General features: G+C 60.9%; 98 protein-coding genes, 18 pseudogenes and 1 riboswitch (1 of these 117 only partly in view). Of the genes and pseudogenes, 43 read left to right on the top strand and 73 right to left on the bottom strand.

Annotated elements, in window-relative coordinates; translation table 11 throughout:
• On the bottom strand, positions 1–1,046 hold the 5' portion of the coding sequence (locus tag LPJ38_RS07670) for an FAD-dependent oxidoreductase (RefSeq protein ID WP_011090930.1). The gene continues 88 nt to the left of window position 1, outside the view; the window shows 1,046 of its 1,134 coding nt (coding positions 1–1,046); it begins with the start codon at positions 1,044–1,046; the stop codon falls past the left edge of the window.
• Positions 1,047–1,292: 246 nt separating this feature from the next.
• Positions 1,293–1,505 (bottom strand): aldehyde dehydrogenase family protein, encoded by a 213-nt coding sequence (locus LPJ38_RS07665; RefSeq protein ID WP_014498644.1) that lies wholly within the window; start codon positions 1,503–1,505, stop codon positions 1,293–1,295.
• A gap of 108 nt (positions 1,506–1,613) precedes the next feature.
• Here LPJ38_RS07665 and LPJ38_RS07660 point away from each other — a divergent pair.
• Together LPJ38_RS07660 and LPJ38_RS07655 are read left to right on the top strand one after the other, a co-directional pair.
• Positions 1,614–2,359: pseudogene (locus LPJ38_RS07660) on the top strand (helix-turn-helix domain-containing protein); the annotation flags it as partial.
• An 84-nt stretch (positions 2,360–2,443) separates the two neighbouring features.
• Positions 2,444–3,572 (top strand): annotated as a pseudogene (locus tag LPJ38_RS07655) (IS3-like element ISRj2 family transposase).
• Positions 3,573–3,975: 403 nt separating this feature from the next.
• On the opposite strand, the gene tnpB (LPJ38_RS07650) reads toward LPJ38_RS07655, so the two are convergent.
• Both tnpB (LPJ38_RS07650) and LPJ38_RS07645 read right to left on the bottom strand, forming a co-directional pair.
• Complete coding sequence (tnpB, locus tag LPJ38_RS07650) at positions 3,976–4,332, bottom strand: IS66 family insertion sequence element accessory protein TnpB (RefSeq protein WP_011090953.1); 357 nt, start codon at positions 4,330–4,332, stop codon at positions 3,976–3,978.
• Positions 4,329–4,607 (bottom strand): transposase, encoded by a 279-nt coding sequence (locus LPJ38_RS07645; RefSeq protein WP_014498630.1) that lies wholly within the window; start codon positions 4,605–4,607, stop codon positions 4,329–4,331. The genes tnpB (LPJ38_RS07650) and LPJ38_RS07645 overlap by 4 nt, the downstream gene beginning before the upstream one ends.
• Positions 4,608–4,883: 276 nt before the next feature.
• Between LPJ38_RS07645 and LPJ38_RS07640 the strand changes: the two genes are divergently transcribed.
• Complete coding sequence (locus tag LPJ38_RS07640; RefSeq protein WP_011084509.1) at positions 4,884–5,228, top strand: hypothetical protein; 345 nt, start codon at positions 4,884–4,886, stop codon at positions 5,226–5,228.
• 524 nt (positions 5,229–5,752) lie between these two features.
• Here LPJ38_RS07640 and LPJ38_RS07635 read toward each other — a convergent pair.
• The gene (locus LPJ38_RS07635) at positions 5,753–5,974 is read right to left on the bottom strand and encodes a hypothetical protein (protein WP_014497999.1); all 222 of its coding nucleotides are present in this window, start codon (positions 5,972–5,974) and stop codon (positions 5,753–5,755) included.
• A gap of 569 nt (positions 5,975–6,543) precedes the next feature.
• Between LPJ38_RS07635 and LPJ38_RS07630 the strand changes: the two genes are divergently transcribed.
• Positions 6,544–6,801 (top strand): WGR domain-containing protein, encoded by a 258-nt coding sequence (locus LPJ38_RS07630; protein WP_011084508.1) that lies wholly within the window; start codon positions 6,544–6,546, stop codon positions 6,799–6,801.
• 50 nt (positions 6,802–6,851) lie between these two features.
• Here LPJ38_RS07630 and LPJ38_RS07625 read toward each other — a convergent pair.
• The 3 genes and pseudogenes from LPJ38_RS07625 to LPJ38_RS07615 form a co-directional block, all read right to left on the bottom strand.
• A pseudogene (locus LPJ38_RS07625) lies at positions 6,852–7,173 on the bottom strand (DDE-type integrase/transposase/recombinase); the annotation flags it as partial.
• A gap of 362 nt (positions 7,174–7,535) precedes the next feature.
• On the bottom strand, positions 7,536–11,861 hold the full coding sequence (locus LPJ38_RS07620; protein ID WP_178372642.1) for a Ulp1 family isopeptidase: 4,326 nt from the start codon (positions 11,859–11,861) through the stop codon (positions 7,536–7,538).
• A gap of 647 nt (positions 11,862–12,508) precedes the next feature.
• Positions 12,509–12,766, bottom strand: a complete 258-nt coding sequence (locus LPJ38_RS07615) for a hypothetical protein (RefSeq protein WP_014498629.1) — start codon at positions 12,764–12,766, stop codon at positions 12,509–12,511.
• Positions 12,767–12,833: 67 nt separating this feature from the next.
• Between LPJ38_RS07615 and LPJ38_RS07610 the strand changes: the two genes are divergently transcribed.
• The 3 genes from LPJ38_RS07610 to LPJ38_RS07600 all read left to right on the top strand — a co-directional run bounded on the left by LPJ38_RS07610 (position 12,834) and on the right by LPJ38_RS07600 (position 13,660).
• Positions 12,834–13,076 carry a helix-turn-helix domain-containing protein gene (locus tag LPJ38_RS07610; RefSeq protein ID WP_011090956.1) on the top strand — a complete coding sequence of 81 codons (243 nt, stop codon included), beginning with the start codon at positions 12,834–12,836 and terminating at the stop codon, positions 13,074–13,076.
• 114 nt (positions 13,077–13,190) lie between these two features.
• Positions 13,191–13,424 (top strand): helix-turn-helix transcriptional regulator, encoded by a 234-nt coding sequence (locus tag LPJ38_RS07605; protein WP_223153795.1) that lies wholly within the window; start codon positions 13,191–13,193, stop codon positions 13,422–13,424.
• Positions 13,421–13,660, top strand: coding sequence for a hypothetical protein (locus tag LPJ38_RS07600; RefSeq protein ID WP_016846398.1), 240 nt, complete (start codon positions 13,421–13,423; stop codon positions 13,658–13,660). The genes LPJ38_RS07605 and LPJ38_RS07600 overlap by 4 nt, the downstream gene beginning before the upstream one ends.
• Before the next feature lie 3 nt (positions 13,661–13,663).
• Here the strand turns inward: LPJ38_RS07600 and LPJ38_RS07595 are convergent, their stop codons facing one another.
• The 3 genes from LPJ38_RS07595 to LPJ38_RS07585 form a co-directional block, all read right to left on the bottom strand.
• The gene (locus LPJ38_RS07595) at positions 13,664–13,906 is read right to left on the bottom strand and encodes a hypothetical protein (RefSeq protein ID WP_014498627.1); all 243 of its coding nucleotides are present in this window, start codon (positions 13,904–13,906) and stop codon (positions 13,664–13,666) included.
• Between the two features lie 228 nt (positions 13,907–14,134).
• A protein-coding gene (locus LPJ38_RS07590) for an IS3-like element ISRj2 family transposase (RefSeq protein ID WP_109866565.1) occupies positions 14,135–15,264 on the bottom strand; the annotation gives its coding sequence in 2 pieces (ribosomal slippage) (positions 14,135–15,012 and positions 15,012–15,264; 1,131 coding nt in all).
• Between the two features lie 327 nt (positions 15,265–15,591).
• Positions 15,592–15,870 carry a hypothetical protein gene (locus tag LPJ38_RS07585; protein ID WP_014498626.1) on the bottom strand — a complete coding sequence of 93 codons (279 nt, stop codon included), beginning with the start codon at positions 15,868–15,870 and terminating at the stop codon, positions 15,592–15,594.
• Positions 15,871–16,177: 307 nt separating this feature from the next.
• Here LPJ38_RS07585 and LPJ38_RS07580 point away from each other — a divergent pair, with 307 nt between their 5' ends.
• From LPJ38_RS07580 to LPJ38_RS07570, 3 genes are all read left to right on the top strand, one after another.
• Complete coding sequence (locus tag LPJ38_RS07580; protein WP_011090958.1) at positions 16,178–16,462, top strand: DUF3892 domain-containing protein; 285 nt, start codon at positions 16,178–16,180, stop codon at positions 16,460–16,462.
• Positions 16,463–17,333: 871 nt separating this feature from the next.
• On the top strand, positions 17,334–17,558 hold the full coding sequence (locus tag LPJ38_RS07575) for a hypothetical protein (RefSeq protein ID WP_154694125.1): 225 nt from the start codon (positions 17,334–17,336) through the stop codon (positions 17,556–17,558).
• 554 nt (positions 17,559–18,112) lie between these two features.
• A complete protein-coding gene (locus LPJ38_RS07570; protein WP_223153796.1) occupies positions 18,113–18,340 on the top strand; it encodes a hypothetical protein in 228 nt (75 codons plus the stop codon).
• A gap of 385 nt (positions 18,341–18,725) precedes the next feature.
• On the opposite strand, the gene LPJ38_RS07565 is transcribed toward LPJ38_RS07570, so the two are convergent.
• Together LPJ38_RS07565 and LPJ38_RS07560 are read right to left on the bottom strand one after the other, a co-directional pair.
• Positions 18,726–18,929, bottom strand: a complete 204-nt coding sequence (locus LPJ38_RS07565; RefSeq protein ID WP_011090960.1) for a cold-shock protein — start codon at positions 18,927–18,929, stop codon at positions 18,726–18,728.
• A 16-nt stretch (positions 18,930–18,945) separates the two neighbouring features.
• Positions 18,946–20,352 carry a hypothetical protein gene (locus LPJ38_RS07560; protein ID WP_145643165.1) on the bottom strand — a complete coding sequence of 469 codons (1,407 nt, stop codon included), beginning with the start codon at positions 20,350–20,352 and terminating at the stop codon, positions 18,946–18,948.
• Between LPJ38_RS07560 and LPJ38_RS07555 the strand changes: the two genes are divergently transcribed.
• Positions 20,264–20,509, top strand: coding sequence for a DUF3892 domain-containing protein (locus LPJ38_RS07555; protein ID WP_309248086.1), 246 nt, complete (start codon positions 20,264–20,266; stop codon positions 20,507–20,509). The two genes, LPJ38_RS07560 and LPJ38_RS07555, sit on opposite strands and share 89 nt — an antisense overlap.
• Before the next feature lie 3 nt (positions 20,510–20,512).
• Here LPJ38_RS07555 and LPJ38_RS07550 read toward each other — a convergent pair whose 3' ends face one another.
• From LPJ38_RS07550 to LPJ38_RS07505, 10 genes and pseudogenes are all read right to left on the bottom strand, one after another.
• Positions 20,513–20,878, bottom strand: coding sequence for a hypothetical protein (locus LPJ38_RS07550; RefSeq protein WP_014498622.1), 366 nt, complete (start codon positions 20,876–20,878; stop codon positions 20,513–20,515).
• Between the two features lie 101 nt (positions 20,879–20,979).
• Positions 20,980–21,470 (bottom strand): annotated as a pseudogene (locus tag LPJ38_RS07545) (HK97 family phage prohead protease).
• A gap of 196 nt (positions 21,471–21,666) precedes the next feature.
• Positions 21,667–22,215 carry a hypothetical protein gene (locus LPJ38_RS07540; RefSeq protein WP_223153797.1) on the bottom strand — a complete coding sequence of 183 codons (549 nt, stop codon included), beginning with the start codon at positions 22,213–22,215 and terminating at the stop codon, positions 21,667–21,669.
• Positions 22,216–22,223: 8 nt separating this feature from the next.
• The gene (locus LPJ38_RS07535; protein WP_145643163.1) at positions 22,224–22,757 is read right to left on the bottom strand and encodes a hypothetical protein; all 534 of its coding nucleotides are present in this window, start codon (positions 22,755–22,757) and stop codon (positions 22,224–22,226) included.
• Positions 22,758–22,954: 197 nt separating this feature from the next.
• Positions 22,955–23,506 carry a hypothetical protein gene (locus LPJ38_RS07530; protein WP_014498619.1) on the bottom strand — a complete coding sequence of 184 codons (552 nt, stop codon included), beginning with the start codon at positions 23,504–23,506 and terminating at the stop codon, positions 22,955–22,957.
• A gap of 401 nt (positions 23,507–23,907) precedes the next feature.
• Positions 23,908–25,335: a phage/plasmid primase, P4 family gene (locus LPJ38_RS07525; protein ID WP_011090968.1), complete on the bottom strand. Its 1,428-nt coding sequence runs from the start codon at positions 25,333–25,335 to the stop codon at positions 23,908–23,910.
• Positions 25,336–25,349: 14 nt separating this feature from the next.
• Complete coding sequence (locus tag LPJ38_RS07520) at positions 25,350–25,685, bottom strand: hypothetical protein (RefSeq protein ID WP_161536874.1); 336 nt, start codon at positions 25,683–25,685, stop codon at positions 25,350–25,352.
• Positions 25,686–25,698: 13 nt separating this feature from the next.
• Positions 25,699–26,277, bottom strand: a complete 579-nt coding sequence (locus LPJ38_RS07515) for a bifunctional DNA primase/polymerase (RefSeq protein ID WP_231088587.1) — start codon at positions 26,275–26,277, stop codon at positions 25,699–25,701.
• A gap of 76 nt (positions 26,278–26,353) precedes the next feature.
• Positions 26,354–26,572, bottom strand: a complete 219-nt coding sequence (locus LPJ38_RS07510) for a hypothetical protein (protein WP_129964954.1) — start codon at positions 26,570–26,572, stop codon at positions 26,354–26,356.
• A gap of 234 nt (positions 26,573–26,806) precedes the next feature.
• Positions 26,807–26,965 carry a hypothetical protein gene (locus LPJ38_RS07505; protein WP_016846393.1) on the bottom strand — a complete coding sequence of 53 codons (159 nt, stop codon included), beginning with the start codon at positions 26,963–26,965 and terminating at the stop codon, positions 26,807–26,809.
• A gap of 103 nt (positions 26,966–27,068) precedes the next feature.
• Between LPJ38_RS07505 and LPJ38_RS07500 the strand changes: the two genes are divergently transcribed.
• The 4 genes from LPJ38_RS07500 (at position 27,069) to LPJ38_RS07480 (ending at position 33,332) form a co-directional block, all read left to right on the top strand.
• Positions 27,069–28,198 (top strand): IS3-like element ISRj2 family transposase gene (locus LPJ38_RS07500; protein ID WP_085967575.1). Its coding sequence is split into 2 segments (ribosomal slippage): positions 27,069–27,321 and positions 27,321–28,198, totalling 1,131 coding nucleotides; the frame shifts between segments, so codons are not numbered across the junction.
• Positions 28,199–30,252: 2,054 nt separating this feature from the next.
• Positions 30,253–31,767 carry an IS21-like element ISBj11 family transposase gene (istA, locus tag LPJ38_RS07495; protein ID WP_039228609.1) on the top strand — a complete coding sequence of 505 codons (1,515 nt, stop codon included), beginning with the start codon at positions 30,253–30,255 and terminating at the stop codon, positions 31,765–31,767.
• A complete protein-coding gene (gene istB / locus LPJ38_RS07490; protein WP_018270204.1) occupies positions 31,764–32,573 on the top strand; it encodes an IS21-like element ISBj11 family helper ATPase IstB in 810 nt (269 codons plus the stop codon). Before istA ends, istB begins: the two co-directional genes overlap by 4 nt.
• A gap of 516 nt (positions 32,574–33,089) precedes the next feature.
• Positions 33,090–33,332, top strand: coding sequence for a hypothetical protein (locus LPJ38_RS07480; protein ID WP_016847170.1), 243 nt, complete (start codon positions 33,090–33,092; stop codon positions 33,330–33,332).
• A 724-nt stretch (positions 33,333–34,056) separates the two neighbouring features.
• Here LPJ38_RS07480 and LPJ38_RS07475 read toward each other — a convergent pair.
• The 7 genes and pseudogenes from LPJ38_RS07475 to LPJ38_RS38445 all read right to left on the bottom strand — a co-directional run.
• On the bottom strand, positions 34,057–34,251 hold the full coding sequence (locus tag LPJ38_RS07475; protein ID WP_011090973.1) for a hypothetical protein: 195 nt from the start codon (positions 34,249–34,251) through the stop codon (positions 34,057–34,059).
• A pseudogene (locus tag LPJ38_RS07470) lies at positions 34,248–34,437 on the bottom strand (hypothetical protein). The gene LPJ38_RS07475 and the pseudogene LPJ38_RS07470 overlap by 4 nt, the downstream one beginning before the upstream one ends.
• A 181-nt stretch (positions 34,438–34,618) precedes the next feature.
• The gene (locus LPJ38_RS07465) at positions 34,619–34,900 is read right to left on the bottom strand and encodes a hypothetical protein (RefSeq protein WP_011090974.1); all 282 of its coding nucleotides are present in this window, start codon (positions 34,898–34,900) and stop codon (positions 34,619–34,621) included.
• Positions 34,901–35,662: 762 nt separating this feature from the next.
• On the bottom strand, positions 35,663–35,893 hold the full coding sequence (locus tag LPJ38_RS07460) for a hypothetical protein (RefSeq protein ID WP_016847165.1): 231 nt from the start codon (positions 35,891–35,893) through the stop codon (positions 35,663–35,665).
• 291 nt (positions 35,894–36,184) lie between these two features.
• Positions 36,185–36,319 carry a hypothetical protein gene (locus tag LPJ38_RS37920; protein WP_016847164.1) on the bottom strand — a complete coding sequence of 45 codons (135 nt, stop codon included), beginning with the start codon at positions 36,317–36,319 and terminating at the stop codon, positions 36,185–36,187.
• 21 nt (positions 36,320–36,340) lie between these two features.
• Positions 36,341–36,691 carry a hypothetical protein gene (locus tag LPJ38_RS07455; protein WP_161170744.1) on the bottom strand — a complete coding sequence of 117 codons (351 nt, stop codon included), beginning with the start codon at positions 36,689–36,691 and terminating at the stop codon, positions 36,341–36,343.
• Between the two features lie 9 nt (positions 36,692–36,700).
• Positions 36,701–36,838, bottom strand: a pseudogene (locus tag LPJ38_RS38445) (terminase small subunit); the annotation flags it as partial.
• Positions 36,839–37,174: 336 nt separating this feature from the next.
• Between LPJ38_RS38445 and LPJ38_RS07450 the strand changes: the two are divergent.
• The 5 genes from LPJ38_RS07450 (at position 37,175) to LPJ38_RS07430 (ending at position 42,344) form a co-directional block, all read left to right on the top strand.
• Positions 37,175–37,600, top strand: a complete 426-nt coding sequence (locus LPJ38_RS07450; protein ID WP_223153798.1) for a hypothetical protein — start codon at positions 37,175–37,177, stop codon at positions 37,598–37,600.
• A 359-nt stretch (positions 37,601–37,959) separates the two neighbouring features.
• Positions 37,960–38,529, top strand: coding sequence for a helix-turn-helix transcriptional regulator (locus LPJ38_RS07445; protein ID WP_016848068.1), 570 nt, complete (start codon positions 37,960–37,962; stop codon positions 38,527–38,529).
• A 196-nt stretch (positions 38,530–38,725) separates the two neighbouring features.
• On the top strand, positions 38,726–40,279 hold the full coding sequence (locus tag LPJ38_RS07440; RefSeq protein WP_049801880.1) for a phosphomannomutase/phosphoglucomutase: 1,554 nt from the start codon (positions 38,726–38,728) through the stop codon (positions 40,277–40,279).
• A gap of 41 nt (positions 40,280–40,320) precedes the next feature.
• Positions 40,321–40,539 carry a hypothetical protein gene (locus tag LPJ38_RS07435; protein WP_125459388.1) on the top strand — a complete coding sequence of 73 codons (219 nt, stop codon included), beginning with the start codon at positions 40,321–40,323 and terminating at the stop codon, positions 40,537–40,539.
• 683 nt (positions 40,540–41,222) lie between these two features.
• A complete protein-coding gene (locus LPJ38_RS07430) occupies positions 41,223–42,344 on the top strand; it encodes a LysR family transcriptional regulator (RefSeq protein ID WP_011090981.1) in 1,122 nt (373 codons plus the stop codon).
• Here the strand turns inward: LPJ38_RS07430 and LPJ38_RS38095 are convergent.
• The 16 genes from LPJ38_RS38095 to trbB all read right to left on the bottom strand — a co-directional run bounded on the left by LPJ38_RS38095 (position 42,308) and on the right by trbB (position 55,344).
• The gene (locus tag LPJ38_RS38095; RefSeq protein ID WP_301309069.1) at positions 42,308–42,403 is read right to left on the bottom strand and encodes a hypothetical protein; all 96 of its coding nucleotides are present in this window, start codon (positions 42,401–42,403) and stop codon (positions 42,308–42,310) included. The two genes, LPJ38_RS07430 and LPJ38_RS38095, sit on opposite strands and share 37 nt — an antisense overlap.
• A gap of 246 nt (positions 42,404–42,649) precedes the next feature.
• Positions 42,650–43,351, bottom strand: a complete 702-nt coding sequence (locus tag LPJ38_RS07425) for an MFS transporter (RefSeq protein WP_011090982.1) — start codon at positions 43,349–43,351, stop codon at positions 42,650–42,652.
• Positions 43,348–43,911, bottom strand: a complete 564-nt coding sequence (locus tag LPJ38_RS07420) for an MFS transporter (RefSeq protein ID WP_158644817.1) — start codon at positions 43,909–43,911, stop codon at positions 43,348–43,350. The genes LPJ38_RS07425 and LPJ38_RS07420 overlap by 4 nt, the downstream gene beginning before the upstream one ends.
• A 79-nt stretch (positions 43,912–43,990) precedes the next feature.
• Positions 43,991–44,587, bottom strand: coding sequence for a ribbon-helix-helix domain-containing protein (locus tag LPJ38_RS07415; RefSeq protein WP_161170741.1), 597 nt, complete (start codon positions 44,585–44,587; stop codon positions 43,991–43,993).
• 8 nt (positions 44,588–44,595) lie between these two features.
• Positions 44,596–45,537 (bottom strand): alpha/beta fold hydrolase, encoded by a 942-nt coding sequence (locus tag LPJ38_RS07410; protein WP_011090985.1) that lies wholly within the window; start codon positions 45,535–45,537, stop codon positions 44,596–44,598.
• A gap of 122 nt (positions 45,538–45,659) precedes the next feature.
• The gene (locus LPJ38_RS07405; RefSeq protein WP_011090986.1) at positions 45,660–45,884 is read right to left on the bottom strand and encodes a DUF2274 domain-containing protein; all 225 of its coding nucleotides are present in this window, start codon (positions 45,882–45,884) and stop codon (positions 45,660–45,662) included.
• The gene (locus LPJ38_RS07400; protein ID WP_011090987.1) at positions 45,881–47,083 is read right to left on the bottom strand and encodes a TraB/TrbI/VirB10 family type IV secretion system protein; all 1,203 of its coding nucleotides are present in this window, start codon (positions 47,081–47,083) and stop codon (positions 45,881–45,883) included. Before LPJ38_RS07400 ends, LPJ38_RS07405 begins: the two co-directional genes overlap by 4 nt.
• Positions 47,074–48,153: a P-type conjugative transfer protein TrbG gene (gene trbG / locus LPJ38_RS07395; RefSeq protein ID WP_011090988.1), complete on the bottom strand. Its 1,080-nt coding sequence runs from the start codon at positions 48,151–48,153 to the stop codon at positions 47,074–47,076. The genes LPJ38_RS07400 and trbG overlap by 10 nt, the downstream gene beginning before the upstream one ends.
• Positions 48,150–48,839 carry a conjugal transfer protein TrbF gene (gene trbF / locus LPJ38_RS07390; protein WP_011090989.1) on the bottom strand — a complete coding sequence of 230 codons (690 nt, stop codon included), beginning with the start codon at positions 48,837–48,839 and terminating at the stop codon, positions 48,150–48,152. The genes trbG and trbF overlap by 4 nt, the downstream gene beginning before the upstream one ends.
• A 3-nt stretch (positions 48,840–48,842) precedes the next feature.
• Positions 48,843–50,204, bottom strand: a complete 1,362-nt coding sequence (gene trbL, locus LPJ38_RS07385; RefSeq protein WP_011090990.1) for a P-type conjugative transfer protein TrbL — start codon at positions 50,202–50,204, stop codon at positions 48,843–48,845.
• A complete protein-coding gene (gene trbK-alt, locus LPJ38_RS07380) occupies positions 50,201–50,488 on the bottom strand; it encodes a putative entry exclusion protein TrbK-alt (protein ID WP_231088586.1) in 288 nt (95 codons plus the stop codon). The genes trbL and trbK-alt overlap by 4 nt, the downstream gene beginning before the upstream one ends.
• Before the next feature lie 43 nt (positions 50,489–50,531).
• On the bottom strand, positions 50,532–51,290 hold the full coding sequence (gene trbJ / locus LPJ38_RS07375; RefSeq protein ID WP_011090992.1) for a P-type conjugative transfer protein TrbJ: 759 nt from the start codon (positions 51,288–51,290) through the stop codon (positions 50,532–50,534).
• Complete coding sequence (gene trbE / locus LPJ38_RS07370) at positions 51,287–53,725, bottom strand: conjugal transfer protein TrbE (RefSeq protein WP_011090993.1); 2,439 nt, start codon at positions 53,723–53,725, stop codon at positions 51,287–51,289. Before trbE ends, trbJ begins: the two co-directional genes overlap by 4 nt.
• A 7-nt stretch (positions 53,726–53,732) precedes the next feature.
• Positions 53,733–54,008, bottom strand: coding sequence for a VirB3 family type IV secretion system protein (locus LPJ38_RS07365; RefSeq protein ID WP_026312513.1), 276 nt, complete (start codon positions 54,006–54,008; stop codon positions 53,733–53,735).
• Positions 54,008–54,349, bottom strand: coding sequence for a TrbC/VirB2 family type IV secretion system protein (locus LPJ38_RS07360; protein ID WP_011090995.1), 342 nt, complete (start codon positions 54,347–54,349; stop codon positions 54,008–54,010). Before LPJ38_RS07360 ends, LPJ38_RS07365 begins: the two co-directional genes overlap by 1 nt.
• Positions 54,346–55,344 carry a P-type conjugative transfer ATPase TrbB gene (gene trbB / locus LPJ38_RS07355; protein ID WP_011090996.1) on the bottom strand — a complete coding sequence of 333 codons (999 nt, stop codon included), beginning with the start codon at positions 55,342–55,344 and terminating at the stop codon, positions 54,346–54,348. Before trbB ends, LPJ38_RS07360 begins: the two co-directional genes overlap by 4 nt.
• A 241-nt stretch (positions 55,345–55,585) precedes the next feature.
• Here trbB and tnpA point away from each other — a divergent pair.
• Positions 55,586–55,823: pseudogene (gene tnpA, locus LPJ38_RS07350) on the top strand (IS66-like element accessory protein TnpA); the annotation flags it as partial.
• Between the two features lie 119 nt (positions 55,824–55,942).
• Here tnpA and LPJ38_RS07345 read toward each other — a convergent pair.
• Positions 55,943–56,895, bottom strand: a pseudogene (locus tag LPJ38_RS07345) (IS481 family transposase).
• 78 nt (positions 56,896–56,973) lie between these two features.
• Between LPJ38_RS07345 and LPJ38_RS07340 the strand changes: the two are divergent.
• Together LPJ38_RS07340 and tnpB (LPJ38_RS07335) are read left to right on the top strand one after the other, a co-directional pair.
• Positions 56,974–57,089, top strand: a pseudogene (locus tag LPJ38_RS07340) (IS66-like element accessory protein TnpA); the annotation flags it as partial.
• Positions 57,070–57,423 (top strand): IS66 family insertion sequence element accessory protein TnpB, encoded by a 354-nt coding sequence (gene tnpB / locus LPJ38_RS07335; RefSeq protein WP_011091000.1) that lies wholly within the window; start codon positions 57,070–57,072, stop codon positions 57,421–57,423. The pseudogene LPJ38_RS07340 and the gene tnpB (LPJ38_RS07335), both read left to right, overlap by 20 nt.
• 401 nt (positions 57,424–57,824) lie before the next feature.
• Here the strand turns inward: tnpB (LPJ38_RS07335) and LPJ38_RS07330 are convergent, their stop codons facing one another.
• The gene (locus LPJ38_RS07330) at positions 57,825–58,121 is read right to left on the bottom strand and encodes a hypothetical protein (RefSeq protein WP_016847010.1); all 297 of its coding nucleotides are present in this window, start codon (positions 58,119–58,121) and stop codon (positions 57,825–57,827) included.
• A 112-nt stretch (positions 58,122–58,233) separates the two neighbouring features.
• Positions 58,234–59,391 carry an ABC transporter ATP-binding protein gene (locus tag LPJ38_RS07325; RefSeq protein ID WP_223153799.1) on the bottom strand — a complete coding sequence of 386 codons (1,158 nt, stop codon included), beginning with the start codon at positions 59,389–59,391 and terminating at the stop codon, positions 58,234–58,236.
• Between LPJ38_RS07325 and LPJ38_RS07320 the strand changes: the two genes are divergently transcribed.
• From LPJ38_RS07320 to LPJ38_RS07295, 7 genes and pseudogenes are all read left to right on the top strand, one after another.
• Entirely contained in the window at positions 59,348–61,084 is a 1,737-nt protein-coding gene (locus LPJ38_RS07320) for a hypothetical protein (protein WP_011091003.1), read from the top strand. The genes LPJ38_RS07325 and LPJ38_RS07320 overlap by 44 nt on opposite strands.
• Positions 61,085–61,182: 98 nt before the next feature.
• Positions 61,183–61,596 (top strand): hypothetical protein, encoded by a 414-nt coding sequence (locus LPJ38_RS07315; RefSeq protein ID WP_011091004.1) that lies wholly within the window; start codon positions 61,183–61,185, stop codon positions 61,594–61,596.
• A gap of 272 nt (positions 61,597–61,868) precedes the next feature.
• A pseudogene (locus LPJ38_RS38270) lies at positions 61,869–64,029 on the top strand (strawberry notch-like NTP hydrolase domain-containing protein); the annotation flags it as partial.
• A 105-nt stretch (positions 64,030–64,134) separates the two neighbouring features.
• Complete coding sequence (locus LPJ38_RS38265; protein ID WP_430640290.1) at positions 64,135–66,255, top strand: strawberry notch C-terminal domain-containing protein; 2,121 nt, start codon at positions 64,135–64,137, stop codon at positions 66,253–66,255.
• Positions 66,255–67,322: a DUF7146 domain-containing protein gene (locus LPJ38_RS07305; RefSeq protein ID WP_011091007.1), complete on the top strand. Its 1,068-nt coding sequence runs from the start codon at positions 66,255–66,257 to the stop codon at positions 67,320–67,322. The genes LPJ38_RS38265 and LPJ38_RS07305 overlap by 1 nt, the downstream gene beginning before the upstream one ends.
• Positions 67,323–67,683: 361 nt before the next feature.
• On the top strand, positions 67,684–68,586 hold the full coding sequence (locus LPJ38_RS07300) for an IS110 family transposase (protein ID WP_018646331.1): 903 nt from the start codon (positions 67,684–67,686) through the stop codon (positions 68,584–68,586).
• A gap of 723 nt (positions 68,587–69,309) precedes the next feature.
• Complete coding sequence (locus LPJ38_RS07295; RefSeq protein ID WP_011091010.1) at positions 69,310–70,239, top strand: DUF2493 domain-containing protein; 930 nt, start codon at positions 69,310–69,312, stop codon at positions 70,237–70,239.
• A gap of 324 nt (positions 70,240–70,563) precedes the next feature.
• On the opposite strand, the gene LPJ38_RS07290 is transcribed toward LPJ38_RS07295, so the two are convergent.
• Positions 70,564–71,016: an RNA polymerase sigma factor gene (locus LPJ38_RS07290; protein ID WP_018646330.1), complete on the bottom strand. Its 453-nt coding sequence runs from the start codon at positions 71,014–71,016 to the stop codon at positions 70,564–70,566.
• A gap of 174 nt (positions 71,017–71,190) precedes the next feature.
• Positions 71,191–71,419, bottom strand: a pseudogene (locus LPJ38_RS07285) (ISL3 family transposase); the annotation flags it as partial.
• A 9-nt stretch (positions 71,420–71,428) separates the two neighbouring features.
• Between LPJ38_RS07285 and LPJ38_RS38090 the strand changes: the two are divergent.
• A pseudogene (locus LPJ38_RS38090) lies at positions 71,429–71,923 on the top strand (transposase); the annotation flags it as partial.
• 413 nt (positions 71,924–72,336) lie between these two features.
• Here LPJ38_RS38090 and LPJ38_RS07275 read toward each other — a convergent pair.
• The 3 genes from LPJ38_RS07275 to LPJ38_RS07265 form a co-directional block, all read right to left on the bottom strand.
• The gene (locus LPJ38_RS07275) at positions 72,337–72,840 is read right to left on the bottom strand and encodes a GNAT family N-acetyltransferase (protein WP_011091014.1); all 504 of its coding nucleotides are present in this window, start codon (positions 72,838–72,840) and stop codon (positions 72,337–72,339) included.
• Between the two features lie 82 nt (positions 72,841–72,922).
• Positions 72,923–74,134 carry a hypothetical protein gene (locus tag LPJ38_RS07270; RefSeq protein WP_011091015.1) on the bottom strand — a complete coding sequence of 404 codons (1,212 nt, stop codon included), beginning with the start codon at positions 74,132–74,134 and terminating at the stop codon, positions 72,923–72,925.
• Positions 74,131–75,606 carry a coproporphyrinogen-III oxidase family protein gene (locus LPJ38_RS07265; protein WP_016842696.1) on the bottom strand — a complete coding sequence of 492 codons (1,476 nt, stop codon included), beginning with the start codon at positions 75,604–75,606 and terminating at the stop codon, positions 74,131–74,133. The genes LPJ38_RS07270 and LPJ38_RS07265 overlap by 4 nt, the downstream gene beginning before the upstream one ends.
• Before the next feature lie 1,318 nt (positions 75,607–76,924).
• On the opposite strand from LPJ38_RS07265, the gene LPJ38_RS07260 reads away from it, so the two are divergent.
• Positions 76,925–77,080 carry a hypothetical protein gene (locus LPJ38_RS07260; protein WP_018646329.1) on the top strand — a complete coding sequence of 52 codons (156 nt, stop codon included), beginning with the start codon at positions 76,925–76,927 and terminating at the stop codon, positions 77,078–77,080.
• Here LPJ38_RS07260 and LPJ38_RS07255 read toward each other — a convergent pair.
• From LPJ38_RS07255 to LPJ38_RS07225, 7 genes and pseudogenes are all read right to left on the bottom strand, one after another.
• Entirely contained in the window at positions 77,077–77,355 is a 279-nt protein-coding gene (locus LPJ38_RS07255; protein ID WP_011091019.1) for an HU family DNA-binding protein, read from the bottom strand. The two genes, LPJ38_RS07260 and LPJ38_RS07255, sit on opposite strands and share 4 nt — an antisense overlap.
• 237 nt (positions 77,356–77,592) lie before the next feature.
• A complete protein-coding gene (locus LPJ38_RS07250) occupies positions 77,593–78,939 on the bottom strand; it encodes an IS5-like element ISBj5_B family transposase (protein WP_011084757.1) in 1,347 nt (448 codons plus the stop codon).
• Between the two features lie 352 nt (positions 78,940–79,291).
• Positions 79,292–79,936: a group II intron maturase-specific domain-containing protein gene (locus tag LPJ38_RS07245; RefSeq protein ID WP_197982510.1), complete on the bottom strand. Its 645-nt coding sequence runs from the start codon at positions 79,934–79,936 to the stop codon at positions 79,292–79,294.
• 613 nt (positions 79,937–80,549) lie between these two features.
• Positions 80,550–81,617 (bottom strand): annotated as a pseudogene (locus LPJ38_RS07240) (recombinase family protein); the annotation flags it as partial.
• A gap of 140 nt (positions 81,618–81,757) precedes the next feature.
• Positions 81,758–82,033 carry a ribbon-helix-helix protein, CopG family gene (locus LPJ38_RS07235; RefSeq protein ID WP_231088522.1) on the bottom strand — a complete coding sequence of 92 codons (276 nt, stop codon included), beginning with the start codon at positions 82,031–82,033 and terminating at the stop codon, positions 81,758–81,760.
• Positions 82,034–82,184: 151 nt separating this feature from the next.
• Positions 82,185–82,904, bottom strand: coding sequence for a reverse transcriptase domain-containing protein (locus tag LPJ38_RS07230; RefSeq protein WP_167520831.1), 720 nt, complete (start codon positions 82,902–82,904; stop codon positions 82,185–82,187).
• 1,292 nt (positions 82,905–84,196) lie between these two features.
• Positions 84,197–84,487: pseudogene (locus tag LPJ38_RS07225) on the bottom strand (ISNCY family transposase); the annotation flags it as partial.
• On the opposite strand from LPJ38_RS07225, the pseudogene LPJ38_RS07220 reads away from it, so the two are divergent.
• A pseudogene (locus tag LPJ38_RS07220) lies at positions 84,479–84,658 on the top strand (IS21 family transposase); the annotation flags it as partial. The pseudogenes LPJ38_RS07225 and LPJ38_RS07220 overlap by 9 nt on opposite strands.
• Before the next feature lie 1,754 nt (positions 84,659–86,412).
• On the opposite strand, the gene LPJ38_RS07215 reads toward LPJ38_RS07220, so the two are convergent.
• The gene (locus tag LPJ38_RS07215; protein WP_370057846.1) at positions 86,413–86,694 is read right to left on the bottom strand and encodes a DUF3892 domain-containing protein; all 282 of its coding nucleotides are present in this window, start codon (positions 86,692–86,694) and stop codon (positions 86,413–86,415) included.
• Between the two features lie 767 nt (positions 86,695–87,461).
• On the opposite strand from LPJ38_RS07215, the pseudogene LPJ38_RS07210 reads away from it, so the two are divergent.
• Positions 87,462–87,758, top strand: a pseudogene (locus tag LPJ38_RS07210) (integrase core domain-containing protein); the annotation flags it as partial.
• 287 nt (positions 87,759–88,045) lie between these two features.
• Here LPJ38_RS07210 and LPJ38_RS07205 read toward each other — a convergent pair.
• Positions 88,046–89,392 (bottom strand): IS5-like element ISBj5_B family transposase, encoded by a 1,347-nt coding sequence (locus LPJ38_RS07205; RefSeq protein WP_011084757.1) that lies wholly within the window; start codon positions 89,390–89,392, stop codon positions 88,046–88,048.
• Between the two features lie 3,135 nt (positions 89,393–92,527).
• Here LPJ38_RS07205 and LPJ38_RS07200 point away from each other — a divergent pair.
• Positions 92,528–92,779, top strand: a complete 252-nt coding sequence (locus LPJ38_RS07200; RefSeq protein ID WP_014490241.1) for a DUF7662 domain-containing protein — start codon at positions 92,528–92,530, stop codon at positions 92,777–92,779.
• A gap of 1,293 nt (positions 92,780–94,072) precedes the next feature.
• Positions 94,073–94,666, top strand: coding sequence for an outer membrane protein (locus tag LPJ38_RS07195; protein WP_011082835.1), 594 nt, complete (start codon positions 94,073–94,075; stop codon positions 94,664–94,666).
• Positions 94,667–95,410: 744 nt separating this feature from the next.
• Here the strand turns inward: LPJ38_RS07195 and LPJ38_RS07190 are convergent.
• From LPJ38_RS07190 to LPJ38_RS07175, 4 genes and pseudogenes are all read right to left on the bottom strand, one after another.
• Positions 95,411–95,668 carry a hypothetical protein gene (locus LPJ38_RS07190; protein ID WP_014490244.1) on the bottom strand — a complete coding sequence of 86 codons (258 nt, stop codon included), beginning with the start codon at positions 95,666–95,668 and terminating at the stop codon, positions 95,411–95,413.
• A 287-nt stretch (positions 95,669–95,955) separates the two neighbouring features.
• Complete coding sequence (locus tag LPJ38_RS07185) at positions 95,956–97,029, bottom strand: ribonucleotide-diphosphate reductase subunit beta (RefSeq protein ID WP_014490245.1); 1,074 nt, start codon at positions 97,027–97,029, stop codon at positions 95,956–95,958.
• Positions 97,020–98,963 (bottom strand): ribonucleoside-diphosphate reductase subunit alpha, encoded by a 1,944-nt coding sequence (locus tag LPJ38_RS07180; RefSeq protein WP_014490246.1) that lies wholly within the window; start codon positions 98,961–98,963, stop codon positions 97,020–97,022. The genes LPJ38_RS07185 and LPJ38_RS07180 overlap by 10 nt, the downstream gene beginning before the upstream one ends.
• Positions 98,964–99,067: 104 nt before the next feature.
• Positions 99,068–99,238, bottom strand: a riboswitch (cobalamin riboswitch).
• A gap of 125 nt (positions 99,239–99,363) precedes the next feature.
• Positions 99,364–99,510, bottom strand: a pseudogene (locus LPJ38_RS07175) (transposase); the annotation flags it as partial.
• Positions 99,511–99,756: 246 nt separating this feature from the next.
• On the opposite strand from LPJ38_RS07175, the gene LPJ38_RS07170 reads away from it, so the two are divergent.
• Positions 99,757–100,517 (top strand): IS5 family transposase gene (locus LPJ38_RS07170; RefSeq protein WP_110115998.1). Its coding sequence is split into 2 segments (ribosomal slippage): positions 99,757–100,096 and positions 100,096–100,517, totalling 762 coding nucleotides; the frame shifts between segments, so codons are not numbered across the junction.
• Positions 100,518–100,781: 264 nt separating this feature from the next.
• Here LPJ38_RS07170 and LPJ38_RS07165 read toward each other — a convergent pair.
• Together LPJ38_RS07165 and LPJ38_RS38260 are read right to left on the bottom strand one after the other, a co-directional pair.
• On the bottom strand, positions 100,782–101,423 hold the full coding sequence (locus tag LPJ38_RS07165; protein WP_043900134.1) for a GNAT family N-acetyltransferase: 642 nt from the start codon (positions 101,421–101,423) through the stop codon (positions 100,782–100,784).
• Positions 101,424–102,691: 1,268 nt separating this feature from the next.
• A complete protein-coding gene (locus tag LPJ38_RS38260) occupies positions 102,692–103,147 on the bottom strand; it encodes an ATP-binding protein (protein ID WP_018647508.1) in 456 nt (151 codons plus the stop codon).
• Here LPJ38_RS38260 and LPJ38_RS07155 point away from each other — a divergent pair.
• The 3 genes and pseudogenes from LPJ38_RS07155 to LPJ38_RS07140 all read left to right on the top strand — a co-directional run bounded on the left by LPJ38_RS07155 (position 103,064) and on the right by LPJ38_RS07140 (position 104,633).
• The gene (locus tag LPJ38_RS07155) at positions 103,064–103,243 is read left to right on the top strand and encodes a recombinase family protein (RefSeq protein ID WP_277996271.1); all 180 of its coding nucleotides are present in this window, start codon (positions 103,064–103,066) and stop codon (positions 103,241–103,243) included. The two genes, LPJ38_RS38260 and LPJ38_RS07155, sit on opposite strands and share 84 nt — an antisense overlap.
• A 140-nt stretch (positions 103,244–103,383) precedes the next feature.
• Positions 103,384–103,767 (top strand): annotated as a pseudogene (locus LPJ38_RS38085) (recombinase family protein); the annotation flags it as partial.
• 332 nt (positions 103,768–104,099) lie between these two features.
• Complete coding sequence (locus tag LPJ38_RS07140) at positions 104,100–104,633, top strand: transposase (RefSeq protein ID WP_011082845.1); 534 nt, start codon at positions 104,100–104,102, stop codon at positions 104,631–104,633.
• A 282-nt stretch (positions 104,634–104,915) separates the two neighbouring features.
• Here the strand turns inward: LPJ38_RS07140 and LPJ38_RS07135 are convergent, their stop codons facing one another.
• Entirely contained in the window at positions 104,916–105,239 is a 324-nt protein-coding gene (locus tag LPJ38_RS07135) for a hypothetical protein (protein WP_014490252.1), read from the bottom strand.
• A 98-nt stretch (positions 105,240–105,337) separates the two neighbouring features.
• Here LPJ38_RS07135 and LPJ38_RS07130 point away from each other — a divergent pair, with 98 nt between their 5' ends.
• Positions 105,338–105,637 (top strand): hypothetical protein, encoded by a 300-nt coding sequence (locus tag LPJ38_RS07130; protein ID WP_028144341.1) that lies wholly within the window; start codon positions 105,338–105,340, stop codon positions 105,635–105,637.
• A gap of 246 nt (positions 105,638–105,883) precedes the next feature.
• On the opposite strand, the gene LPJ38_RS07125 is transcribed toward LPJ38_RS07130, so the two are convergent.
• Positions 105,884–106,180: a hypothetical protein gene (locus tag LPJ38_RS07125; RefSeq protein WP_125459292.1), complete on the bottom strand. Its 297-nt coding sequence runs from the start codon at positions 106,178–106,180 to the stop codon at positions 105,884–105,886.
• Between the two features lie 376 nt (positions 106,181–106,556).
• On the opposite strand from LPJ38_RS07125, the gene LPJ38_RS07120 reads away from it, so the two are divergent.
• Positions 106,557–107,686 (top strand): IS3-like element ISRj2 family transposase gene (locus LPJ38_RS07120; RefSeq protein WP_109866565.1). Its coding sequence is split into 2 segments (ribosomal slippage): positions 106,557–106,809 and positions 106,809–107,686, totalling 1,131 coding nucleotides; the frame shifts between segments, so codons are not numbered across the junction.
• 1,270 nt (positions 107,687–108,956) lie between these two features.
• Here LPJ38_RS07120 and LPJ38_RS07115 read toward each other — a convergent pair.
• Complete coding sequence (locus LPJ38_RS07115; protein ID WP_011082852.1) at positions 108,957–110,189, bottom strand: cytochrome P450; 1,233 nt, start codon at positions 110,187–110,189, stop codon at positions 108,957–108,959.
• A gap of 125 nt (positions 110,190–110,314) precedes the next feature.
• Positions 110,315–112,315, bottom strand: coding sequence for a c-type cytochrome (locus LPJ38_RS07110; protein ID WP_011082853.1), 2,001 nt, complete (start codon positions 112,313–112,315; stop codon positions 110,315–110,317).
• 1,027 nt (positions 112,316–113,342) lie between these two features.
• Here LPJ38_RS07110 and LPJ38_RS07105 point away from each other — a divergent pair.
• Positions 113,343–113,633 (top strand): hypothetical protein, encoded by a 291-nt coding sequence (locus LPJ38_RS07105; RefSeq protein WP_011082854.1) that lies wholly within the window; start codon positions 113,343–113,345, stop codon positions 113,631–113,633.
• Positions 113,634–113,700: the final 67 nt, after the last annotated feature.

Genomic DNA, 113,700 nt, shown 5'->3' with positions numbered 1-113,700 from the left:
CAAATGGCGTATGCAATGTCGTATACGCGCCCGACTCTTTCTTCGCGGCGTCGGCAATAGGTCTTGAGCGCAGTCTCCAGATCGTCGTTGCGATTCAGTTCCTGGGCCAGAACCAGCGCATCCTCGATCGCCATTCCGCCGCCGGATGTCATTTGCGGCATCAACGAATGGGCAGCATCGCCGAGCAGCACGACACGGCCACGGTGCCAGGGGGCTGGCATCATCAAGACATCAAATGGGCGGTAGCTTATGTGCTTGTCTTCGCCGATCACCTTGGCAGCCGCGACCAGTTCGGGCGCCGTAAAGGGGGCGAGCAGGTTACGGAGATAGTCGCACACCCGATCTTGCGGAATACGAAGCTTTTCGTCCGTGCTTTCCAGGAAGAATAGATAGCACAATTCCTTCGATAGCGGCAGCGCGCCAACTACGCGGCCCGTCGGAAGGCGGTACAGGACGAAGCCATTCATCGCCTCGGTGCGAGAAACCGTATAACGCCATACCCCTTGGCCGGCGTAGTGCGGCTTGAACTCGTCGCCGAAGATGCTCTGGCGGATCTTGGAATAGACTCCATCCGCAGCGATCAGCAGATCGGCGCGATCTGTCTCGCCGTTCGATAGCTGAACCGTCACCCCTCGATCGTCCTGATCAATACGGGTGATCGTTGTGTTGAAATCGATTTTCGCGCCGCTCTTCGTCGCAAAGTCTTCCAGAATCTGTCCCAGACGTGGCCGCATGAGTCCCAGTGCGGCTGGACGATCAGCGTCCCAAATTCTTGGTGAGGACTGTTCGCTCAGAATCGTTCCCGCGCCATCGCGTACCGACACGGTATCCCAACCAAGGCCGCCTTCGAGGCAGGCATCCACCAATCCCAATTCGGCAAGTGCCCGCAAGGCATTCCCCAGCAGCGTGATACCGGTGCCGATCCGGTCACGCTTATCTCCCATCTCAATGACTCTGGTAGATACGCCTATCCGCTGAAGCGCATGGGCGACCGTCAAGCCGCCAATCCCGCCACCTACGATGAAAACCTTCTTCACCGCGCCCATTTCTCCTCCTCCACTTGTTGGTATCTTTTTTATTTCTTGGCGATCACCCCCCGGGGGCCGCCGCGTTCTATGAAAAGCATTGTATTCTGTAACCTACCAATCCTGCTCTCGCCGAGCACCACCAAGCGCAACACCGATCCCGCTTACATCCATTTCAATGACGTCGTCGGGCTCGATCCGCTCGTCCAAAGATCGGCACACGACTACCCATCGCGCGCTAGAGCGAGACCGCAATGTACTTTGGTTTCAAGGTATTCCTTGATGCCTTCGGTTCGAGCCTTCACGACCGAGGCCGCTTGCCTTGCTGCCACCGAAGGGCGCCGCCCGATCGGACGCAAGTCCTCTGTTCAGCGCGACCATGCCGCTCTGCATTTGCCCGGAAAGGCGCAAACCACGCTTCAGGTCCTCGGTGTAGACGTAGGAAATCGGCCCAAATTCGGTGTCGTTGGCCAACTTCACGGCGCGCGCCTCATCGTCGAAGGGTGTTCGCCGTCAGGACCTGTGAGACAAATTGAAGGATTTTGCGGAGGGAGGATTTCTGGTTCATCGTAGCCACCAGGAGCGAAGATGAAGCAGAAATCCGTACCGGGCAAAGTGCCGCAGAACAAGTTCTAAAAGACATTCTGCGACAAACCCGCCGGCATTATTCGTCGGAGGAGAAGATCCGCATTGTGCTGGAAGGATTGCGCGGCGAGGAAAATATCTCCGAGCTCTGTCGCCGCGAGGGCATTGCCGCCTCGATGTATTACGGCTGGTCCAAGGAGTTCCTCGAGGCCGGCAAGCGCCGCCTGGCGGGCGACACGGCACGAGCTGCGACCTCCGGCGAGGTGAAGGATCTCCGCCGGGAGACTGTTGCCCTGAAGGAGGCCGTAGCCGATCTGACCCTGGAGAACCGTCTGCTCAAAAATAGCATGAACGGGCTCTATAGGTGAATGCTCCGCATTCACCTGTCGGGTGAGAGAGGGGGAGGACGAGGCATGAGGTATCCCGCCTCTGAGAAGGCCGAGATCATCCAGCAGGTCGAGCAATCGCATCTTCCCGCCAAGCGCACGCTGGACAAGCTCGGTATCCCGCGCGCCACATTCTATCGCTGGTATGATCGCTACCGCGAGGGAGGCGTTGAAGCGCTGGCCGATCACCGGTCTCGACCAGACCGGGTCTGGAATCGCATCCCCGACGATGTGCGGGGTCAGATCATCGACCTGGCGTTGGAGTTGCCTGAGCTGTCGCCACGCGAGCTGGCCGTGCGGTTCACCGACGAACGAAAGTACTTTGTATCCGAGGCCTCGGTCTACCGGCTGCTGAAGGCAGAGCTGGCCCCGCAAATTCGGACAGTAGCTTGAGTGGATTTTCTGCCTGACAGCGGCGAGGATTCTTGCTGCGAATCAGGAGCGAAGATGACGAAGAAGAGCCGCCGGACGCATTCTCCGGCATTCAAGGCGAAGGTTGCTTTGGCTGCGGTCAAAGGCGACAAGACACTGGCGGAGCTGGCGCAACTGTTTGATGTTCATCCGAACCAGATCACGATCTGGAAAAACCAGCTCCTGGAAGGCGCCGCCGGCGTGTTTGGGCATGACAAGACATCGGCCGAGACGCCGGTCGATTTGAAGGCGTTACATGCCAAGATCGGCGAGCTGGCGTTGGAAAACGATTTTTTGTCCGGCGCGCTCACCAAGGCGGGCCTGCTGAGCGCAAAGCGATGATCGACCGCGGTCATGATCTTTCTATCGTGCGCCAGGCGAAGGTCCTGAAGCTGGCTCGCAGCACGGTCTACTATGAACCTCGGCCAGTTTCGGCCGAGGACCTTGCCTTGATGCGTCGGCTCGATGAGCTGCATCTCGATTATCCCTTCGCGGGAGCGCGTATGCTGCGATCGTTGCTGCGGCGGGAGGGCGTATACGCCGGTCGCCGCCACATCGCGACGCTGATGAAGCGCATGCGGATCGAGGCGGTCTATCGTCGCCCGAACACGAGCAAGCCGGCTCCGGGTCACAAGATCTACCCGTACCTGTTGCGCGGATTGAAGATCGAGCGGCCCGACCATGCGTGGGCAATGGACATCACCTACATTCCGATGCGGGTGGCTTCGTCTATCTCGCGGCGGTCGTCGATGTGTTCAGCCGACGGGTCCTGGCCCATCGCGTCTCGATCACAATGGAGGCGGCCTTCTGCGTCGAAGCGGTCCAGGAGGCGCTGGCGAAGCACGGCAGGCCCGAGATTTTCAACACGGATCAGGGCAGCCAGTTCACCAGCCTCGAGTTCACCGATGTGCTGCTGGACGCGAAGATCGCCATCAGCATGGACGGCAAGGGCGCCTGGCGCGACAACGTGTTTGTCGAGCGGCTCTGGCGCACGGTCAAATACGAAGAAGTTTATCTCCGCGCCTACGACAGCGTGTCCGAGGCGCGAGCGTCAATTGCCAAGTATCTGGCCTTCTACAATCAGGGACGCCCTCACTCGAGCCTTGACGGGCGCACGCCCGACGAGGCTTACTTCGGCACGCAAGCTATGGTGATGGCCGCATGACCGTCGCCGACGATTTTGTCGTCGCTCTGGTCGGGCTACGCCCTCCCGACGCAACGACAAAATCGTAAAGCCCCGCGTTCAGCATAACCCGGCAGGAATCCACTTAAATCCAGCGGGGCGCTGTCCAAACAACCGGGGCCAGCTCTCTCGTACTCCTTCACGAGCAGTTCGAGGCGTTCGACGCTCTCTTTGGACGCAGCCAGTTCACTCTCGACATGAAGGCGCGCCGAGCATTCATCGTCTGCGCGACGACGCTCGGCTTCAATCATCGCTTCCTGCGCGCGGAAGAGCGCGCGCAAATCGGCGGGCAGCGCTGCAAGACGGGCGGGATCAATGGGGGACGGCGGCACATCCGCAAGCTATCATCCCAAAGCCCCGCGCGAAACAGGTTGTCGGGTCTGAGTCAGTTCGCCGCAGCTGGCGTCGCGACAATCCGTTCGCCCACTCGCTTCCAGTTCAGCCCTTCAAACAGCGCTTCGAACTGCACGCGCGTCAGATGCATGACGCCGTCGCTGATCTGCGGCCACTCGAAACGACCATCGCGGCCAAGGCGCTTGTAGACCAAAACGAGGCCCGTGCCGTCCCATAGCAAAATCTTCAGCCGGTCGGCGCGCTTCGAACGAAAAACCACGATCAGGCCCGAATGCGGATCGAGCCCAAGCGTGTTTTGCACAAGACCGGCCAGCGCGTCGTGCCCGCACCGGAAGTCAACAGGACGCACAGCAAGCACAATCCGCAGTCCCTGCGCCGGAATGATCATGCGCCGCGCTCGATCGCAGTCACGATCTCCGCGATCCGCACCGCCGACACGTCCGCATCCAGGCGGACCGAAACCTTGCCAATCGTAATCTCGACGGGCCCCTCGCTCTTGCCTGACGCCACTGGATCGCTCAGCTCGATCGACACGAAATCCGCCGCGTCGTCCGTGACCAATGCGAGCCGGCCAGCACGCGCCAATCTGCGCCACGTCGTCAACTGCTGGGCCTTCACACCATAACGCCGTGCGACATCACATACCCGGGCGTCGGGCTTCATGCTCTCGAAAACAGCGCGCCCCTTGATCTCCGCAGACCATAACCGGCATCCAGAACGCGTCCGGCGCGTAAGCTTCCCCACAAAGCCATCAGCTTCGGCTTCCTCCCCCGATTGTTCCATCGCCTTCAGTCTCCTCTCGGCTCTCTGACAAGCCAAGGATCGCAGAGCGAAAGCCGAAGCGAAACCAGTCAATCAAATGGGAGAAAAGCTCCGCTTACAATTTTTGCTCGTTCAGACCGACACAAATTGCTCAAAGATTCGTGGAGAGAAAAGCAGATGAGCGATGAGCCCGACCTCGAGAGCAGAGTCGTTGCAGCGATACGACACTATCGTGCGGCGCTCGACGTGGCGGAAAACCTGGAACGAGAGGACGCGTGCGCGCATCGAGCGCTGACGAGCACCCTGCTCGATTTGGAGCGTGCCCTGCGAGGCGAAGCGGCCCCGCATCTCAACAACAACCTGTTTGAGACCGGCTCCACGGCGGTTGCACGGTCGGATAAAACATGGGCCGACCTGGTCGAGGCGACTGCGAGATTGGATTCGGCCCGTCGAACCTTAGCTGCTCTGGAACGGCAGTTGGGATATCTTCCAAAAGTCTCGAGGGGAGCGGATCACAAGTGAGGTTAGATAAGAGTCTCGCACGATCGGAAGGTTTCCCGACCATTTCAGAGCGGCGGCGGCAACGCTCTGACGGGCTCGTGTCCCAGCCAAAATCCCGCGCCCAAAACAGACCTCTCTGCGTCCTCGTGTTTGGGACCGCCGAGGTACAGCGCGCGAATCGGGACCTTGCTGGATCCCAACCTTCCAACTTTCCCGCCGCCTCGCCGCGTCCTCCTATGCAGGAATAGACCTCGACGCACTGGCTCGATCGTCCTGTCGAGCGTGCACAGTTTCTGATGACGCTGACCAGCGCGAGTCCTGGTTGAGTTTCTTCTGCTTGTGACTCGGCGTGGAAACGGCATTGCAGCCTCTTCGATCTTCGGCGCGGCTGCGATCATGTGATCAAGCTCTAAAAAGTGGTTCGACGACAGGCAGGCGCTTGAGGCCAGCGTCAACGTTGTCGGAAAAGTGGAAGCCGTGCCGGCTCACACCGTAATCAAAACAGACGTCAAGCGCCAATCCAAGGGCCAGAGCTGCGCTTACGATCAACGTCGAACCGATGCGTTCGAACCACCAATCTCATTGGTGGCGCCTGCTCCGGTGCGATCGATGACCCAGGCCACCATGTAGCCCTTGGCCTGCTCGGTCTGCACCTGCCGGAGGGCCTCAGAGTAGGTTAGTAAGGGCTCTTGCGCCGGGTAGACGGCGCGGTCGGTCGGGGTGACAAAGTGATGGCAGCACACGCGATAGTCTTTAGCCTCGAACATCGGAATCCTCCTCTCGCCTCAGGTTGCGCGGCCATACGCGCTTTCAGATACTGCCCTACCACAGAGAATGCGGCCTTTAAGAGGCCGCGCGCTTCTTCAACACCCCATAAGGTTGGTCGGGCTGCCAGACGCAGGTCGGCGATGTCCGACCACATCGCGCGCTTGATTCTCTGCAGCAGCACCGGCAAAGAAGTGCCCGGGTGTCATTCCATAATTCACCCGTGTCCGGACTTCGATTTCCCGTTCGTCCGCAATTGCTCCGTCGATCGCTCAACGGCTGCACCGATGTCACCTAGTCAGCTTTCAAACCTTGCTGAGGCTGCTGGATCGACAATGCTTGGACCTAGCTCCGGCGCGATTCAGTGAGCTTCTCGATCAGTTCAGACTGCGGTCTCGGTTTTGCCGCGAGACGGTGGGGTTCAAATCGGGCCGTGGAGCCTCCACATCATCGCCACAGTCCGAAGACACCCGCCTGGTGCAATTGATGTAGCGAGAGAATGAATCGTTTGGCCCTGATCGATTCATAGAAAGCATTGGACCTCGCTTCCACAGGAAGCGAGAATCCATGCATGCCGAACCTTAAGCTAGGGCCGCTTCACCTTCGCCGCATCGACACCACCCGCAACATGCGGCGGTTTTACTTGCTTTCGATCCAACCGACCTTGTTCGGCGGGGTCTCGCTGATCCGCGACTGGGGCCGGATCGGCACGACCGGCCAGACGATGGTGCAGACTTTCGATGCCAGCGCTGAAGCGGGCGAAGCATTCGGACGGCTGGAGCGCGCCAAGCGCAGGCGCGGATACACCTCTGCTGAGGAGAGAGTCTGAGGTTTCGTCAATTTCCCGGGGATTACGGATCCACTTACGATGCCTGGAACGTGAAGTGACAGAAACCGTTGAGCCTGACGGGACGATTTGAAACGCTTCATGATCCGCCGCGTTGCCGCGTCGGCTGATGAGAATTCTCAGCCCGATTGTTGAGAGCTCTGTGCTGGCGATGTTCGACGAAAAAGCCCATCTTCGCCCTCGCAGCGCCGTGCGAACGCTTGTCCGTGATCATCACGCGCGGCGGCGTGCCGGCGGATTTCAAGAGCTTCTTCATGAGCCGCTGGGAAACCGGAAATACAACCAAACGGCATAGCTGATCACTTCCGATGGGAAGCGATGGCGGCGATAAAGAGGGTCCCGGGCGGTCGGCATGCCGGTCGTCTACCCCTCGGCCGCTCCAATTCGTTAACTTGACGGTACCCGCTGCTCGTCGACAGCGATGGCACGATCATCGCGGGCGAAGGCCGATACCTGGCCGCGCGAAAGCTCGGTCTCCTCGAGGCGCCGGTCAGCTGACCGGTCTTTCCGAAGCGCAGCGTCGCGCGCTCGCCCTTGCCGACAACCGCATCGCGCTGTCGGTGGTCCGGCGGCTCGTCGGATACGGGCGCTTCGACGGGGGCGAGACGGCCCGCGTGATGGCACGTCTCTACGCCGCGGCGCGCCTGCTGGTGAACTTCTTCCAGCCGTCATTCAAGCTCAAAGAGAAGCGCCGCGAGGGTCCGCCCACGGCGACATCAACCCCTGAGTCGCGCTTGCAGTGCCTGCCGATTGGCAACGACGTTGCTGAGGTTCAGCTGGTCTGGCTCCCGTCCTTGCGCCAATTGCCTAACCAGCTCCCGCGTGCCGTCCACGACAAAGACGCCGCAATCATAAGTGTTCTGCTGCTGGGCCATGCCGGCGGGCTGCAGGGCGAGGTTCAGCCTTTCTGCGAGTTGTCTTGCATGCGTCTCGTTGTATCTCCCGTAGGAATCGTAGTGATAGGCGACAGGCCGTTGCCGGTTGCTGCGATCAACGAACAGCAGCGACCAATGCCTGCCGCGGTCCGTAGCACTGGCATCGTTCACTGGCAGCAACAGGAAGTCGGCTGTATCGTTATCACGCCGATCATGGACGATGCGATGGAATACGCGTAGCACGTCGCTCTCCGCGCCCAGGCGCAGCCGCAGCGCTTCGAGGGGATCTACGAACCGCGTCCGGGCGGCGAGATCCGAATCGCTCCTCTGCAAATCCAGCTCCTGAAGCTGGTAATCCCTGAGGATATGCTCGTCGCCCAGCCATTCCGTGTCCTCGAGCACCAGCCCGCGGTTATGGGACAAGGCTATCGGATTCAACGCCCCGATCTGAGCATCGGAGGAGGTGATCGGAAACCGCCGCACGATATCGTCGCGCAATGGGGACGGTGCGGGCGCGGTCAGATCAACCAATGGAAGACCGTCGTAGGTGTCTGAACGAGCCCTGGCAGAAGGCGCTGGCGCAAAGTGAGCACTGTCATCCAACTCGGCCGCATCCGGATCAAGCAGTGCCCCAAACCCACGATAGAGATCCTGAGCCCTGGCAGTTGATGGTGATGCCGGTTCTTGCATCTGCCGCGCAAGCTCCTCGCTCAACCACGCCAAAGCGTCATCGTCCGAGTGGGCGGACACCGGAGAAAGCCCCTGCGGCGAGCCGAGCTGTCGAGCGCCCTGGTGATGCCCCGGTACCGGCCCGGCAAACGGCGGCGGAAAGCCAGGCGCCCGGCTCCAAGCATTGTCGCGCAACTCAAATGATGTGGGCGAATTCGGATTAAACGATACCTCAAGACCGCCGTAGGTGTCTGAGCAAGCCCTGGCAGAAGGCGCTGGCGCAAAGTGAGCACTGTCATCCAACTCGGCCACATCCGGATCAAGGAGTGCCTCAAATCCACGATAGAGATCCTGAGCCCTGGCAGTTGATGGTGATGCCGGTTCTTGCATCTGCCGCGCAAGCTCCTCGCTCAACCACGCCAAAGCGTCATCGTCCGAGTGGGCGGACACCGGAGAAAGCCCCTGCGGCGAGCCGAGCTGTTGAGCGCCCTGGTGATGCCCCGGTACCGGCCCGGCAAACGGCGGCGGAAAGCCAGGCGCCGGGCTCCAAGCATTGTCACGCAACTCAAATGATGCGGGCGAATTCGGATTAAACGACACCTCAATACCGCCGTAGGTATTTGAGCGAGCCCTGGCAGAGTGCGTTGGCGCTGCTTCCACGGTCGGCCGGGCAGGTTCCTGCCCAGCTTGGACTATGTCCTGCGCCTGCTCAGGAGGAACCTCGGGCCACGATGGGCCGTCTTCCACCATTAAGCGCAGATCCTGATCGTAACCTTCCGGGAGGACCAATGGCCGACTGACAGCTCGCTGCCGCGCGCTGTGCTGCGCAGCGGCGCCCCCGACGTACATCGCGACCGCATGCGGCGCCGTGACATCTTCGTAGCCGCTCCGCAGCAGCATCGGCTGCGTCTCCCATGACGACGTACCCTGTTGATGGGTAGGCGCCGGTGTCGGCTGGCCGCCTGAATTGGCGATCTCGCTCAGCTGCCGCTCGCCGGCAACGCCTTGCGGATTGTTTAGGGTCCTCTGCCTCTTCGCTGGCCTCAACTCAGCTGTGTCATGCTCATCGTTGATGAGGACCTCCTCGCTTGGCAGGCGGTTGCTCCTGGCAAGCGCAGCCATCGGCTCGTCCGGGGACTGCTGGCGGTCGGGCTCTCCGGGATCCGGTGCCTGGTCATGGCGCGCGGCTGGCTCGAGAGATGACGACGAGCGGGGTTCGTCCATCAGCCCCAAAAGCAAATCCTGATCGCGGCCTTCCGCGGGAAGCTCCTCTGGCCGACGGCCAGTTTCCTGCGACGCGCTGTGCTGCGCAGCGGCGGCGTCGACGCGCCTCGGCTCCATCAGTACCGTGTCTTCGGGATTGATAAAGGCCACGTTCTGGGGGTGAGGATTCAGCTTAGCGCGTCGTGAGATCGGCACTTCGCCCGTCGACCGCAAGGTCCGGAGATAGTCGATTGCCTGAACGAGTCTCTTTGGATTACCCTCTCCGGTGAACTCGAGCACCTCACCGCCATCGGTCAGCGACTTATTGTCGAGCCGATCACGAATGCTCGGTTTTTCTTTTGCGAAAAGCCAACGGCTAAAGCTACGAAGGGAACCTCCGTGCTGCTCGGCAGCGGATTTGCTGAACCCGCCCTTGATGAGGGCCCTCTCAAGCCCCGAAATAAGGGGAGCATCCACGGAATAAAGAGGCTGCTTCCTCTTCCCTATCACAATCCAAGTTGACTGAGCCGACTGCGGCGCCGAGGACGACGGGCCGGGTTCATCCATCAGCCCCAAAAGCAAATCCTGATCATGGCCTTCCGCAGGAAGCAATTCCTCTGGCCAACTGCCACCCTTCTGCGACGCAATGTGCTGCGCAGCGGCGTCGCCGACCCGCCTCGACTCCCTCAGGGCCGCCTCTTCGGGATCAATATGGCGCTCGTGCTCCATCGCCTCAGCGCCGGCCTGCGATTTTCGGAGACGAGCCAGTGCGGCACCAATCCTGGAATCAGCACCGGCGACCTTCCTATAGCTCTCGACATCTCCATCAAACGACGTGCCGAGCCCAGCAGCAATGCCCGGCCTGTTGTTGTCACGCAGGTAGTCGCTGAAATTGCGAAGAGCAGTTGCATCCCTCTTGCCGGCATCTGTCGCTACTTCGTTTTTGTACTCTTTGATGAGTGCCGCGTCCTGGGGATAAGGATGCAACTCAGTGCGGCCTGCGATCGGCACGATTCCGCCCGTCGACCGCGAGGTCCTGAGATGGTCTATTGCCCTATGGAGTGTCGCGGGACGCTTTTCGAACAACTCGCGCGCATCAGCGGTCAGTGACTTTTCGTCGTCGAGCCGAGCAGCAATGGGATCTTTGTTATTTGCGTAGAGCCTCTGGCCAAAGCTGAGAAGAGTACGTACATGGTCCTTGGCGGTGCCTTCGGCGGCCCCGCCCTTGATGAGGGCCTTCTCAAGCCCCGAAATAAGGGCAGCATCCTCGGGATAAAGAGGCCGTCTCCTCCTCCCTCTCAAAATCCCAGTTGACTGAGTCGGCTGCGGCGCCGAGGACGACGCGCCGGGTTCGTCCATCGGCCCCAAAAGCAAATTCTGATCATGGCCTTCCGCAGGAAGCAATTCCTCTGGCCAACTGCCAGCTTTCTGCGACGAACTGTGCTGCGCAGCGGCGTCGCCGACCTGCCTCGACTCCTTCAGGGCCGCGTCTTCGGGATCAATATTGCGCTCGAGATCCATCGCCTTAGCGCCGGCCGACGATTTTCGGAGACGATCCAGCGCGACACCGATTTTCGAACGAAAAGCGGAGACTTTCTTATAGCTCTTAACATCTTCATTTAACAACTCGCCGCGAAGCCGACCAACAATACCCTTCTTGTTGTTGTCACGCAGGTAGTCGCTGAAATTGCGAAGAGCGGTTGCATCCCTCTTGCCCATCTCTGACGCTACTTCGTTTTGGTACTCTTTGATGAGTTCCGCGTCCTGCTGATAAGGATTTACCTCAACGTGGCGTGTGATCGGCACGACTTCGCCGGTCGACTGCGAATTTCGGAGATGACCTATTGCTGTAAGAAGTTTCCAGGGCTCACCCTCTCCGCTGAACTCGCGCGCATCTTGAGACAGCGATTTTTTGTCGTCGAGCCGAGCAGAGATGCCCTTTTTGTTATTTGCGGAGAGCCAATGGCCAAAGCCGCGAAGAACACGTAAATAGTTATTGGTGGTGCCTTTGGCGGCCCCGCCCTTCGTAAGGGCCTTCTCAAGCCCCGAGATAAGGCGAGCATCCTCGGAGTAAAGGATCTGATTGCACTGCCTCCCTATCAAAACCTCCGTTGATTGAGCCGGCTGCAGCGCAGCGGCGGCCGGCATTGCTCCACCACCCACACCTGAACTGCTGATCTCTCTCAATTGCCGCTCAAAGGTCGCCGCGGCTGCAGACGGAGCCGCGGGTGAGCTCTCTTGCGGACCCGTGCTGCCCGATTGTTCATGCACCGACTTGGTCAAGGGGAAATCCATCCGTCCTCTTCAAATATGAACCTGGGCTATCGATCTGACATGCCGGGCAATCAGCAACAAACCGCCCTTTACAGCGCCGGCAGGCACGCACCGTGAGCATCGGCAGCGGATGTTCTTCCAAGGGGATCAGCCCTGTATGTTTGTTAAACTTAAATGGGGAAGCTGTCGAGAACCTGATGACGACAATTGCCGCGCCAAGACAGCATGGCGCATGTGCCTGCGCGCTTCGCCGTCAACAGCCGATAGACCGAAGATTCAGAGACAAAATACTGCTCCTCATCGGTGAGGCGTACGGCCAGCTTTCGCGGCGAGGACTATCTCCAGCCAACATCTTTGTGAATCGACGCTGAACATTGACCCATCAAGCACTTGGGACGCCGATCGGCGTCCGGACCCCATATGGACCCCGCCCGATTGCAACGACCGACTTGATCAGGATCGACGGCCACAACTACTGACGTATATCCGGCTTCTTGATGCGGCTGGACAACGTCTTCGCCGCGAGCCTCGATGGTTTTCGCATGCTTCTGTGAATCGGCGCGGGGGTCCGACGCCGATCGGCGCCGGGGTCACTTTTCCGGCACTTGAAAAATCAAGACGTTAGCCCACGAGATAGACTGATTGAGGGGTCAAATTTCGATCCGCATTCACATACGATCGAGCCACTCCTGCTCGTAGGGCAATTCGTCGAGCAGCAGCAGGGCTTTCTTGCTCAGATCCCGCCAGTCTGCAGCGGGCGCCTCAAGGATCCTCTCCGCAATTCCGCATGCGGTGTGGGTCATCTCCTCAACGATCTCGCTGGGAAGCGGCCCACGGGCCAGGTCGGTCAATCGGCGATGGGTGTAGAGAAACTGCGAAAGGGTGGTGGGTCGTTCAGCGGACGGAAATGAGGCGGCTTGCAGCATTGGGCGGGTTCCTTTATTGTGCATCTATCACCTCTATGGTGACAAATGCACTATACAGGAATTAACCATGGTGACAAGTGCACAAATTAGGGCGGCGCGCGGTTTGTTGAACTGGACCGTTCGAGACCTTGCGGAGAAATCGGGTGTGCACAGAAACACCGTGACGAGGGTTGAGACCGACGCGACGGCACCGGGTCATTCGATAGCCGCCATCCGCGCCGCCCTCGAATCTGCCGGCGCCATCTTCCTGGCAGATGGTCAATCGATCGATGGCGGCCCTGGTGTGAGGCTGGCGAAACCGAAGGCCTAGCTGCCCACACCTATCGGGGCGCTTCGGCGCGTCCATAGGGATGTGGGTGCTGCCCTATTGTAAAGCCACACTCCCATTCCAGCGTGCGGCGGCAGCAACGATTCGGTGGCGCCCGTGTCGACCGTTGATCTCAACGCCCTCGCGACAGATCAGTATCTCAACGCCAAGCAAGTTCGCGAGCGCTACGGCAGCGTATCGAACACTTGGCTATTCCGGCGCATGCGCGATGCGGCCTTTCCGCAACCGTCGACGCGCCTCGGTGGCCGCACCAGGTTCTGGCTTCTATCCGAGTTATTGGAGTGGGAGCGGAGCAAGCTCCCTATTGACGCGGACAGCGTAGGCGAATGATGACCAAACGGTTCGCGATCCGCAGTGACGAACCAATCACGGTCGATACACTGGAGCGTTGCTTGGATTGTCTTGCGATCCTAATGGATCAGTCGCCACAAGGCGGTGAAGTCTATCTCCCGATCTTCGAGCGGCTTGAATCAGAGCTTGCCACTGCGAAAGCGAAGGAAGACATGATGGAGCGAGCGCGCGTTAGGGCCGCGCGGTTTATGCAAGAGCACTCGATTAAGAAGTAGCCGCTACGTCTTGGCTGACTTACGGAATTTTTCCGCATTCTCCGCAGCTACAGCTAAGGCCCGCGACAACTCAAGCGCCTGCTCCACTGTCACTTGGAAGTGAACGCCGACAATGCTTGCAATGACGAGCGTGATTTCGTCGTCCATCTGCTCAACACAGATCGCCGCCGATTCATTTAGTTCGATCTCAGCAATTAGTTCGATCTCAGCAATACGTCCGATGAGATCATCCGGTTCATTCGTCATGGCTACAATCCATCCGGCGATTGGGCTCGCGACTGGCGTAGGGTCCGCTCGACAGCAATTCGAGCCCAGAGAACACGAACTGAGAGCTGGCCCCGGTTGTTTGGACAGCGCCCCGCTGGATTTAAGTGGATTCCTGCCGGGTTATGCTGAACGCGGGGCTTTACGATTTTGTCGTTGCGTCGGGAGGGCGTAGCCCGACCAGAGCGACGACAAAATCGTCGGCGACGGTCATGCGGCCATCACCATAGCTTGCGTGCCGAAGTAAGCCTCGTCGGGCGTGCGCCCGTCAAGGCTCGAGTGAGGGCGTCCCTGATTGTAGAAGGCCAGATACTTGGCAATTGACGCTCGCGCCTCGGACACGCTGTCGTAGGCGCGGAGATAAACTTCTTCGTATTTGACCGTGCGCCAGAGCCGCTCGACAAACACGTTGTCGCGCCAGGCGCCCTTGCCATCCATGCTGATGGCGATCTTCGCGTCCAGCAGCACATCGGTGAACTCGAGGCTGGTGAACTGGCTGCCCTGGTCCGTGTTGAAAATCGCGGGCCTGCCGTGCTTCGCCAACGCCTCCTGGACCGCTTCGACGCAGAAGGCCGCCTCCATTGTGATCGAGACGCGATGGGCCAGGACCCGTCGGCTGAACACATCGACGACCGCCGCGAGATAGACGAAGCCACGCCGCATCGGAATGTAGGTGATGTCCATTGCCCACGCATGGTCGGGCCGCTCGATCTTCAATCCGCGCAACAGGTACGGGTAGATCTTGTGACCCGGAGCCGGCTTGCTCGTGTTCGGGCGACGATAGACCGCCTCGATCCCCATGCGCTTCATCAGCGTCGCGATGTGGCGGCGACCGGCGTATACCCCCTCCCGCCGCAGCAACGATCGCAGCATACGCGCTCCCGCGAAGGGATAATCGAGATGCAGCTCATCGAGCCGACGCATCAAGGCAAGGTCCTCGGCCGAAACTGGCCGAGGTTCATAGTAGACCGTGCTGCGAGCCAGCTTCAGGACCTTCGCCTGGCGCACGATAGAAAGATCATGACCGCGGTCGATCATCGCTTTGCGCTCAGCAGGCCCGCCTTGGTGAGCGCGCCGGACAAAAAATCGTTTTCCAACGCCAGCTCGCCGATCTTGGCATGCAACGCCTTCAAATCGACCGGCGTCTCGGCCGATGTCTTGTCATGCCCAAACACGCCGGCGGCGCCTTCCAGGAGCTGGTTTTTCCAGATCGTGATCTGGTTCGGATGAACATCAAACAGTTGCGCCAGCTCCGCCAGTGTCTTGTCTCCTTTGACCGCAGCCAAAGCAACCTTCGCCTTGAATGCCGGAGAATGCGTCCGGCGGCTCTTCTTCGTCATCTTCGCTCCTGATTCGCAGCAAGAATCCTCGCCGCTGTCAGGCAGAAAATCCACTCAAGCTACTGTCCGAATTTGCGGGGCCAGCTCTCTGGTCAACTACAAGAATTTGTAGTCGCACACCTACCGCAGTGACCGGCATGATTGCGGACCGTCGCAGCGGAGGCCGCAGACGCAATTTCGGAGGGGGATGTGCCTGCGGCCTAGGGGGAACTGATGAGCGAAAGCTTTAGGGTTGGTTTCGCGATAGCCATCACGGCAGCCGTAGTCGCAGGGGCGTTTTTTGCTATCCGTTTTTTGATTGGCTTTTACGGATAGGATCTCGCCGCCCTACTTCCACCCGAACCTGTCGCAAATCGATGCGATGATTTTGTCGATCGCTATCGCGATGTTCTCATCAGCATATTTTCTGGCCAGGGCGGCAAGTGCGACTATCTGAATCAGAAAAATGCAGATGACGGCCACAAATCCTAAGTGGGGAAATGTGGCCAAATCAATTAGCGTAATGCGCGCGCATATCCAGTAGAATCGTTCCTCGCGGCGCTCATCGGCCTTTTGAGCCCAACAGTCCTGGGGGGGGCGCGGGGGCGACTCGGCGTCGCGAAACATGCGAAACGACGCTGTCCCTGCCACACCCGCGCCGCGGTGAAGTTAGCGGCCACGTGACTCGGCGCCTCCATACCGAAGAAGCGCTGTCCCTATCGCGCGCGCCACTAACTTCCGTGGTCAGCCTTACCGCCTTGAGCTGCAAAACTGACCGCCCCGCCCCCGAGGGGGGGCATCAACCCGCGGGGGGCCCTCGCGTTGTATCGGCGAAAAGCCTCCCGGGCCCCTACCAGGATTGGTTGGGCTGCCTGGGCCGCCACTGAACGCTAAACTGGTCACCCAGCCTTTGCAGCACGAAGGAGAGAGCCCTGTGGTTAAACTCGCACGCGTTCGCTGCATCAATAAGACCGACAGGATGAATCCCCACGAGAGGATTGAAAGTGTCGGAGGTGAATATTCAAACGGAAGTCAATGGAAGCAGTCTGTCGTTCAGACGATCAGAGACATTGAAAGCGGCGAATGGGAGTTCTATGTCGAAGAAGACGGACTCATGGCTGGCGTGGTCGTGGCCGAACACAACGGGCACAAATACATCAAGACAACGGCGGACGGCGTTCAGCCAGACAATCTTCTTTCACTGGCTGAGTGCCCGTGATCCCCACTAGCGACGGCCTCCACGGCTAAGACCCCCCTTCCGCGAGCTAACGCTTTTTCCTTCCGGCCGCCCTGCGCATCCCGACACGGAGCTTCAGGGCCGCCAGCGCGGCGGCGCTCGTCAAACGATTTGCGCTCGTTCCAATCGGCTACGGCGCGGAGACTCGCCGCACCGGCACCAGTGGAGATGGCCTGCTGCAGATGCGAATTGTTTATTCCCTCGGCCCGTTTCGGCTTCGATAAAGTGCGAGAAATTCTCGCACTTTCTCCAACGGCCATTTCTGCCTGCACCTGCTCCCAAATCTCCTTACGTCGCTTGATGTAAAACCTCTCGCACCTAGCCAACCACCGGACATTTGCGGAGAGCGAAGCCGTCTCTTTCCGGTGGACAGCCTTTGGTTGCGATAGCAACTTGGTCGTTTTTCAGGACGTGAGATTTGCTTATGCGCGATTAGCAACTGCCGTTTTCTCGCGTTTGCTCGGATTGCACCTCAAAGCGCGAACGAAGATCCTACCGCCGATTACTGTCATGCAGTGCGATTTTGACCGGTGCGTGATGCTGCTCTACATTTACACGGTCATAATGATCGAGTCGTGGCTCGATTTCTGGCTCGCGTCAGCCCAACGTCTCGCCCCAGCATGCTGCCCGTGCTGGGGTCTCTCTTTCGGAGACTGACTTGGAGTCCTGGCAGCCTGTCGGTCGTGATTGAAGCAAGACAGTCCGTCACCCTTTCGTCAGCTATCGCGAGCGCACCCAGTGCCTTTTATGACTAACCCGCACACCGCAAGCAGCGCGGGCGCGCTGGCGAAAGTCTCACAGGCATGCCACCCGAACCGGTTGGCACACACGCGGCTCTCCTAGAAGAGCGCGTATGCGTGCAGCGATCTTCCGCGCCTCCTTCGGCCCGAGGTTGGGTTTCAAGCTGTCGAGCCTCCTCGGCATTAGACGTCGCGATTTGGCGATCTGCTTGGCTCAAAGACTGATCGGCCGCGCTGGCCTGATTGGCTGCAAACACCGCAAGCGCTTGGGACCGCAGGGACGTGATTTGCTGCTCGAATATGTGCATCCATTGGCCTGTAGCTACCCTGTGTGGTGACGTCGCAAGCGATGGTGGCCAGCCTTCGCCCCTTGGATTGGCAGGGCTGGCCACCTTTGCTCCCGAGGGGCCCAAAATTCCCCCCTGGTGCCACCAAGGAGTATCGCTGAGAAGGACTGGAAGCACCTACCAGTACCAGTGGGTTGTCGCGCCCCCGCGTGCATGCCATATCAAAGTGCTCGGCCTGCAAATGTTCGAGCTGGCTCCGCTCATAGGAGTAACCGCCGTGCCTAGGACCGAAGTGGTAGCGGCAATCCAAGCATTCACGGACTACGTCCGTAGGCCAAGCCATACACCGGCAGAAGACACGTACGCGCCACAGCGAACTGAAGAACAGCTGGCCGATTGGCGATCCCGGGTTGAAGTTATCTGCTCAAAAATGGACGCGGTGGCGGATTGCCCTCTTTCGACCTTATCCGAATTCGAGGCGCTCAGACGCGAGATGGGGACAGATTTTCCCGCAACACCACCCGCTTTACTAAACCGTGTAGCGGACGCATTTTTACGCTGCGGGTCGGCGGATGCCGGCCCCTTAATCAGGACGGAGCCGGATGATGCCTAGCACATTCTCGCTGCACAAGATCGACGAAGCTATACGCGACCTCGAAGAAAAAGTTGCTCACGGTGCAGAAATCAGCCGCGAGGAGCTCGCGAGCGGCATTCTGCGGATTACGAAGCGTCTTCGAGATGAACTCGAAGCCGCGCTCAAGGTAATCGATAGCCTCAAGGATCACACCGGGCTCACGGTGGCAGCCGCGCGACCTAAACAGCGGGAACGTTAGCGGCCACGTGACTCGGTGCTTTGGGGTGGACCGATAAAGCGCTGTCCCTATCGCGCGCGCCACTAACTTCGCCCGGTCAGCCTCAAGGGAGGGAGAAGCTGACCGGGCAACGTATCCTCCGGACGAATGCCCTAGAGCAACTACCAGGATTGTGGGCGGTGACTTGGCAATCAGTCTCGGATCGCAGGCAGCGCCGTGGCGAGTCGCCATCGGCAACTTACTACCAAGGAAGGTACAGCGCGACGAACAGTACCAAGAGGATTAGAGCGCACGCCCACGCGAACAATAGCGCCTTATCCATCGGCCGATTCCGATCGATCTCCTCGGCCGCCCGCAGCGGCGTACCACTGCGGCCTTTCTGTTGAGCAACACAATGGGTGGTGCATCACTCGATTCGTAGATTTTCCGCCGACTCCTTTCCGCGATTTTTCACGATGTCGAAGCTGACTTTTGCGCCCTCTGCGAGCGAAGTAAAACCAGCCTTCTCAACCGCGGAGATGTGGACAAAGACGTCATTGCCGCCGGAATCCGGTTGAATGAACCCATACCCCTTTGTTGGGTTGAACCACTTCACTGTCCCAATTGCCACCTTACTTCTCCATTTTTCAAAAATGAAAAGTAGTGCGCGACTCCGACAAAAGAATGGCTTGTCGCGACGCGCGTCCGCAGGCCATACGGGTGGCACCGATCTTACATCCTCGCCAGGACGCTAAGCGCGTTCTGACCTGCCACGTTGATGTTGTTGGCGTTGGTGCCATCGCCCTGTTCGTTGGCTGAGAACACGTGCAAACCCAATAGTGGCGGAGCCGCGTACGCGGCTGCTCCACCGACCTGAGTAGTATTCGTCCGCCTGCAAGAACCCCCTGACCAATGAAAACGTTGGTCGCATCCACGCCAATACCGGAAACCGCGGCTGCTGAGTTCGTGACCAGACCAATGCGTGATGCATACGAAATCTGCGTCGCATCTTCGGCCAGCCCGAATACAGCCGACACCTGATTGCCTGCGGACGCTCTCGCCTGCCTCACGGTCGCGCTGGAATAGGTGTATGCGAGGCCGCTATCGATCGCCGCTGCGGATGCCGTCACGCGGTTATAGGCATCCCACACGCCGAGGTACCCAGCCACACCGCCAGACCCCGAACCGCCAAGAATCCAATCAAGTTGCGACGATGCATTGCTGCGCGTGGTGCCTCCGCGCCACGCTGCCGGCCCATTGGTGATGGCTTGATTGTTGAGCCAGATACCATTGACCTGGCCCAACGCCGTTCCAGCCGAGCGCACCGTGTCGCTTGTCCAGTCGGGACCGTGAGGCAGCCGCAGCGTACCGCTGTCGTTCCAGACAAACCAGTCATTGACCTTGCTGGCGCCGATCGCCGCGGGGTTCTTGGTGATGTCGGTCGTCGCGATCGACAACTCGGCAAATGTCGTCATCGTGAGTTTGGTGCCGTCATAGATTGGCACCTGATTGCCGTTGTAGAGCGCATAGTACAGCGTCGTTTTGGCGCTCTGCGTCGTCGTCATCACGGGCGTTGCGCTCACCAGGGTCAGGCGACCTTGCGGCGGAGACAGAACCCCGAGATTGCCACGTGACGTTTGAGCACTCGCCACGTCCGACAGATTGTTGGCGCTCGACAGATCACCAGCCCCAGGCTGGCCCACCACGTTGAAGTTCCAGTCCGCGAGCGTGCCGCTGCCGCCGGTCTTGTCGGACGTCATGGTCAGCGTCGTGCCGCTGTAGGTGACGAGGCCTTCCATCCAATTCGCCGTGTTCGCCGCCGAGCTAGCCCGCACGCGAGCGCCATTCTGATAGGCGAGGCCGGCCTGCGTGGTGAACGCTTTGGATCCGGTGCCGATAGCGAGCGACGTGGTCGAAGTGCCGCCATACGTGGGGGCGTTGGCCCCCGCAGCACCGGTTGAGCCCGTGGCGCCAGCATCCCCCTTCGACGCCAGCAATTGCCAGTATGTCGCATTCGGAGGCGTGTGGTTGGTGTGGCCGAGATCGGAGGTCATTCGATCGATCGAGAACGGGACCAATACATTCTTTACGTTGGTCGGCGGTAAGCGCGCGGACGTTGGCGTCGTTAGCGGCCCGAACGGAAAATATGTTCGAACTCACGCTGACGGCTACTACAACGATAACCTACTAGCTCTGCCGGAGTGTCCGTGAGTTTTAGTCAAGTAAATCGTCCGCCTCCTCTGCCGGCGCCCAACTGATCTTGCTCGCATCGGCCGGTGTCGCGCCCATACTGCTTAGGCACAGCCTCAGTAGGCTGAGCGATTTTGTACCCATCTCCGCGCCGCTTTGCAGGCGAGCGCGCAAGACTGATGCGATGGAGACAAGACAACGGTGAGATGCATTGAGCCATGGCAACTCGCTGGCGAATTCACGCCATGCATTGGCCTGTTGCTCGTTTAGCCAAGTGGGTGGAGCGCCGATTTCGGCACCGGTTGGATCGTTGCGTTTATAGCGGCCAGCATTGATGATGTGCCGGCCTTCAACCAGCGCCTTGGCGGCCGGCTTTCTTGGTCGTGGCATTTTGCCCCTGGGGGTCCGAATTGCAGATGCGCGTGAAATGGGGGGCCGCCGGTAGCTAGTGGCGGCAGTGGGAGGGATCTGACCCACCCCTCCCCCTGCGCTTAAAGGATGCCGCGGGCCCGCATCTTCGCTTCAACGCGCCGTCGTGCTGCCTGGTTGTTGCTGGATGCTCGACTGATCTGAGCTGAGGTGTCCTTGCCGTAGGCTCCCCACAGGACCAAGCTGATCTCGAAAAGTTTGGCCTCGGTGATGAGGCGCTTCGGAATGTCGCCACCGTCGTCCCACTCCTCGACAACTGGAGTAAACGACACGCTCACCTCGTTGACAGTGCCAAGGCCTCCTGCCCTAAAGGCGCATCAGGATGCGGCTCTAACGAGTAGTAGAGTCCGACGTTATCCGAACGTAGTTTGAGGGTGCCGTTGCTGATGCGCCCCAGAGGCCTGCTGACATCATGACTGCAAAGCGCGGCGACGTCTGGATTTTGCGCGATGTGCTTGTCGAATGCGCCGCGCGCGAAGCGTTCCTCGAAGAGCCCCGCGATGATGGCCGGCCGATTCCAGGAAATCGCGAATCCTGAGATGGTTTCAGCCATTGCGTTGCGTCACCCGCAATCGTTTCTCGCGTTTCGCTTGCATCAACTTGCGCGCAATCACGGCTGGTGAGTCCGAGCACTCGGAGTGTCGGCTTTCGCCAGGCATCTTTACACGGCGCCGAACTGGCTTTCGGTCGGCCACATCGGAAGTGCGTTCGGATCCCTTAGACATTGTGGCCCGCCTCCTTCACTTCCTTCAAAAAGTAAAAAGCGCGGCCTTCGCGCCGATCGCCCAAGAAGTGCGCGCGCACTGGCCGCAGATAACCGAGGCGCACATCCTCGCGCTCCAGATCGTCCAGCAGCGCGTCGTGCTTTTCTCGGGCTTGGCTGCTTCCAACGCGCGAGCGGCCTCACATACCGCACCCAAACGGCGCTGGTACTCTGGCATCACGGTGAAGCACACGAGCTTGGAGGCTACGTTCCGCGCTTCGTCTGTGCGCCTATGCAGGACCTCCCGCGCTGACTCGATGTTTGCTATCTCCGTGGTGACTTCGCGGAGCTGCCGCGACAGATCGGCAATGCTGTCAGTAGGATCGTCACCAAGCAGCGCGGCCACGCCGGGCGAGATATGTTTCCCAAAAGCCGCCCTGCCCGCCTCGATCTTACCGCGCAGTTTCGAGCGCTCGCTGTTGAGCTTAGAGTCTCTCTGCTCCAATTCCACGCGTTTCGCGATCAGGTCGGCGTACGAGCTGTCGGCCTCCGCGAGGCTGGGGACGCGGAATTCGTCGGTGGTCTTCGTCTTCAACGGAGCCATTAGGCAACAACCTTTCCAAACAATGCATCAATGATACCGGCCACAGCGGCGACGTTGATGGTGACTGACTTGTGATGGCCATTGGATTGCCAGTGAGCGCAATGAGCGCCCGGCTGACTGAAGCGACTGACCGACCCATCAGGTTTGTGAATCGCGACGGCTCTACAATTGCAGGATACGGTAACCTGAGATTTTCGCGCCTCCGCGACGCCAGTGCGTGCGTCCTCGACCAAAATCGCAACAGCGATCGGCGCGTTGGGAATCGACTGCGGGGCCCCATCCAGGTTGACACTACCGGGTGTCATCGCGTGGTAGGCGCGGACCGCGTCAACAGCGGTGTGCAACTCGGTGTCAGAGGCGAGCGCAACAACGAGGTCGAGAACATTGTCCTCGTCTAGCTCAGGCGCAACGCCCGGTGCGCCGGAAGGCAAGATTCCGGCTTCCTGCAAACGCCTGGCGATTCCGGTGCTTCGCGAGCGCGGGAAATCAAGATGACGCTCGATCGCGTCGAGCACGTGATTCCAAGTGGCCATTGGGGCCGCTCTCCTTTCAGGATTGGAAATTGCGATTGGAGGGTTAAATAAAACGCCGCATGCAGCGGCTTCGCGGCTCAGGGCCGGGAAAAAGTGGCGACGCCGGGTGGTGGCCAGCGCGCCGAGTGCACGTCACGTCAGACCACAAATCGTGGTCTTCAAGGTGATACGTTCCCAACTATGGCGAAAACTGGATTTTAAGCCGCCAGCGCGATTTTCCTCCGGCGCGGCCTGTTCCTGCGAATGTCGGGCTCATTATCATTGGCCACCTGCGTCAGGAATCGCTTGGCGTCGATTGCCCGGATCATGGCGTCCTCAACGGCACCGAATTGCATGAGCCGAATGCCGCTTGTCGCCGGGGCGGTGCGGCCCGCAAGAAATTCAGCGCCCTCCGCAACTGCATGCGACCACCTGGAGTACGGTGCGCCCACGTCCTGCTGCCAATCCAGTAGCTCTGGCCTGGCGGGCTTGCCGGGCTTGTTGGGGGTGGCCGCCTGTTTGGTGCGGCGCTTGCCTTTGCTCTGGCGATATTGCTCGGCAGTTGAATGCCATCGCCCGTCCAAACCAAACCACTTGGACATATCCGCATTAAACGTCGCCCTCGCCGCCGCATCCAATTGCCAGCCATGGGCCGGCCCCATACCGGGGAAGCGGCGGTGTAGAATGCGGTTCAGCTCGCCAGGGCGCGGGCGGACCTCGGTAACATGGTCGGCTGCTATGGGTTGGTCGTTGTCGTTTGCGTGTTGCATTGGTTGTCTCTCGTGACGAGCGTACCTGACCGCTTCTGCGGTCTTGTGCGTCGGCATCTGCGTGCCGATCGAATAATCAAACAATCAAAAAAAGTTATACGTAACTCGGCCACTGGTTCGGGCGGCTCGCGGGATCCAAGGGATTTGCTATATCCCCGCCCCATGTTTTGGTTTTCATTTTGCACTCGGAGATGTTTTCCTGGGGGCGCGGGTCCCTATGTGAACGGCGGGAGAGATCAGCTAGACCCCGCCGCCGTGCGCGGTGTGCGCGATGTGCGTGATTTTCACGTATGACTCTCTACACGCGCGCGCGAAGCGCCTATAATGGAAAAATCGCGCACATGTCGCACACGTAGCACCGACCATTGAAATCATTTCGTTTTCCCGTGCGCGATCCGTGCTCAATCGCGCACGCTAGGTTCTTTCTCGGCCTGCCTAAGCAGTTGCAGTCCGATATAGAGTTGTCCGCCGCGTACCCTTTGCCCCTTCTTGAAGCCACTCTTGGTCAGCGACTGGACAAATCCCTTCTGGCTTCCGGGGCGCTCGCCAGATGCTTCAGCATAATCGGTCCACGATTTGAACAGATCCGCGACGAAGTCTGAGATGCTACGATTGTCCGGCTCAACTCGGCAAGCATCCTTCAGCCACTGGCCGAACGTGTCTTGCTCGGCAAAATACGTTTCGGTCGCCTCAACAATAGATGCAGGTCGCACCAAACCATTGCGCTGCCAGTCCCGGCACCCATCAACCATCCACCGCAGAATGGCGGGCGCCTCACCGCGAAGCTTTGCTTCAAGTTCACGATCCGGCTTCGTCGGCTTTCGCGTGAACGGCACGATGTTGAATCGCCGCCGGGCTGCGGCGTCGACGCTATGCAGTGCTGGCTGGTGGTTTCCAACCACAAACAGTTTGAATTGCGGCTGGAACGTAAAGAAGTCCTGCCTCATAAAGCGCGCTGAAATCGCATCGCCGCCCGTCATCTGTTTTATTCGCGACTCGGCCCAAGCCCTGCCCTCCTCTGTCTCGCTGGCGCTGACTAGACGCGCACCGCGCAACATCGCCAAGTCTGTCGGGTGTCTGTCACTGCGGCTGGCAACGAACGTGTCCATTGACGCCGTAGTCGCATAATCGTGCAGAATATAGCTAGTGGTGTTGAGAAAAACCGATTTCCCATTACCGCCGTCGCCATGCACAAAGACAAGTGCATGTTCGCGCGTGTCGCCCGTAAGGCAGTAGCCGCACCACTGCTGCAGAAAGCGGATCATTTCACCGTCGCCGCCAGTCGCGTCTTGAAGAAATCGCAACCAAAGTGGACAGTCTGCCTGGGCAGACGGCGCGGTGGACGTTAGTTTGGTAATGCCATCTGCAGGGTCGGCAGCGCGCATTTTCCCTGTACGCAGATCAACGGTGCCGTCTGGCGTTCCGAGCAGAAACGGGTCGCGGTCCCAAGCCTCGATCGTGACGGCGAAGGTTGGGTCATTGCGAGCGAACCCCTCGACTCCTGAAGCGAATGAACGCTTTCGTATAGTCGCGAGCGCCTTCGGAGACAGGCCCTGTGACATATCGCGGGCCATCACCCTAACATGGTGAGCCGCAAGGCCGACTTCGTTCCTGCGCCAGTACGAACCATCCCATTCAAACCACGCGCCAGTGGAGTGGCAGAAGCGCAGCGTGTCTCGATAGGTGCTCGCGAATATATACGCAACACTATCCTCGGTTACCGAAGTGCCGGGATTAGATGCGGGTTTGTTGTCGTTGGCTGCGACAGGCTCCTCATCGCGGGCTTCAACGGTTGAATTGGACGCGTCGGTTTTAATTGCATTTTGCATTCAGCAATCGCCCTTCAGGACAAAGTTGATGTTGATCGACGCGCTGCGGCACGCCTGGCGGGTTGAGTAAGAAGACGAGCAACGCTGACTGGCTTGGTGTCATCGCCGCCGCCAACTCGTTTACGCAGCCACTCGGCGGCCTCTGACGCGGACATGCTGAGGCTGACTGAAACCATGTTGATCGGCGAGTAGCCGGCGTTTCCAGCCGAATAATCGACAATACCACTGGGCTGGATATTCAGCGCGCGGCCTCGCTTCTTCACCTTCGAGTTGATCGAGGGGCGGAAGGATGCAACAGCGTGGAAGCCGCCCTGGTACTTGCGCAGATCTTCGAGTCCAAGCTCCGGCACCCATGCATCGAGGCTAGCCAACGCGCGGCGTTGATGTGTCAGCCCACGGGTGGTCACTATCGACTACCACCGGGCCGCGGTCACTGGCTTTGCTGGCTGGCTTAATCAGCGTCCCGCGCTCGGCGAAGTACGCCTCCGCCCGAGCCAACAATTCGTCGATCGCCTCTGGTGTGATTTCCGGAAGCTCGGCCAACGGTGTTTCGGCCGGCGAACCGTTGAACCATTCGTAAGGTCGGCCCGTATCGGGATGCGTTCCGAACGCCACGAATTGCGTGCGTTCACCAAACGCCTCGACCTGACACTTGGCGCCGTTGATCAGGTAGGCGCCTGTTGCGCGCTTCTCGCGAGGCTCGGTGGCGCGGAATGCGAACAGGGTCTTCGGTGCCTTGCCCATCCGATACGGCGCTCTGTCCGACCCCGGCAACTCCATCACCATCGCGCGGATAGCGTCGGCAGTCTCAGCGTCCGGCGTGTCGACATCAAGCCCCACAAGTTCGCCGCAGAGCAGACCCGTATTTGTGGCGTCCGGATAGTTGCGAGCGATGCCTTCCATTTGCGCAGCGGACCACCGCGAGCGCTGCCAGTTACCCATGACAGCGGCTTTGCCACTACACGCGACGGGACGGTATCCGTAAGCAATAAGGCTGCAACGAAGGTGGATAATGCGCTTAAGCGTGGCCCGCATGTTGGCAATCGCCCTCTAAAACGAGAGATGAAATTGATTCGACCATCGCGGGCGAAAGCGCAGCCCCGCGCGCGTAAGCTCGATGCGATCCATCGGCCGCACGCACAATGCGCACGCCGAACAACTTCACCCCTTCGCAGACTTCGACGTCCGCAAGGGCAACGTCAGCACCGAGCGGCGAATGAGTGGCGAGGATTTTCATATTCCGGGTCTCCCTCGATCAGAAGCTTAGTCAGTTGCCGGTCGACCTGAACCGGATCGTAATACAGGTTGAACGAGCCGGGGATCTTGACCGGCTCTCTGAAGTTGTGGTGGAAATTGAGTTGTGGCTGCACACAATTCCTCCGTTCGTAGTGTGTGATGAGTAGTGAGATTTTTCGGGCGTGACACTAAAGGTCGCGCTGCAGATATTTGGCGGGCGACGCGGGGCTGTTGTTCACGCAGCTACCTTGGACTTGCCGTTATCGTTTGCGCCGCGGGCAGCAAGCCGCCGCCGCGCGCGTGTCATCACGTCATCCTTCGACTGCATAGCGGCAAGCTCCCGCTCCAGGCGTTCGACGTAGGGCGCGAAGCCCGGCCGGTCGTGCAGCACCATCACCTCGGCGATGAGAGAGCTGGCCTCGCAAATTCGGACAGTAGCTTGAGTGGATTTTCTGCCTGACAGCGGCGAGGATTCTTGCTGCGAATCAGGAGCGAAGATGACGAAGAAGAGCCGCCGGACGCATTCTCCGGCATTCAAGGCGAAGGTTGCTTTGGCTGCGGTCAAAGGAGACAAGACACTGGCGGAGCTGGCGCAACTGTTTGATGTTCATCCGAACCAGATCACGATCTGGAAAAACCAGCTCCTGGAAGGCGCCGCCGGCGTGTTTGGGCATGACAAGACATCGGCCGAGACGCCGGTCGATTTGAAGGCGTTACATGCCAAGATCGGCGAGCTGGCGTTGGAAAACGATTTTTTGTCCGGCGCGCTCACCAAGGCGGGCCTGCTGAGCGCAAAGCGATGATCGACCGCGGTCATGATCTTTCTATCGTGCGCCAGGCGAAGGTCCTGAAGCTGGCTCGCAGCACGGTCTACTATGAACCTCGGCCAGTTTCGGCCGAGGACCTTGCCTTGATGCGTCGGCTCGATGAGCTGCATCTCGATTATCCCTTCGCGGGAGCGCGTATGCTGCGATCGTTGCTGCGGCGGGAGGGCGTATACGCCGGTCGCCGCCACATCGCGACGCTGATGAAGCGCATGGGGATCGAGGCGGTCTATCGTCGCCCGAACACGAGCAAGCCGGCTCCGGGTCACAAGATCTACCCGTACCTGTTGCGCGGATTGAAGATCGAGCGGCCCGACCATGCGTGGGCAATGGACATCACCTACATTCCGATGCGGCGTGGCTTCGTCTATCTCGCGGCGGTCGTCGATGTGTTCAGCCGACGGGTCCTGGCCCATCGCGTCTCGATCACAATGGAGGCGGCCTTCTGCGTCCAAGCGGTCCAGGAGGCGTTGGCGAAGCACGGCAGACCCGAGATTTTCAACACGGATCAGGGCAGCCAGTTCACCAGCCTCGAGTTCACCGATGTGCTGCTGGACGCGAAGATCGCCATCAGCATGGACGGCAAGGGCGCCTGGCGCGACAACGTGTTTGTCGAGCGGCTCTGGCGCACGGTCAAATACGAAGAAGTTTATCTCCGCGCCTACGACAGCGTGTCCGAGGCGCGAGCGTCAATTGCCAAGTATCTGGCCTTCTACAATCAGGGACGCCCTCACTCGAGCCTTGACGGGCGCACGCCCGACGAGGCTTACTTCGGCACGCAAGCTATGGTGATGGCCGCATGACCGTCGCCGACGATTTTGTCGTCGCTCTGGTCGGGCTACGCCCTCCCGACGCAACGACAAAATCGTAAAGCCCCGCGTTCAGCATAACCCGGCAGGAATCCACTTAAATCCAGCGCGGCGCTGTCCAAACAACCGGGGCCAGCTCTGAGGTCGAGGGCCGCGTCAAGGCGATCAGCGGTAACCGCAGACGCATTTAAAGTGGTCATGGGTGTGGGAATTTTCGGTTAGCGTTGCCGCTGAGCGGCTGCATTACCTCGGCTATGAGCCGATGACGGACAAGGTGTCCGTCAGGCAGTCACGGGCGCGCCCTCGAATCGCGCAACGTCGCCATGAGTGGTACATAGCAGAACGGGACCTCAACCGCAATACGAAAAGTCAAATCAAGTTTTGTTACAAGTTGTATAGTTATGGGTTTGCGCTCTACCGCCCCTCATCGACTCGTTAGTTTCGGTAGCCGAGTCGGCTACCGACCCAAAAAGTAGATACACCGCGTAGATACACGTCGAAACGGCAAGATTTTAACATATTGAAATATAATAGGAAATCTCATCATTACCTGTGGTTACATTCCGCTAGGGAGCGCCATTTAAAGAAAATAATACAATAAAATCAGCTAGATAGCCCCAGAGGGCCATTCATATTACACACCTGTTTGCACATCATTGGCATGATGACCGCAATGCTCTTTCTGTCGTCAGCGCCGCGAAGCGGCGGAATGCCGCCATTAAAAGCAGCCGATCTCCGAGTTGGGGCAGTCGCTCTCGAAATGGAGGATGGGGAGAAGCGGTAGTGGCACATCAAGCTGCATTGCCGCCAACTCTGCCGCCGCGTCTAATCGATCGTGAGGCCTCCGCAGCATATGCCTCGGTTAGCCCGAACACGTTTGACCTTCTCGTGACGGCGGGAAGCATGCCCAAGCCGCGGGTCATTCCGGGTACGAGACGACTGGCTTGGGACGTTCGCGAACTCGAGCGCGATCGACGCTCTGCCTCACCACGGGGAAGAGCACGCGACCGGCGTTGACGCCGATGTTGGTTGGGAGAGGTAGGCCATGCCTCGCAAACTGCCACCAAACGTCGAGCGCAACGTCGTCAAGGGGCATGCGTATCTGTCGTTTCGGATCGGAAAGGCTTGGCATCTGCCACAGTACGGGGACGCCTCAACACCTGCCGGCGCGACGCGGTTCAACCGCAAGGTTCGGCAGCAACAGAGATATGCCAAACAGCGCGCCGAGCGCCTGGCCGCGATGACGCCCCGACAGCGAGCGACGCACGACGCCTGGCACCGAGCCCGTCGCCCGGGCCTATGGGAGGCTATTTGGTTTTTTCTGAGATGAAGTGTCGACTATGCCTGTTCGGCCGAATGGTGGGATTGTCCCAACGACAGCCGCCGAATTAGAAGCGATGTTGGTTGGGGATCCTATCCGATGACGCGAAGACGCTCTTCGACGTCATTGTGTTCGACGGGTCAAATCCTGCGGCCTCGGTTACGCGAAAGTCTCGTAAGAAGGCTCGCAAATGAACCGTGGCTCGCTTCGCAATCGTCAGGCCGTCGCGTGGGCAATACTTCTTGCCGGCCTCGGGCTGTTCGTCGCGCTCTATCCTCCTTGGTAAGGGCCTTTGGGGAGGCCCTGCAAACGCCCGTTGATGTGGCCGAGGAAGCTGTCACATTACTTTGACGTACAGGTGCCAATTTTGTAGGCGCTGGGATTTCGGAGCCCAGACCGGAATACGCGGCGAACGCTGCCAAGCGAATATATTCCGCTTGTGCAGCGTTCAGGATCCTCTCAATTTCGGGAGTTCGGCGTGTTTGATGCTGAAATGACTGCGCTGCTCAGGGCGGTGCTCGACGAAGTTTGTGCCGCGCGGCGAACAGGATGGAAGTGGAGCGTCGACCATGATGAGAGGGCTACGCCGGGCTCGTGACGCAGGGAGGGCGTAGCCCGACCGGAGTTACGAGCCCGGCGTCGGCGCGATCCACAGCGGACCGCGCCGACTGGTGATCGCGGCCGGCTGGTTATGCAAGTGGTTCTTCCGCCAAGAGGAATCACTCGCGTGCCAGGCCGACACATTACCGATCACCAAATGAGGCTCTACATGAAGTACCGTCAGACCGATAGCCCACCCGTGGCCGCCGCCAAGGCTTCGTTCAGCACCTCGACCGCTTACCGGATCGAGAAGGATCGACGCCTTCCGTCGCAGAAGAAGGCTCCCCGCGGCCGTCGCCGGCCAGATCCCTTGGCCCGCGTATTTGAGACAGATATCGCGCCGATGCTGAAGGCCGCCCCCGGTGTGCGGCCGGTCACGATCTTCGAGGAGTTGCTCCGACGCCATCCCGAGCTCGGCGCCGGCATCCGTCGCACGCTGGAGCGCCGGATCCGGGCCTGGCGGGCGATCCACGGCGAGGAGCAGGAGGTCATCTTCCGCCAGACCCACGAACCCGGTCAGCGCGGCCTGTCCGACTTCACCGACATGGGCGAATTGGGTGTCACGATCGCGGGCGTACCGCTCGACCATCGTCTCTATCACTTCCGGCTGGCCTATTCCGGGTTTGAGCACGCCCATGTCGTGCTCGGCGGTGAGAGCTTCGTCGCTCTGGCCGAAGGCCTGCAGAATGCCTTGTGGTCACTCGGTGGGGCGCCACGGGAGCATCGCACCGACAGCCTGTCGGCCGCCTTTTGCAATCTCGACCGCGACGCCAAAGACGATCTGACGCGGCGATACGAAGACCTCTGTGCCCATTACGGCATGCGGCCTTCCCGCAACAATCGTGGCATCGCCCACGAGAACGGGGCGATCGAGAGTTCGCATGGTCATCTCAAGCGAGCGATCGGCGACGCGCTGTTGCTGCGTGGCACCGCCGACTTCGACGATCTAGCTGCCTATCGTGGCTTCATCGATGAGATCGCCAGCCGCCGCAATGCCCGCAACGCCAAGCGGATCGACAGTGAACGTAGCGCACTTCAGGATCTGCCGGACCGCCGCACGTCGGACTATGAAGAGGTGATCGTCCACGTGACGTCGTCCGGCGGCTTCACCTTGCGCAAGGTGTTCTACACGGTGCCGTCGCGCTTGATCGGCCATCGGCTGCGGGTGCGCCTGTATGACGATCACCTCGACGTGTTTGTCGGCGGCACGCATCTCCTCACCTTGCCGCGCGGGCGGCCGCATCCCAATGGCAAGCACGATCAGGTCGTCGATTATCGGCACGTGATCCATTCCTTGCGGCGCAAGCCGATGGCGCTCCTCAACCTGGTCTACCGCGACCAGCTGTTCCCCCGGGAAGCTTACCGCCGAGCCTTCGACGTCTTGCGCAAACGCTTACCGGACAAGAAGGCCTGCCGGATCATGGTCGATCTCCTCGCACTCGCCCATGAGCGCGGTTGCGAGGCCGAACTCGCCAATCAGCTCACGGCTGACCTGAACGACGGCCGGCTGCCCGACCTCAACCGGCTACGTACTCACTTCGCCCCGGATCCCGCCCAGGTGCCGAACGTCGTGGTACGCCTCGCACCGCTCGCCACCTATGAATGCCTCATCGGTACCGCCGAGATCGGAGGCGCCGCATGAGCACAACCAACGTAGTCGACACCGCGCGCCTCAATCTGTTGCTCAACGAGCTGCGGCTGCCCGCCATCAAGGCGCTGTGGCCGCAATTTGCCGAGCAATCCGATAAAGAAGGCTGGCCGGCGGCGCGCTTCCTCGCCACCATTGCCGAGCACGAGATCGCTGAGCGCGGCCGCCGCCGCATCGAGCGCCATCTCGTCGAGGCGCGGCTGCCTACCGGAAAGACCTTTGACAGCTTCGACTTCGAGGCCGTGCCGATGATCTCCAAGGCGCAAATGACCGCACTCGCCGCCGGCGACGGCTGGCTCGGCAAGGGCGCCAATCTGCTGCTGTTTGGTCCGCCCGGTGGAGGCAAGAGCCACTTGGCGGCAGCAATCGGCTTGGCCCTCATCGAGAACGGATGGCGCGTCCTGTTCACCCGCACCACCGATCTCGTGCAGAAGCTCCAGGTGGCTCGCCGCGAGCTCAACCTCGAGGGCGCCATCAACCGCCTCGATCGCTTCGATCTCGTCATCTTGGACGATCTTGCCTATGTCACCAAGGACCAGGCCGAGACCAGTGTGCTGTTCGAGCTCATCAGCGCACGCTACGAGCGACGCTCTTTGCTGATCACCGCCAATCAGCCCTTTGGAGAATGGAACAAGGTCTTTCCGGACCCAGCTATGACCCTCGCGGCGATCGATCGCCTTGTTCACCACGCCACCATCGTCGAGATGAACGTCGAGAGCTATCGCAGGCGGACTGCCCTCGAGCGAAAGCGTGGTCCAGGGCGGCCACCGGAGCACGCGACACAAAAAACGCTCGCTTGATTGACGCTCCGCGACAATCAAAGCAAACAAAACTCTTGCGCGCGACAATCATCGCGGCGATCATCATCGCGCCGCGACACTGACTCGCCATCCTGATCGCCGCGCTCTTCCGACCCAGATCGTCGCGCTATAAAGTTTGCGAAAATATTCCTGTAAGCGAAACGGGCGCCAGAGCGTACGTTGCTTCGAAGCTGCTCGATGCTGCGGCACATGGACAGCTCTCAACCGACGCGTTGAAAGCGGCGGGTCGCAAGGCCTTGAACCCACCAACGATGTGGCGCTGATTATCCGCTCCACATCACTCGATCACATCGTATTCGAAGGCGACGCCCTCCGGGTCGTTCTCCTCGAACCATCGTTCCGCGGCGTCCACCGTCGCGAAGACTTGATGTGATCGACGTCGCCGACCTGCTTGGCGGTGTTCACATAGACGCCCACCGTTGTGTTCCTTTTCAAAACTCGAGCCGGCGCTGTCCGTATCTAACCCAGTGTCCGAACCTGATTTAAGGGCCTAACATGGTAGAAGGCAAGCCAGCGGGGAAAGGCGATCCCACGTCCCGCGCGGGCAACAGGAAGGCTGAGCCATTGATCAACATTGCTGAGTGCCGCGAGCAGGCTAACCACTACAAGAGACTTTCTGGCGTGAGCGGCATTTCCAAGGATCGCGCCGCCGCCCTGAAAAACATCGCCCGAAGTTTCGTGGGTTTGGCTGGCCAGCTGGATAGACTGGCTTCCCGTGCGAGGAACGAGCAGAGGTAAGCAGCCTCAGCTGATGGCCTTAGTTACCAAGGTCGGCGGTTCTTTTTTTTGACCTTGGGAAATTTACGGTGGGCGCCGGTTCACGCTGGTGGGCCTAGCACTCCCGGCGCTCAAATCCGCAATTGGATCGGCAACCGGGAGCATTGGGGCTGGAATTGCCATGCCCAGCCATGTCGGCCCTCCAAGTGACAATACGTAGAAAACCGAAGTCCGGTAGTTGTCCGGACTCCATTTTCGGAACGGGGTGTTCTACTGAAGGAACACCGGCGCGATTTGAGCACTAATTTTTTTGTTATTCCGGGAATGCCGCAGTGGGGCTGGAACCACGCTGCGGCTTTTCCCATTCGGGGCGTACTGGTCCCAGCTGCGTTCCGTCGGGCAAACACTAACCTTTGACCCCTGCGGTAGCCTGCATCATAACTGTCACATGAAGAAAGGCGACGTGACGTGCCCTGATTGTTCGGCGGGATCTCGCCGGATCGAACTTGAATCCCGCAAGGGCAACGCCGGGCACTACAAGTGCCTGATCTGTGAGCGCGTCCTAGAGGTCTTCGACGGCTCCCGGGAGATTGCTTATCGGCTCGCCGTACAGCCGTCCGACTTGCATCCTGTGAGAGAGTAAGGCCGCCTCAGTTGGCGGCGCCTTATTGGTCCCTCTTCAGCTTGCGCCGGCCCCAGTGAGGCTCTTTGCCCTTCGGGTTAAACTCCGGGACGTGGTGGCGGTTCAATGCCCGCATGACCCCGATGCTGGCAAACATACTCGGGCCTCCACCTTCATCGCGGCTTGCCATTCCGATGCGGCGTGCTCTTTCTTCGGCGACGCGGCGATGTACTCGCCGGCGTCGAGCTGCGTCACCAGTATGCGATCGCCGATCGTGATCGGATCCTCGAAACGCCGACCCCAGCCTCGTTCCGTCATTCCTTCCGCTTCAGCTCAGGTCTCGCGGCAGCAATGGCGCGTTCAACCTCGTCGGCCAGAACTGTCAGATGCTCGGCCAGCCTTGTGAACATCTCGCTTCTTGGGTTCAGTAGCAAGATCGCGGATCAAGGCGCACTCGGCAGCATCCGTGCGGAGCTTTTCTAACTGAGCCTGCATGTCCTTCATTGCGACCGGTTCCGTTCCCGATGAGGAACTATACCGCTTTGGGCACAAGTGGACAGAACTGATTGCCGGTTTTTCCTATGCTCGTCACCACCTGGCGACCCCATTACCGCCAAGGTCACCTCCAACGGCCCCGGCCTCCACACTTCAAAAGCCCCCATGGCCGGGGCCGTTTTTAAGGTGGCTACCGATAGCCCATGTCGCCGATCGGCCCTTTTGCGTTCCAGTTGAAATCCGGTCGTACGTCTGCGCCGCGCCCGGCGCAGGCGGTGCAGACGAAGCGCGGCTCGACATCTGACAGCCGAACATCGTCGGGCCAGCGATCGGTGCCGAGCGCAACGTGACGGCCGCAGGGGCAATACATGAGGACGCCGCGCAAGCCCATCTCGCGCATCTCGCCAAAGGTGATCTTGATTGGCCGACCCTCGGCGTGCGTGGGCGTGTGGCGGCGGGCAGGGTGAGGCATGCCGAGATCCAACCGCTGCGCGGGCGACAGTCAAATTATCGATTACTGGTGGCTCGGACCGCGCGCGAGCTACTGCGCGTCGTGGGTGTGGAAAAGCGCTCACTGCGATCGACAGCGGTTTTGCGCCCGCCGGCCGAGGCGGTGAACGACGAGAGCGCGGGGCTTCGGTCCCGCGCCCAGATCAGCGGAAAATGGTTGTTCCTATATTGAAGGGCTGACGGATCCGCAGGGCTCATGGGTTAGGAGCACGTGCCCGTGCCAACATTCACGGTGCGTTTGGGCGAAGCCAATCAAGGCCAGGATAATCAAAGCCACTGCGACGCATCCGGCTACAACGTTCTGCATCATGGCTGCCACTCCAGGTAAACTGTGACTGGCTTACTCGGCCAGGCTCCGCCTCGCTGCCGCGCACCGCGCTGGGCGCCCGGTCACCGAGTGATCACCGCGGACGGTGACCGGGCGGACAAGCTATCTGGCGGGCCTTCTCAAAGCGGCGTGAGAATCTGCCAGATGACCACCAGCACCACGACCACCATCATGACGTAGATAATCCTACGGCCGGTCTGGTTTATTTGGCTCATCGGATCACCCTGCACGGTTTGCCCTTCTTGCGCAGTGGCCCGCCATCTGGTGTCGGCCCTCCGAGGTGCAAGGCCCACATGATGCCACCCCCCAGCTTGCGCCCGTCTACCTCGATCGGATCATCCTCGAACGGGCGCCCCAGCCTTGATCGGTCATTGCCACGGGCTGACACCGCCTGCGCTATCTGGCGAAACCGGAGTCTAGAAGCTTCAGAGTCGAAATCGGCCACTTGCCGTCGTGGCCACCGATCGAGATCCGGAGCCCGTGCACCTCGTCAAGGAAGACGTGATCAACCGTCCCCGCCTTACCGTCGGTCAGGATAGCCCCCCTGCCGATTAGCTCCGTCTCGGCAGCATGAAGTTCTCGAAGGATGTTCGTCGCTCGTTTGGTCCAGTCATCGGACATGGTCATGCCCTACGCGGCTGGCGGATTAGTGAAGATCAGTCAGAGCGGCAGATGCATTGAGGCCATCGGCGCTTCGCGCGAATCAGTGCCGCCAACCGTCCTTGTCGAGCTCGACCCTGAAACCTTCCGGCAGCCGCGGCGTCTCGCCTTCGGTCACGACTTGCAGCGCGGCTTACTTCGGTGGGCGCAAATCGCCTTGAAGCCACCGGCCATTGGAATGCATGGAATCTTCATGCGCTGCGAATGTCGTAAGTGCGTGATTGCAGACAGCGCAGCGAAACCTGTGCAAGTCCACGCTTAGGCTTGCTGACTGCGAATGTCGAGTTCGGCCGCGTCGATCAACGCTTTGGCGGCGGCAAATTGCCCAATTAGCGTGTCGAGAACGGCGGCTTGGGCTTGGATGGTGGCGATGTTGGCAGCGATTGTTGCCATGATGGAGCATTTCGTTTTTTGCTAGGTGGGATCGTAGTCGGTCGCAGCGAAGCCGCCGAACGACGGCCACGGTGCTGCGGGTTCAGGCGCGGGCATGATCGGCTTGTAAGCCGGCTTCGGCAGCGGCGGTGGTGGTGACGGCGGCGCAGGTGGTGCGGCTGGCGCTGGCTGCTCTACACGCGAAGGGAGAGGAGCAGACGCGACCTTCACGATCGGCGGAGCCGGAAGCGCTGGAAGAGATGCTGCGCGAGCCTTGGCGCGATCGATGCGCTCTCCCAGTCCTTCCAACAGGCTAAACTCAACCCGCTCCTGGAACGCATTGACGCGAACATGCTTGCCGATCAGCTCCAGGCGGCGCAGTCGATCACTCAACCTGATCTTCTTGACGTGACCGACTTGCCTACGCTCCTCGCCCGCCCCTTCGTATAGCGCGTCGATCTCGACACCGGCAACGAGGCCTTGCCGCCAAATTTCCGGCCAAGCGTCTATGGGCTTGAGGTCGCCGCGCTCGTCGTACAGGTCAGCAAGGTCGGCTTCAGCTTCATCGGCTAGCGGCGACGATGACGAGCAGGGCCCGTGAGTGCCTCGGGCAAACGAACAGCTCTCAGCTAGCGATCGGGCTTTGCGCGCCCCTCAGAATGTCTTGCTTTCGGCAGAACAGGGCGCAACATCTGGCTTGCCATATTCACTGTCCGGACGGCGCCCGCTGGATTCATTGTACGTTACGTACAGAAGCGGCGCGTTACGAACCCAATTGACCCTTCAGGGCTGTCCCTAGAGAAAGGACATCAAATCACAGCGCTCCGCGGAGTCAGCTATGCTCCACCGCAGGCACGCGGTTAAGGAGGAGAGGATTTGATTTCGAATGAGATTCTGCCGATGATCAGCGAAACGCTCGCCGCCATGCGAACCCACCGTAACCGCATCCACCGCTATCGCCGTTTGCTTGAAACAGAGGTCGCGGGGCTTGACCGCCAGTATGTCGAAAGACGTCTGTCCGAGGAGCGATGTGCTCTCGACGCGCTAGTCTCGGCTATTTTTCCCTTGGTTTTCAAGTTCCCAAAGGCATCTACGCCTCCTAGGGAGATCGAAAGCAGTGGCGTACCAGAGCCCGGAGCCACTCAGGGTGAAGCCCGCTCTGCGTTAGAGGGTTCGCGGCGCGAGGCAAAATCAGGAGGCGCGTTCAAGAGAGCCTGCCGTGATCAAATTCAGCACAAAAATGGGAAAGTTCGCCGGATTTGTGCAGGCAGGACTGCGAAGATCAGCGGCTTCTTCCTATGACTAGTTAGATTTTCACTTTTGCATCGATCGCGCAGCTCGAATGCCGGCGAAGAAGCGCTGAATTCGAACGGGCAAACGCAGCGAGCGCTTATTCATCGCGCGCCCGAAAGGTCCGTAGCCTACGGACTCAGTCTGAAACTCTAGAAATTAGTGCGAAACATATCTCAAATGGGACTGTCCACTTTGACGCACGCAGCTATAAGTTGAGACATGGGACGATGGCGTTTTCAGCATTAGTTATGCGAACCATTTTTTGAACTGTTGCTATGCTTGAGGGTGACGAGAGAACGGGGGCAGGTCCGAAAGGAGCTTTGTTTTGCCCGAGTGAATTGCGCATCGCTCGTGGGGAACGGCCCAGTATGATTGGTACGCTTGATCTATTGGGCCGGCCTGCGATTTTGATCGATCAGAATGGCTTCGTGGCGGCTGTCAACGACAACGCGTCGAAGCTTTTCGATGACGATCTATCGGTGAAGGGACGGCGTCTGTTTGCAGCGGATGCTCAGTCACGACTGAGGCTGGACCGACTGATCACTCAGGTCCGCTTTTTGTCTGGCAAACCGGGCCGTAGCACCTTGCAAACAGTTGTCACCCGGAGTCAGCGCCGGCCGATTGTCATTGATGCCATCGTTCAGGACTGGGAAAGTGCAGGCGATCCCCTCCTCCCGGACATGGGCGCCCTTCTGATCCTGACTGATCTGAATGAAATACCTCGCGTCTCGCAGAGCTCTGTCATGGAGATCTTTGGATTGACTCCCGCGCAGGCTCGTCTCGCATCGCTGCTGGTGGAGGGAAAGTCGCTGGAAGAAATTGCATTTTATATGAACATTTCGTCGGGGACAGCGCGAAACCATCTGAAAGCTGTCTTTTTGCGAACCGGGACCAGGCGGCAAGCTGAGCTAGTCTCGCTATTGTCCCGGCTTCTATAACCCCGCCCATCCAAACTGGCCGGCCGGCTGCATTCTTCTCGCTGTGCAGGTCAACGTTTCCTGGTTTTCGATGACGGAAAGCTGACCAAGACTTAGCCAACAAGCCTACCTTGTCCATTGTGTGATGCCCGCGATACCTCGGCCTGGGCATTCGCTATGGCGGCGGTCAATTCCTCGCATTTCTGAGATTGTCTCAATGTTCCCCAAGCCGAAATCCGTCTTGTTGCCCAACACCTATGCCTTCGAATCCGAGCCGATGGTGAAGGCCACGGGTTTTCGCGAATACGACGCGCGCTGGTTGTTCCAGAAGGAAATCAACCTGATGGGGATCCAGGCGCTCGGCATGGGGCTGGGCGCGCTGATTGCGGAGCTCGGCGTCAAGCAGGAGATCGTCACCGGCCATGATTTCCGCGGCTATTCGGCCTCGATCAAATATGCGCTGATTTCCGGCCTGATGGCTGCGGGCTGCAAGGTGCACGACATCGGGCTCGCGGTGACGCCGATGGCCTATTTCGCGCAGTTCGACCTCGACGTGCCCTGCTGCGCCATGGTCACGGCCTCGCACAACGACAATGGCTGGACCGGCGTGAAGATGGGCGCCAACCGCCCGCTGACCTTCGTCCCCGACGAGATGACGCGGCTGAAGGAAATCGTGCTCAACGCCGAATTCAAGAACAAGGCCGGCGGCTCCTACCAGTTCCACGAGAACTATCCGGCGCGCTACATCGCCGACCTCACCAGCCGTCCGAAGCTGACCCGCAAGCTCAAGGTCGTCGCGGCCCGCGGCAATGGCACGGCCGGCGCGTTCGCGCCGCAGGTGCTGGAGGCGATCGGCTGCGAGGTGATCCCGCTCGACACCGAGCTCGACCACACCTTCCCGAAATACAATCCGAATCCGGAAGACATGGAGATGCTGCACGCGATCCGCGATGCGGTGCTGCATCACAAGGCCGATGTCGGTCTCGGCTTCGACGGTGACGGCGATCGCTGCGGCGTCGTCGACAACACCGGCGAGGAAATCTTCGCCGACAAGGTCGGCGTGATGCTCGCCCGCGACATGTCGGCGATCCACAAGGACGCGCAGTTCATCGTCGACGTGAAGTCGACCGGCCTGTTCGTCACCGATCCCGTGCTGCAGAAGCAGGGCGCCAAGGTCGCTTATTGGAAGACCGGCCATTCCTACATGAAGCGCCGCACCCACGAGACGGGTGCGCTCGCGGGCTTCGAGAAGTCCGGCCACTTCTTCTTCAACAAGCCGTATGGGCGCGGCTATGACGACGGCCTGGTGTCGGCGCTCGCGATCTGCGACATGCTCGACCGCGCGCCGGGCAAGTCGATGGCCGATTTGAAGAACGCGCTGCCGAAAACCTGGTCGTCGCCGACCATGTCGCCGCATTGCGCCGACGAGACCAAGTACGGCGTCATCGACCAGGTGGTGAAGCATTTTGAAGGCTTGCAGGCCAAGGGCGCCAGGATCGGCGGCCAGGCGATCCGCGATCTCGTCACCGTCAACGGCGGACGCGTCACGGTCGAGGACGGCAGCTGGGGCCTGGTGCGCGCGTCCTCGAACAAGCCCGAGCTCGTCGTCGTGGTCGAGAGCCCGGTCTCCGAGCAGCGCATGCACGACATGTTCGAGATGGTGAACAGCGTGCTGCGCACGCATGCCGCGGTTGGGGAATACAATCAGAGGATCCAAGGTGGCCTTGCTGGGCCGATCCGGCAGGCGAGGACCGATACCGAATTTGACTAATTAAGCTCGTCCAAGTTTCCGTAATCTATTTGGAGCAAGCCGTGACAACCAATCTTGTTTCTTCAGGCACGACCACGCTCAGTTCAAACTCCTCCAACAACTATCTCGTCTATGGTTCTGGCGCGCTTGTAATTGCTGCCAGCGTCATGCTTCCGGGACAATCCCTAGCGGGGATGACACCGCCCCAGTCGCTGTATCCAACCGTTCGCGCCAGAAGGGTGGAGCAGATGAGAGCGTTTCGGGCAAGATTCATCGAATAGCCGCGAAAAACGGCGTGCGTCCTTGGCATTAATCCCTCCTGGGCTCTTCGACCCGTAATCCGCGCGCCCCTCCTCTTCCAGGGGCCGTAGTACTGAAAGGCTAATCGCCATTTTTTGGTCTCAAGCGCCCTTTCACGCTGAAGTTGGGTAAGATTGAGTTACCCCGAAAATCGGTAGCAGAAAAGGAATTGCGGATTAGAAGAAAGGCAAGGCGGGCAGCTAGGCCTTAACTTGGATAGGTGGGAGGCTTTCATCCCGATGATTCAGTTATACTTCTAGTTCGCTCAGGCCGCCTGAACTGTCGTCAAAAACCTGTCGACTTCGATCCTCAGTTGCGCGCCGTTGGCGGACAGCATTTAGGCGGACAACCAAGCTGACCTGAAGCTCAGTCGGTTTCTGTTGCCCTGTCGCAAAATTACCTCGTGTAGGATCACACGCTCGGTCACAAAAACGGATTTTCCCCGTTCTACCCATTTCAATCGAAAAGACTGCTTCTCGGGTCGTTCGGGAGGCTTTTTCATGATCGGGTTGGGTTGGCGATTGGTTCACTGTCATTTGGAATCATAGCAGTTTACCCGAAACATGAAGTTAGAAGAGCTTGCGCTTCTCGTGCCTCCAGCGAGCCTAGGTACCGAGCAAATGGCGGCAGGGTCTTAACCGGCCCGGAGGGCGGATGTCTTTTGATGGCCCTTTCGAGGCCGAATTGGCGGGTTGAAGCAGCGCAAGCAAATGAAAGGCAAACTTGCCAAACTTTTTTGGCTCCAGCCTCGCCCATTTTTGCGCTTGCCAAATTGGAAGATCCAGAAGCAGCGCAAGCAAATGGCGTGCGCCATTCAAGACAAAAATTGGTCAATTGGTCACCGGCAACTTACCCTAGGGTTTCGACCGTGCCTGTGGAATTTCGAGACCTGCGCTGGGCGATCGTCGCGTCCAAGCACCGAAGCCTCCGCCAAGCGGCAGAGGCGCTCAGAATCAAGCAACCCACTCTTAGTCGCGGCCTGCGCAATCTCGAATACAGGTTGGGCGTCACTCTGTTTAAGCGTACCAATGGCGGCACACGACCTACCGTTGAAGGGCAGGAATTCCTCGAAGCTGCCCGGCGTTTCGTTGATGAGACGGAAGCAATCACGGTTCGTGGCAAGAACCGCTCGCGTGGTGAGAGCGGCCGATTGACCATCGGCATCCACACTTCCCTGTCAGCCGGCAATCTCCGGGCCACTCTCATCGAGCACCGGCACCGCTTCCCCGATGTCGACAGACAACTGGTTGACGGAGCGAGCGACCATCTGATTTCGGATCTCGCCAGCTCCGCGATTGACGTCGCCTTTGTGGCCGGCCTCAGTCCAAGGTGGAGCGACAGGTCATTGTTGCTCTGGAGCGAGCGTGTCGTTGCCGCCCTCCCCGCGAACCATCCGCTGACAGGTCGTGACGTAATTCACTGGGGCGAACTGAGGCACGAATCGCTTTTGATGTCGCAGCGAGGCCCGGGACCGGAATTCCTGAAGCTCCTTGACAGCAAATTGGGGTCTTCCGATCCTTGCCCGCTGGTTCGCCATGATGTGGTGCTCGACCGTCTTCTCTCCTTGGTCGGCGTGGACTGGGGCATTCTACTGGTATTGGAAAGTGCGACGGGCGCAGTCTATCCGGGTGTCACCTTCCGCGAGGTGCATGATGCCGAGGGGCCGACGCGGCTGAGCTTGCGCGCTTATTGGCGGCAGGACAACGCTAATCCATCGCTGCGTCCGTTGCTCGACCTGCTTCGGGAGCGCTATCCTGATATTTCCGCTGCCCCAGATGCGAGCTGAACAGCATTTCGTCGGGCCTTCGCAAAGGCGCGGTCGGTTGCGATAAAGCGCCCAACCATTGGCGATCAACTTGGCAGCCTTGGTCGGCGTCGTCGCGCCGCCGCTACGCGTCAGAATCGGCATAGCTTTGAGATCCCTGAAGACTGCAGCATCTGTTCGAGCATCGGCATCGGGGTGTCACGATCACCCCTGGGGGGCGGCATTTCCTGGACGAGGTGCGTCGCGGTGTCGAACATTCGCCGGTGCTTGCTGTGATCGCTCACAGTCCCGGCAGGCTGAACCTTGGCTGCCGCCGACTCGCGCCCCTAATCGCTGAACCTAGCGCTCGTCGACGGCCGAAGCACCCACGGGAAAGCGAACCAGACCCATGCGATGATCTGAAGGACAAGATTGAGGAAAAAGGCTATCTGGTACGCGATCTCCGGATAATGCCCCGCCTGAGGCGTCCAATGTTCAAGGACGACGCCAGTGGCATATTGCAGGACAAACGCTCCACCGATATGGAACACGTTCAGCGCAGCATTGGCCCGTCCGGCAAGCTCTTTCGGGAAATAACTAGCCAGGATCGCATAGCTAAGCACCGTAGCTGCGCCGACGGCGGCCACAGCGGCCCACAGGACGTATGATGACAACGGCCATCGCAGGATAATCGCGAATTGCACGGCAATGAACATAAGGCCGACGACCGCGAGGAGCGCCTCTGTTCCAATGCCATAGCGACGCAGCCGATCAGCCAGAACGCCTAGCAGGAGCGCACCCAGGCTGAGCGCGACGGTCATGACAAGCAAATGTTGCACCAAAGCAGCGCGATCAAGTCCCTCGACGTCAGTGAACCACTGCGCTGCCCAAAGTCCCTGCAGCGCCCAGGCGGTGCCGACGGAAGTCGCTGATAGCGGCGCCAGACGCCAGAAATGCGGATCGGTATAAATCTTCTTCAAGCTGGCCACGGCTGTTCCACGCAGGACCGGCGTTGCCGATGCACTCTCCGGCACCAAGAGATAGATCATCGAGATAGATCATCGAGATAGATCATCGCCGAACAGCCGGCCGTGAAGACAGCTAACAATGCGAAGAGCGTCCTCCACCCAACCCAAGCCAGCAACCACTGCGCCGGCGAGGTCGTGGTGACTGCTCCCAATGCACCGAGCATGACCATCAGGCCGTTGAGAAACGGAAGACGGTCCTTCGGAAACCAGAGAACGAGGGCTTTCAATCCGGCGGTCAGGCTCGCGGCGACGCCGAGACCGAGTAGCGCCCGACCTAGAAGCAGCATGAGCAAATTGTCTGACGTAGCAAACAATGCGGCGCCGACCGCAGCAGCAACCAGCAGCACGCTCTGGATCAGCCGCGGACCATATCGATCCAGAAGGATGCCGACGGGTATCTGCGCTACCGCGAAGGTGAGAAAATAGACCGAAGTCAGCAAGCCAAGATCACCAGCGTCGAGCCCCAATTCCGATGTCAGGGGAGCGGCGATCAAAGCGTTGATTGTCCTGAAGAGGTACGAGAGGTAATAACCGACAGCAAAAGGTAGAAACACCCGCATGACAAGTGCGGAGACACCCATCACGTCTGCAACTGATCGTCGCGGCACGTAGGTGCGGCTTGGGCTAGGCGGCCGCGAATAAGGCGTGGTTTCAGCGCCGTTAGATCTCTCGCTGTAGCGGGATGTTGGTCCGGTCTGGAAAGGTTCGAATGCTGCCGCCCTCCCGCACGGCAGCATTCGGCTCTGACCCGCCATCAACCGTGTCGGACAGACGACGGTCTGGTTCTGAAGACCTGCAATTCGTGCGGCGATCCGCGCTTGCCGCAAGGTGGCTCGCCCAGCGGTTCTTATTCGTCACGAGGCGCCGGTTCATCGTCTCCCGGAGGAGGGATGTCCCCCGCTCAACACGACGTCCTACTTGCGCAGCGAACTCATCGAAGCGTTCTGAGCCCACCACAGTCGCCATATGCTGCTCTGCCGCCGATAACGAGGGCGTAACAGCCAAGTGAAAGCGCGCGTGAAGGGCGACGGCCTCATTCACCATCTTGAGATCGGCACCGAGACGCCCGATCTGATCGTTCAACTCAGTGAGGCGGCCTGCCACGATCGCGAAATGTTCAGCAGCGTTATCGGATTCGAGAAAGCTATCGAGCGCGGCTTCAATAAGTTCTGACTTTGTGACTCCCGTGCGTGTAGCCGCGGCGGTCAACCGCGTTGACATGGATTCGCTGAGATGAACGCCGGTCCGGGATTTCATGAGAGGACTCACTGTGAAGCGCCTGGAGTGTTGCAGTAACGGGCCACTGCCTTCGTGCGTGTATCGCACGTCATCTCAAGTTTCAGATCGGATTCAGCCTCAATTTCCGGATGCCCGCGGCGCCAGCTCCCACGCTCGACGGCGGCTAGAAAGCTGTCGAGCTGAGCATTGAATGCTGTCGGCTCTTCCAGATTGATGGTGTGGCCGGTGTTGGGACAGATCCAAAGACCGGCGTTGGGAAGCACTGCTTTCAGCATCAGGTTAGTCTCAAGGCAGGGCGCGTCTTCATCGCCCAGGGCCAGCAATACCGGTGTTCGCATCGTTGAGAACTGATCGGCCAGATCATGCAATGGCGGTCGCACCCCCTGACAGCGCGCCATCGTATTCGACATACCTAGCGGTGAGTGGTGACGCAGGCGTTCCTGGAACTCTTCCCAGCTCCGTGTGTCCTTGTATTTGAGTTGAATACGAGTCTGACCATGCGCCATTCTCCGGGCCATCGCGTCCATCCCGCGCTCGATGAAAGCCCGCGCGAGAATGGAGGTTTCTCTCGACCAGGCGTCCTGCTGGGAAGGAGCCGATCCGGATCCCACACCGGCCGCGACAATCGCGCTGGCTCTCTTCGGATAGCGTAATCCGAACTGCAAGGCGGCATATCCGCACATGCTCAATCCGACCAGGTGTGCGTGTTCGACAGCGAGGCCACGCATGACGGCGGCGATGTCGTTCACAGCGAGCTCCCAGCCATATAGCGTCGGATCGTCAGGAACGTCGCTGGGGGCATATCCGCGAGCGTTGAAAGTGATGCAGCGATAGGCACGAGAAAAGTAGCGAACCTGGGTTTTCCATCCGCGGCTATCTGAGCCGAACTCGTGCAGGAAAATGATCGGATGACCTTCCCCGGCTTCCTCAAAATAAAGCTTCACACCCGTGGCATCGATATATGGCATCTGACTTCCTGTTCACCTGAACGCGTCTACGTGAGCAAAATGCTGGTCTATGACCGGATTTGACTTGATGGGCTTTCGTCCCGGCCGTTTCTGCAAGGCAACGCTGAACGATCGTCCCCTTATCAATTTGTTGCCGCGCGTTTCACCTTTGAAAACCCCTTGTCTGTTGCCATGAATCTTTGGATCATCGGAGCGATGAGCTTGGCGGGATCGGGTGCCGGCTGTCCGCTCTCGCGCGCGATCGCCTCGGCATAGGCGAGGAGATTGCGATGGACGGCAGCCGGCAACTCGACGGCGATCTTCACCGGCTTATCGTCGAGGATGGTTCCGAGCTTCAGCTTGCTCATCGGCTTGCCTCCTGGCGGTAGGGAGCCAACACCAAATCCCGCGTAACGATGACCCGCACCGGGAAACCTGGCCGGATGGTCAGCGTCGGCTGGATGTTGAGCTGGCGCTGCACGATCTGCTGGCCGGTCTGGCTGATGCTGTTGGACGCGCCGCTACGGATCGCTTGAACGAGGTTGTTCTCATTCTGGCTCGTGCCCGCCTCGCCTCCGACGCTGAGCATGGTCGAGAGGACGGCAGCCTTGAACAGCATGCCCCAGTGGTTGTCGACCTCATCCTCGAGACCGGCATAACCACCGGTGTCGGCGCCGGGCTGGCGCTCTAGCACGATCGAGTTGCCATCCGGCATGATGATGCGGGTCCAGACCAGGAGGATGCGGGACTGGCCGAACGCGACGGAGCTATCGTACTGACCTATCAGTTTGGCACCCTGCGGGATCAGAAGATATTTGCCAGACGGACTGTCCCAGACCGCCTCGGTCACCTGTGCGGTGACTTGGCCGGGCAGATCGGAACGAATGCCCGTGATGAGCGCAGCCGGAATCACGGTGCCCGCCTGCACGACGTAAGGTGAGGCCTTGGCTTCGAGCCGTTCCGGACTGACCGTGCGCTTGTCTGTCGGAGCAGTGAGGAAGGCCGTCTTGCGGTCCTGCATGTTCTGGGCAGATCCGGCATCGACGGGCGGTGTCGCGGCCGGAGTGGCCGTGGCGCCAGCGGAGGCATTCGGGATGAGTTGGCCGACGCTCTGCGGTTGCTGAGCAGTTTGGGCAAAGAGGCGGCTGACCCGCGCCGCCTCGATTTCCTGGCCCCTGCGCTGCGTCTCGGGATCTGACGTCGCCGCCATCGTGTTCGGTGCAGCGCCGGTGTTGAGGATCGGCTTGCCGAGATCGCCGGGCAGCGGCGGCCCGAGCGGCGGTGCTTGACGCGGCAGGCCGGTATAGTCTTTCGGCAACCCGGCCAGACCCTCGGCCGAAGGCCGGTTCTGGGTGCTGAGCAGTTCTTGGCCGCTCTGCGCCTTGTTGCCGGTCTGGAGCGCGTAGCCGAGCGCGCCCGCGACCGCGAGGGCAGACAGCGCGCCGAGGCCGACAAGGACCTTGCGCGAGAGCCGTGTGACACGGGGCCGCTCGCCTCGGAGCCGCAGGTCCGGCGGCGCGACGGGCGGAATGTCGCCCTGACGTTCGTCTTCGCTGTCTATCGCCATGCGCGCGGCCTTCCGTCGGTGCGGACGATGCGCACGCGCCGCTCACTATCCTTGTCGCCAAGACGCAATTCGGCGGCGGCGAACAAGCGGTCGACGATGTAGTAGTTACGGTTTGCTCGGTAGTTCACCAGTTCGGAGCCGCCGGCTGGACCTATCACGAACAGCGGCGGCATTTCACCCTGGGCGATACCGCTTGGGAACTCGATGTAGACCTTGTTGCCGTCATCAAAGGCGCGCAGCGGACGCCAGGCCGGGTCGTCGCCCTCAATAGAGTAGCGGAAGTTGATCGAGGCGAGATCGACGCCAGCCGCAATTGGCGCCGCAGTTTCAGCGGCCGCATTCTGCCGCCGAAGCGCAATCAGCTGGTCCTCGGGATACTGCCAGGAGACCGAGGCCATATAGGTCTTTTCCGTCGAGCACAGCTCGAGGAGATAGGTCCGCCGATCGGTGTTGATCACGAGATTGGTGACCAAATCCGGCCGCGTCGGCTTGACGAGGATATGAATCTTCTTGGTCGCGCCCGCGCCGCTCTCGGTATCGCCGATGATCCAGCGCACAGTGTCACCGGCGGCAACCGGACCGGAGCCGACGAGTTGCTCACCCTCCTGGAGGGCGACATCTGTGATCTGGCCGGGCGCCGTGTAGACCTGGTAGAGGGCTCCGCCGGAGAACGGATAGACCTGTACTGCGTTGATGAAACCATTGCGGACCGGCTGCACCCGTGCCGCGGCGTTGGCCTGTTTGACGCGAACCTTTGGATCGGCGGCTTCCGGGACGCGTTTGCCGGCGGCGAGCGGCTTCAACTGCCCGGGCAGTGGCAGCGGCTGGGGCAACTCCACGATTTTGACGGGCGGCGCCGGGTCGACGGTGAGCGTCGCAGGCTCCGCAGTGTCGTAGCTGATGTCGGGTGGGATGAAATTGTGCGCGCAGCCGCCAAGGGCTGAGACGGATATCAGCAAAGCCGTCAAAGCGGATTTACGGAAAGACGTATCGCCGTCCTTCCGGTTTTGATGAACGATGGAAAAACGCGAAGCCGGACCGCCGGCTTTTGCGAAAATCGGCGGGGTCATTGTCCCAGCTCCTTTGACCAGTTGATGGCGTTGACGTAGATGCCGAGTGGATTCTTGCGCAGCCGATCGGCGTCGGTGGGCGGCTGAATCGCGATGGTGAGGATCGCGGTCCAACGCGTGGTGCCGGCGAGCGCCCCGTCCTGAAAGCGGTGCTCAACCCAGGCCACGCGAAAACTGTCGGGCGAGGCGCGGATGACGCTGGAGACGTCGATCGCGACCTGCTGCTTGCCGAGATTGGCGAAGGGGTCGTTGGCGCGGGCGTAGTCGTTCAGCGCCGCCGCGCCCGCCGTGGTTGTGAAATCATAGGCCTGCAGCCAGTTGTGCCGCACGATGATCGGGTCGGCCGGAAGCGAGCGAACGATCTGAATGAAGTGGGCGAGATACCAGGCGATCTGTGGGTCGTTCGGCCTGTAGTCGGCGGTAGCGGGCGCCATGACTTGCGCTTCGCCGAGCTTGTCGACCTGCACCACCCAGGGAACGACAGTGCCGTGCGTGGATTGCCAGACGAGTCCACCGGCAAGGCCGCAGGACAGCATCAGCGAACCGAAGGCCATCAGCCGCCAGTTCCTGGCCTGCACCCGGGCGGATCCAATGCGCTCATCCCAAACTTGCGCTGCGCGCTGGTAGGGGGTTTCTGGTTCGGGCGTGCGGCCGTAACGAACCGACGATCGCCGGAAGACTGACATTCGTTATTCTCCTCCCGAGAGGTCGACGGAGTGGCCGCCGCCATGGCTGTCGCCGGATTTGAGGGCTTGCGCGGTGGTCTGAGCGCCGTGAATGACGGTCTGATTGCGCTTGACGCGTTGGGCCCAGGCGGGCGGACCGCTCTCGCTCGGCACTTGAGATGCGGCTCCATCGTTTGCGGCCGCGCCGCTCCGAATGGTCCCCATCGTCGAGGAGCCACCCGTGTTGGCGACGCCGGCACGGGCGCCAGAAGTGAAGCTCTCCGTCATTGTCCCTGCCGCTTGCGCAGCGGCGCGTCTGACGGGAGCTGCCGCGTGACTAGCCGCCGCACGGCCTGCACCGCCGAGACCGGACGCGACGCCGCCGGCGCCGGACCGACCGGCTGATGCGAGGCTGTAGGCGGAGGACATGCCGCCCGCCATCGCCGCACCGCCGCGCGCGGCAGCCGCAGCACCAGAGCTGGCTGCCATCGCTCCCCTTCCGGCCAAACCGAGCGCCGCGCCGCCGACCATCGCTGTACCGGCAACAGCCAGACCCGTGCCGACGGTAGCGCCCGCACCAAGCTGCGGCGCGCCGGAAACAAGCCCGGTCGCGATGCCGGGCCCGAAGATGCCGAGGCCCAGCATAGCGAGCGCCGCGAGCACGACAGAGAGCGCCTGCTCGATCGTCGGCTGGCCGCCGGCATAGGCGGTGGTGAACTGCGAAAAGAGCCCGGTGCCGATGCCGACGATGACGGCGAGCACCATGACCTTCACGCCGGAGGCAACGACATTGCCCAGCACCTTCTCCGCGAGAAAGGCGGTCTTGTTGAAGAGCGCGAACGGAATGAGGATGAAGCCGGCGAGCGTCGTCAGCTTGAACTCGATCAGCGTGACGAAGAGCTGCACCGCCAGAATGAAGAAGGCGATCAGCACCAGCAGCCAGGACACCATCAGCACGGCAATTTGTACAAAGTTGGAAAAGAAGCTGGTGAAGCCCATCATTTGGCTTGCGGAGTCGAGCAACGGCTGCCCGGCGTCGAGGCCGACCTGCGCAAGCCGGCCGGGCCGCAGGAAGTCCGCCGTCGAGATCGACGAGCCGCCGGCCTTCAGGCCGAGGCCTGCGAAGCTGTTGAAGATGATGCCTGAGAGCTTGGTGAAGTTAGTGATGATGAAGGCAAAGAAGCCGATGTAGAGGGTCTTCTTCACCAGTCGCTGGAGAATGTCTTCGTCTGCGCCCCAAGCCCAGAACAGGCCCGCGAGCGTGATGTCGATGACGATCAACGTCGACGACAAATACGTGACCTCGCCCTTGATCAGGCCGAAACCCGAATCAATGTAGGTCGTGAAAGTATTGAGAAAGGTGTCGATGACGCCGACGTTGTTCACGGCTTCTCTCCCTTTGGAACAGCCGTCATCGGCTGAGTGGCCGGCGCGGCTTGCGGCAGACGTGGCCGCGCCGGCCTGCCGAAGAAGCGCGCGCGGTTCTCCTTCCAAACCGCCTGGCAGTGCGGATCTTCGGCATCCTGGGGTCCAAGCTCGGCGCAGCGGAGCAGCTCGGCCGAGAGGTCATCGGGAGCGGAGACAGAGGGGGCGTCGGATACCGGCCGCTCGGCTGGACGCCGATGGATGACGTGCAGCGCGGCGAGGAAAATCACGAACACGACGATCATCGCGCCTGCGCGAAAGATATCCGAGCGCTCCATGATCGGTGCCTCAGTTGCCGCTGAACATGGTGACGTTGCCCGGCTGATAGCCGCTGCGTGTCGAGAAGATTTTGTATTGCTGCTGGCCCTGCGACTCGGTCGCCGTTACGCGCGCCTGCTCCAGCGCATCCGCCCGTCCCTTCGCGGCGAGCACCGCGACGAGATCGGATAGCTGCTGGGATTGCAGCGCGAGGAGTTGGTTGCCGGCTTGAGCGGCTTGCAAAGCGCCACTTGCCGACTGACTGGCGGTAACCAGCGTACTCATTGCGCTGGAGTTGGTCGAGATATTGCCGACGACGCCGGCCTGCACCTTCAGCGAGTCTTCGAAAGCGCCCACCGAGTTCTGCCAACGACTTTGAGCCGCGGCAAACATTGTTGCATTGGAGCCCGTCGCCGCCGCCGTGCCGTAGGTGCTGGAATACATCGTCTGGACGCGCTCGACGTTGAAGGCGATGTTCTGGGCCTGGCTCAGCAGTGACTGGGTCTTGGCAATCGATGACTGAAGCTGGGTCAGCGTCGACAACGGCAGGTTGGCGAGGTTCTTTCCCTGATTCACCAGGCTTTGGGCCTGATTGGTCAGCATCTGGATCTGATTGTTGATCTGCTGCAGCTCGCGCGCCGCGGTCAGCACGTTCTGGCTGAAGTTGGTGGGGTCGTAGACGATCCACTGCGCAAGGACCGAGGTCGTCGAAAGCGGCGAGATCGAAAAGGCGAGCGAGAGAGCCGTCGCAGCGGCCAAGCCAGCGCGCCGCACTTCGAGAGCGGTCATGATTGCACCTCCAGGTTTGTCAGGTCAGGGATGAGATCGGCGGCCCACAGCAGTTCGTGATCGGCGAGCCAGGCGGCCGTGAAGTCGTCACGGCCGTGCTCGGCAAGCAGCCGTTCGATTGCGGCATGGTCGGTCTTGGAGGAGGCGGCGCAGAAGGCGAGCGCAACTGGCCCAAGGCCGAGCTCGAACAGCCGATTGCCGCGACGAGACTGGCAATAGTAGTCGCGCTTCGGCGTCGCCCGCGCGATGATCTCGATCTGGCGGTCGTTCAAGCCGAACCGCTGGTAGATGGCGGTGATCTGCGGTTCGATCGCGCGCTCGTTCGGCAGGAATATCCGCGTCGGGCAGCTCTCGACGATCGCTGGCGCGATGTTGCTGCCATCGATGTCGGAAAGCGATTGAGTGGCGAAGACGACGGAAGCGTTCTTCTTCCGCAGGGTCTTCAACCATTCCCTGAGCTGTTGCGCGAAGGCTGGATCGTCGAGGACGAGCCACCCCTCGTCGATGATGAGGAGGGTCGGCCGGCCGTCGAGCCGGCCCTCGATGCGATGGAAGAGGTAGGTGAGGACGGCAGGCGCCGCGCCTGCGCCGATCAAGCCCTCGGTCTCGAACGCCTGCACCGACGCAAAGCCGAGCTGCTCGGCCTCCGCGTCGAGCAAACGGCCGGAGGAGCCGCCGACGCAATAAGGTTGCAGCGCCTGCTTGAGTGCGGTCGATTGCAACAGAACCGTCAAACCGGTGATCGTGCGTTCCTCGGCCGGTGAGGACGCCAGTGACGTCAATGCCGACCAGACGTGCTCCTTCACGGTCGGATCGATGGTGACGCCCTCCTTGGCGAGGATTGCCGTCACCCATTCGGCCGCCCAGGCGCGCTCGGCCGCATCGCCGATACGTGCGAGGGGTTGAAGGGAGACTGAATCTTCGGCGCTGTTGGACAGACTTCCGCCGAGGTCGTGCCAGTCGCCGCCCATGGCAAGGGCCGCCGTGCGGATCGAGCCACCAAAATCGAAGGCGAAGATCTGGCTTTTCCGGTAGCGCCGGAACTGGATCGCCATCAGCGCCAGCAGCACGGATTTGCCGGCGCCGGTCGGGCCGACGATCAGGGTGTGGCCGACGTCGCCGACATGCAGCGAAAACCGGAACGGCGTCGAGCCTTCGGTCTTACCGAAGAAGAGCGGGGAGCTGCGGAAATGCTCATCCCGATCTGACCCGGCCCAGACCGCTGAAAGCGGAATCAGGTGAGCGAGGTTCAGTGTCGAGAGCGGCGGTTGGCGAACGTTGGCGTAGGCGTGACCCGGCAGAGAGCCGAGCCAGGCTTCGAGCGCGTTCACCCCTTCCGGCATGCAGGTGAAGTCGCGCCCCTGGATCACCTTCTCGACGAGGCGAAGCTTCTCAGTGGCGAGACCGGGGTCCTCGTCCCAGACGGTGACGGTCGCGGTGATGTAGGCTTGACCGACGTCGTCGGTGCCCAGTTCCTGCAAGGCGAGATCGGCGTCAGTGGCCTTATTCGCCGCATCGCTATCGACCAGTGTCGAGGCCTCGTTGGTCATCACCTCCTTGACGATGGCTGCAATCGACTTGCGCTTGGCGAACCACTGCCGGCGGATCTTGGTCAAGAGTTTCACCGCCTCGGTCTTGTCGAGGAGGATCGCGCGGGTCGACCAGCGGTAAGGAAAGGCAAGCCGGTTCAGCTCGTCGAGGATTCCGGGATAGGTCGCGGTCGGAAAGCCGACCACCGTGAGTGTACGAAGATGATGGTTGCCGAGCCGCGGCTCGAGGCCACCGGCAAGCGGTTCGTCCGCGAGCAGCGCGTCGAGATGCATCGGCGTCTCGGGGACGCGCACGCGCTGTTGCCGGGTCGAGATCGTCGAATGCAGGTAGGTCAGCGTCTCGCCATCATCGAGCCACGCCACCTCAGGCATGAACCCTTCGACAAGTTGCAGGACGCGGTTGGTCCGATCAACAAAACCACGCAGCAGCTCGTGGGGATCGACGCCGCTCTGCGCGCGGCCCTCATAGAGCCAGCCTTCGATCCGCGAGGCGTCCTCAGCCGGCGGGAGCCAGACGAAGGTCAGGAAATAGCGGCTCTCGAAATGCGCGCCCGCCTCCTCGAAAGCGTCCCGCCGCTCCAAATCGACCAGCGCTGATGCGGCGTCAGGAAAAGTATTGTGCGGATAAGTCTGGGCGGCGATGCGCTGGGCCTCGACGAAGATCGCCCAACCTGAGCCGAGACGGCGGAGCGCGTTGTTGAGTCGGGCCGTTACGCCGACCAGTTCGGCAGGCGTCGCGCTGTCGAGATCCGGCCCGCGGAAGCGCGCCGTGCGCTGGAACGCGCCGTCCTTGTTGAGGACGACGCCCTTCTCGACCAAAGCGGCCCAGGGCAGGAAGTCGGCAAGACTGTGGGGCCGGTTGCGGTATTCGGCGAGGTTCAGCATGGAAGTCTCACACGCCGAGGTAAGAAGGATAGCGGAGGTGGCGTCGAACGACGTCCACGAACTGCGGGTCGCGCTTGGCCGCCCAGACCGCCGCGGCATGGCCCACGGCCCAAATCAGCGCGCCGGGGATCCAGAGGTGGAGGCCGAGCGCTATTGCCGCGGCCAACGTGCCGTTGGCGATCGCAACCGTGCGGGGCGCGCCGCCCATCAGGATTGCCTCGGTGAGCGCGCGATGAACCGGCGCGAAGAAGCCCGGCACGTCTAGATCGATGATGCCGGCCATCACACCAGCGCTCCGCCGGAGAAGCTGAAGAAGGTCAGGAAGAAGCTCGACGCGGCGAAGGCGATCGACAGACCGAAGACAATCTGGATCAGCCGGCGGAAGCCACCGGAACTATCGCCGAACGCAAGCGTCAGGCCGGTCACGGTGATGATGATGACCGACATGATCTTCGCGACCGGCCCTTGCACCGACTCCAGGATCTGATTGAGCGGCGTCTCCCACGGCATCGACGAGCCGGAGGCGTAGGCCGCGGGCGCGATTGCAATGGAGATGACGGCAATTGCGGCGAGGCCCGTGAAGCGGAGTCGCACGCGACGGATCGCGGGAGGAAACTGGATCATGAGGGGTCTCCGGGAAGTGAGGATGGGCCGCCCGCCGCGGCAGAGTTGACGCGGTAGTCGCCGGTGGCGGGATCGAGGCCGGCGACGAGAGCAAGTTCAGCGAGGCGGCGTTCGCTGCCGCGGCCGCGCAGAACCGCGACGAGATCGATGGTCTCGGCGATCAGCGCCTTGGGAACAGTGAGGACGGCTTCCTGGATGAGCTGCTCGAGGCGGCGAAGCGCGCCCAGAGCCGTGCCGGCGTGAATCGTTCCGATCCCACCGGGGTGGCCCGTGCCCCAGGCTTTGAGGAGCTCCAGGGCTTCGCTGCCCCGTACCTCGCCGATCGGAATCCGGTCGGGGCGTAGGCGGAGGGAAGACCGAACCAGATCCGACAGGGACGCCACGCCGTCCTTGGTGCGCAGCGCGACCAGATTCGGCGCGCGGCACTGCAGTTCACGCGTGTCCTCGATCAGGACCACGCGATCGGTGGTGCCGGCGATCTCCGCCAGCAGCGCGTTTGTCAGGGTGGTCTTGCCGGTCGACGTGCCGCCGGCGACCAGGATGTTCTTGCGGGCCGCGACGGCTTCGCGGAGCATGCCCGCCTGCCCGGCCGTCATGATGCCGGCCGCCGCGTAGTCATCCAGGGTGAAAACAGCCACCGCAGGCTTGCGGATCGCAAAGGCCGGCGCCGCAACGACAGGCGGGAGAAGCCCCTCGAACCTCTCCCCCGTCTCGGGAAGCTCGGCCGAGACGCGGGGCTTTTCGGCATGCACCTCAGCGCCGACATGGTGCGCGACCAGGCGCACGATCCGCTCGCCGTCGGCGGCGGACATCGTTCGTCCGCTATCCTCCAGCCCGCCGGACAGCCGGTCGACCCAGAGCCGACCATCGGGGTTGAGCATCACCTCGACGATCGAGGGGTCTTCCAGGAAGGTGGCGATCGCGGGACCAAGCGCGGTGCGCAGCATGCGCGCGCCACGCGAGAAGGCTTCCGAATGGAGTGAAGTGCCCGCCACGATCGTCCCCCGTCGAGTACCAATCGCGGCAAGCGATCAGCAACGGGGATGGATAGAAAAGGCAGGAAACGGGTTAGTTCAACAAGTATTCAGGCGTCGTAGGAAGCGGGCGTAGAGCGGCGAAAAAATACTTGCTGCGTCGAAGCATGCTGATCGACAGTAAGCGCGAATTTCCCTCCACCTTTTGCTTTTGAGTACTCTGATGCATGAGGTGTCCACCAAAATAGGTGGGCACCTTGTGATGGCAGACGATGATCAGAAATTGCGAGTGAGGCTTGTTGGCCGGAACGGTCGCCGGCGCTACGAGGCGGCATCGAAGGAGCGTCTTGTCGCGACCTGTCTTGAGCCTGGGGTTTCGGTATCGAGACTTGCGCTCGAACACGGGGTCAACGCGAACCTGCTTCGGAAGTGGATCAAGAAGCACACCGCGACCAGGTCTCTGCCGCCATCTTCACCATCGGCGTTCATCCGGGTTCAGCTTGAGGAGACCGCCGATCGAGCCCTGTCGCGACAAGACAGCGTGGCGACGGTTGATTTGCCGGCGACTTGCGATGAAGTGCGCGGGTCGGAACCCAAGGGGACTACAGCTTTTTGTTCTCTAGCTGTGGAATCTCAACAGGTCGTCCTTCGGGAGGCCGAGGCGGCTGATGGGTGGTTTGGCCTGCAGGCTGCCGTGCGGGCGATGCCAGTTGTAGTGATGAAGCCAGATTGGCAGGTTTTTGGCGCGCTGGTCTGAGGTGTCATAGGCGCGAGCGTCGGCCCATTCGCGCAGCACTGTCTGGATGAAGCGTTCGGCCTTGCCGTTTGTTTGCGGTCTGTAGGGTCTGGTGAAGATGTGCTTGAGGCCGAGCTTCCTGCACGCTCTGGCGAAGGCCTTGGCGCGGTAGCAGGAGCCGTTGTCGGTCATGATGCCGGTGACCTTCATGCCGAGGCTGCGGTAGTAAGTGACGGCCTCCTTGAGGAAGGCGATGGCGCTCTCCTTTTTCTGATCCCGCCGGATCTGGGAGAAGGCCAAGCGCGATGCATCGTCGATGGCCACGTGGACGAACTCGTGGCCGGCGCCGCGGCTTCGCCTTTCTGGCGATCGTGTGTGATGCGGTGGCCTGGTCTTACGAACCTGCCGAGCTTCTTGATGTCGATATGGATGAGCTCGCCGGGGTGCTCGCGCTCGTACCGGCGCACCGGCTCGACGGGCTCCAGATCGCGTATCCGGCTTAATCCCAAGCGGCGAAGGATACGGCTGACGGTGGCCGGTGACACCTCGACCTCGGCAGCAATCTGCTTGCCGGTGTGGCGCTGCCGGCGCAACGTCTCGACGGCGGCGCACGTGGCCGGCGGGGTTTGGCTCGGCGATGAACGAGGTCGCGACGAGCGGTCGCGCAAACCATCCACGCCTTCTGCGCGGAACCGCTTGACCCATTTGGCCACGGTTTTCGGTGTCGTGTTGAACTGATTTGCCGCATCAGCCTGGCTCAGCCCGCCCTCGACCACGCCTCGCACCATCGCCTCTCGACCTTTGAGCGTCAAAGGCGCATTCTTGTGGACGTTCATCTGCCTTGGAACACTGAAGCTTCGCAACCTCAGCTTCCTCGGTTCAGACCAGATGGACAACCTCCTGAGAGACCAAATCTAGCCCAAGTGAGCGCGTCCCTGCCGAACGGCGTGAAGCTTGCGCTGGAATGCGGCGATGTGGATGCATGACGGCGATCATCGGAGCACTGGGCCATGTTCAGACTGGGCGGTGAGCTTCAGGTCTATCTGCACCGTGAGCCGATCGACTTCCGGGCTGGCATCAACAGCCTTGCGGTTCTGGTCCAGGAGACGATGGCGCTCGATCCGTTCGCTCTTGCGGTTTTTGCGTTCTGCAATCGCCGTTGCGACCGGATGAAGCTGCTGTTCTTCGATCGGTCCGGCTTTGTGCTGGTCCTGAAGCGGCTAACCGAGGACAAGTTCCGATGGCCGCGCCGCCAAGAGGCGGTCGTCACGCTGACGACCGAGCAATTGCACTCGATCCTTGACGGCATCGATATCGATGCGATGGTCCGCCATCCGGTGCGGCAATATCAGGTTGCCGGCTGAGCCCCAAAGCCGCCACGGCCTGAACAGCCCAGTATCGCCAGATACGAACGCCATCCGTCAAAAGCCCGCGCGTCAACGTGCGAGGAAAATCGTGCTTACGCTCAATCAACGCCCTTTGCGCGTTCTTTACTGCTTCACCTTTCGAGCCTAGCTCGATGAGTGGCCCGTTCTTTAATCGCGGGCACGGTATCAAGTGGCCGTTCCGTCATGGAGATTGCCAAGCTCCGAGGGGAGAACGACGAGCTCCTGAGGATGGTCCGCCTCGTCACCCTGAAGCTTAACGAGGCCCAAAAAGAGATGAGAGACGCCGGCGTGGCCGCACGCGAGGCGCGCGCAATCGCTCGCCGTTTCAGCCCCTGCGCTGTACTACAAACGCAAGATGCCGGAGCGCGACCATGCGCTCATGCGCTCCGGCGGCAGATCGAGGAATTCTTGCGCGACCCGCTCTCGGCAATGCGCTCCTTGCGCACGGCCGTCCCGCGATCTTCCGCCCCGACAACGGTGCCGAGTACAACGCGAAAGCCGCCCGCGCCTTCCTTGTGTCGCTCAATATCGCCATCTCCCGCTCGAAGAAAGACCGTCACTGGGAGAATGGGTACCGGGAGAGTTTCTACGACAAATTCAAGATCGACCTCGCGATTCCGGTCCGCTTCTCTTCCCTCGGCGAGTTTGTCGCTGAAATCTACAGACAGATTCACTACGACAACAATGATCGCATCCGACAGCGCACGGCGAGCGGCCGGTCGTGCTCGTGGGCATGCCGGGTGCCTGAAACTGGGCGTCTTACGAAACGGCTGCGGCACTCTTCGTCTAAGTCACTGACAAGGCGCAGTCGGTCAGATCGACCACGACGTCGCTCGTGGAGATGACACCTCTCCGATGAGTGATCGCTAGCACAGTCACATCCTCAGCTAGCGTGCGTATATGGTCCATAACGTCCCGTTCGGTTCGTTCGTCGAGCGCGGAGCTAGCCTCGTCGAGAAGAAGGATCGCCGGCTGTCCATAGAGCGCGCGGGCAATAGCAACGCGCTGTCGCTCCCCGCCGGAAAGCTTCAAGCCGCGTTCTCCAACGGTTGTTTCAAATCCTTCCGGTAGCGCCTCAATCAACGGGAGAATAGCGGCTTCTTTCGACGCATCGCGAAGGCGTACCTCGTCGCGGGGCCGTCCTAACAAAATGTTGTCAGCTAGCGGCTCATTGAGCAACATCACCTCCTGCGGCACGAGAGCAACTGCGGCATACCAATCCGCGCGATCGACGCTCGCTATATCCGTTCCATCGACGAGAATTCGGCCGTAGTCGGGCTCAATCGATTTCAGGGCGAGCTTAAAGATCGTGGACTTCCCCGATCCGGTTTCACCGACAAGAAAAGTAATCCCGCCGCGCCCGGCCTTAAACGAGACGTCGGTAACGCCGCGACCGTTGTCGTAGGCATAACCAATGCTCTCGAAAGAGAGCTGGTCAGCGGAGGGCTTGAAATCGTGAGCATGAGATGCTTGCCGCTCTTCTGGTGCGGCCCACAGTCTACCTAGAGGGATGAGGTCGGCTCGCGACCGCGCCACGTCAGAGATCGCCCTCGCGACCGTCTCAAAGGGCATATTGAGCTGAAGCAGAAGCGTATTGAATAGCACCATATCGCCAATGGTGATCGCGCCGGCGTGATATTCAGGTATAAGAAGGAGAAGCGTGACCGCAAATTGCAGCGCGACGGCAAGGCCGAGCACGGCGATGTAGGCCAGTCGTTGCAACACGTAGGCTCGCCAGTTATCACGCACCTCCCGCGCCCTTATCATAAAGCACTCGTTGATCCAGGAGTGACTGCCGAAATGGCGCAACGTGTCCATCGCGTTCATGACGTTGCCGACGAACCGAGCATTCTCCTGTCCGGCTTCGATCGCCGCATCCAGGAGCGCGCGTGCCTGACGCGTGGAACTCCAGGTCAATGCAATCGCGATTGCGGTCTTCTTCACCTCGGTCAATGTGGTGAAGCAGCGCTTGCGCCTGGCCTCGGTCTCGCCCGCGTTGCTCGACATCTATGCCGAGGACGGCATGTCGCTTGAGCAGTTGATGGCCTTCACCGTCACCGCGGATCATGGACGCCAGGAACAGGTCTGGCAGGCCATCTCCGGCTCCTGGCAGAAGGAGCCCTATCAGATCCGCCGCATGCTGACGGAGAAGACGGCGCGCGCCTCCGACCGGAGGGCCGTGTTTGTCGGCCTCGACGCCTACGAGGCGGCTGGCGGTGTGGTGCTGCGCGACCTGTTCCAGTCCGACGACGGCGGTTGGCTCGAGGACGTCGCTCTGCTCGACCGCCTGGTCGCCGAGAAGTTGAAGGCGGAGGCAGAAACGATCGCTGCCGAAGGTTGGAAGTGGATCGAGGTCGCGATCGACTTCCCCTACGGCCACACGCGTGGCTTGCGCGAGCTGGACAGCGTATCCGCCGGTCTCACCGCCGAAGAGCAGGCGACCATCGAGGCGCTCAAGGCCGAATTTGCCAGGCTGGAAGCCGAGCATGACGGCGCGGATGAGCTGCCCGACGAGGTTGACCAGCGACTTGGCGAAATCGAGACGGCTCTCGCCGTCTTTGACGATCGACCCATCAACTATCAGCTTGCCGACATCGCCCGCGCGGGTGTGTTCGTCGGCATCGACGCCGAAGGCACGCTCTTGGTTGATCGCGGTTACGTCCGCCCTGAGGACGAGCTACCCGTGGCCGAGCCAGAGCAGGGCAGCGATGGCGAACCCGCTGCCGCGACCTTCGACGGCGCCGAACCATCAGCGCCGGGAATCCAGCGCGCCGTCATCACCATCGGCGGGCAGCTCGCGGAGGCAGAGGATGAGGATGATGATGCGGTGAAGCCGCTCCCCGATCGCCTGCTGACCGAGCTCACGGCGGAGCGGACTTTGGCGCTGCGCGACAGGCTGGCGATCACGCCTTCGGTCGCCTTCCAGGCGGTGCTGCACAAATTCTGCCTCGACGTCTTCTCCCGCTATTCCTCCTACGGGACGGCGATGGAGGTCTCGGTGCGCAGCGTCAGCTTCCCGGTGCAAGCGCAAGGGCTGAAGGACACGCCAGCGGCCAAGGCGATCGACGCGCGCCACAAGACGTGGGAGGAGCGCCTGCCCAAGGAGAAGACCGAACTCTGGGATTGGCTGACCGGCCTCACCGGCGACGAGCAGGCGGCGCTCTTCGCGCACTGCGCCTCATTCGGCATCAACGCGCTCTACGAGAAGGGCGACCGCTACGGCGGCGGCATCACGCCGCACACCGTCGAGCACCGGATCACTGAGGCCGATCGCATCGCCCGGGCCGTCGACCTCGACATGGTGGAGTCCGGTTGGCGCCCGACCGTCGAGAACTATCTCGGCCGCGTCCCGAAGCTCCGCATCCTGGAAGCGGTGCGGGAGGGGGCCGGCGAGCGGGCCGCGCAGCTCATCGATCATCTGAAGAAGGGCGACATGGCCAAGGAGGCCGAGCGCCTCCTCGCCGAGGCCGGCTGGCTGCCCGAGCCCCTGCGGATGCCCGACGCCCAATTGGCGGCGGCTGTCGATGCTGCGGAGCCCGAGGGCGATGGCGAGGCGCTGCCGGAATTCCTCGCCGGCGACGACGAGGAAACTCCGGCCGATGAAGCAGACGAGTCGCGCATGATCGCGGCCGAATAGCTCGAGCACGCGGGGCGGCTTCGGCCGTCCCGCGTCTTTTCACTGCCATTCACACCAAAGCCTGGCGCGAGCCGGGCTTTTGCATTCTGGAGGCTATCGTGCCCTTCTTCACCATCGAGACGACCTATCATTTGCCGATCTATCGGCAGCGAACCTACGAAGCCGAAACGCTCGACCAAGCCTGCGATCTTGCGATCGCCGACGAGGGCTGGGACGACAACAGGTCGGACGTTGAAACGTCTGGCGATACCTATGTTACCGGTGCCTGGGAAGGCCGCGACGCTGCCTATAGCGGCCCACGCCTGGCGTTTCCCTCACGTTTCGGCGAGCAGGTCCAGCGCAAGGCCGGCCATTTCGAGTTGCTGCTCGGTCTGCTCAAAATACTCATCCACGTTCCGGAGGAAGGCTCAATGGATGTCGAGCTTTGGCGCCGGCGGGCAGACGCCGCCATCGCGAAGGCCGAGGCCATTCTCGCGGGCGAAAATGATCCGATCGAAGGAGCTGCGTCGTGACGAAATACGCCGTCACCGTCGTCGAAGGCGATGCGAGCTACCTCGCGGAAGCGGGCGCCGCTGACGAAGGCCAGGCGTAGCCGTCCTGGCAGTTCGGATACTGACGAACGCTTTGTACACGGCGCGCCGCCAACCCGGTGGGGCGCCGTTTCTCATGTCGGGCACCGCCTTGATGCTGAGAGGGAGAGGACGGCCGGGACGGGTTTGAGCCGGCGCGGTCAGAGAGAGCGCCGATCGGCTCGCCCATTCCCGCTCTCCTGAAGGCTTCCTCCATGAATGACCATTCCCCGATCGCGGCCGACCCGGCCGCTCCGATCTCGCCTGTTCGCGCTCCCGAGGGCGCCAGTATCATCATCGCTGCCGCGAGTCATCTCCTTCCGCATCTCGAGCGTGGCCGACGCATCGACGCCGCGCTTCTCCGCGCCGCAATGGAAGTGGCCTCCGGCGCATCCGATGCGACGGGCGCCTGGGACTGGAAGATGGCCTATGACACTTGTGAGGTCGCCACCGTCCTGTTCTTACGCAAATACGGAAAGGCGCTCTTCCGCAAAGCTGATTCTGCGGCTTCACGACTTTCCGCTTTGGAAAAGATCGCAAGGCTTCTGCCGACCCACACGCGCCGCTCTGCCGAGAGCGAAATCTTCCAGCAATTCTCGACCCCGATTCCGCTCGGCCTGGCTGCGCTGACTGCGGCCGCCATTACTGCGGCGGATCGCGTGCTGGAGCCGTCCGCCGGCACCGGGCTGCTCGCCATCCTCGCCGAGATTGCCGGCAGCGGGCTTGTGCTGAACGAACTGGCCAAGACCCGGGCCGTGTTACTTTCTTCTCTCTTTCCGGCCGTTTCCGTCACGCGCTTCGACGCGGCCCAAATCGACGACCACCTCGATCCCACGGTGGTCCCGAGTTTCGTGCTGATGAACCCGCCGTTCTCGGCGATGGCAAACGTTTCGGGCCGGATGGCCGACACCGCGTACCGTCACATCGCCTCGGCCCTGGCGCGTCTCGCCGATGGCGGCCGGCTGGTCACGATATCAGGCGCAAACGTCTCACCCGAAGCCTCAGCCTGGCATGACGCCTTCGCCCGACTGCAGGAACGCGGCCGCGTGGTGTTCACTGCGGCGATCGCCGGCGCGGTCTATGCCAAGCACGGCACCACGATCGAGACGCGTCTCACCGTCATCGACAAAGTGCCTGCCGCGGATCCGAGCGCGTTCCCGGCGTCGCCGGGAATGGCGCCCGACGTTGCGACACTGCTCCGCTGGATCGGCGAACACGTTCCACCTCGTCTGAGCGTCGCATCGACCGGTGTGCTTCCCGTGTCAGCCTCGCCGGCGCGTCGCACCGTGCGCGGCTATCTCGCGAGCGCCGCTGCACAGCCGGTTAAGGCGTCGGTCGCCGATCCCGAAGCCGTCGACCTCGCTTATGAGGCGACAGATTGGGCGCCGCCCGAGGGCGCGCGCCTCAGCGACGCCATCTACGAAGAATACCGGCTCCAATCGATCCGGATCCACGGTGCGCAGGCGCATCCGACCAAGCTGGTGCAGTCGGCCGCGATGGCCTCGGTCGCGCCGCCGAAGCCGAGCTATCGGCCACGGCTGCCGGCAAACCTCGTCAGCGATGGCATTCTGTCCGACGCCCAGCTTGAGACGGTCATCTATGCTGGCGAGGCGCATGGTAACTATCTCGCTGGCGCCTGGACGGTAGACGAGACCTTCGACCTCGTCGCGGCCGCCCGCGACGACGCACCGAACGCCGTCCGCTTCCGTCGCGGCTTCATGCTCGGTGACGGGACCGGCGCCGGCAAGGGTCGCCAGTCCGCCGGCATCATTCTCGACAACTGGCTCCAGGGCCGGTGCAAGGCGGTCTGGATCTCTAAGTCCGACAAGCTGCTCGAGGACGCGCAGCGCGACTGGTCGGCGCTCGGCATGGAGCGTCTGTTGGTCACGCCGCTCTCGCGCTTCCCTCAAGGGTACGACATCCGGTTGGCCGAGGGCGTCCTATTTTTAACCTACGCTGCGGTCCGACGACCGCGGCGAGAAGCTTTCGCGCGTCCGGCAGATTGTTCAATGGTTGGGCTCCGACTTCGACGGCGTCATCATTTTCGACGAGAGCCATGCCATGCAGAATGCCGGTGGCGGCAAGGGCGAGCGGGGCGATGTCGCGCCCTCGCAGCAGGGGCGTGCAGGCTTGCGTCTTCAGCATGCGCTGCCCAATGCCCGCGTCGTCTATGTCTCGGCGACCGGCGCCACCACCGTCCACAATCTCGCCTACGCCCAGCGCCTCGGGCTGTGGGGCGGCGAGGATTTTCCGTTCGCCACCCGCGCCGAGTTCGTCGAGGCGATCGAGGAGGGCGGGGTCGCTGCGATGGAGGTGCTCTCTCGCGATCTTCGTTCGCTCGGTCTCTACACCGCCCGCTCGCTTTCCTACGACGGCGTCGAGTATGAACTGGTCGAGCACCAGCTCTCCGACGAGCAGCGCCGGATCTATGATGCCTACGCCGCTGCCTTCAGCGTCATCCACAATCACCTCGACGCGGCAATGGAGGCCGCCAACATTACCGGTGAGAACGGCACGCTCAACCGCCAGGCGAAGTCGGCCGCGCGCTCGGCCTTCGAATCGGCCAAGCAGCGATTCTTCGGTCATCTGCTCACCAGCATGAAGACGCCGACCCTGGTCCGCTCCATCGAGCGGGACTTGGCCGAGGGCCATGCCGCGGTGATCCAGATCGTATCGACCGGCGAGGCGCTGATGGAGCGTCGGCTCGCCGAGATTCCACCTGAGGAATGGAACGACGTGCGCGTGGACATCACGCCCCGCGAATACGTGCTGGATTACCTCGCCCATTCCTTCCCGGTGCAGGCCTATGAGCCCTTCACCGACACCGAGGGCAATCTCTCGTCGCGGCCCGTCTTCCGCGACGGCCAGCCGGTCGAGAGCCGCGAGGCCGTCGCCCGCCGCAATGAGCTGATCGAGCGGCTCGCGTCGCTTCCGCCTGTTCCCGGCGCGCTCGACCAGATCGTGCAGCGCTTCGGCACGGACCTCGTGGCGGAAGTGACCGGCCGTTCGCGGCGCGTGGTGCGCAGATGTGACCGCCTTACCGTCGAGAACCGTGCAGCTTCCGCCAATCTCGCAGAGACCGCCGCCTTCATGGATGACCTGAAGCGCGTGCGTGTCTTCTCGGAGGCTGGCGGCACAGGCCGCAGCTACCATGCCGAACTCTCGGCGCGGAATCGCCGGCTTCGGGTCCATTATTTGCTCGAGCCGGGCTGGAAGGCCGATGCCGCGATCCAGGGTCTCGGCCGAACGAACCGCACCAACCAGGCGCAGCCGCCTCTATTCCGCCCCATTGCGACCGACGTGAAGGCGGAAAAGCGCTTCCTCTCGACCATCGCGCGCCGGCTCGACACGCTGGGTGCCATCACGCGCGGCCAGCGCCAGACCGGCGGCCAAGGCCTGTTTCGGCCTGAGGACAATCTCGAGAGCCACTACGCCCGCGATGCGCTGCGCCAGCTCTACCTGCTGCTCGTGCGCGGCAAGGTCGAAGGCTGCTCGCTCGAGATGTTCGAGGACGCCACGGGCCTGAAGCTCGTCGACGAAAACGGCATCAAGGACGAGCTACCGCCGATCACGACGTTCCTGAACCGGCTGCTCGCGCTCACGATAGGCCTGCAAGCTTTGCTGTTCACGGCCTTCGAGCAATTGCTGAACGCCAAGGTCGAAGGCGCCATTGCTAGCGGCGTCTACGACATTGGCCTGGAGACGCTACAGGCCGACAGCTTCGTCGTCACCGGTCGGCATCCGATCTACACGCACCCTGCGACCGGCGCGGAAACCCGGCTGCTCACGATCACCGAACGCCGGCGCAACCGGCACCCTGCGACCGGCGCGGAAACCCGGCTGCTCACGATCACCGAACGCCGGCGCAACCGTCCCATGACGCTGGATCAAGCGCTCGATTATCTCGCCGATGCTCGGGCGGTGCTGCTGGTCAACGAGCGCTCGGGTCGCGCCGCGGTGCAGATTCCGGCGCCGAGCTTCATGCTCGATGACGGCGAGATCGAAAGTCGGGTGCGGCTGATTCGTCCGATGGAGCACCATCATGCTTCGATGAAGATGATGGACGAGAGCCACTGGCAGCCTACGGATCGCGAGACATTCGCCGCGGCATGGAACGGCGAAGTCGTCGACGTTCCCGAGTTCGCTGAGAGCACGCTCCACATCGTCGCAGGTCTGCTGCTGCCGATCTGGAAGCGGTTGCCGAACGAGTCGACGCGCGTCTATCGGCTCCAGACCGATGCTGGCGAGCGCATCATCGGTCGCAGGGTCTCGCCAGCTTGGGCCGCGAGCGCTTGCATGACCGCGACCTGCAGCTTGACCCCGAACGAAGCCTTCTCGGCGCTGATGGAGGGGCGCACCGTCCTTGAGCTCGCCGAGGATCTGCAGCTCCGTCGTGTCCGCGTGATGGGCGCCCATCGCTTCGAACTGTCCGGCTTTACAGATGTGATGCGTGACCGGTTGCGCGCATACGGCCTCTTCAGCGAAATCATCTCGTGGAAGCTGCGCATGTTCGTGCCATCAGATGCGACCGGCGCCGCCGTGTTGGCAAAGGTGCTCGACCACTATCCGATCGTGCGCATCGGCGAGCGGGAGGCCGCCTGATGGCCCGCGACAACGCCTCCGAACTGGCCCGCCGTCTTGCGCGTGACGCCGAGGCCGTGTGCCGCCATTACCTGTCCAACGGGCGGCGCCAGGGCCGATATTGGACGGTGGGCGACGTCCGCAATACGCCCGGCCGGTCGATGTTCGTCCGGCTCAGCGGACCGGAATCCGGACCCGGCGCCGCTGGGCATTGGCGAGATGCTGCCTCGGCCGAGCATGGCGATCTCCTCGACGTGATCCGCGAGAGCTGCTGTTTCACGAACTTTCGCGACGTCGCCAATGAGGCACGACGCTTTCTGAGCCTGCCGCGTCCAGAACCGGAGCCTGCGCCAAATCGCCTCCGGTCGAGAACGTCGCCCGCGCCCCTCGGATCGCCAGAGGCGGCGCGGCGGCTCTTCGGCGTGTCTCAGTCGATCGCAGGCACACTCGTAGAAGCGTATCTCCGCAATCGCGGCATTACGGCTTTGCACGAAACCGGAAGTCTGCGCTTTCACCCACGTTGCTACTACAGGCCCGACGACCACAGCGCGACCGAGACCTGGCCGGCGATGATCGCCGCCGTCACCGATCTCCGCGGCCACCTGACCGGCGCGCATCGCACCTGGCTTGACCCCGGAGGCTTCAGCGAGACGACGCTCGGCAAGGCGCTGATCGACACGCCGAAACGGGCGATGGGCGACCTGCTTGGTCACGCCGTTCGATTTGGCCTAGCGGGTGAGGTCATGGCGGCCGGCGAGGGCATCGAGACGATGCTGTCGCTCCGCAGCGTGCTGCCGACCATGCCGATGGTCGCGGCCCTATCGGCGGCGCATCTCTCAGCCATCCTTCTCCCGGACACGCTCCGCCGGCTCTACATCGCCCGCGATGACGATCCTGCCGGTGACGGCGCCATGGCGACCTTGATCGATCGGGCGCAGGAGGCCGGGATCGAGGCGATCGTGATCTCGCCACGGCTTGGCGACTTCAACGAGGATCTTCGTCTGCTCGGATTTGACGCCCTTCGGGCCGCGAGCCGCGTGCAGATCGCGGCGCAGGACGTCGCGCGCTTTATCGAGCTGGCGGCATAGCCGGAACGGGGATGAGGTGCGACGCAGCCGCTTCGTTATCGCGAGGCCGGTGGTCCTGCTTCCCCTCGGCGCCGGAGAGGACCGCCCCACGGCCTTCCGAGAGGGCGATCGGGCGGCAAGCGGCCCGGACCGGCAACCTCGTGGACCGACTATTTTCCGTCGGCGGCAGAGCCGCCTTTACATCGCGAGGCAAAATAGTCGGCCCCCTTCGTTCCTCCGCTAACGCTCCGGCCCTCCGCTGCGCTGCGGGTGCAAGTCCGTTCCGCCCGCCGCTTTCGTCGCCATGAAGATCCTATGAGTGGCGACGGCGGTCCGTTTCGATACGATCGGCATTGCCAATCGTCGAAAAGGGAGCGATCAGATGAAATTAAATGGAGATGCTAACAAGACGACGAACAAAGTACTGAACGCAATCTTCGTCTCTGTCGAATTGAGCCGGAAGACTTGGCTCGTCACATCGCTGGTGCCGGGAACGGGGGAGAAGCTGTCACGTCACACAGTGATGGGTGGTGACATTGCGGGGCTTTTGGAACGTCTCGCCCGACTGAAGCAGAAGGCATTGGACAGAACCGACCAATCCTATCCCATCATCGTCATTCAAGAAGCTGGACTCGACGGCTTTTGGGTCCATCGGGTTCTGCAGGCCCAAGGGCACGAGAGCCATATTGTTGACGCCGCCTCGATCGCAGTTTCGCGGCGTCGTCGCCGGATCAAGACAGACCGGCTGGATGGAGAGACCCTCATCCGAGCCTTGCTGGCCTTTGAGCGAGGCGAGCCGCGTGTTTGCTCGATGCTGCGTGTGCCCTCGCCCGACGACGAGGACCGTCGCCGCATAACACGCGAACGCATGGTGCTGATGCAGGAGCGAATCCAGCATAGCAACCGAATCAAGGGCCTTCTCTTCTCGCAGGGCGTCACCGATTACGATCCACTCCGGCGTGGTCGGCGCGAGCGGTTCGAGGCTGTGCGAACCGGTGATGGACGAGATCTCCCGCAGCATATGAAGCGCCAGTTCGACCGGGATCAAGGAATCGGAAAGTCCGGAAACACGCGCCTGCGCTCCACACTGCTGGAGATGGCTTGGCTTTGGTTGCGTCATCAGCCCGGCTCGGCGCTCAGCCGATGGTTCAACGAGCGTGTCGCCCAGAATGGCGGCCGCTTCAAGAAAGTCATGATCACGGCATTGGCGCGCAAGCTCATCGTGGCTCTGTGGAAATACGTTAGCGCCGGAGTTGTGATCGAAGGCGCCATCGTTCGGCCATGACAACATCGCTTCCCAGTTCGGTCCGGGCCTAATCAGCTCGCCCGGAACCAGGGTGGACGACCGGATCGCGGCTTGGCTCGCACGCCGTCACGAAGAATGGTCTCGTCCTCTTGAGCCTTTGCCGCCGTAGGCGGGATTTTGGTGCGGCCGCATGCGCGGCGACCGGATGTGAGGTTGATACGTGCATTGGCGCGGATCAGCAGATCGGCTCAGACCTTGGGTTCGAGAGCGGGAAGCAGGCCGGTAAGGGGCAGCGCCGACGATATCGAGGTGCGCCCAATGCCAGCGTCGTTCTCGGCAGACTTGCCGACGAAGCCACCGTGCGGCCTCTCTCTTGGCTGGTCTGGCGCTGTCCGGCCTATGCCAGCAACGGCTTCGCCGACCTTCTTCCCCGGCGTGTGCCACGCCTTCCTCGCGAGACAAGAAGCTCGGCTATCGCCGTCCTCCGCTGTGCTGCGGCCCTCCGGGTGCAAGCCGGCCGTCCATCGCCTCTCGACCGCCATCGAGACCGCATCGGGTGGCTTCGAGGAACAGTCAGGAGAAACGAAAATGGCTCAGATCGGTACGTTCAATCACGGCGAAGATGGCTCCTACACCGGCACCAAGCGTCCGATTTGTACTCCACAATAATCTCGAGTTCACCACCGCTCATTCTTGCCTTGACCAAACAACTCTCATGTGAGGCCGCGATGGGCGCGGTCGATCCGACCAGGGAAAGCCGCAATGACCACCGACCACGACGACGATCTCGAGCCGCACCAAAGCTCATCCCCAACCGACCAAGTGCTCCAGGAACTCCAGCTCTTTGGCTACCGTCCCTTCCACGATGAGCCCGATCCCCGGCGGCTCCCTGAAGCGCGAGTCCTCGCCGGCAGCATCGTCGACATCTTCGATGCCCTCGTGGTGGAGCTGTCCGATACCCGTCTTGAGCCCGACCTCGAGGACCTGCTCTGGTCGACGGTGAACGTCTTCCACCGCGCCAGCGACAGGATCGAACGAGAGCTCGACGGCAATGAACTGGCCCAGCAGCGCTCCCAGCGCGAACAGGACGGCAGCGAGGTGAAATCCGTCGAATTGGAGCGCCTGACGGCGGAAGGTCAAACACTGATCGAGCGACGCAACGCCTTCGAGCTGATGCGCGACCAGGCCGCCGACGAGTTCGAACGCCACACCCATTCCGTCTGGCGGCCGCGCAACGGGTCGAGGGTCAACCACCGCAATCTGACCTCCGCGATGATCGACAGCCGCGACTTCCTGGTCGCGAAGAAGCGCGCCGACAATCAGGTGCTCATGCCGCCCGGACCGAAAGTCGCGCTGACCGGTGGTCTCGACTTCAACGATCACCGGTTGATCTGGGCCAAGCTGGACCAGGTGCACGCCAAGCATGCGGACATGGTGTTGCTGCACGGCGGATCCCCCAAGGGCGCCGAGTTGATCGCCGCCAAGTGGGCCGGCAATCGCAAGGTTCCGCAGATCGCCTTCAAGCCCGACTGGACGAAGCATGCCAAGGCCGCGCCGTTCAAGCGCAACGATGCGATGCTGGAGACGCTACCCATCGGCGTGATTCACTTCCCCGGTACCGGTATCCAGGACAATCTGGCCGACAAGGCGAAGAAGCTCGGCATCCCGGTCTGGAGGTTTGGCGGCGCGTAAGCGCTGCCGCAAACACTAACGGCTAGAAGCCTGCGGCTCGCTCAATGCGGCTGATTGTGCGATTTGAGCTGCGGCCCCGACGCGTCGGCCGCAGCCTTGCACCGGGTTTGCTCGGATCTTCGTTCAGATCACAATTTCGAGCAAGGCCCCCACTCTCGTCCCCGCGCGCGGCCTTGATCACCTCTCCGACGTCGAGGGCGGTGTTGGTAATTGTCCATCCTTGCAGAGCGGAGGTCTGCCGTACCTCCTCATCGCTCGCGGCGAGGATTTCCTCGCTCAGCGCTCCGAGCAGGCGGGCCAGATCGAGACTGGGGTGCTAGCGTGTCACTTACTCCAGTTTTGTTGATGGCGCAGCAGGGTGCGCCGCATCCGCCGTCGCGTCGTGTCGTAGTCGAGCTCGGACATATCATGGACCTTGCAGATTTCTCTGGCCGTCAGGCCATCGGCCATGCCCGCAATGATCTTCAGCGCCCGGGGATCGGCTTCGAACAGCCGATAGACGTTGGCCAACTTCTGGGCGGCGGCCAGGATCCGCTCCGGATCGGGCTCCTCATCGGCCTCGTCACCGGGCCAGCTTCTCTGGTCCGGATCATCTCGGCTCACAAGCAGCCTTTGCTCGAGCCGCGCACGCCGCCAATGGTCGTTGCAGATACTGCGCATGACACCCGACAGAAACGCAAGAATGGGTACGTCTGGCGGCCAGGGGCGCGAGCCGTCGAGAACGCGTGCGATCGCCTCGTGGAGGATGTCGTTCCAGCCAACTCCTCCCGGCAGCATGCGTGTTTTTGTTGAGGCTCGCACAATCGTGACGACCTCGAGGCTGCAGTCGTAGGCGGGAAGTCAGCTACCGTAAGAATCGCAATTCCTGAATAATATCAGGGCAAGCCTCACAAATCCGAGGCTCTCTTTTTGCCGCGGTAATTGCCTATGGTGTTCGGAGACGGTGACCCCGATTGCGCTGCGGATCTGGCGCATCGATTTGTGGACGGCATCGAGGAAGGCTCGACTGGCGTTCTCCATCAACGATCTGCGACCTGAACCGCGTGCGGCAGGGCCTTTGCCGCAGCTTCGCCATATCCCCCGCCGCGATCGCGATCGTGGGATGAGGGCGAGCCGGGCTTGGATCCGGCAGCAGGGTGACGATCCGGTGCCTTTCCAGGTTACAGATGATGCTGGCGTATCAGGTCGCGAGATCTTGAGTGGCGATCATCCACTGCTCGGCGTGATATCCCCGCTGCTGTTGATCCACAAGATCGACGACGAAGTCCGCGGACTGGCAAAACTGGACGAGACCGCACGCCGCCTGATGACGGTTCCTGGTGTCGGCGTGGTGACGGCCTTAAAGATCCGACATACGATTGATGACCCATCCCACCTTCGATCGGCATCAGCCGTCGGCGCTTATCTGGACCTTACACCGCGGCGCAGTCAGCCCGGCGCAACCATTGGCAAGATCTCTCGATGGGGTGGCCGGCTTCCCCGAACCTACTTGTTTGAAGCCGCGGCCGTCCTGCTTTATCGAACGAAGAAATGGTCCTCCCTCAACGCCTGGGGCATGAAGCTCGCAAAGCGGATCGGCATGAGGAAGGCAAAGGTCGCCATTGCGCGGAAGATCGCCATAGTTCTTCACTGCATCTGGGTCAATGGCACATCGTTCGACTGGGGTCAGGCGAAGGAAGCCTGACCCGGTTTGTCAGCTCCTGGTACGGTCCGCCGAACTAGCGATGTCCCGCTGGGACGGTGCTTGTGACGACCTCGTTCATTCATTCGGCTGGTGGCGGCTCGACCGTACTCCGCTGCAGACGTTGAGGCGTCCGCCCCGGACCTCATCATGAGGTGCTGCGCGACCTCGGAAAGGACCATGATCTCAGCGATGGCATCCGCAGGTCCAGGGCGCGTGCAATGCTTGGCCGACGATCATGTATCAGCTGCGCTCGCACCATCTCCACAACCCCGGCCAACGGCGCGAGCGCTACCGTCGTGCCGCAGGCGAATCCAGAAGGATTGCTTGACATTGAACTGCAAATTAAAGGGCCGAATGATAGTATTGCGCTAGGAAGCCGTCGATAGCACTGGGGGCCGGCGCGCCTGCCAGCCTTACTTACCTGGCATAGAGAACTCGTCCCGACCGGTGAGCCGCTTCTCGTAAAAGATCACCGCATATCCGTCCAGTATCCCTTCTCTGCGGCGAACATAGCCAGTGCTCTCATAGAGTCTTTGAGCCCCTACCTGGATCGTTGTCGTGTCGAGCACGATCTGCTTGAATTCCAGCGCAACGGCTCGCGATTCCAACTCACGAAGAATCCGTCTTCCAAGCCCCCGTCGTTGAAAGGAGGGATGGACCCGCATGCGCTTCAATTCTACGACGTCATTGTCAAGCGGTTTCAAGCCACCCATGGCAGCGAAATCGGAACCGATATGCGCAACCATGAAGTCGCCGCCTGACTTGATGTAGACCTCCCCGATATTCCGTAGATCATCGCCCCATGTCCCTTCCGGACTACATACACCAACATCCTGCGACGCGGTTGTATGCAGATGCCAGACATTATCGGTGTCCGCTGGCGCGAACCGACGAAAGATCACTTCGTCCTTAGACATCTATGATACTTTATCCTTTGGCATCGGACGCCGGTGCTCCGACACGATCCCGGGTTCTTCCGAGCAGATACTAATCCTCGGCCTACGGAGGCAGTGTCAATAGCCGCTGGCAAAGCACGACCTCAATACTCTCCGACGCCTCAACTCCGACAAGTGGTCGACCTGGCTCAACCGTGTGCTTCAGGGCCGCACGACGATGCATCCGGGTAAATCGGTCCAGCGCGCAAACACAGGCCTCGTGTAGTCTCTCGATTTCACGGCCGCCGCGCTCGACCACGGGCGAAATGGTTGCAGACCTTGGAAAGTCCGCTTTCCCTTCGAGCCAGGCTGGCTTGAGCCATGCATCCCTGTTGTCTGGCGACAGCCAACAGAACACCTTGCCAATGCTCGTCTGCGGATAGTATTCGGACAGCCGATATAGATCCCAATAAAATTGAGGTTTTTGACGAAATAGCTCTTCGCCGACCAGCAAAACCGAGACCGCGACAACGCGAGCCGAGAAACGGCCGCTTGGACCAAGCGTATTCCTATAAGGATTTTTTCCGTAGAACGCGCGAAACTGGCTGAACAGTTCTGGCGACATATGGTCCTCGAAACGCGTCAAAACATCTTGTGCGGACTCAAGCCGCGCCACGCATTGCGTAAGACATCGAGAAGCATCCGCGCCACCTAAGTCTCGCAAGTCGAGCAGCGCATCCATTGCTGACTGCAATTCGCTCTCGATCAGTTGATGGCCGGCGCAAAAATCACGCTCCTCGACGCCAACTGCGCCAAGGCAATACAGGCGGGGGTCGCTCTGTACCGGATTCGTAAGGATCATGTCTTCGTAGGAGAGGACACCAACGCTAGGCTGACGCTGGCACGTCAAGCTCGCCAGGCGGCTTAATTCCGCTCCCACGGTCAATTCGGCGTCAGAAGGATCGAGGCCGGCAAAGGCCGACATCTGATAAGTGCAATTGACGAGATACTGGATGTCTGTTTTGGCTATTTCGAAATCGCACTGCGGCAGCCTCAACAGCAGCCCGCTGTAGTCTGCCTCACCAATCATTGCGTTGACGCTACGCCCGAACGCCTTTATCGCTCCATTTGGTCGTTCACTACGTTGGATCTCCGCAACACAATGCGGCAGTTGTTCGACGGTAAAGTTGCTCACTGGTCCAAGCGGACGCTTTCGTTCACTTCGATCAATGCTATCAGTTAGATGAGAAAAAATGTCCTCCGAACGGTTGGGCGACCGTTCAGGGGCGACTGGCGAACCACTATCGACCGCAGTCGGGCGCACCACCGATGTCATTGAAAGACCTCTTTCATCTGAACACTTGAGCCGTATCTCGCCGCCGGCGAGTAATCATGTTTTTCGATAAGATCCGTTCGTTTGTCTGCTATCCGACCGTCATTGTATGCGACCTGCTCAAGCACATTATTCGAGAAGAACAGCAGTGACACTGCACCCGAATTGATAGTGCCGGCATCAGTTAACGAAAGGACGCCATCCTTCGAAATGCAGATGAGTCCTGCCTCCTTCAAGGCCCTTAGCTCGCGAGCAAAGTATACTTCAAGGGATACGCCAAATTCCCGTTCGAAGCGGGAGAGCAACACGCCGCTGCTTCGCAGGGCGAACATTAACGTCCTGCGCATGAGATCATCCTGCGATAGGACGACGCCTTTCCACACCGGTTTCTCGCCCGCTTCGACCCTGGACAAGTAGCGATCCAAATCCACTTCGTTGTAGAACTGACACTCGCTCATGAAACCAAATCCGCTGACCCCAAACGGGACCAGATTATTATCGTTCCAGGAATCGTATTTTCGGGCTTGTTGAAAGGAGTGCGGTTGCGACATCTTAGTCCAATAGAAAATCGGTCCATGGCGGTAGCCGAGACTCGTGAGCATATGCTCGGCCATAAAATGCATCATGACGCGCTCCTTCGCCCCGGCGAATTGATATCGTCCGCGCGCCAAGTGACGAGCTATGGGGTCGGTCGATTTGAACATCAATGGAAATATATTGAACTTTTCAACTTCCATATCGAGGAGGCCGATCAGAGAGCCGTACCAGCTCCGGAGCGTCTGCTGCGGCAATCCGTACATCAGGTCGAGCGACAGGTTCTCGACACCCATCCCCTTCAGCAACTTTACGGTTTGCATCACCTCGTCCACACCATGCCCGCGGTTGAGTATCCGCAAAATATCTCGATCTAGAGTCTGAACACCCAGCACGAAGCGGTTTACGCCGCCTTTAAGGAGAGTAGATATGCGATCGGCAGCGTCTGCCTGCTTGGCAAGAGACGGATGTAACTCGAAACTCACCTCCGAATTGGACAAGTCAAAGCGCTTCCCAATCATACCGAACAATGCTTTGAGCTGATTGTTCGTCAAGAATGAGGGAGTGCCGCCTCCAATGAAGGCTGTCTCAATTGCGCTGCCGGCCAGCGCCGCGTCTGACCAACTCATCTCCTTATCCAGGGCCGCCAAGTAGCGTTCGACTCGTCGGGGAGGAGGATTGATCTCCTTGCCGAAGTGGCAAAAGGTGCAGTTCTGATGACAGAAGGGGATGTGGAAATAGAGGTCAATCGACGGCGCAATGCGATCCAACAATATGTCTGGATTGATCTCCCCCATGGCCTTAAGGGGGGGATATGTGCCGACCAGGTAATCGTTAAACGTGTCGAGGTGCAAATTGCGCGACCTTAACATGTCAATGTTGATGTCGTACGAGCGGTCGATCGCGAATTCCAGGGCCTCGGAATAGGTCGGCGTACTCATCTTTCGTGCTCCTTAGGATTTTGCGTTAAGGCAAAGGTGCGATGGCAGTTCTGTTCGTTCGGCGACGACGTAAGGATGTCGCTGTCGGTGCGAACATTGTGCGCGCGGCGGCGCCGACGGGCGCGAGCATTCGTCGAGAGAATGATGCGCTCCCCACAGACGTGTTGGAAGCGGAGGTGGTCTCGGCGAATTCGCTCCGAGCCACGAAGCTTTCGCGCGACCTCCCTTCGCTCCTTTCTCCGCAGCCGCCACTTTCGCAGGGCGCCAAACCTCGTTTGCCTCTTGGGCGATGCCGAGATTGCCCCTGCAGGATCCTCCGCATGCCGCATGACAGCTCCAGCCAGCCACACTGGTTCGGGCCTGCTCGGGACTAATTGAGCCGAATGGTAGGTCGATCCGATCGTCTTGAGCGTCAGCCAATTTGGATGACGGCAACGACTCCGGCGTTGCGCCCGGCAAAGTTCGGGCCGCCCCCAACTCCACGTTGTCGCGGCAATTGCACTTATTCTGATCAGTCGAGCAAGTCTCATCTAAATCCCTGGGCCGACGACGGAGAGACCGCCACGGTCGGGCGGATCGGTCACCGTGTTCCAGCAAGCGACGTGCCATCAAAGATGGGCAACGCTTGCTTGAAAACAGGCGCAAACACGCGCTCCGGACCGCGAGGAGGTGAGGCTTGCGCTTCGGTGTCCAGTCTCGAACAAAAGAGCTTGAACCAGACACACCTGTGCAGCGCCTATCGTGACTGACGGCGACTAGTCTCTCTCAATCCGACGGTCGCCATCTTCAAGGAAGGCAGCGACGACGACGAAGAGGAATTCAGGCACGTAACTTGCGCGGTTGCGGCCACCGATCCGTTGGCAGCCGGGAAGTTGACCATGAAAGACTGCGGCGCCAAGGCTGCAACCCTAAACTGCCCGATCGAAGAGGAACAGTTGCAAAGGCTCGGCTTGGGCCCGATGAGCTGATAGCTATACAGGATGACGAGATCGCTCCAATCATCCCCTGACCCGGACGCCACTAAGCGCTGCACGGCGGCATCGCGGTGGGCCTCGTGGAATCGCCCAGATAGCGATACCTTCACCCGCCTCGCAGACGATTTTCTCGGTCGTCGGGGCCATTGCCGTCAGCATCACGGCCTTCGTCCGACTCACCGGAATGGCCGCAGGCGGACCAGCCAAACACCGCTTGACGCGCGGCTGATATCGGTAGGACGGTGGGGCCGCTCCAGGCATCCAGACTGGCACCAAGCCTTCATCATCGAGCCTGCGCTAACCGCGGCTTTAGCGCCGATGGTGCGAGCTCGGAAACAGAGATCATGGAGGACACCGTGGCGACCATCAGCATCTTCCGGAAGACCGGCAACAACGAGTTGACCGGTCCGATCCGCACGCTCGCCTTCAACGTCAAGGCACGGCCCGTCTCGCATCGAGAACCCTCGGACAAGGGGGCCGGCCTGCGCTCCTGCCTTTAGCCGTTCAGCACATCCTTGAGGGCCTTGGCCGGGGCGAACGTCAGCTTCTTCGCCGCCGCGATCTTGATCGTCGCGCCAGTCGAGGGATTGCGGCCTTCGCGTTCCGGGGTGTGCTTCACCTTGAACTTGCCAAAGCCCGGCACATTGGTTTCAGCGTCGCTCGCTGCTGCATCGGCGATAGACTTGAAGACACCGTCCACGATGGCCTTGGCTTGCGCCTTTGGCAGATTGTACGCCTTGGCGATCTCGTCGGCGATTTCAGTGGCGGTGGTCATGGTGTGACGTTCCTCGGGGATGTCGGTTGCAATTGGCTGCGCGCAGCCTCGGCGCTCTAAGCATAGAGGAGCGCGCATCGCAGCCACGTCAAGACGCGGCCTGGCCGCTTGCGCGAATTATCCCATGGATTCGGCTTACGTGAGCAGCTTTCGCGAACGGGTCTGGCGCGCAAGCCGGCGATTGGCTGCATTCTTCTGGGTGATGGCCGGAGCGAACTCGTCATAATTAGTCGTCCGTTAAGAAGCCGGATTGATCGAGGCTGGCCGGGCGAGCGTGCGCCATAGCTGGGCCAGGAACAGGCACAAGAGATATCTCAGCCAGGCGAGGATGCGGCGGAAGTTGTGTCCGACGGCTGAGAGGACGACGTTGGCGGCATCGCCGGCGCGGCCTTTGAGGTAGCAGCGCCCGAGGTGGCCTTCCGCCTTCAGGTGTCCGATGATGGGCTCGATGGCGGAGCGGCGGCGCAGCTCGCGCTTGATGACACCGAAAACGCCGCGCTTCTGGCCGGAGATGAAGACGCGACGGGGATTTTGTGCGTCGTGGCCGCGGTATCCCTTGTCGACATAGGCCCGCTCGATCGGACAGCCGGTGAGTGTCTCGGTGCGGTCAATGACGTCCCGCAAGGTGTGACCGTCGTAGGGGTTGTCGGGCAGTGCGCTGGCGTGCAGCACGAACAGGCCACCGGGAGCCCGGCGGTTGTTGGTGACGATGGAGGCCTTCACGCCGAACTCGTAAGGCGCGCTGGCCTTGCCCTTGCCGATGCACTCCACTTCCGGGGCATGGAAGGAATAGAGCTTCCAGCCGCGCTGGCGCTGCTGCTGCGAGCGGATCTGCGTGGCCCGGCCGAGCGGGAGGGCGAACGCCTGCTCCAGTGCTGGCTGGCCTTCGATCTTGCGGCGGATGTCGCGGATGATCCGGCCCAGCCGGCTACGCAGGATACGCAACTGCCGCTGATGCCGCCTGAACTGTTTGGCATGGGCGTAGCGGCCGGCCATCATCGCGGCGGCCTTGGCGATGCGAGCATAGGATTGCCGCAGCCTGACGCCGTGCCTGATCGCCAGGCGGTTGAGCCCCTTGATGGCCGCATGCAGCAGCTTGGCATCGGTCGGAAAGGTGATGGCCTTCGGCTGCACCGTGGTGTCGACCGTAACCCGCTTGAGGTCCTGGCTGCGTAATGCACCGGCCTCGTGCGCTACCCGCAAGCTCTCGGCCAGCAGCAACTCCAGCTTGTCGCCAAGCCGCTTGCGCCAATGGCTCAGGTCCGAGCGCTCGTGCGGGAACGTGTGCTGAAAGAACTCTTCCCCGGTGAAGAACTGGAAGTATGGGTCATGGACCCAGCGCTCGCACACCTCCTCATCGGACAGCCCGTAAATGTGCTTGAGCAACAGCAGACCGATCATGAAGCGCGTCTCGATCCCGGGCCTGCCGTTCTCGCTGTAGAGCGGCGCGATCTCGCCGTCGATCCAGTCCCAATCGACCTTGCCGGCGAGCAGAACCAGCTCGTGCTTCATATTGATGATCTGGTCGAGCCGAGCCCGGAACAGATCGTTCGATCCCGTCGTCTTGTGCTTCTTCGGCCGCATCGTTCCCTCCGATGCAGACAAGGAATCATGCTTCCCGCTTCGAGGGAATCCACGAAAACCAAATCGCAAGGTTCTGACGCCCAAAGCATCAAAACCTTGCAATCTGGAAATGCCCCTTAGCCCAAATCGAGATTCCCGATCAGTGGCTTAGTCCTTCTTCACGGACGACTAATTAGCGCGGCTCTTTTGTAGCGCGCGTTTGGCATCGGCGAGTTCGATTTCAACGGCCAATCCAAAATGTCTTGCAGTGGCAGACTTTCGAACTCCCTGAAATCGGGATAGGGGGAAGCCTCGCGGCTCCGCCCCTCCCACACCACCGGACATACGGGTCCGTATCCGGCGGTTCAGCGGATTATGCGGGTCGCCGTGCCGCGACGGAAGCCAAGCCGAGTGAGGCAAAGAAGCCGTTTGGCAGAGCAATGGTGAGCGCGGGGCTGTTCGCGAGCCGCCAAGGGCCACGTGGGCTGCCGGCGGTTTGCGCCGCCAGATCCCGGCCGACGCCGCGGCGTCGCAACTCGGCAAAGCGAGCGGGTCCATACTTCCATTGCTTCCAGGCAACGGCGCGCAACCGTCGCCTGATCCACTGGTCAAGCACGCGCAACACCGACGGGGTTTGACAGAAGCCGAAGTAGCCGTGCCACCCAATCAGGTAGGTCGACAGTTCTTTGGCGATCTGCACGAGGCATCGACCACGCGTGCGTCGCGTGAGCTCCCGAACCTTCGCCTTGAAGCGGGCGAGTGCCTGCGGCGCGATGCGCCGCCGCGGTTCTTGCCCGCCGGTGAAGCTGAAGCCCAGGAACTTGCGAACACTCGGTTTGGCAACCGCGCTCTTCGCTTTGTTGATCTTGAGCTTGAGGCGCTTTTCGAGGAACCTCTCGACGCCAGCCAGCACCCGTTCGCCCGCCCGCTGACTGCGCACGTAGATGTTGCAGTCGTCGGCGTAACGCACGAAGCGGTGGCCGCGCTTCTCCAGTTCCTTGTCCAGCACATCCAGCATCAGGTTCGACAACAGCGGCGAGAGGGTTCCCTGAACGCAAAAGATAACTTTGCGGTGGGGGAGCGGTCACGGAGCTATTGGCGGCGCCGGGCGCCTTTCCACCGGGAGGGGTGGGTGGGAGGGGGATGGAGTGGCGGATGACGATCTTGTCGTCGCCAACGAGGACTTCCTTCACGAGAAGGCGCAGCACGCGTTGGCGTTCGATTATATCGAGCGCGCCGACGGACGAGCGGAGGCGCTCGAGGAAGCTAGTCACGGATTCAGCGAGACGCAGACAAACCTCCTGCTCCTGCGATTGGTCTTCGATCGCCTGCAGCGCCGACAAGCAAGCCTGTTCGCGGCTACGCAAATCGGGCATGCGACTGCGCAGCTCTTCAAGTGAGAGAAGGCTCTCTTGATAGGCCGTGAGGAGACGCTCGATGCTTTTCCGGGAACGCGCAAGATCGCGGCGAAGCGTTTCCTCCCGGCGCTGTGTGGGATCGGAGTTGCGCGCCGCCTTGAGCCGGCGCTCAAGTTCGTCTTCGATGAGCTGTCGGTCTTCAAGTAAACGCGCGATCTCTTTCCATACCACCTCGTCCAGCAAATCCTGGCGCGTCGGGCGACTGTCGCAGACCGGCCCGCCGAGCCGGCGCCAGCCATCCGAGCCCAAGCAGCGGTAGTAATGGATGGTTCGAGCGCTCGACCTGGTCGAGGTGCGATAGAGCCCATAGCCGCATTTGGCGCAGCTCAACAATCCTTGCAGGGCGCTCGGCGTGATCGTGCGTCGCGGGGCATGCTTCTTGTTGGCTTCCAAAAGCTCGTTCGCCAATGCGAAGGTCTCTTCGCTGATGATGGTCGGCACAGGGATTTCGATCCACTCTGTGCGAGGAAGCTCATGATTTGCGCTATTGCGAGGAGCGACGCCGCCGCGCAATCGCAACGGCCGCGTCACACGCATGCGCGGCGCGATCCGCGTCTTGCCAAAGCAGGCCGTTCCTTTATACGCGGGATTGCGCAGCATCGCCCAGACCGTCGAGCGCTCCCAGCGGCCTGTTTCTTTGGCTGTCGGAATCTGGCGCTCATTGAGCAGGCGCGTGATGGCGCCGATGCTGTGGCTTTTTGCGGTGTAAAGCTCGTAGACCCAGCGCACGATACCGGCCTGTCGCTCGTCGATCTCATAATAGGCGGCAGAGTGATCGGTCTTGCGCTTGTAGCGATAGCCAAACGGAGCGCCGGAAAGCACGCTCACTTGGCCTTGAAGGGCGCGATGGCGCTTCCCTCGCCGCGACCGTTCCAGGATTTGCGCGCGTTCATATTCGGCGATCATGCCCTGAAACTGCAGCAGCAGCTCGTCTTCCGGCGTCGCTGCCCGTCTCGAGCGAATGAACAAGACTTCGACGCCGGCGCGCGCGAACTCTTCGATAAGAAGGATTTGATGCGCATAGCGCCGGCTCAGCCGATCGGGAGCGTAGACGAGCACGGCCTGGATCCGCCCTTCTGCGGCGAGGTCGCGCAGTCGTTCAAGTCCGGGGCGCAACAAGCTCGCGCCGCTATAGCCGTCGTCTTCGATCACCCATTCCGCCGGCACGTCGCAGTTCTGCTCGCGCGCGAAAGCGATCAGCGCGCTCGTCTGACTGGCGATCGTGTTCTCCTCCTTCTGTTTGTCCGACGACACTCTGGCGTAAATCGCGGCGGTCTTCATCTTCGCCTCCCGTCACATCGGCGCCAGCGCGCGCGAAGCGCACCTGATCTGGAACGAGAATTTCGTAAACCTGTTCAAGTTTGACGGCGACGAGGCGATCGAACGCAAATTCGAGTCGAACGTCGCGTTTTTTTCGCCGCTCAGCCATCTTCGCGGACAGACGCGAGATAAGCGGCCACCGCTCGGCGCATCACCTCGCTTGCCGAAAGCCTGGAAGCCGTCGCATGCGTCTGGAGTTTTTGGGCAAGATCGGCCGGCATCTTCAGGGAGAGCGTCACTGATGGCTGCGGCGCGGGAAGGAGCCGCTCCCTGCTTTTGGCCACTTCGAGATAGCGATAGGCCTGCCGCAGCGACAAGCCGCTTTCGCGCGACAGCACCAAGGCCGCCTCCGCCATGCCGATTTTCTTCGCGAGCAAGCGTCGCGCCGCCCTCAGCCGCTCGGCTTTCTGCGCTTGCGTCGATCGAATCATATGACATAACGGTATTACCTTTTGCGTCTCAAATCAACAACGGCTCTATCACGCCAGCCGACGATGACGCGTTCAAAGCGGAAGTTATCTTTTGCGTTCAGGGAGCCATCGGACCGCCCTGCGGCGTGCCCTCTTCCGTCGGACTGACCAGCCCTCCTTCCAACACACCCGCATTCAGGAAGGCGCGGATGAGCTTCAGGATGCGCTTGTCAGCAACCCGCTTGGCAACCAGTCCCATCAGGATGTCGTGGTTGACCCGGTCAAAGAACTTCTCCAGGTCGATGTCCACCACGATGCTGTGGCCGGCCGCAATGTACGCCTGCGCCCGTTCCACCGCCCGATGTGCCGAGCGCCCCGGCCGAAAGCCGAAGCTCGTCTCGGCGAACGTCCTATCCCAATCCGCCTGCAGCACCTGCATCACCGCCTGCTGGATCAAGCGGTCGAGCACCGTCGGAATGCCGAGCGGCCGCAGGCCGCCCGACGCCTTCGGTATCTCCACCCGCCGCACCGGCTGTGGCTTGTAGGTGCCGTCAAGCAACTGGGCTCGGATCGCAGGCCAGTGCTCCTTCAGGTGGGCTGACAGCTCGCCGACGGTCATCCCGTCGACGCCCGCCGCGCCCTTGTTGCGCTTTACTTGCGCCAACGCTGCCTTCAGATTCTCACTCTCGACAACGTCTTCCATCGACGGTCCTGCGACCGCCGGGCGTTCGAGACAGACTTCCGCCGCACGCGCTTCAGGCTCTCGGGCGCCGGCGCTTCGGGCTTCACCCTCCGCTCCGGGGCTCAAGTTCAGCTCGACCTGATTCTTCTGCCGCATGGCTCGCACGAGATCGCCGCTCTACTGACCACTTCCACCGTTCAGGCCTTCAGCGGCGCGCTGCCGCCTACTACGCCCTCGGCTGACTTCTGCGCTGCGGTCAGGCCGTCTTGCGACGGTCTCAGTCTCGTTGCCGAGACACAGCGCAGACCTCCCGAGGTAAGACCGACCGCCTTCACCGCACGCCCGCCGAATTTACCACCCCGACCTTTGATGACCTTGGACTTCGCGATCAATTGCTCGCTCGTCCGGCCGGGTAGGCCTCGTTATCCGGTGTTTGTCCATCGGGCCGCGGCTTTGCTCCACGCTTTCTTCAGACCCCACCTCACGATGACGCCCTTGCGCTTCGCTAATCCTTCGCCGCCATCAGGCTGGATAGAGGACTTCCACCTCCAAGCTGTCGCTCATACTCGGCACACAACGAAAAACCCCGGCATGAAAGCCGGGGCCCCGTGATGCCACGGCGTACATCCGGCCGTGACGATCAGGCGACAGATTGCATTTGGTTCTTAAAGAAAATGTGACCTTTTGCGGCCGTCGCTCTTGAATGTCGCGCCAATCAATCGCGATCACACACTGTTCCATCCGCGCGTTCACCCTGTCCGGTATAAGATATCCGTGTCACGAAGGGTATTCGTGAGGTTACGTCGAGCCCGCCACCGACGCCGGCACGGCGTCACGTATGGAATCGTCCAGATGGCGATGCCTTCACCGACTTCGTACACAATATCTGCGGCCGTCTGCACGATTGCCGTCAGCACCACGGCGTTCATCCACTTCACGGGCTGACCGCGCCCTAGCCAACAGGGCAGATCTTGCCGCGGAGCTGCTAGCGTCACACCGAAGGGGCTGGACTGGATCAGGCACCCCGAGTGCTCGCGGTCCTCGTCTTTGAAGCTGGACTGAGAGCGACCTAAGCGTCGAGGCTCGACCGATCATCGCAGACAGGCAGGTTCGTGGCGGTCATTGTGAGGGGCATCGACCAAGCGGCGGCGGATCACAGACACGGCCAACGACTCTCGTGAGCGCGGCGTGTTGCCGAGGCTTGATCGCGGAAGCGGAGATTCGCAATCGCCGGGTCAGAGAGCCAATCACCATTGAGTTCGTTGGGCCGGGCTCTCGGTATAGCGCGACGATCTGGGTGGGAAGACGTATTGCCTCTCATATCGATGCTCCCGGGCGCGATCAGTTGCCTCATTTATTTTGCTCCTGGCCTGAGTTGAGGAGGAGGCCGGGTGCGGAGATGGCCGGGGTTTCGGAGCGCCCGGCCTCCTCCGCTGGCACCTCGCACGTCATTGGGGTGTTGTGACCTCATGCCCTGGCGGCATTTTTTCTGAAGCAAACAGCAGCGCATTCGCTTGCTCGCTGCGCCAGGATTTCAACCGACGTTGAAGGGTTCGAAGAAGCTTGTTCGGATAGTCTCCAGGATATTCCACCTGCAGGCGCGAGAGCAGTTCGCTGCCGGTCCGCCAAGGCTCGGCTTCAAACCATTTTCTCAAATCTGACGTTGCCCGGATAAGCGGATCGGGACGACGCCGGCCCCTTTTAGCCTTCACGATTGGCCGATCCGTCGGGCGCTTGGCGGCGTGCCGCGGGAGCATCGCAGCGACAGCCTGTCGGCAGCGTTCCGCAATCTGGCCGCCGACGCACGGGAGGATCTGACGCAGCGCTACGCCGGGCTGATGGGCCACTATGGCATGGCGCCAACGCGCAACAATGCGGGCATCGCACATGAGAACGGCTCGATCGAGAGCGGGGAACGCGTCTTCACGCACCAGAGCATAGCTCAACGGCTTTGGGACCAATATAGATGGGCCTCCCGCACGCGCCGTCGCCCCTACACTCTCAAACAACACTAAGAACCTTCTAGGCCGAACGAATCCGTTGGTCGGGCGGGCGGGCGGGCGAGTCTATTTGGTCGAAGAGACGTGGGAGCCGGGAGTGTCTGAAATCGTGACGCCAATCGGCCGTAAGCGGGCAATAGATTGGCTGAGCGCCAATCCGACCCGCCGTCGTGATGCGGCTGCCACTGATCGTAAGCGGGCCGAACGCCTTTTTAATGCGGCCTGATCGATCTGCAAAAGACCGAGGCTGAAATACTGGCAGGCTGAGCGGCGTTAAGTCGCTCAGTCTGGCCTATCAATTTAGGTAGGCCACGCACGGCGGCTTTCTCGCTAAACCGCACTTCAGCTCCCAGCGGATTAAGGTTCATGGGAAAGCAGGGTGTGGGTTAGCCTTTATGATCCGAGGGGCTAACTTCACGGGGCAGTGCGGATGCCGCAGGGATAGCGCCTCTATCTAAGCCCCCCAGCCGATAAAGGCGCCGAGTCGCATCCGCGCGGCTCTTGAGCCGACGAGGAAATCATGGCACCAAAGGCTAAGCCTTTAAGGCATTTGCGCGCGCGGGACATTGCTGAAGCGGTCCATTTCGCGACGCGAGTATCCTATAAAAGGTGGCCGACGGGCGTGTGGTTTGAGCTAAGAGATCGGATGGTCAGAACAGCCGACGGGCAATTCTATCTTATCGAAGATCACCCCATTAAGCTTGACGGCCATGAAGTCGCACGGCCTTACAGTCTAGCGAGCGTCTTTGCGTGGCTGCATGATTGCCCACAACAGATTGAGCTTTGAACGGCCCAAGCGGGCCGCTTTTCGTTTGTAAATTTTCCGCGCGGATCTTTGTCAGCTTTTGGAAAGCTAGCCCGAATACTCAGCCATTGAGCTTAGCGGCGCGTGGCAGGGACAGTGCGTGCCCCGGTGTACGCGAGGGGGCTAGAGCGCCGAGTCACGTCACCGCTAATCTCAATTGCAGCGCGGGCGCGGTAGGGACAACGCCCGATTCTTATCCTGACCTGGCGCCGAGCCGTGCCCGCGTTGCTTCCGGTCGCTGAGACTGATCGCCCAAGCGTCTGGCGGCAACCAGTCCTGGTAGTTGCGCCACGGGCTTTCCCGGACGATACTTTCCGCCGTCAGCTTCAGTCGCTTGACGCTGGCCATGTTGAAGTTGGCGGGGCGTGGTAGGGACAGCGCCTCTAATTCCAGCTCGGGCGCGGAGTCACGTTGCCGCTAACTTCTACCATAGGTCCAAATGGACGGTGATCATCAGCGTGACAGACCTTCGCCCGCAGAGCTGAGACGTTCGGAGCGGATACTACGCGCCGATCAGATCGCACCTCGGGGCCTCACTAAGGCCAACGCAGCCGCCTATTGCGGGTGCTCCAAGGACGCGTTCAACACGTGGATTAAGAAGGGCTTGGTACCGGAGGCTATCCCCGGCACTCAGCGTTGGGATCGCAAGGCGATTGATTGGTATCTGGACCGGGCGTCCGGTCTGCCTACCGGGGAGACCGCATCGAGCGATCCGCTCCCAGCCTGGCTGACCTCAGAACGGAAGGCTGGCAGATAGGAGCGTACACGTCCAACCTTTTCAAGTGACTCTCGGGAGGCGCTCTATCAAAATTATACTACTGATCAGCCGGATCGCCAATGAACTTTATCCTTGCGACAATTAGGGGCACTCAGGGAGTGAAAGCAAATTGTCCGGTTGAATGCCGTCGGCCTTCGTCTTGATGTACTTGTGCCCGTTGTGGACGGCCACAATCACATCGGCCGTGCGCTTTTCCTCGACATAGAACTCCCATACACCGTTTTCGATTTCTTTGATCGTGTGATCGACGGATTGCTTCCACCTAGACCCGTCCGGGTTTACTCCGCCAACGTTTTTGATTCGCTCGTGAGGGTTCTGCCTGTCAGTCTTGTTGATGCATTGAATTCGTATGCGGCTGGTCACTCGGGTCTCTCCCATCTGCAAGAAAAAAGAGCCTCAGTGTGGACCTCGGCCGTGGGTTAGTGTGCCGACCAATCCCAGTAGGTTGCCTTGCATCCTTCTCGGCGCCGAGTCGCGCCCCCATTGCCAGGCGACCGTGACTGTGATGCGGCAACCAGTTCTGGTAGTTGTGCCACGGCTTTTTGCGGTGGATGTATCCTACCGACAGCCTTCTTCCCTCCCGAAGCTGGCGGTGGAGTTAGCGGCGCGCGTGGTAGGGACAGCGCTTCTTCTTCTCTCAGATTGAGCGCCGAGCCACGTGGCCGCTAACTCCCAACCATGGGGCCAAAGGATGCATATATTCGAGCGGCACATCACGGCCCTACGGTCGCAAGCGCTTGAGGTGCTTACAGCCAATCAGGCCCGGGCGGCCGATCAGTCTTTGAGCCTGGCAGATCGCCAAGTCGCGACATTTGATGCCGAGGAGGCTCGGGCAGTGTTAGGCATCCTCGACAGCGTGAAGCCCAATCTTAGGCCGAACGACGCGCGGCGGATCGCTGCACGCATACGCGCGCTTCTAGAGTGGGAGGGTTGAGTGCCGCACGACTCTCTCGGGGACAAAGGCGGTCAGCCCCGGTCTTCGGCGACGGTCTGGTCAACAAGGCCTACTTAAACTCGTGAACATCAGCGGCGAAGGAGTTCGACTAGGCAGCTCTCCGGCAATTCATGTCCTGTAGGGTAGCCAAAGTCATTTCGATGAAACGTCAGCTTTCTTGACCAGCACTTTAACGTACGTATCCATCAAGTACACCGAGCGCCTGGCTGAGGCTGGCGTCGAGCCGTCTGTCAGCAGCGTCGGAGATTCCTATGACAACGCTCTTGCCGAAACCATCAACGGTCTCTACAAGGCCGAGGTGATCCATCGGCGCGGGCCATGGCGCAGCTTCGAGGCCGTCGAGTTCGCCACTCTCGAATGGGTCGACTGGTTCAACAACCGGCGGCTCCTGGAGCCCATCGGAAACATCCCGCCGGCCGAAGCCGAGCAACGCTACTACGCCATGCTGGAACAACCAGCCAAGGCGGCATAACTTAAACCAAATGGCCTCCGGCAAACCCGGGGCCGTTGACTATGATTGCCGGAAAGAGCTTCAGCGAGCCTGCGAACAAACCCCTTCGCCTTTTCCTTGGGTATCGTCGTGACGACGGACATGCGCCCGTGCGACTCTTGCTTGCGGGTGCTCAACTTGGGCGCCGCTCGAGCAGGATAGCGCCGATGAGACGCAACCTTCGCTTGCAGCATCGAGTGCAGGCCGCTTAAACTCTCGCCCCTGAGGAGCCCGACGCTCCTTTCGCCAGCCGCCTAATCAGTCGTCCGTTAAGAAGCCGGATTGATCGAGGCTGGCCGGGCGAGCGTGCGCCATAGCTGGGCCAGGAACAGGCACAAGAGATATCTCAGCCAGGCGAGGATGCGGCGGAAGTTGTGTCCGACGGCTGAGAGGACGACGTTGGCGGCATCGCCGGCGCGGCCTTTGAGGTAGCAGCGCCCGAGGTGGCCTTCCGCCTTCAGGTGTCCGATGATGGGCTCGATGGCGGAGCGGCGGCGCAGCTCGCGCTTGATGACACCGAAAACGCCGCGCTTCTGGCCGGAGATGAAGACGCGACGGGGATTTTGTGCGTCGTGGCCGCGGTATCCCTTGTCGACATAGGCCCGCTCGATCGGACAGCCGGTGAGTGTCTCGGTGCGGTCAATGACGTCCCGCAAGGTGTGACCGTCGTAGGGGTTGTCGGGCAGTGCGCTGGCGTGCAGCACGAACAGGCCACCGGGAGCCCGGCGGTTGTTGGTGACGATGGAGGCCTTCACGCCGAACTCGTAAGGCGCGCTGGCCTTGCCCTTGCCGATGCACTCCACTTCCGGGGCATGGAAGGAATAGAGCTTCCAGCCGCGCTGGCGCTGCTGCTGCGAGCGGATCTGCGTGGCCCGGCCGAGCGGGAGGGCGAACGCCTGCTCCAGTGCTGGCTGGCCTTCGATCTTGCGGCGGATGTCGCGGATGATCCGGCCCAGCCGGCTACGCAGGATACGCAACTGCCGCTGATGCCGCCTGAACTGTTTGGCATGGGCGTAGCGGCCGGCCATCATCGCGGCGGCCTTGGCGATGCGAGCATAGGATTGCCGCAGCCTGACGCCGTGCCTGATCGCCAGGCGGTTGAGCCCCTTGATGGCCGCATGCAGCAGCTTGGCATCGGTCGGAAAGGTGATGGCCTTCGGCTGCACCGTGGTGTCGACCGTAACCCGCTTGAGGTCCTGGCTGCGTAATGCACCGGCCTCGTGCGCTACCCGCAAGCTCTCGGCCAGCAGCAACTCCAGCTTGTCGCCAAGCCGCTTGCGCCAATGGCTCAGGTCCGAGCGCTCGTGCGGGAACGTGTGCTGAAAGAACTCTTCCCCGGTGAAGAACTGGAAGTATGGGTCATGGACCCAGCGCTCGCACACCTCCTCATCGGACAGCCCGTAAATGTGCTTGAGCAACAGCAGACCGATCATGAAGCGCGTCTCGATCCCGGGCCTGCCGTTCTCGCTGTAGAGCGGCGCGATCTCGCCGTCGATCCAGTCCCAATCGACCTTGCCGGCGAGCAGAACCAGCTCGTGCTTCATATTGATGATCTGGTCGAGCCGAGCCCGGAACAGATCGTTCGATCCCGTCGTCTTGTGCTTCTTCGGCCGCATCGTTCCCTCCGATGCAGACAAGGAATCATGCTTCCCGCTTCGAGGGAATCCACGAAAACCAAATCGCAAGGTTCTGACGCCCAAAGCATCAAAACCTTGCAATCTGGAAATGCCCCTTAGCCCAAATCGAGATTCCCGATCAGTGGCTTAGTCCTTCTTCACGGACGACTAATCAGCCTCAAATCATTTGACAACGGACAACGGTTGCCCCGCTTGTGCGGTGCCATCAACCGGTCGGCCCTCTGCTGAGATGTTTCGTTGTCGTGCAGAACTTCGAGACTACAGACGCGAGCGATCGCCACGACGCGGCGCGAGATTCGCTGATGGTTCATGGATTTTGCTTTTAGCTCTGATGCCGGTAGCGGACTGGCTGCCGGGGTTCAGAAACCGTAATCGTGACCGGCCAATGTGCTTTTGGGGTGCCCTTGGACACGGGCGCACCGTCCCCGCCGAACGGGGCTGTTAGCACGCTGGCCCATTGATGGCCACTGATGCTGTCTTCGGTTTCTGAGACCCAAGCCTATGGTCGCACACAACCTAGACGGTTGCAATGTTAATATTCTACTCTAGGCGCGACGAAACCGCGCGCTTCCGTTGCAAGGCTCGACGCTGAAAGAACTTGGCCTTCCATTTGTAGATGCTGGCGTCGCTGACGCCGCCGATCTTGTTGACCTGCGACGAACGCCTTGTTCCCCACGCAGACCAAGGGCACGCCCGCTGCAGAACCTGGCACGGCAGCGCTCGACAGGGCCGGCCTCAGAAGCGCGGTCGGAAAGTGGATAAGTGTTCGGTGTGAGATTCCGCCCTGCTGATGCCACGCGCTTTGGTGTTGCGGGGCGGGCGTGGCGGGAAAGGTCGGCGCCGATCTCATGTGGTCAGCGATTAGCTGGCTGGTGGGGGTATGGGTCGTGGCCATATGTCCACTCGATTCTAAATTGGTGGTTTCCCTTTGAACGAGAACCTGAGCGACGTGCCCTGCCGCGGCGTCGACGGCGACGCGGTCGCCTCTTCCTCAGTGGCGTAGGGGCCGGAGTACTCAAAATTGAGCGCAACCTTCCACCGGCCTTTATGGCGCGACACGAAGTATTGAACGCCAGCCATAAAGCTTGCTCCGGCCTCGCCCCTGTGATCGACAGATGGCCTTACTCTGCAAATCTGCCGCGGTCGCCTCAACTACCGAATTTGGTGGGCTCGGAAGGAGCAGCGCCTTGTAGTGATAGGGCTGGACTGTTGCTGTGACCGGGGAGACCAACTGCCGGGCCTTGGTCGCTTCCCTTATTCACGAGCGATCGCGGCTGCAATCGGCGAGATCGAGTGTCGAGAGCGAGATGTCGCCTAGCTGCTAGCCAGTCTTTTCTCTCTCGTTAGAGTCAAAGGCTGGATTGATGACGGATTGGGAGACGATCCACTTTTCCATTATGACCGTGATCCCAAGCTCTTGTTCCGTCTCAGCCCTCGGGAAAACATGCGTTCGATCGTCAAACTCGTCAGGGTCCCTCACGGTAGCAGCACGATTTGAGCCGAACCGCGTTGCCGCGCCCTTTCTATTGCCCCCCTGCACGCCCTGGGGAACGTCATTGGGATCTCCGTTCTTAATTAATAGTCTTTGACTGCAATACTGGGCGATATGATCCGGAAGCGCCGATAGCGGCGCCCGCTTGGCTTCTTCCCGTACTCGCGCTCCCACGTCGAAGTGTCAATCCGCACATCCGTCATGTTCGCTGATCGCCTCAAAGATTACAACCTTGCCCTAGCGACCGTGCTTCAGAGCGTCAATTCCTTCGAGCTGGTCGGGGTTGGGCTCGTCCTTGATGTTCCAACGGATATCGCAAGCCGCCGAATCTTCTCCAATCGAACAAGCGCCTCTTGGAGTAACGAGGCTCGGAATTTGCAAGTCGTCGGCGCGGGGTGGCGCTGCTCAGCCGTCCTTCGGAAATCCCTCCGTTCAATGCAGAAACACCATAGCGGCGGCACGCCTGACAGCTCTTTATTTCCGTCAGCTACAAATTCTTGTAGTTGACCCGCGCGGTGTCCTCCGGGCTGAATCGCGATCAACCCCACAGGAGAGCAAAGCTATGTCTCCACTAGAAGCAATCACCCGTTGGCTGGACTCACAAGATTTGGGCATGCAACTTGAGATCGCCGGTTTCGCGACATTCTTGGTTTTCGGGGATGATGACACTTTCACGCTCGGCGACTCGGAGCAGCTCGAGTCTCTTTACCGATGGTTGAACGAGCCAAGCTTGGCATCGGGCATCGCCGCCGAACGTGCCCTGACCTTTCGAGTGTACTTCGCTTCCTTGGCCGAGGATAGATCGACGGGCGCCGGATGGAAGCGAACCGAAGTGTTGGTGCGGAGAATTCTGAAAGACGCTACGCGAGACGGGAGGTTTGCCGCTGCCCGCAAGGCGCAAAGGATGCTTGAGCTCTTGCCCGCCCGAAAAGAGAGCTGGAATCAGGTCGTGAGATCCTGGAATGAATTGGCCGCGACGTATCTAACACACGAGGCTCTCAGTAGTTGGAGCGCCGCCGAGAAGCTCCGAGGCCTGAGGGCGATTTCAAGCACCAGCGTTCCTGTTGCTGGGCTTGGGTCGCCTCATCGAGGCGCTGCTTAATTCTGGTAAAGCCGCAATTCCCCTGTGCTGCGGGGCGAGCGTCTGCATGCACCTGTCGGATCCATGGCGGCCACGCTAGCCGCTTAAAAGCATGACAGCGCATTGAAACTGACCGTCAGGGCCACCGGAGGATATCTCCACCCGACCGGCGGCCCACTTGCGATGCTGTAGCACAAGAGCCGAAACCGGCATCTCAATGGCAGGCACGGCTTCGCGCTTTTCTTCGAACATATGCCAATGCCAGCGGGCCTAACACATCGAGATGAACGAAAGTCTCCGGATAGGCTATATCGTTTCGGTAGCTTCATTGCTCGAGAGCCGCTCAGGCCGATGTTCAGGGCCGTAAAAGGTGGTACGTCCGCCTGCCTTCGGCGCAGACGTGGCTGCTGCTCGACATGATGTCGCGGCGGCGTCAGTGCCGCTGCGAACGAAAACCGACAAATATCGGACAAAATCCGCAATTGGTGACGAAAAGTCCGGATTGGCTATATAATATGAGATCGTTGGATGGGGGAGCCCGATGTCGATCTATAACCCTTTGAGAGACAAGCTGGTCGCAAACAGCTCTGCCTCGCTCAAGATGACCTTTGCCGACATCGAGATGCTTATCGGTCGCTCCCTCCCGAAATCAGCGTATGAATATGATGCGTGGTGGGCCAACGAAGACCCCGTCAAAACAAATCACAGTCACAGCCTTGCGTGGACAGTTCCGGGGTATCAAGCCGAACCAAATCGATTGCAGCGGACAGTAACATTTCGGCGCAGGGGGTAGCATTTTCCGCAAAAGCGAATGCCTTGAACCTGGTTCGCTAATTCGACAATCGAGGATGCGTCGTGAATGAAAATGATCACGCGACACGACTAAGCCCGTATCGACAAGACATGATATTTCTTATCGCAGTAGCCTCTCCCTCCGTTGGCAGCAAGCAAGGGGCGGCCGGGCGCCGATACGCGTGCCGAGCTCGATCTTGGCGTCCCTCATCTCCGCCAGCAGAGCCACGGGATCGAGCGTGCGATAGCTCTCGAAGGCGCCGTTCGTTTGACGCCTTTGCTCAGCTTCGGATGCGCGAGAGCGCACTCAGGGATCATCGCCGCTTCGAGTTTGGGACGGAGCGGATCGGCGACCTTGCCGAACTGCGCCGTTGCAGCTTCTGCATCGAACTCGGTGACGATGAAGGCGAAGACGACACGGCGCCCGGTCTTCCAGCAACCGGCTCACGTGGCTGTTGGAGATGGGTGCCGTAGTCGGCCGCTCCGAGCGCAGTCGTTCAATACCGAACTCGGCTGGGAGTTCTGTGAGAGCTCCTGGAATAGCCAGTTCTCGGGATGTCGCTCGGCCTGTTTCGCGGCTCAAATTTCATGTATCGAAGAGGGTACTGGCCGTGATCGAGAAGGCCAGCCGCAGCAAGAAATTCTGGACTCTTAACTCGATGCGGCGCCGAGCCTTATCGCCGGCCCCTACACACGCCTCCGTCTTACTGCGGATGCATCGTCCGCCCGGAACGAAATGGATTGAATGCGGCTCGTCCGTCGAAGCTTCGCCGTAAGCGGGAACACTTGCATCCAATGGCCGACGAACGGTCGATACGGGCGGAACGAGGACACGCGGAGCAGCTGCAATCAGGAAACTGACTCGCTGTCGATGCGCTGACTCTTGTCATGCTGATGTGCTCGAAGCCGCGCAGGACGGGTAACCGCGATTAGACATTTTCGGGTCAAGCCACTTAATCAACAGTCGGCGGACAGCATCCGCGACCGACCCGACATGCACTTTGCCCATCGACCGGCCGCTCAGGCGGCGCTTGCGACCCCGTCAACTACCAACCCTTGCAGTTGATGGAGGTGGCGGAAACGTGGCAATCGTCGTCAATATCCCGTCGGGGGCGTCGAATTCGAAACTGGGATTCAGAAGAATAAAAAAATTGCTAGCGGGCACGGTAGCCCTCAACACGCTGGCTGCTCCTGCCTCTGCCGTTGATCCGGCCGCGCGGCCTTACTTCAAAGCGCCTCCGGCGGTCATTCCGATCTATGATTGGAGCGGCTTCTACGTCGGCAGTGCTGGGACGTGGTCAACGCCGGCGGCGTGGTCGTCGCTCCGCCCGTTGGCATGGGGCGCCATCATGCGACGGGAGGCACGGTGGGCGGTCACATCGGCTACCGCTGGCAAATAGCGAACTCGGTGTTCGGTCTGGAGACGCAGGGCAATTGGGCCGATTTCAAGGGCTCCAACGCGAACCTTGCTTTCGCAGGCGTCCGGGATGACTCCACGCTTGATGCATTCGGCCTGTTCACGGGCCAAGTCGGCTATGCTTGGAATAACGTGCTGCTCTATGTAAGAGGTGGGGCTGCAGTCGTCCGTGACAAATACCGGGTCTCCGATTTTGCGACCGGGCTCACTATCGACAACGGCAGCGAAACTCGTTGGGGCGGCACGGTAGGGGCGGGCCTTGAATTTGGCTTTGCTCCGAACTGGTCCATCGGCGTTGAATACGACCACCTGTTCATGGGTCGTCGGGATGTGGATTTCTTTTTTTCACCCGGACTCGTGGGTGTTCCGGTGGGCACTTTTGCAGGGACTGCCCGTATCGGTCAGGACGTCGATATCGGCTTGGTCCGTGTGAACTACCGGTGGGGTGGCGTGATCGCCACGACCTATTGATCGATCTTCGCCAAAATGGCGCGGGTTCGCACCAATATCCTGAGCCGCATCGCGGCATAGAAACCTTGGCAACAGGGACTCGCATCAATAGCGCTATCGGCTTCTTGTCGGTACATCGGCTCGAGCTGGTTAGGCGTGGTTCAAAGGAATCTGGCTGATCTGGTTATGACGCAGCGCCACGGCGAGATCGCGGCGAACTCAAGCGTGCTGCCGTGGTCGAACGCCAGCCGCTTAGTGGCTGGCTGCGCCGATTTCCCGGCCCCGTGCCTCCACCTGCATCACCGTCGGCTTTCCGGCCGTCGGAGAATGATGAGGCAAAAAATAGTTTTGTCGACCGTCGTAGTTAACCCGGCCCTCGCTTAGGGAGACACAGGTCATCGATTACAATCGTTCCGGTCGGCCGCAGCACGCTCATCGCACAGGCAGCGCACTGAAATGCGAGCCGAGGTGCGAGCCGGGCGCACCTTCGTGCTACGACTTGGTCGACCAGGTCGAGGCCGCACTGGCCACCTCGGACGAAAGGCCGACGAGCGGTCGAAGCGGCGCTCGTGCGAGGGTGGGACATAACGTCGACGACGTGATGGCTTGCGTCATCGTCGCTGCCGATCTCTGCGCCCGATCAGCCTGCCGAACCCCCGCTGGCGCGGATCAATTGGGAGCGCCTCGGAGAGCGGATGCAAAATCTCGAGAGGTGGATCGGCAGCGCTGAAGCGGAACTCTTGTGTTAGGACAGAAACGCGGCTGTCATCCGAGCCGCATTGCCAGCGTCTGCTCGTAGTAGATCACCTCCGCGAAGCCACGGCCGAGGAAGACCGCCAGTGGGTCGGCGACGAAATCAAACGCGAAGGGGGATGAAGAACAAATCGGTTTGCCTGATCCGACCGGGCTGCAATGAAGATGACCCCCTTTGACAGGGTTGCCCCTCTTTACAACTTCCGATTGCGTGATAGTAATCCCCTCTAGCCCTAAGAGGGGGGCGGCCGTGGCGATCATCGAGAACATTCGTCTGCTCAAGGGCGTAGCCGTGTTGCGCTGATTGACTTCATGAAGGTGGTTGACGAGACCCACCTCACCGACCTGCGGAAATACTGTAAACCCTAGCCGCCATCAGCAATGGAGCGCATGTACCGGCTTAACCCAACAAACCATCTGTGTGTCCGGCTTTGTCGCGCTGCAATCAAGACGCCACGATGAGGAGGTCCGGTTCTATGCCTTTGTCATGCTGGCGGGTGACGGCGACGACTATCGGCGCCTGCCGCTGTCAATGCCGCTAGCATGAATAAAATGGGCTAGATACGGCCGAAAGTCGCCCACACCCCGTCTTCTCCGTCCCAGCTGCCGCGGCTCGCCGCCTTGGAGTACTCCGTGGCGCGCTGCTCGAAGAAATTGGCGTGCTCGACGCCATTGAGAATCTCGACGAGCCACGGCAGCGGATGCGCCTTGAGCTGGGTGAACCCGCCCTCCTTCGCCTCGAAGAAGCCGAAGACCGGGGCAATCCGGAGTTGGGCCAGTCGCCAGTCGGCGACGTAGCGGACGTAGGCGTGGATATGCTCAGGCAGCATCCCCTCGATCTTGCCAAGGCCGAAGGCGAGCTCGACGAAGTTCTCCTCCAGCTTCACCATGGTCTTGGCTACGTCGACAATGTCGTCGCGGACGGGGCGCGTCACCGCGCCGGTTTCGCGGTGCCATTCGTGAAATAGCTTGATGATGCCCTCGCAGTGGAGACTCTCGTCGCGCACTGACCAGCTTACGATCTGTCCCATGCCGTTCATTTTGTTGTGGCGTGGGAAGTTGAGCAGCATGGCGAAGCTGGCGAACAAGGCCATGCCTTCGGTGAAGGCGCCGAACATCGCCAGGGTACGGGCGACATCCGCCACGCTGTCGACGCCGAACTCGTGCATGTAGTCCGCCTTGGCGCGCATCTGCGCATAGCCGCGGAATGCCTCGAACTCGGTCTTAGGCATACCGAGCGTCTTGAGTAGCAGGGCATAGGCGTCGATATGAACCGTCTCCATGTTAGTGAAAGCGGCCATCATCATCTGGACGGTGAGTGGCTGGAAGATCGGAATGTACCGCTTGAAATAGTTGTCGCCGACCTCGATGTCCGACTGAGTGAAGAAACGGAAGATCTGGGTGAGCAGCGCGCGCTCGCTGTCGGTGACGCGGCCCGAAGCCCAGTCGTTGAGGTCGGCGCCGAGCGGCACCTCCTCGCCCATCCAGTGGGTCTGCTGCTGGCGCTTCCAGAACTCGTAAGCCCAGGCATAGCGATCGACGTCGTAGCTGCCGGTCGAGTCAAGGAGGCCGACGCGTCCCTTGCCGATCAACGTGCGCGGATCGGCGCGCGATAGATCGATCACTGACATGCGAGGCACTCCTCATAGTCGGTGCGCTGCCGCGCCGGCTGCTGCGTCGGCGTTGCATCCCCGGCAATCTTGCCGGCGAACGCCGCGCGCGAGATCGACTTTGATCGACAGTAGTAGAGGCTCTTCACCCCACGCTTCCACGCCGTCCAGTGCAGCATGTGGAGGTCCCACTTATCGACGTCGGCCGGCAGATAGAGGTTGATCGACTGGCTCTGGCAAATCAACGCGGCGCGGTCGGCGGCAAGCTCGACGATCCAGCGCTGGTCGATCTCGAAGGCGGTGCGAAAGATCGCTTTCTCGTGCTCCGACAGGACGTCGAGATGGGCGACCGATCCGTCGTGCGCGATGATCGACTCCCAGGTCGCCGAGGTGTCGGCGCCTTTCGCGGCCAGCACCTTAGCGAGGTGCGGATTGCGCACCGAGATGGCGCCGGATAGCGTCTTGTGGGTGTAGATGTTGGCCGGGATCGGCTCAGTGCAGGCGCTGGTGCCCCCGCAGATGATGCTGATCGAGGCGGTCGGCGCGATTGCGATCTTGTGGCTGAAGCGCGCCATCACGCCGCGTTCCAGGGCATCCGGGCACGGGCCACGCTCGCGAGCGAGCGCCACGGATGCGGCGTCGGCTTCGCGACGGAGTTTTCGGAACATGTTCAGATTGAATGACTTGGCCAAGGTACCCTCCATTGGAATGCCCTTGGCCTGGAGAAACGAGTGGAAGCCCATGACGCCGAGGCCAACGGAGCGCTCGCGCAGGGCGGCGTAGCGGGCACGCTTCATTCCGTCCGGCGCCACCGTGATGAAGTGCGTGAGCACGTTGTCTAGGAAGCGCATGACGTCCTCTATGAAGCCGGGCTCCTCATTCCACTGGTCCCAGGTCTCGAGGTTGAGCGACGACAGGCAGCAAACCGCGGTGCGCTCCTCGCCGCGATGATCGATGCCGGTCGACAGGGTAATCTCGCTGCACAGGTTGGAGGTCGAGACCTCGAGGCCGAGCTCGCGCTGGTGCTTGGGGAGCGCACGGTTCACGGTGTCGATGAACAAGAGATAAGGCTCGCCGGTCTGCAGCCGGTTCTCAAGGATGCGTTGCCACAGCTGGCGGGCGTCGATCTCGCGGACGACCTCGTTAGTCTTCGGGCTGCGCAGAGCGAATGCGGTGCCGGCGCCCACGGCACACATGAACTCGTCGGTGACGTTGATGCCGTGATGTAGGTTGAGGCTCTTGCGGTTGAAGTCACCAGACGCCTTGCGGATCTCGAGGAACTCCTCGATCTCGGGATGGTGGATATCGAGATAGACCGCCGCCGAGCCGCGCCGCAACGAGCCCTGGCTGATCGCCAGCGTGAGGCCGTCCGTGACGTGGATGAACGGGATGATGCCCGAGGTGACGCCGCCCCTCGCCTTCTCGCCGATTGAGCGAACATTACCCCAGTAGGTGCCGATGCCGCCGCCATTGGAAGCAAGCCAGACGTTCTCGTTCCAGGTGCCGACGATGCCTTCGAGCGAGTCCGACACTGAGTTAAGGAAGCACGAGATCGGAAGGCCGCGCGTCGTGCCGCCGTTGGAGAGCACCGGTGTGGCCGGCATGAACCACAGCCGAGACATCGCATCATATAGACGTTGGGCATGCGCAACATTGTCCGCGAAGGCGCAAGACACTCGGGCGAACATGTCCTGGAGGCCTTCGCCGGCGAGCAGATAGCGGTCGGTCAGCGTCAGCCTACCAAACGAGGTCAGCAGGTCGTCGCGCGACCGATCGAGCGAAAGGTCAGACGGAGTTGGCGATCGCGCGGGGGGCCTCGGCAGGGGAGCCGGCAATGCTGGGGGCTGCACAAGACACAGTTCAGGTGTGGTAGGCTTTGCCTGCGCTGAGGGCTGCCGCACACTCGGCAGCTCAATGAGATGACCATACTGATCGAAATCGTAAGACGCCGACATCGGCAACCCCGTGATATTTGGGGGCTGGGACCGTGCGGACGACTTGCGAGGGGACCGGGCAAATGTCCCCGGCTGCAAGCGACCCACCGGGCACCCCGCCCGAGGACATGGGTTCTGTCGCGGTAGGTTTCCTGGCTCGCGGGTCGCTGCGGCTGTCGGCCTTCCCAGCGCTGTCGCGCTAATGCCTCGGAATAGCCGCTGCCGACACAATGGGTTCCCCCCTAACACCGTGCCACCATATATGCGAATTTAAAACCACTACGACACCACATATAGAAGCCTTTGCCCAGACTCGTCAAGACGGCACAGTCAAGTTAACCAGTTGGAGCAGCCCCGAGGTCGAGGTTCGAAATTCGCCGAGCGCCTGTCCTGAGAGCCTCACTCAAAAAACATAGATGTCTCAAGGCCTGGCCAATCGGCGAGTTAGGAGCCTCAGATGGGCGACGAGCGGCCAGGCGAGCTCGGTAGCGGCGGAACCTTCGAAGTCTTTGCAGAGATGCCCACATCTGCCGAGCCACGCAAAGGTGCGCTCGACGACCCAGCGCCTGCGATCGGCCAAGATGTGCTCAAACCTTTGGAAGTGGCGTCGCAAATTCTCCAACAGGGGAACAGCAACCCTGGACATCCTGAATGTTGGCATCGATCGGTTCGCGGTCCGCGAATTGAGTTGGGCCGGATCGGGTTTCGGTAGCCATACGCGTCTCGCCATTCATCGCTTTCTGTGGCCTTAGGGTCTGTACCTAAATAGCGCCACGTGATTCTCTTGCCTACGTGTTGATTCGGGGGCGAGAGAATGCGCGCTGGTTTGTTTTGGCTGAACGACAGGCAATGGGCGCGTATCGAACCGCATCTGCCGAGGGGACTGACGGGGCCGGATCGGGACGACGACCGACGCATCGTCAGCGGCATCATTCACATGCTGCAATCGGGTGCACGATGGCGTGATTGTCCACGTGAATACGGCCCTTACACGACGATCTACAATCGCTTCAATCGCTGGGCCAAGCGAGGACGATGGTGCGCAATCTTCGAAGCGCTGGCCAAGCCTGGCGAAGACGGCGTCGTACTGTCGCTCGACTCGACCTCGATTAAAGCTCACCGGTGTGCCTCCGGCGGAAAAGGGGGGAGCACAATCAAGCAATCGGCCGCTCGCGCGGAGGCCGCACGACAAAAATCCATGCGCTGAGCGATCCGCTCTGCCGGCCGGTCGTCCTGCATCTGACTCCAGGCCAGGATGCCGATATCGCTGCGGCTCCCGATGTCCTGGCGCTCGCGCCACCCATGAGCGTGCTCCTCGCCGACAAAGGGTATGATGGCGACAAGCTTCGCGGCGAAATCATTCGTCGTGGCGCCAAGCCCGTAATCCCCAATAAATCTAACCGTGTCGTCATCCATCGCTTCAACAAACGCGCCTACAAAGGACGAAATGTCATCGAACGCTGCTTTTGCAGGCTCAAGGACTTCCGGCGCATCGCCACGCGATATGACAAGCTCGCCCGTAATTTTTTGGCCGCTGTTCATCTCGCCGCTCTCGTCGCATATTGGCTCAATTGAGTCTGGACCCTAGATCAAAAATTGTCTGGAGCCCGACCGCAAATCGATGCAGCCGCCCGTGGCAATATCCCAGCTTAGTGGATTTGACCCCGCCAGCTCTCACATCAGACGTGCCAACTTTGCCGAAGAGACGATTGGTATGCTTTTCGCAGGCCCGGCGAGCCGCCTCACGTGCTCAGTTGTCTGGCCGCGAACATAAGCCGTCCTGACCGAACGCGGTCATGTCAGGTTATTGGCAATCAATCCTAACGGGATGAGGCGGAGCTATGCTTGAGTCTGGGTGACGAGCCGATCCGGCGGCGCGGCCTTGCTGGGTCGGAATGAAGCCGTTCGCAACATTGGCGTGAGCGGCGGCGAAGAACCGTGTTGTATCTCACCAACGACCTTGAAGCCGTGACGTTGGTAAAAGGGAATGTTTTCAGGGTTCGAACTTTCGAGGTAGGCAACAATGCCGTCCTCATCGCATCGTTGAAGGGCGTAGTTCATCAGCAACGTGCCAAGCCCTTTTCCGACCCAGTTCGGATCGACGGCAATGAGTGGCAGATACCAATGTGGCTCGTGGGGACGATGTTCGGCCATTCTCCGCCGCAAGTGTGCCATATCCTCGGTAATCTCCGGGCGCAGGGATAGCGCCATGATTGCATCCAATGCCTCCTCATCTTGCTGCACGTTGGGAGGCAGCCACAGGGCCGCGCCACGAATCTCTCCCGCGACGTAGGCTGTGCCATGTGCAAATGCTCGGCCCCCACAGGCGTCAATGAACTGAGGCATGCTTCTAAGGTATTGCCTTGGGTCAGGCCAGCTCCAACGCATCAACGGATCCGCGGCAAAGCCGAGCACAATTGTCCAGACAGTGCTTGCACGAATGTTTGCGTTCGCAGATCTGATATCTGATTCTTCTGTCATGAAGTCGTTTCGGGGCTCTGTTTTGGCATTGGCCTTCCAAGGAGGAGCATGGCATCGACACATCTGACGGTGAGCGGAATGGATGCACCGACGGGGACTCGCCGGGTGCATTTGGTTTCCCTTCCGAGATCTCCGCCTGTCTCAGACGGCTGACTTTGACGGCCACTTCGGACGAAGGCTCCTTGGTAGGCAATGCTTGGATCTACATATTCCTGGCGGGCTTCTGCGCTTCCACGCCCTATCTGGAACCCGCCCCGCCCTTCCCAAGGAAGCTCCGACGTTCTCAAGGTCGACACGGTTCGGCAGCCTGCAACCGTCCGCGAAGGGAATGACATGAGGACGCCTTTGATATTGCAAGTGCGAAGAAGTCAGGGCATGGCGAACATCGGGCGATGGCTGCCTGAACCGGGCTCCGGCACGAGCAAACAGCCAGCCAAGTGTCGCGCGTCGAGGTCCAGACTAGGCAAGGAATCATCACCTCGTCTCGTATTGAGCGGTTCTCGTAAGTTTCTTGGTCAAAACACATGCTAAGTGCGAAACCTCCATTGCCAACGTCGTGTCCGCGGTCACCGGCAGAGAGAGCTTTCGTCTGCGAGACTCATATGCGTAGTACAGCGGCTTTCCAATTATCGCATGTTGTCCGCGCTCCTTGATGTTCTTGTCTCGGCGCATCATCGCCGCGATTCGCGATTGTCGGATCAAGGCAACGGGACTGGATACCACGACGCTGCCGCCGTCGACCTACTGAACAACGCAACTTGGGATCGCGCGAGAGCTTTCGTGCATTGATTGATCGTCAGGCGTGTCGATCGCTCGCACAACGGCGTTAGCTCTATCGAGCGAAAACGTTGCTGTCGTGCCCTCGTCGTACTTGACGCCCAGGTCAGTTGTATCCGCCGCGATCCTTGCCATAGTGGGAAAGACAGCAGGCTGACGTAGTTGCGTGAGTAACTCTCGTAAAAGAGGTTTTTGGCCACAAGCGTTGATGGCTTCGTAGGACTTGTTCCAACTCACTCCCTGATCGGAACGGTTTGGAAGATTTCTTGGCGCTGGTATGCTTGCCACACCAGGTCCGAGATCCACGTGGTGAGTCATGTTGTTTCGTTCTGTCTTGGAAAACTGTAGTCGTCGGGGCAGCATATCAGAAGGCAATGTAGCGAAGACCTCCCCAGAATAGGTAGGGATCTATCCGCCCTTGATGCTGAGTTGGCCCGGGTTCAACCTTGAGCATAGTCTGTCGAACGCCATCCGGAACTGCCCCCTTTTCGTCATGAAGAACTGCCCCCACCATCGGACGTTTGATGGTCGCTTCCGCCGGTGACGGGACGGAGGGAGGCGGAGCCGACCGGACGGCCGTCACCGGCGGTCGGCGGTTTGATGAAGCCACTCTTGGCGCGGAGTCGGTAGCTGTCGCCGCGGATCGTCAGCACGTGGCGGTGGTGCAGGAGCCGGTCGAGGATCGCGGCAAGAAGACGCGCCTCCAGTAGACGATCCACCGGAAGCGGCGGATCTGCTTTGAGGCCGTCGTCTACGTTCGCCAGTCGACGGCAGACCAGGTCATCAACAACCGCGAGAGCGAGCGCCGCTAGTACGGCTTGGCCGACCTTGCCCGGCAGCTGGGCTGGAGCGAGGTGGCCGCAATCGACGACGAACTCGGTCGCTCTGGTGGCGGCACCGCGCGTCCCGGTTTCGAGAAGCTGCTCGCCGCCATTTGCGAAGGGCAAGTTGGCGCTGTGGTCTCGAGTGAGGCCTCTCGGCTGGCGCGCAACGGCAGGATTGGCATACGCTCCTGGAGTTCTACGGGCTCGTTGGAACACTGATCGTCGATGAGGATGGCGTCGACGATCCTCGCCATCCCAACGATCGCCTTCTGCTGGCATGAAAGGCACGATGAGCGAGATGGAGCTGTCTATCGTTCGGCAACGCTCGCTTGAAGCCTTGGAGCAGAAGGCACGCAGGGGTGAGCTCTTCCTCAACGTCGCCATCGGCTATCTCAAGGTCTCCAACGATCGGATCGACAAGGACCCTGATCGGCGCATTCAGGAGGCGCTCGCACTCGTGTTCACCAAGTTTGCCGAGATGCAGACACCGCGCCAGGTCCACCTCTGCTTACGGCAGGAGCGAATCACTTTGCCCGGGGGGCGGCCATGGCCCCGAGGGCCGCCACGTCGAATGGAAGTTACCAGTGTACAATACGATCTACCACATCCTGACCAATCCCGCCTATGCTGGCGCCTATGTCTTCGGGCGCTCGGGCAGTCGGGTGACGATCGAGGCCGGCCGCAAGAGGATCGTGCGGGGCTTCCGGCGCGAGCGCAACGACTGGGAGGTTTTGATCAAGGACCACCATGAGGGCTACATTACGTGGGCGGAGTTCGAGAAGAATCAGGGCCTGATCACCGACAACGCCAACGAAACGCTTCATGAGTCGAGGCTCGGTTCGCAGCGGCGAAGGCCGGCTCGCGGGTTCTTCGTTGCGGCCACTGCGGCCGCAAACTTCACGTTACCTACAGCGGTACGCACAGTACTGTCGGGCGGTATCATTGCCGCGGTAGCCAGATCAACCATGGTGGAGACCCGTGCATCTCATTAGGCGGTCTGCGCGCGGATCGCGCGATCAGCGCGGAGGTCATCGCGCGGCTGCAGCCGCTGGGTATACAGGCAGCGCTGGCGGCCATGGAAGCGCGCGGCTGTGAACACGCCGACAAGCTGCGTCAGCTCGAGTTGACTCTGGAGCAGGCACGCTACGAGGCAACTCGCGCTCCTCGGCGATACGAGGCTGTCGATTCGGACAATCGCCTTGTTGCCGGCGAGCTGGAGCGGCGCTGGAACGAACGCCTGGTCGCTGTCCGCGAGCTTGAGGGCAAGCGCGACACGTTGTTGGCTACGCCGGAGATGACGTTGAGCGACATCGATCGCGATCGGTTACTTGCGCTTGATTCCGAACTCAAGAGAGCTTGGGAAAGTCCGGGTGCAACAGCTGCGACGCGCAACAGGATCATCCGAAGCTTCATCAATGAGATCGTTGTGCGCATGCGCGACGAGGTGCTGGACTTGATTGTCCACTGGCATGGCGGCGATCACACGGCATTGCAGGTGAGGAGGAACCGCACCGGCGAGCACCGCGGCGGATGTGGTCGATCTCGTTCGTGTCCTCGCGCGTCAGATGCCCGACAGCATCATCGCCGCGGTTCTCAACCGCGCCAGTAGGTCGACAGGGCGTGGCAACAGTTGGGCCCGCGTCCGCGTCCGCGTTCGCAGTCTGCGCAACCAACACGCCATCGCGGCCTACCGAGAGGACGAGCGCGCCCAGCTGCGTTGAAAGTCAGTCCTTCGACGGCTCGCCGTCTGATCGAAGAACAGAGCTTGCCTGCGCAGCAGCTGTGCAAAGGCGCACCGTGGATGGTCAAAGCGGTTGATCTGGAACATCCCCAAGTCAAGGGCGCGGCGGTTCCGGCGGCCATCGTCTGGCGATCCGGGTCAAAAAGAAACTCAACTCCAAGGGGGTAGCGAGGTGGGCAGCATGAACCTGACTCGAGCGCGCGAGCAGCAGCACGTTCTCGCCGTTGGCGATCCAACGTGACGGCGGCCAGGTCGCGGATCTGCTTCGGTCGATCGACGGCTGCGTCTATGATCCTTGCGCACGACCTCGCGCTCGCACAGTAGGATCAGCGTCTCACGCGCCGACAGGTTCACGCGCGCCGTCTCGTCGGGCAGGTTGTCGAGCTGGTCGCGGATGCCGGAGAGCTGCGAGCGCGCCAGCATGGCCCCCAGCCAATCGATTGGTGCTTCGGTGACCTTCTTTGTACGCACCATCAGAAGCTCCCTCCGATCGTAGCTTCGTATTCGGCAAGAGGACGTAACAACGAGGGCAGTGGTGAAGGCGCCGGCACTGTCGGTGTCGCGGTTGCTGGTTGGCAGACCGCGCCATCGCGACAGGCAACCCCGTCGAGGTGGGCGAACTCGACGATCCGCAGCCGGCGATCCTCCGATTGCCTGTGACCGCAACCTCGCGCATGCCATGGTGGATGCGCACCTCGCCAGCCGCGACCGTCACCGCCACGCGCTCGCTGATCAGCCGCCAGGGTACCGTAGTTGTTCGTATCGATCTCGACAGCACAATCGTTGCCGACGACGCGGGCCAGTTCGCGCGGCGATCCGAGCGACGCCGAGCGGCTTCGACCGGTGTACCTCGTCACACGCAAAGCGAGTGATCGGCGCCACGCCCGTCGTGCCGTGGATACGTACGTTCGCCACCCCGCCCTCCCACTCGGCGAGATGCGTCTCGAATGCCTCCCAGCTCGCGAAGGAATGCCCCGCGATCACGCTCTTCTTCACGTAGCGGACGCCATTCTCCGTCTTGCCCTTTGTGCGCGCCCGATACGGTGCGCAGGCGCGAGGACGGAAGCCCCAATGCTTCGCGAACGTGATGAGCTTGTCGTCAAACTGAACCGACCGGCTCACCTGTCGTGGCGCACCACGAGCGCGCGTGGATTGTCCTTCAGCACTTCCTCCGGCAAGGTCGTGAATGCGCTCTCGAGCCCAGCGAACCAGTGCTCTTGCTTTTCGGCGCGGGTCGCCACGAACACAAATGCTTTGACCTTCGCCCCGCCGATATCGACCAGACGCTCGCCGAAGTCGATCTGTAGCTGCCGCCCCGGGGGCGTCTCGAACCGGGTCGTCGCCAGAGCTTCGGCCTTCAGTGCCTGGCGGTAGGGCTGCACGGCGCGTCGCAGCGTTCGCCGGCTGACCGCCAAGCCGTTTTCGGCCAACAGGTCGTGACGGACCGCATCCGCATTGCCGCGATGTCGAATGAACCTCTCGCGCAGCCAGCCTTCAAGGCCATGACCCGCTTCGCCCGCTCAGGCGACTTGAAGGCTTCACCCACCCGCGCCACGTAGTCCTTCACCGTCTGCAGCCCAGCTGGCGCGCAATCCGCTTCAGACCTCACCCACACACCCTCAGGTGCAACATCTCCGTCACGTCATCCGGCGTATTCATCACCTGCCCCTGTGAATTACTCCACGACAAGCCTTTGATTCGTTAGAGCTGGCCCCGCAAATTCGGACAGTAGCTTGAGTGGATTTTCTGCCTGACAGCGGCGAGGATTCTTGCTGCGAATCAGGAGCGAAGATGACGAAGAAGAGCCGCCGGACGCATTCTCCGGCATTCAAGGCGAAGGTTGCTTTGGCTGCGGTCAAAGGAGACAAGACACTGGCGGAGCTGGCGCAACTGTTTGATGTTCATCCGAACCAGATCACGATCTGGAAAAACCAGCTCCTGGAAGGCGCCGCCGGCGTGTTTGGGCATGACAAGACATCGGCCGAGACGCCGGTCGATTTGAAGGCGTTGCATGCCAAGATCGGCGAGCTGGCGTTGGAAAACGATTTTTTGTCCGGCGCGCTCACCAAGGCGGGCCTGCTGAGCGCAAAGCGATGATCGACCGCGGTCATGATCTTTCTATCGTGCGCCAGGCGAAGGTCCTGAAGCTGGCTCGCAGCACGGTCTACTATGAACCTCGGCCAGTTTCGGCCGAGGACCTTGCCTTGATGCGTCGGCTCGATGAGCTGCATCTCGATTATCCCTTCGCGGGAGCGCGTATGCTGCGATCGTTGCTGCGGCGGGAGGGGGTATACGCCGGTCGCCGCCACATCGCGACGCTGATGAAGCGCATGGGGATCGAGGCGGTCTATCGTCGCCCGAACACGAGCAAGCCGGCTCCGGGTCACAAGATCTACCCGTACCTGTTGCGCGGATTGAAGATCGAGCGGCCCGACCATGCGTGGGCAATGGACATCACCTACATTCCGATGCGGCGTGGCTTCGTCTATCTCGCGGCGGTCGTCGATGTGTTCAGCCGACGGGTCCTGGCCCATCGCGTCTCGATCACAATGGAGGCGGCCTTCTGCGTCGAAGCGGTCCAGGAGGCGTTGGCGAAGCACGGCAGGCCCGCGATTTTCAACACGGACCAGGGCAGCCAGTTCACCAGCCTCGAGTTCACCGATGTGCTGCTGGACGCGAAGATCGCCATCAGCATGGATGGCAAGGGCGCCTGGCGCGACAACGTGTTTGTCGAGCGGCTCTGGCGCACGGTCAAATACGAAGAAGTTTATCTCCGCGCCTACGACAGCGTGTCCGAGGCGCGAGCGTCAATTGCCAAGTATCTGGCCTTCTACAATCAGGGACGCCCTCACTCGAGCCTTGACGGGCGCACGCCCGACGAGGCTTACTTCGGCACGCAAGCTATGGTGATGGCCGCATGACCGTCGCCGACGATTTTGTCGTCGCTCTGGTCGGGCTACGCCCTCCCGACGCAACGACAAAATCGTAAAGCCCCGCGTTCAGCATAACCCGGCAGGAATCCACTTAAATCCAGCGGGGCGCTGTCCAAACAACCGGGGCCAGCTCTGTTCCTCGTTCATTCGCTCTCTCCTCGGCTATCCAAGGAGGGGGCAATTCCTCGTGACGTCGAGGGGGCAGTTTTCGATGGCGCGCGCGACAGCGAGCCGACTTTGTTGTATCAGTCTGGCTCTGCCCTTTGGCAGAGCCAGAAAGCCAAACAAGCTCGGCCGAAGCTGTCTCGATGGGAGAACTCCAGCCATCTTGGGACGTCAAACAGCGCGCGCCATGTTCGATGCGGAGCGCGTTTTCGTACGATCGCTGTCGCTACTGTCGATCAGGTTGGCAGCAGCCATGTGCACTCCACGACAACATACTCCGGAATGCTGTCCAGCGAGGACTTGCCGACGGCCCGAATTTGACGCGTCTGAATGCCAACGGGCGATCGAAGCGATTACCCCTTCTGGGAGTAAAGAGTCGGAATTCGGTGGAGGAGCTCGCCCGGACCTCAACGACGAAAAATCAATGGGGCCGCGAGACGATGCAGTCCCGCGGCCTCGCCACCGGAATTTAGTGAAAAGACAGTTTAAGTATAAAATCCCTCAGCCGGTGTTCTTTCAAGTAGAACACCGTGTTCCAACACTTGCCAATCCGGACAGCTACGGGGAAACGCGTGCAACCGCAGACCAATGCGGCCGCGAGATCGATGAAGAAGCCGGTAAAATTACGGTTCGCCTGTCCTATTCGCCTGTCATAACGGGTGCCAAGCGTCGAAAGAGTGTATCAGCGAGCAGAAGCAGCGCTCGATGCTATGCGCTGTTTGTAGTCGTCGGCGTCGTGCGTAATGGTGATCCTGCAGGTGCCGTTTGAGCGTATCATTGCTGTTGCGCTGATTGCGCGATGTTCGTGCATAACTGCCGGTTGCCGAGGCCCGCTTCAGCGTACGGCTTCCGTTCGCTTAAACCATTTCCTCGGTAAGCCAATGTAGTAGCCGCGCATGCGAAGCTCTGCCTCTCATCTATTGATGTGTTTCGCAAGCGGAACACACCACCGACACGATTGATTATTGCCTCACGCATCTCACGCGCATCGCGTGACGGAGACTTCGCGACGACCGACCTAGTGCTGACGCCAGAGGCCGCCACGCCAGCGGCCGGATCGGTACTCGCGGCTCGTTGCTGGGAAGTCCGGCCTTCAGACCGGCGTGTCGTAGGTGATGGGATAACGCTCTGGAAACGGCCCTCCTGCGTAGTCAATCTCCGCGGCGGGACGGACGCCCCGGATTTGCAGGATGCGGCGAACGATTTCCGGAACTTGGATGCGGCTGATCTGGTCGCCGAGGCAGGTGTGCATCCCGTAGCCCAGATGCATGTAGACCGACTCCGGCCGGTCGATCGCGAAGCTGGACGGCGCCGGCAGTTGCAAGCCATCGCGCATCGCCGACCGGGTCGAGATCAGCACCGTGCTGCCGGCCTTGATTGTCGTCGCGCGCAGCGAGCCCTTGGCTATCCGGTAATCGGTCCGGCAGTGGCGCACCACGAACGGATTGATCGGGTTGAAGCGCAGCGCTTCCCAGCAATAGCGATACATCAGATGGTCGTTGTTGCTGCTGGCGACGTCGATGGCCTCCTTCAGGATCCTCGGGCGCTTGAACAACTCGTCGAGCAGCTGCACGATGGCCGCCGATGTGGTCTCAATCCCGCCGACCAGTGTGCCCATCATATTGGTAATAATGCGTTCGTCGGCGAAGCCGATCGAATCGTCAAAATGGCTATTCAGCAGGCGGCTGAACACGTCCTCGAGCGGCGCCCCATTTTTCAGCTGCTCGCGCCGCTGCGGGAGCAGTTGTGTCAGATAGGCGCGCATCTCCTGCCCAGCGTCAATGTTGTCCTGGTGCACCTTCGGATCTTTGTCCAGGTTGTGAAACATGTCATATTGCGTCGCGCGCGACCAGCGGAACATCGAGGCCAGATCGGGGCCGGGAAAGCCGAAATATTCTCGGGTCAGCTGAATGGGCACCAGGCGCGACAACGTGCTGACCACCTCGATCTGGTTCTGGGTATAGATCTGCTTTTCGACAGACGCATTGGCGAGGCTGCGCACCTTCTGGCGAATTGCCGGCAGATCCTCCATGCGCATGAAGGCGCGCATGATACCCTTGTCGCGCTGGTTTATTTCGGTGCAGTCGCGGCCGAGCATGAAGGGGCCGACCGAAGGGTCCATCATTGGCGCATAGGTGACGTTGAAGATGTCGGGGCGGCTCAGCGCTTCCTGCACGTCGGGGAAGCGGGTGATGAACACCGGCCCCGCGGCGCCCAACGCCAGGTTGGGCCTGACGCGCCGGATGAATGCGAACAATGCATCCGGATGTTTGGCGATCATCCATTTCAGGAACTTCGCCGCCGGCCCCTGTTTCTGTTCCGCCATTGCTGCCGCACCCTAACTCCGAAAAGCTTCGCCTGGTCGGTCGATCCGGGCTTCCGTCCACCTTTCCCCCTGCGGGAGCGAGATGGTCTTCGCTATTGCTCCAGTTGGAGCTGACCCAATCAATTTCAGATCGACTTGAGGAACTCGATGATTGCGTTGCGCTCCTCCGGAGACAGCGCAGGGCCAATGACGCCCTCATGCTTCTCGTTCGAGAATTCGTGGCCGGTATTGCGATTGGCGGGCCTCGACGTATCGATGATGAAGTAGCCCTTGCTGTCGTAGGTCCTGCCTTCAGGAGCGACCGTCCGTGTCACGATACCGACGCGGACAGGATCGAAGCTGGGCTCACCGAGCAGGAAGACTTGTGGGCGCTCCGCAACCGGGCTGAGCAGATCGTAGATCGTCGGCACCGAGCCGTTGTGCAGGAACGGCGCAGTCGCCCATACGCCGTTCAGCGGACGCGCCTTATAGCCGAAACCTGCCGCTAGACAGTTCGGCCGATCGCCTTCGATCTCCGCTTGGACCGTCCCGGTCGACCGAAGCCATTCGTCGATGCCGGATTGGACCACGGCGCCGAGCGCAAGCGCGTAGAGTTGCATCGCATGGTCCGAGAGGTGGATCGTATCCAGCGTGTTGTCAGCCTTCCGTTGGCAGACATCGATGTCGAGGCCGAGCCCTGGGCTGCTCTGGCCCGCCCTGGCCAGTTCGCTGCCGGCGGTGTCCACGGTGCGATTGCGCAGCACGTCGCCCTGGGCCGGATCGGTGCCGATATGGCTTTGCTTGATGATCTTGACGTTGAGTACGGATTCCCTCGTCTGCTTCTCCTGCCCATCGCGACCGCGCCAGCGGATAGGGCCGAAGTTCTTCCAGAACTCCGCGTCCGGGGCCTTGCCGTGCACGATGTCCGGCGTCAGCGCTGGAAGATGGCAGCCGCTGCAATGTTTGTCGTAGAGTTGGGCTCCCACGGCGGCCTTGGCTTTGTCGATCGCAGGAAAGCTGTCGGGCCAGGCTGGCGCATTCAGTCCGGTGAAGGCTTTCGCCACCAGCGGCAGGTCCTTTCCAGCGAGCTGTTGTTCGATCCAGTGCAGATTATCGAAGGGGATGCTGCTGGCAAAACGTCCCCCCTTGGGCGGGGCGGTGAGGTTGAGCTCCGCCGAAACCCCCATCGCCTCGCCGGCATTGCGCACCAATGGCTGCATAATCGAGCCGTCGTACTGCACCCAATCGAACCATGACGATGTCCAGATGTGCGGGTAGCTGACAGGGGCGTTGAGGTTGACGTAGTTGCCGTAGCGCTTGGGGTCGAGTGCGAACACCTGGTTGCCGATGCGATTGAGCGCATCGAGGCGGGTAAACCCTTCCGTGACGTCGATCCCAGCGGGCTGATCGATCAGAGCACCAAGTATTCCATCGAGCTCCTTGGACAGTTGGACGCGTGTAAGATCGCTGTACTCGGTTCCTAAAACGCGCTTCGCGAACCGCCCGAAGCGACCGTCGAAGAAGGGTAGCTTTGCCGACAAAGCGGTCTGTGCGAGCGCAGCGCGGAGCGCATTTGTCAATTGACCGAGATCGGTCACGGCGGGGCCGCCTTCAATGACATAGCGCTTCTCTTTGAAGATCAGTTGGCCGGTATGGCACGCGGCACAGGTCAATCCAACGGCAGTCTCCTTACGCGAAAGTCCGCGGATCGACTGAAACGGCGAATATGCAAAGCCGATCGGCAAACCGTACTCATTGTTCTCGCTTTCGGCAGACTCTATGAATCCAAACCGCAGTAAATAGCGGTTGTCAGAAAACCGTTCTCGTTTGAAAAAGGGGATAGCGAAAGGCGAGTTCAGCGGCGCTTCCAGGGCGAGAAACCATGACAGCGGGATCGGTAAGGTCTGCGTGCCCTGGGCTTTATGATGGAATCGATCGGCGTCTTCGGCGTTCCAGCCCTGATCGAGCGAAACCTGCTCGCTCGCGGAAACCGGTTCAGGGAGACCAGGCGGCGTCAGAGCTTCGATTGTCGCGCCAAGCTGGGAGCTGGTCATGACTGCGATCAAAGCAATGACCACGATGATCGCCAGAAGAACAAGAAAGCGTCGCCACCAAAGGCGCCGAATTGCGCTGGTAACTGTCGACATGGCTCCCCCGTGTCAGCGAACGGCCTCCAGCAGAGAGCCGTGCAAACAGTAATACTACAACTACATGATCTTGTAGGCTTACCCCTGCTGTTGACGTCCTTGAGACGCGATCACTATTCTTTCTGACGTCACAATCGGTGGTCTGTGGAATGGGCGAACTTGACCGCATAACAAGAACATCTAGAGCGTTCGGACGAGCTCTTGTTCGAGCCGCCATCCCATCCTCGCGATCGAATTTGCAGTGACGTTGGGTCCGCTGTGGGAGATCGGGGGGCTGTAATCCGCGGGAACGCGAGCGAACGGAATTGGCCGGGCGCCTGAGGGCAATAGGCTCGCACTCGGAGATCAGGACTCCGTAGGGCGCAATGACCATGAGCATACATCCGGCCACGCCGATCACGATGATGCAGACGGCGAATTCGAGCCAAGCAACGCGGCTACCATTTAACGGCTTCGTTTGGCAAGCACGATGACGGCGCGGCTGACCTGAATTAGCAGCATCGGCGTCAGGCTGTAGCCCGCGACAATGCTCCACATCGTGAGCGTCGGTGGCAGACGTGGAAGACCTCTGTCATCGGCGGCCAGTAGAGAGGGACTGCGAGCAGAGGGCCGTACAGGCCGAGCGCAGCCAGACCCATGGATTGCGCGTGAACTCGTTGAAAACGGTACCGGAGCGGCTGCTGCGCATGGCGACGACGCGCCAGAGTTGTGCGAATGCGACGGCGAGGAATGTGGTGGTGACTATGGCCTCGCCCGTCCAGCCGGGCCGAAACCGCCAGTGTCCCCGCGGTTCTCGCGCTTACGAAGGAAGGCCTCATATCCCTCCGGGTCAACCTCCTTCAGGCGGTTCAGCGCGCGCTTAGCTTCCAGATCGGCGGACTTGCTATGACGCTGTTTGATCTTTTTACTTTTGCTTCCATCTCTGCGAGCTGTCCCGTTGCTGTTGGTACACTCTCGGGTATTGTCTCGAGCTTCGCGCTTGGTCGCGTCTCTTCGAGGCCTTCGACGCACCGATTGGGATGACGAGATGCTGCGGCTCGAATTGAACGACCTTCTCGAAGGTGGGTTTGAGCCGCTCGACGATCTGCACGAGGCCGTCCAGGCGCTGCTCGACCATCCGCGGCGGCGGCGGCGGCGGCTCCGGCGGCCTGCTGCCCGCAGGGCTGATCCAAGCGACCAAGTTTGCATCGTCGCTGTTGAAATGGTTGAAGTCGAGTCGACGTCAGCATCGTCACCTCCGGAGACGTCGGCGTCGCGGCACCGGAAGCTCTGGCAGTATTCCGAGAACGGCACGATCCCCGGCACCGACGACACCTAGCAAGGGATCGACTGCATGGCCCATCCTTCCGCGCAAACGCTCGGGTACCCACGCTAGTAGCCGTGTG

The organism is Bradyrhizobium daqingense (genome assembly GCF_021044685.1).
GTDB classification, from domain to species: domain Bacteria; phylum Pseudomonadota; class Alphaproteobacteria; order Rhizobiales; family Xanthobacteraceae; genus Bradyrhizobium; species Bradyrhizobium daqingense.
This window is presented reverse-complemented; position numbering and strand designations above follow the sequence as displayed.

What these genes read in the sequence shown, in the direction of transcription:
- tnpB (WP_011090953.1), bottom strand. Translation starts at nt 4,332, where the DNA reads ATGATCATTCCGGCGCAGGGACTGCGGATTGTGCTTGCTGTGCGTCCT.
- LPJ38_RS07645 (WP_014498630.1), bottom strand. Translation starts at nt 4,607, where the DNA reads ATGAAGCCCGACGCCCGGGTATGTGATGTCGCACGGCGTTATGGTGTG.
- LPJ38_RS07640 (WP_011084509.1), top strand. Translation starts at nt 4,884, where the DNA reads ATGAGCGATGAGCCCGACCTCGAGAGCAGAGTCGTTGCAGCGATACGA.
- LPJ38_RS07635 (WP_014497999.1), bottom strand. Translation starts at nt 5,974, where the DNA reads ATGTTCGAGGCTAAAGACTATCGCGTGTGCTGCCATCACTTTGTCACC.
- LPJ38_RS07630 (WP_011084508.1), top strand. Translation starts at nt 6,544, where the DNA reads ATGCCGAACCTTAAGCTAGGGCCGCTTCACCTTCGCCGCATCGACACC.
- LPJ38_RS07620 (WP_178372642.1), bottom strand. Translation starts at nt 11,861, where the DNA reads ATGGATTTCCCCTTGACCAAGTCGGTGCATGAACAATCGGGCAGCACG.
- LPJ38_RS07615 (WP_014498629.1), bottom strand. Translation starts at nt 12,766, where the DNA reads ATGCTGCAAGCCGCCTCATTTCCGTCCGCTGAACGACCCACCACCCTT.
- LPJ38_RS07610 (WP_011090956.1), top strand. Translation starts at nt 12,834, where the DNA reads ATGGTGACAAGTGCACAAATTAGGGCGGCGCGCGGTTTGTTGAACTGG.
- LPJ38_RS07600 (WP_016846398.1), top strand. Translation starts at nt 13,421, where the DNA reads ATGATGACCAAACGGTTCGCGATCCGCAGTGACGAACCAATCACGGTC.
- LPJ38_RS07595 (WP_014498627.1), bottom strand. Translation starts at nt 13,906, where the DNA reads ATGACGAATGAACCGGATGATCTCATCGGACGTATTGCTGAGATCGAA.
- LPJ38_RS07585 (WP_014498626.1), bottom strand. Translation starts at nt 15,870, where the DNA reads ATGTTTCGCGACGCCGAGTCGCCCCCGCGCCCCCCCCAGGACTGTTGG.
- LPJ38_RS07575 (WP_154694125.1), top strand. Translation starts at nt 17,334, where the DNA reads ATGCGTGCAGCGATCTTCCGCGCCTCCTTCGGCCCGAGGTTGGGTTTC.
- LPJ38_RS07570 (WP_223153796.1), top strand. Translation starts at nt 18,113, where the DNA reads ATGCCTAGCACATTCTCGCTGCACAAGATCGACGAAGCTATACGCGAC.
- LPJ38_RS07560 (WP_145643165.1), bottom strand. Translation starts at nt 20,352, where the DNA reads ATGACCTCCGATCTCGGCCACACCAACCACACGCCTCCGAATGCGACA.
- LPJ38_RS07550 (WP_014498622.1), bottom strand. Translation starts at nt 20,878, where the DNA reads ATGCCACGACCAAGAAAGCCGGCCGCCAAGGCGCTGGTTGAAGGCCGG.
- LPJ38_RS07535 (WP_145643163.1), bottom strand. Translation starts at nt 22,757, where the DNA reads ATGGCCACTTGGAATCACGTGCTCGACGCGATCGAGCGTCATCTTGAT.
- LPJ38_RS07530 (WP_014498619.1), bottom strand. Translation starts at nt 23,506, where the DNA reads ATGCAACACGCAAACGACAACGACCAACCCATAGCAGCCGACCATGTT.
- LPJ38_RS07525 (WP_011090968.1), bottom strand. Translation starts at nt 25,335, where the DNA reads ATGCAAAATGCAATTAAAACCGACGCGTCCAATTCAACCGTTGAAGCC.
- LPJ38_RS07515 (WP_231088587.1), bottom strand. Translation starts at nt 26,277, where the DNA reads ATGGGTAACTGGCAGCGCTCGCGGTGGTCCGCTGCGCAAATGGAAGGC.
- LPJ38_RS07510 (WP_129964954.1), bottom strand. Translation starts at nt 26,572, where the DNA reads ATGAAAATCCTCGCCACTCATTCGCCGCTCGGTGCTGACGTTGCCCTT.
- LPJ38_RS07505 (WP_016846393.1), bottom strand. Translation starts at nt 26,965, where the DNA reads ATGGTGCTGCACGACCGGCCGGGCTTCGCGCCCTACGTCGAACGCCTG.
- istB (WP_018270204.1), top strand. Translation starts at nt 31,764, where the DNA reads ATGAGCACAACCAACGTAGTCGACACCGCGCGCCTCAATCTGTTGCTC.
- LPJ38_RS07480 (WP_016847170.1), top strand. Translation starts at nt 33,090, where the DNA reads ATGGTAGAAGGCAAGCCAGCGGGGAAAGGCGATCCCACGTCCCGCGCG.
- LPJ38_RS07475 (WP_011090973.1), bottom strand. Translation starts at nt 34,251, where the DNA reads ATGACGGAACGAGGCTGGGGTCGGCGTTTCGAGGATCCGATCACGATC.
- LPJ38_RS07465 (WP_011090974.1), bottom strand. Translation starts at nt 34,900, where the DNA reads ATGCCTCACCCTGCCCGCCGCCACACGCCCACGCACGCCGAGGGTCGG.
- LPJ38_RS07460 (WP_016847165.1), bottom strand. Translation starts at nt 35,893, where the DNA reads ATGACCATGTCCGATGACTGGACCAAACGAGCGACGAACATCCTTCGA.
- LPJ38_RS37920 (WP_016847164.1), bottom strand. Translation starts at nt 36,319, where the DNA reads ATGGCAACAATCGCTGCCAACATCGCCACCATCCAAGCCCAAGCCGCC.
- LPJ38_RS07445 (WP_016848068.1), top strand. Translation starts at nt 37,960, where the DNA reads ATGATTGGTACGCTTGATCTATTGGGCCGGCCTGCGATTTTGATCGAT.
- LPJ38_RS07440 (WP_049801880.1), top strand. Translation starts at nt 38,726, where the DNA reads ATGTTCCCCAAGCCGAAATCCGTCTTGTTGCCCAACACCTATGCCTTC.
- LPJ38_RS07430 (WP_011090981.1), top strand. Translation starts at nt 41,223, where the DNA reads ATGGCCCTTTCGAGGCCGAATTGGCGGGTTGAAGCAGCGCAAGCAAAT.
- LPJ38_RS38095 (WP_301309069.1), bottom strand. Translation starts at nt 42,403, where the DNA reads ATGGTTGGGCGCTTTATCGCAACCGACCGCGCCTTTGCGAAGGCCCGA.
- LPJ38_RS07425 (WP_011090982.1), bottom strand. Translation starts at nt 43,351, where the DNA reads ATGATCTATCTCTTGGTGCCGGAGAGTGCATCGGCAACGCCGGTCCTG.
- LPJ38_RS07420 (WP_158644817.1), bottom strand. Translation starts at nt 43,911, where the DNA reads ATGGGTGTCTCCGCACTTGTCATGCGGGTGTTTCTACCTTTTGCTGTC.
- LPJ38_RS07415 (WP_161170741.1), bottom strand. Translation starts at nt 44,587, where the DNA reads ATGAAATCCCGGACCGGCGTTCATCTCAGCGAATCCATGTCAACGCGG.
- LPJ38_RS07410 (WP_011090985.1), bottom strand. Translation starts at nt 45,537, where the DNA reads ATGCCATATATCGATGCCACGGGTGTGAAGCTTTATTTTGAGGAAGCC.
- LPJ38_RS07405 (WP_011090986.1), bottom strand. Translation starts at nt 45,884, where the DNA reads ATGAGCAAGCTGAAGCTCGGAACCATCCTCGACGATAAGCCGGTGAAG.
- LPJ38_RS07400 (WP_011090987.1), bottom strand. Translation starts at nt 47,083, where the DNA reads ATGGCGATAGACAGCGAAGACGAACGTCAGGGCGACATTCCGCCCGTC.
- trbG (WP_011090988.1), bottom strand. Translation starts at nt 48,153, where the DNA reads ATGACCCCGCCGATTTTCGCAAAAGCCGGCGGTCCGGCTTCGCGTTTT.
- trbF (WP_011090989.1), bottom strand. Translation starts at nt 48,839, where the DNA reads ATGTCAGTCTTCCGGCGATCGTCGGTTCGTTACGGCCGCACGCCCGAA.
- trbK-alt (WP_231088586.1), bottom strand. Translation starts at nt 50,488, where the DNA reads ATGATCGTCGTGTTCGTGATTTTCCTCGCCGCGCTGCACGTCATCCAT.
- trbJ (WP_011090992.1), bottom strand. Translation starts at nt 51,290, where the DNA reads ATGACCGCTCTCGAAGTGCGGCGCGCTGGCTTGGCCGCTGCGACGGCT.
- trbE (WP_011090993.1), bottom strand. Translation starts at nt 53,725, where the DNA reads ATGCTGAACCTCGCCGAATACCGCAACCGGCCCCACAGTCTTGCCGAC.
- LPJ38_RS07365 (WP_026312513.1), bottom strand. Translation starts at nt 54,008, where the DNA reads ATGGCCGGCATCATCGATCTAGACGTGCCGGGCTTCTTCGCGCCGGTT.
- LPJ38_RS07360 (WP_011090995.1), bottom strand. Translation starts at nt 54,349, where the DNA reads ATGATCCAGTTTCCTCCCGCGATCCGTCGCGTGCGACTCCGCTTCACG.
- tnpB (WP_011091000.1), top strand. Translation starts at nt 57,070, where the DNA reads ATGTTCAGACTGGGCGGTGAGCTTCAGGTCTATCTGCACCGTGAGCCG.
- LPJ38_RS38265 (WP_430640290.1), top strand. Translation starts at nt 64,135, where the DNA reads ATGGAGGCCGCCAACATTACCGGTGAGAACGGCACGCTCAACCGCCAG.
- LPJ38_RS07305 (WP_011091007.1), top strand. Translation starts at nt 66,255, where the DNA reads ATGGCCCGCGACAACGCCTCCGAACTGGCCCGCCGTCTTGCGCGTGAC.
- LPJ38_RS07300 (WP_018646331.1), top strand. Translation starts at nt 67,684, where the DNA reads ATGAAATTAAATGGAGATGCTAACAAGACGACGAACAAAGTACTGAAC.
- LPJ38_RS07295 (WP_011091010.1), top strand. Translation starts at nt 69,310, where the DNA reads ATGACCACCGACCACGACGACGATCTCGAGCCGCACCAAAGCTCATCC.
- LPJ38_RS07290 (WP_018646330.1), bottom strand. Translation starts at nt 71,016, where the DNA reads ATGCTGCCGGGAGGAGTTGGCTGGAACGACATCCTCCACGAGGCGATC.
- LPJ38_RS07275 (WP_011091014.1), bottom strand. Translation starts at nt 72,840, where the DNA reads ATGTCTAAGGACGAAGTGATCTTTCGTCGGTTCGCGCCAGCGGACACC.
- LPJ38_RS07270 (WP_011091015.1), bottom strand. Translation starts at nt 74,134, where the DNA reads ATGACATCGGTGGTGCGCCCGACTGCGGTCGATAGTGGTTCGCCAGTC.
- LPJ38_RS07265 (WP_016842696.1), bottom strand. Translation starts at nt 75,606, where the DNA reads ATGAGTACGCCGACCTATTCCGAGGCCCTGGAATTCGCGATCGACCGC.
- LPJ38_RS07260 (WP_018646329.1), top strand. Translation starts at nt 76,925, where the DNA reads ATGGAGGACACCGTGGCGACCATCAGCATCTTCCGGAAGACCGGCAAC.
- LPJ38_RS07255 (WP_011091019.1), bottom strand. Translation starts at nt 77,355, where the DNA reads ATGACCACCGCCACTGAAATCGCCGACGAGATCGCCAAGGCGTACAAT.
- LPJ38_RS07250 (WP_011084757.1), bottom strand. Translation starts at nt 78,939, where the DNA reads ATGCGGCCGAAGAAGCACAAGACGACGGGATCGAACGATCTGTTCCGG.
- LPJ38_RS07245 (WP_197982510.1), bottom strand. Translation starts at nt 79,936, where the DNA reads ATGCTGGATGTGCTGGACAAGGAACTGGAGAAGCGCGGCCACCGCTTC.
- LPJ38_RS07230 (WP_167520831.1), bottom strand. Translation starts at nt 82,904, where the DNA reads ATGCGGCAGAAGAATCAGGTCGAGCTGAACTTGAGCCCCGGAGCGGAG.
- LPJ38_RS07205 (WP_011084757.1), bottom strand. Translation starts at nt 89,392, where the DNA reads ATGCGGCCGAAGAAGCACAAGACGACGGGATCGAACGATCTGTTCCGG.
- LPJ38_RS07200 (WP_014490241.1), top strand. Translation starts at nt 92,528, where the DNA reads ATGTCGATCTATAACCCTTTGAGAGACAAGCTGGTCGCAAACAGCTCT.
- LPJ38_RS07190 (WP_014490244.1), bottom strand. Translation starts at nt 95,668, where the DNA reads ATGTTCTCGATGATCGCCACGGCCGCCCCCCTCTTAGGGCTAGAGGGG.
- LPJ38_RS07185 (WP_014490245.1), bottom strand. Translation starts at nt 97,029, where the DNA reads ATGTCAGTGATCGATCTATCGCGCGCCGATCCGCGCACGTTGATCGGC.
- LPJ38_RS07180 (WP_014490246.1), bottom strand. Translation starts at nt 98,963, where the DNA reads ATGTCGGCGTCTTACGATTTCGATCAGTATGGTCATCTCATTGAGCTG.
- LPJ38_RS07165 (WP_043900134.1), bottom strand. Translation starts at nt 101,423, where the DNA reads ATGACAGAAGAATCAGATATCAGATCTGCGAACGCAAACATTCGTGCA.
- LPJ38_RS07140 (WP_011082845.1), top strand. Translation starts at nt 104,100, where the DNA reads ATGGAAGCGCGCGGCTGTGAACACGCCGACAAGCTGCGTCAGCTCGAG.
- LPJ38_RS07135 (WP_014490252.1), bottom strand. Translation starts at nt 105,239, where the DNA reads ATGGTGCGTACAAAGAAGGTCACCGAAGCACCAATCGATTGGCTGGGG.
- LPJ38_RS07115 (WP_011082852.1), bottom strand. Translation starts at nt 110,189, where the DNA reads ATGGCGGAACAGAAACAGGGGCCGGCGGCGAAGTTCCTGAAATGGATG.
- LPJ38_RS07110 (WP_011082853.1), bottom strand. Translation starts at nt 112,315, where the DNA reads ATGTCGACAGTTACCAGCGCAATTCGGCGCCTTTGGTGGCGACGCTTT.
- LPJ38_RS07105 (WP_011082854.1), top strand. Translation starts at nt 113,343, where the DNA reads ATGCTGCGGCTCGAATTGAACGACCTTCTCGAAGGTGGGTTTGAGCCG.